Genomic DNA, 115,343 nt, shown 5'->3' with positions numbered 1-115,343 from the left:
TTACTTTTCTGTAAAGGCATCACAAAGAATATTTGTGTGCCCTGGTGGTGGAATTGGTAGACACAAGGGATTTAAAATCCCTCGACGTTCGCGTTGTGCCGGTTCAAGTCCGGCCCGGGGCACCATCTCAAAATCTGCGACACTAGCTCAGTTGGTAGAGCGCAACCTTGCCAAGGTTGAGGTCACGAGTTCGAACCTCGTGTGTCGCTCCAGATTCGAAGCCCAGCATTTATGCTGGGTTTTTTCGTTGTTAGCTAGAAAATCTCCCAATTCCTAACCGTAATGCCAACCACAGAAAGTGCTCAGAGTTAGCGCAGAAAAAGCGCTTGAGAACAAGGCTAAAGCGTTTCGATAAATAGTTGTTCTATCATATCAATTCCATCAATTATCTGCTCATTCTTGCTGGTTAAAATCACTTATAACGATGTTAAAGATTTTGTAGGTGGAGTAAGTCAATTCGCTTATACGTTGGCTTCGGTCATCCACTCAACGCTTCCTATTTATACGCTTTTCGAGCGAATTTTTGCGAGGCAGCTCCATATTGAGCAAAAGTGATTGTCATGCTTTTTATTGTTATTGTGATCATAATCAATATGAAACTAATGAAAACGTATTGCCATCAGATTTTATTTTGTGATAAATTCGCGCGCAATCTCGGAGCGTAATTTTACGACATTTGATTCTCTGGGGGATACGCGCAGCGACCATTCAAGCTGATTGTGACACTGCGTAGGGTAGGTATCGGCAAAGCCTTTTGTTGATAGACGGGATACTAGTGCTGTAGAAGCGGCATGTTAATGGGAAACCCAACATTGAAACCTTTAAATAAACACACACTAATCAGCTTCATACTACCGAAATGTCCTGTTTTACAAAACGGGTGCATTACGGAGCCTTGATTACTTCCTAAGCTTATTAAAAAGTCACGCTTTTCGTGACGGGTTATCTGTATTTGTCGTTTAATCGATGATGAATGCGGAGGTGTATCTGTATCTCCTGTTATTTAATACCAACGATAATAAATACAGGATAGAGAATCATTCTAATTCAAGGGGTCATGTAGTATGAGCACTGCCTTTGAAGTCGATAATACTATCGCAAACACTTTTTCTACTCAGGTTCCAGTCGTTAATGGAACGTATGATTTAACGCCAGATCAAATCCTTATTGAACAGGCGGAACATGAATCTGAGGTTCGTTCTTACCCGCGTCGTTTACCAATAGCGATCAAGCAAGCTTATGGCTGTTTGGTTGAAGATACGCGTGGTCAAATCTTCCTAGATTGTCTTGCAGGGGCTGGTACTTTGGCTTTGGGTTACAATCACCCAGAAATCAACCAAGCGCTAAAAGAACAATTGGATTCTGGCCTTCCGTACCAGACTCTAGATATCGCTACATCTGCGAAAACCCATTTCATCAAGTCTGTGAAAGGCTTCCTGCCTCAAGAGCTGAGCGATAACTGTGTGATTCAGTTCTGTGGTCCTTCGGGCGCTGATGCCGTTGAAGCAGCCATCAAGCTTGCAAAGCAAACTACTGGTCGTAACACCATGTTTGCTTTCCGCGGTGCGTACCATGGTATGACAAACGGTACCATGGGGATGATGGGCAACTTAGGTACTAAAGCTCGCCGTACTGGTTTGATGTCAGACGTACACTTCATGCCATTCCCATACAGCTTGCGCTGTCCATTCGGCCTAGGCGGTGATGAAGGGGCGAAAGCGAGCATTCGTTACATCGAGCGTTTATTGAATGACGACGAAGCGGGCATCATGAAGCCTGCTGCGATCATTGTAGAACCAGTGCAAGGTGAGGGTGGTGTAATTCCTGCTCCAGCATTTTGGCTACGCGAACTGCGTCGTATCTGTGATGAGCACGGTATCTTGTTGATTTTTGATGAGATTCAATGTGGTGTAGGCAAGTCAGGTTACAACTTCGCGTTTGAAGAAGCAGGTATTGTTCCGGATGTTTTGTGTTTGTCTAAAGCGATTGGTGGTGGTTTACCAATGTCGCTATTGGTGATCAACAAACAACACGATACATGGAAACCAGGTGAGCACACCGGTACATTCCGTGGTAACCAATTAGCAATGGTGTCGGGTGCGAAAGCGCTAGAAATCATTCAACGTGACAACCTTGTTGAACATGCGAATGTAGCTGGTCAGTACCTACGCTTTGGTCTTGAGAGCATTCAAAAACGTGTTAACTGTATCGCTGATGTTCGCGGTAAAGGTTTGATGCTGGGTGTTGAAATCAAGAATCCAAACGGTGAACTGAATAAGTTCGGCGAGCCTCTTTCTGATGGCCAGTTAACACTTGCTATCCAGCGTGCTGCACTTGAGCGTGGCTTGATGGTTGAGAAAGGTGGTCGTGATGGCTCTGTGATCCGTTTCCTTCCACCGCTTATCATCTCTTTCGAGCAAATCGATTTTGCCCTACGCGTATTGGAAGATGCGATCATTGCAGCAGGCGGTAGCCACGTTGAGACATCGCCACAAGAAGAGTGGAAAAAGCACTTTATTCATACTGGTGAACTTGGCGGTGCGGAATTTGCTTCTGTAATGAATCACACGACAGCAGCGATGAAGTCGGTATTTGAACAGGTGAATGCACCGTACTCAGGCATGGATCCTAAGTTTCTAGAGGCCGCAATTAATGCCGTCGATCTTGATAACAAAAACGCATCGCTAAAATCAGTGATTGATGAAGCCGCGGAACTTGTTGCTAAGAACGCGATCTTCACTCAACACCCTGATTGTATTGCTCACTTGCATACGCCTCCTTTGATGCCTGCAGTCGCGGCAGAAGCGATGATTGCAGCGTTGAACCAATCAATGGATTCATGGGATCAAGCATCCTCGGCGACTTACGTAGAGCAAAAAGTGATTAACTGGCTGTGCGATAAATATGAGCTTGGTGAGACGGCCGACGGCATCTTCACTAGTGGTGGCACACAAAGCAACCAGATGGGCCTAATGCTGGCACGTGATTGGGTTGCAGACAAGCTAAGTAGCCACTCAATCCAGAAGCTGGGTCTTCCAGAGTACGCAGACAAACTACGCATCGTATGCTCGAAGAAATCGCACTTCACCGTTCAAAAGTCAGCATCTTGGATGGGGCTGGGTGAGAAAGCCGTGATGACGGTTGACGCTAACGCGGACGGTACCATGGATGTTACTCAGTTAGATCAAGTTCTAACTGAGGCAAAAACAGAAGGCTTGATTCCATTTGCTATTGTTGGCACAGCGGGTACGACCGATCATGGTGCAATTGACGATCTTGATTTCATTGCTGATATGGCAGCGAAACATGAGATGTGGATGCACGTTGATGGTGCTTACGGTGGTGCATTGATTCTTAGCAGCCACAAATCACGCCTGAAAGGTGTAGAACGTGCACACTCGATCAGTGTCGACTTCCACAAACTGTTCTACCAAACAATCAGCTGTGGTGCTTTACTAGTTAATGATAAGTCGAACTTTAAGTTCCTACTTCATCATGCTGACTACCTGAACCGCGAACACGATGAGCTACCAAACTTGGTGGACAAATCTATCGCAACAACGAAGCGCTTTGATGCACTAAAAGTCTTTATGACAATGCAAAACGTCGGTCCTAAGGCGCTTGGCGATATGTACGATCACTTGTTAGCACAAACGCAACAAGTTGCCGACATGGTTCGTGGCCACGAGCAGTTTGAACTTCTGGCTGAGCCGGCACTTTCTACGGTTCTATTCCGCGCAACAAACCCTTGTGCCGATTTAGATGAACTGAACAAAGCATTGCGTCTTGAGGCGTTAACTCGCGGTATCGCAGTACTAGGTGAAACCATCGTGGATGGTGAGACCGCGCTTAAATTTACGATTTTGAATCCTTGTCTGACGACAGCGGACTTTGAATCTTTGCTCCTGAAAATCAACACGCTAGCAGTTGAGCTAGTTTAATAAAGGTAACGGAAAACTATGGCAGTTCTACAGATTGGTGCAGGCGGCGTTGGCTGGGTTGTTGCACACAAAGCAGCACAAAACAACGACGTTCTGGGTGATATCACTATCGCATCACGTACTATTGGTAAGTGTGAGAAGATCATCGAATCGATTCAGAAGAAAAACAACCTGAAAGATTCAGCTAAGAAACTAGAAGCACGCTCAGTAAATGCTGACGACGTAGATTCTCTGGTTGCTCTTATTGAAGAAGTTAAACCGGATCTAGTAATCAACGCGGGTCCTCCGTGGGTTAACATGCCAATCATGGAAGCGTGTTACCGAGCAAAAGTTTCATACCTAGATACATCAGTGGCGGTTGACCTATGTTCTGAAGGTCAGCAAGTTCCAGAAGCTTACGACTGGCAATGGGGCTACCGTGAGAAGTTCGAAGAAGCGGGCATCACTGGTATTCTAGGTGCGGGTTTCGATCCAGGCGTAGTATCGGTATTTGCAGCGTATGCAGTGAAACATCTGTTTGATGAGATCGATACAATCGACGTTATGGACGTGAACGCAGGCGACCACGGCAAGAAGTTCGCAACTAACTTTGACCCAGAAACGAACATGCTAGAGATCCAAGGCGATTCGTTCTACTGGGAAAACGGTGAGTGGAAGCAAGTACCTTGTCACTCTCGTATGCTAGAGTTCGATTTCCCGAACTGTGGTTCACATAAAGTTTACTCAATGGCGCACGATGAAGTTCGCTCAATGAAAGAATTCATCCCTGCAAAACGCATTGAATTCTGGATGGGTTTTGGCGATCGCTACCTAAACTACTTTAACGTAATGCGTGATATTGGCCTACTAAGCCCAGACCCACTAACGCTGCACGATGGTACGGTAGTACAACCTCTACACGTTCTAAAAGCGATGTTGCCAGATCCAACCTCTCTAGCTCCAGGCTACACAGGTTTAACTTGTATCGGTACTTGGGTACAAGGTAAGAAAGATGGCAAAGAGCGTAGTGTATTTATCTACAACAACGCAGACCATGAAGTTGCGTACGAAGATGTTGAGCATCAAGCGATCTCTTACACCACAGGTGTTCCTGCAATCACTGCAGCACTGCAATTCTTCCGTGGCAAGTGGGCTGATAAAGGCGTGTTCAACATGGAACAGCTAGACCCAGATCCGTTCCTAGAAACGATGCCAACAATCGGTCTAGATTGGCATGTTCAGGAGTTGGAAGCAGGTCAGGGCTTACCGCTGATTCACGAACTGAACAAATAAGTTTTATCATTAAACTTGTTTAGATAATTCGAGCAGTCATGGTCAAAAGCCGTGGCTGCTTTTGTCGTATTTGAGGTTAACCCCTCCCAGCCTCCCCTTAAAAAGGGGAGGAGCAGATACAGGCCGAGCTTAGTTTCAAATCTTCCACTTTTTTGGCAAGAGTAGAGGTGGCTCGGTTTAGTCCTTCTCCTTTTTAACGGGGAGTTAGAGGGGGTTAATGGTTGATAAATGGTTAGTTATGAACAAAGAACAACTTAAAACCCCTTACTTCATGATCAATGAAGCAAAGCTGGTTGAGAACTTAGAAAAAGCGAAGCAGCTAAAAGACATTTCTGGTGTGAAGCTGGTGTTGGCACTGAAGTGTTTCTCAACATGGGGTGTATTCGACATCATCAAGCCTTACTTAGATGGCACGACCAGTTCTGGTCCGTTTGAAGTGAAGCTTGGCTACGAAACCTTTGGTGGTGAAACGCACGCATACAGTGTGGGCTACAGCGAAGACGATGTACGTGAAGTCGCAGATATCTGCGACAAGATGATTTTCAACTCACATTCACAGCTAGCGGCTTACCGCCATATCGTTGAGGGCAAAGCGTCTATCGGTCTTCGCCTTAACCCGGGTGTAAGCTACGCAGGTCAAGACTTGGCTAACCCTGCACGTCAGTTTTCTCGTCTAGGCGTACAAGCTGACCACATCAAGCCAGAAATTTTCGATGGCATTGATGGTGTGATGTTCCACATGAATTGTGAGAACAAAGATGTGGACGCGTTCATCGGCCTGCTGGACTCGATCTCCGAACAGTTTGGCGAATACCTAAATAAACTCGATTGGGTCAGCATGGGCGGCGGTGTATTCTTCACATGGCCAGGCTATGATATCGAGAAGTTAGGCCTAGCGCTGAAAGCGTTCTCTGAAAAGCACGGTGTACAAATGTACCTAGAGCCGGGTGAGGCAATCATCACTAAAACGACGGATCTTGTCGTGACCGTAGTAGATATTGTTGAGAACGTGAAGAAGACTGCAATTGTGGATTCGGCAACGGAAGCGCACCGCTTAGACACACTAATCTACAATGAACCTGCGTCAATCCTAGAAGCGTCAGAAAACGGTGAGTACGAGTACGTGATTGGTTCTTGCTCTTGCCTAGCGGGTGATCAGTTCTGTGTGGCGAACTTCGAACAGCCATTAGAAATTGGTCAGCGTCTACACATTCTGGATAGTGCGGGTTACACCATGGTGAAGCTAAACTGGTTCAATGGTCTTCGCATGCCATCTGTGTACTGCGAACGCTCAAACGGTGATGTTCAAAAACTAAATGAATTTGATTATTCAGACTTCAAACGTTCTCTGTCTCAGTGGACAGTGAAGTAATTATCTTTTCTCTGGTTGAAGTAAAAAGAGCAGCACAACGCTGCTCTTTTTTGTTCTTTAAGCTAGGACGTATTAGCTTTCGATAATCACACGAGTATCTTCACTGAGCGATTCAAGCTCATTCACCACATCATCCACTTCAACTTCACTTGGTAGCTTGATAGCCAGTTTCGCACTGAACAGGCTTGAGCTTATACCACCTCCATCTGCAATGAACACGCGTTGACAGTCCATATCGAGGATAGAGATACCTTGATTATCAAGCACATGAGTGATCTCATTAACAATACCTGCGCGGTCATTCGCATCTAAACGTAACTGGAATATCGTTTCTTCACGATGTGAGTGTGGCTCTGAGTCAACAAACTTAACCACTAAGGTTTGACAAGCGGTGAATGCATCTTTGACGGTGTCTACGTTCTCTTCAGGGAGCTCAACTTTAATCACGCCAGCGACTTGGTCTTCGATGAAGTTCACTTTACTGATTAACCATTTCCCACCATTTTCATGGGTAGCAGCTGCGAGTTGTTTGATGGTAGCTGGCGAAGCCTGACCGACAAAATTAACGATAAATACTGTGTTCATAATGTCCCCTCCCGGAATAAGGTTTGGGTGCGGCACTGTATATGTAATGCTGCAGTTATCGGACCTTCAGCGATTGAGACTTAAGTCCTTGGAATAATGCCTTTTATTTCAGTGTAGGTGTAGGTGGGAGGTTATGTTTGACTAAAGTCAATTTTTAACGCTAATTCGTGATGCAAATAATGAAAATTATGCTCAGGGCACAAAAAAGCAGCCTTTAGGCTGCTCATTGGAGGTTTGATTTTAGAAGGTAACCTTCATTTCAAAACCATAGAAGACATTGTCATAGCTAGCGCCGGCATCCATCGCAAACTTAGCGGCGTCTTGGTTTCCGAACCAAGGAGATGAAGCAAACTGGAACTCTGCGCTGCCACCCCAAGCATCCGATACCCAATAATGAATATGACCAACTGGATTTAGGAAGAAAAGAGATACATCACCCATCGTTTCTGAGCCCATTACTTCACCACCATTGGCAACAATATCTTGCTCAGCCGTTAGCATCATTTCACCGACTACCGCACCAAAGAAAGGCGTGATGAAAATGTCTTGCCATGATGGAACTTCAGCAAACGCTTCTACACCGTATTCCCAGAAGAACGTAGACATAGTTGCAGAGTACAAGAAGGATTCGAACTCATTGTAACCAGCATGTCGTGCAGCTGTGTAGTACACACCACCAAAGTATGGGTGCATGATGTAGTTAAGAAAATGTTCATCGCGATCCCAAACCGGACCACTTGAAACGTTGTCTTTCCATTTACTACCTAGCTTACTCATGTCACGATCTTCTTCGTCCCATTTAGTAATACTTTCTGGTAGAAAAGTCATCAAACCTACCGTGGCGACACTCAAACCAAGAATGGTGTAAGTTTGGCCCATTAGATAATCCCAATCTTTGTCTGTTGGGACAATGACATGCTTTGGTTGAAGACCTGCGTCGAGGTTTAAAGAGTCCTCATTATCTAGTCCCATGGCAAAACGACGATTTTGTGGTTCGAAGCTATACAGAGTAGTCGTTTCGCAGTAACCTGACAAACAATCAGGCTTGTAAGAGAACTCAATATGGTTGCTCATATCGTACTGACTCGCATTTGCAGCAGCAGACGCCGTCAGAACAAGACCACTTAAAGTTTTCTTGAACATGGATGATTTTGACACAAAGGTCTCCGAGTTGTTGGTTGGATGATCGAGCTCACAATTATCCCTCAAAAGAACAGCCATTTAAATACTTGACCTACATTTAATCTCAACAAATTGACTAAGAGATTAGTCCAATAAAATGAAAACGATATAGGCACAATGTCGAAAAAAAGTGAATTTTGCCTAATTTCAGGAGTCAGTTGTGAAAATTGCAATGCTTAGTACCGGCGAAGAGGTACTTCACGGTGATATTGTTGATACAAACGCAGCTTGGTTATCGAGCTTATTTTATCAACATGGATTTGGTTTAACTAAACGCTCGACAGTCGGAGATAGTCTTTCAAGCTTACTCGAAGAGTTTTTGATGCTTAGCTTCAATAACGATGTGGTTATTGTAAACGGCGGTTTAGGGCCAACGACAGACGATTTAAGTGCCGCAGCGGCGGCAAAAGCAGCAGAGTGTAAGCTGGTGCTGTTTAAGGATTGGTTAGACTACCTAGAAGCAATGTATGCACGTCGTGGCATCCCGATGCCGGACAGTAATTTGAAGCAAGCGATGTTGCCAGAGATTGCAGAGATTGTTGATAACCCGATTGGCACGGCTTGCGGCTTTAAAATGCTGATCAATGATGCGGTGTTCTATTTTACGCCTGGTGTTCCGAGCGAATTTAAGCTAATGGCAGAAACTCAAATTCTGCCAGATTTAAAAAAGCTCTTCCCAGAAGTTGTAAGCGCATCTTGTAGCCGAATCTACACCTTTGGTTTGTCTGAGTCTGGGATATCCGACAAACTTGACCAAATGAAATTGCCTCAAGGTTACGAACTCGGATATCGCTCTTATTTACCTTTCATCGAAGTAAAACTGTTTGGTCCATCTAATCAAATAGAGCAGCGTATGAAGCTGATGCAGCTCATTCATAAACATCTAGAAACCAACACGGTGAGTGTTGACGCGCCAATGGTTGAGCATGTTGGTCGCTTACTGGTAGAAAAAGGGCTGACCTTGTCAGTCTCTGAGCAAAGCAGTGCAGGGCATTTAACCTATTGGCTTAATAGTGATGAGAATGTAGAAAAACAATTTGGTCATGGCTGGGTGCTGCCTAGACAGAGCCAGATGATAGTGGATGAAGGGGACCCGTTGGCTGCGACATTTGCCCTTGCTGGAGCAACACGCGAGAAATGTGGAACGGATTTAGCCTTAGTAACTGGTAAACTGGACGATAGCACGTTTTCCATCGCTCTTTCTTCTTCAGCAGGAGAGTGGGGTGCGCACTATAAGCTATCAAGAAAGTATCAACGTGATGATCAAGTAAAAGTCATCAGTGCTGCGGCATTAGATCTGTTACGCCGTTACTTAGAGCGCAAACCAATGTCGGCACACTATGCATTCTTGGAAAAAATTAAAGAAATGCACATTCCGAGCAGTGCGCTTTAACTTATTGATACAGACAGAATAAATATCGAGAGATAACAAAAAGCCAAGGCGTTTACCTTGGCTTTTTAATACTTGTTTGGGGCTACTTTATGCGCGTTTTTCTTTCATCGCGTAGTTGACACCACTAAGCGAAACGTCAGATTTCGCTTTACAAATACAGGGTAGGATTTCATCTGGCTGAGTGTAAGCCATCGCAAAACCAACATACTCCACCTCACCCGACTCCAACTTACAACGACAAGCACCGCAGTGGCCGTCGCGACAGTTGTATTCAGGTAATAAGCCCGCTTGTTCCATCGTCTCCAAAATCGTATTGGATGGGTTGGACTCAATGCTTACGAGTTTGTTGATTTTGATATTTGGCATTACAGCTCAAATCCTTCGAAGTCGTCTGCACTTACTTCATTGTCAATCTGACCAACAAGGTATGAAGAGATTTCTGCTTCTTGCGGTGCAACCTGAACGTTATCCGATGACAACCAAGCGTTGATCCATGGGATAGGGTTTGACGTCGCTTCAGGGTACGCGATTGGCAGGCCTACCGCTTGCATACGGATGTTGGTGATGTACTCAACGTATTGGCTCAGGATGTCTTTGTTCAGACCGATCATTGAACCATCTTTAAATAGGTACTCTGCCCACTCTTTTTCTTGCTCAGCTGCTTCTTTGAATAGATCAAAACACTCTTGTTTTGCTTCTTCTGCGATTTGCATGAACGAGAAGTCATCTTGACCGTTACGTAGCAAGTTGATCATGTGCTGCGTACCGTTCAAGTGAAGCGCTTCATCACGAGCGATCAGCTTGATGATTTTCGCGTTACCTTCCATAAGCTCACGCTCAGCGAAAGCAAATGAACATGCGAAACTTACGTAGAAACGGATTGCTTCTAGCGCGTTAACTGACATCAAACAAACGTACAGTTTCTTCTTCAGATCGTACAGGCTAACTTTAACTGTTTCACCGTTAAGAACGTGCTCACCTTCACCGTAACGGTGATAGTCGTTTGTCGCTTGGATCAGATCATCGTAGTAGTGTGCAATGTCTTTCGCGCGCTTAAGGATGTGCTCGTTTTCTACGATGTCATCGAATACAACGCTTGGGTCGTTTACGATATTACGGATGATGTGCGTGTACGAACGAGAGTGGATTGTCTCAGAGAAAGACCAAGTCTCGATCCAAGTTTCTAGCTCAGGCAGAGAAACAAGAGGAAGCAGTGCAACGTTCGGGCTACGACCTTGAATTGAGTCAAGCAGCGTTTGGTACTTCAGGTTTGAGATGAAGATGTGCTTCTCATGGTCTGGTAGCTTGTTGTAATCGATACGGTCGCTTGAAACGTCAACTTCTTCTGGACGCCAGAAAAAAGACAGTTGCTTTTCGATTAGCTTTTCGAAGATCTCGAATTTTTGTTGGTCGTAACGAGCTACGTTCACTGATTGACCTAGGAACATTGGTTCCTTTAGCTGGTCGTTTCTGTTCTGGTTAAAAGTACTGTAAGCCATAATGCCTCAATTCCTTTTAGACCTCCCCAAAAGGGGAGGTATTCGATTGTTTGTTTCTACGGATTGTTAGGATGCGGGAGATTAAATCTTACAACCGCCGCCTGCACAATCGTCATCTTGTGGTTGAACTGCGTCTTTCTGGTCGTCTTTCGCGCCGTCACGAGTGTTATGGTAGTAAAGTGTCTTCACACCATACTTGTACGCAGTTAGAAGGTCTTGAAGAAGCTTCTTCATTGGAACCTTACCGCTCTCGTAACCAGAAGGGTCGTAGTTTGTGTTTGCAGAGATCGCTTGGTCAACGAATTTCTGCATGATGCCCACAAGGTGTAGGTAACCGTCGTTAGAACCGATGTTCCAAAGCAGTTCGTAGTTGTCTTTCAACTCAGCGAAATCTGGCACAACTTGCTTCAGGATACCGTCTTTCGACGCTTTAACAGACACGAAACCACGTGGTGGCTCAATACCATTTGTTGCGTTAGAGATCTGAGAAGAAGTCTCAGATGGCATTAGCGCAGTCAGTGTTGAGTTACGTAGGCCGTGTTCCATAATTTCTTGACGTAGGCTGTCCCAATCGTAATGCAGCTCTTCTTCACAAATTAGGTCAACGTCTTTCTTGTAAGTGTCGATTGGCAGTAGGCCTTTCGCGTAGTTTGTTTCGTGGAACGAAGGACACTTACCTTGCTCTTTCGCAAGCGCAACAGAGGCTTTCAATAGGTAGTATTGAATTGCTTCAAATGTACGGTGAGTTAGACCGTTTGCGCTGCCGTCAGAGTACTTAACGCCATTCTTCGCTAGGTAGTATGCGAAGTTGATCACGCCAACACCCAGCGTACGACGGTTCATTGTCGACTTGTAAGCTGCTGGTAGTGGGTAATCTTGGTAATCAAGCAGAGCATCTAGTGCACGAACCACAAGCTCAGATAGCTCTTCGAAATCGTCTAGAGACTTGATAGCACCAAGGTTGAACGCAGAAAGCGTACAAAGTGCGATCTCACCTGAATCATCTTCAACGTTCTTCAGAGGCTTAGTTGGTAGCGCGATTTCCAAACATAGGTTTGATTGACGAACTGGCGCTACTTCTGAATCGAATGGGCTGTGAGTGTTACAGTGGTCCACGTTCTGAATGTAGATACGGCCTGTTGATGCGCGCTCTTGCATTAGCAGAGTGAACATCTCAATCGCTTTAACGGTCTCTTTCTTGATTGAAGGATCGTTTTCGTATTTCACGTACAGACGTTCGAATTCTTCTTGGTTTTCGAAGAATGCGTCGTACAGACCTGGTACGTCAGATGGTGAGAATAGCGTGATGTTGCCACCTTCCACTAGGCGTTGGTACATCAGTTTGTTCAACTGAACACCGTAGTCCATGTGACGAACACGGTTCTCTTCAACACCACGGTTGTTCTTAAGTACCATTAGTGAGCGAGCTTCACCGTGCCATAGCGGGTAGAACACAGTTGCTGCACCGCCACGAACACCACCTTGAGAACAACATTTCACTGCTGTTTGGAAGTATTTGTAGAATGGGATACAACCTGTGTGGAATGCTTCACCACCGCGGATCTCAGAACCGAGCGCACGGATACGACCTGCGTTGATACCGATACCTGCACGTTGAGAAACGTAACGTACGATAGAGCTTGCTGTTGCGTTGATAGAATCAAGGCTATCGCCACATTCGATCAGTACACATGAGCTGAACTGACGAGTAGGCGTACGTACACCAGACATGATCGGTGTAGGTAGAGAAATCTTAAATGTCGATGTCGCATCGTAGAAACGCTTGATGTAATCAAGACGAGTTTCTTTCGGGTAGTTTGCGAATAAGCAAGCAGACACAAGGATGTAAAGGAACTGCGCACTTTCGTAGATCTCACCAGATACACGGTTTTGAACGAAGTACTTACCTTCTAGCTGTTTTACGGCTGCGTAAGAGAAGTCGAGATCGCGCTTATGATCGATGTACGCATCAAGCTCGTCCAGCTCAGCTTTTGTGTAGTCTTCTAAGATATGCCTATCGTACTTACCCATATCAACAAGACGAGACACGTGGTTGTAAAGCGTTGGCGGCTCGTACTGGCCATATGCTTTTTTACGTAGGTGGAATACCGCTAGGCGAGCAGCTAGGTATTGGTAGTCCGGAGTCTCTTCAGAAATTAAGTCTGCAGCAGACTTAATCATCGTCTCATGGATATCTGACGTGGTGATGCCGTCATAAAACTGGATATGAGCACGTAATTCTACTTGTGATACTGAAACGTTGTTGAGACCTTCGGCAGCCCAAGTGATAACGCGGTGGATTTTCTCCAGATCGATATTTTCTTTGCGGCCATCACGCTTGGTGACAGTAAGTTGTTGGTTCATTCTGCTTTATTTCCCTAAGAAAACTGATAAAAGCCGTATTTTTGTTTGTTTATGTGCAAATCTTGTAAAATTTGCGGCGGCTTTGTGATCAAAGTCTATCTATATATTGTAGCTTAAACACAACATATAGGGGTTAATTTGTTTGCGGGTTACAAGATAGTGCTATTGCCCCAATTTATCAAGGCACAGGTCGGGGATGACTTGTGGATAAGTGGTCAAACGAAAAAAAACAGTAAGTGAATACTAACCGATGAGAAAAGGGCGGAATTGATTGGAGAAAAATACGTTTTTAAGATCGGTTTACAAATAACCGCTATTAAAAATATTTTCCTTGATCTTTGATAGTTTTTGTTTGCTAAAAACTGATTGGTTAAAATGGAATCTAGTGCACGAAAAATGTACCAAATGAAACTAAAAAAGGCAGTAAACCTATGCTACTGCCTTTGTATGTTATCCGCTCTTTCTAAGATAATAGTCCTTAAGAAAATCAGCTCTAAAATTTTTGAGTATGGACGATGTAGTTTACATCTACATTACGACCTAGCTTATAGCTGTCATTGAGTGGATTGTAATGTAAGCCGGTGATGCCTAGCTCAGTGAGGTCTGTTTGGTCGATCATCTTCATCATCTCTGCTGGTTTGATGAATTTTTCGTGGTCGTGAGTACCTTCAGGAACGATCTTGAATAGTTTTTCTGCACCTACGATTGCAAATAGGTACGACTTAACATTGCGGTTTAAGGTAGAAAAGAAGACATGACCACCTGGTTTCACTAACGCTGCACAAGACCGAATCACAGAAAGTGGGTCTGGTACGTGCTCAAGCATCTCCATGCAAGTCACGACATCATATGTGCCTGCATTATCAGTGGCGTGGTCTTCGATGGTGCTCTGGATATAGCTTAATTTAGTGCCAGTTTCTAGTGCGTGAAGGCGAGCGACCTCTAAAGGCTCTTTACCCATATCCAGTCCGGTAACTACTGCACCTTCTTTTGCCATGCTTTCTGCTAGGATGCCACCGCCGCAGCCCACATCGAGTACTTTTTTGCCAAATAAACCATCGGCTTTCTCTAGGACATAGTTCAAGCGAAGCGGGTTAATCTGATGAAGTGGTTTGAACTCGCCTTCTAAATCCCACCAACGAGAAGCCATTTCTTCAAATTTTTTAATTTCACTTGGATCGACGTTTTGTGCTTTTGTCATGATAGTTGTATCGCTTCGCTAATAGTCCTTTGGAAGGCGAGATTATACTCCAATGGTACGATACGTTAAAACAGCTTCTTTTCTCACAATCGCTACAGGAGAGATTTTTGAGCTAAGTTGGTGGAAATATAGTCAGTTTTCATAAAGATATGGGATGAATGTGCAAATTCTCTTCATTTAACCCATAACCAAGCTCACAACCTGATAAAACGAGTGGGAAAGTGATGCCCCGTTGATGAATTGTGTGTTATATTTTTGCACCTTACACGTATCGTAATTACGATCAGATAATAGAGGGATAATGGCTCTATGAGCGATTTAGCTAAAGAGATCACGCCCGTAAACATTGAAGATGAGCTTAGAGGTTCATACCTAGACTACGCGATGTCAGTAATCGTGGGTCGTGCTCTTCCAGATGTGCGTGATGGCCTTAAACCAGTACACCGCCGCGTATTATTCGCGATGAACGTACTAGGCAACGATTGGAACAAACCATATAAAAAATCAGCCCGTGTTGTCGGCGACGTAATCGGTAAATATCACCCACACGGTGATAGTGCTGTGTACGACACAATCGTACGTATGGCTCAGCCGTTCTCACTTCGTTACATGCTGGTCGATGGTCAAGGTAACTTTGGCTCGATCGATGGCGACTCTGCTGCGGCAATGCGTTATACCGAAGTGCGTATGGCGAAGATTGCCCACGAACTTTTGGCTGACCTAGATAAAGAAACCGTAGACTACGTACCTAACTACGATGGTACTGAGCAGATCCCTGCGGTTCTTCCAACGAAAATTCCTAACCTACTGGTAAACGGTTCGTCCGGTATCGCGGTAGGTATGGCAACCAACATCCCGCCTCATAACCTTGGCGAAGTGATCGATGGCTGTCTTGCATACATCAATAATGAAGAAATCACTATTGATGAGCTAATGGATTATATTCCTGGTCCTGATTTCCCTACAGCGGCACTTATCAGTGGTCGTAAAGGCATTGTAGACGCGTACAAAACAGGTCGTGGCAAAATCTACATGCGTTCAAAAGCGGATATCGAAGTGGAGAAGAATGGTAAAGAAACCATTATCGTCACTGAAATTCCTTACCAGGTAAACAAAGCTCGTTTGATCGAAAAGATCGCTGAGCTGGTTAAAGATAAGAAAGTAGAAGGCATCAGTGCGCTACGTGACGAGTCTGATAAAGACGGTATGCGTATCGTAATTGAATGTAAGCGCGATGCTGTGGGCGAAGTGGTTCTAAATAACCTTTACGCACAAACTCAGCTTCAAACGACTTTCGGTATCAACATGGTTGCGCTAGACAATGGTCAGCCAAAACTATTCAACCTAAAAGAGATGTTGAAGTGTTTCGTTGACCACCGTCGTGAAGTTGTGACACGTCGTACTATCTTCGAACTACGTAAAGCTCGTGAACGCGCTCATATCCTTGAAGGTTTAGCACTTGCACTAGCAAACATCGATGAAATCATCGAATTGATTCGTAAAGCTCCAACGCCTGCGGAAGCAAAAGCTGGTCTTGTTGCTCGCGGTTGGGACCTTGGCAACGTAGCTGCAATGCTAGAGCGTGCTGGTACTGACGCGGCTCGCCCAGAATGGCTAGAAGAGCAATACGGTATCCGTGACGGCCAGTACTTCCTAACAGAGACTCAAGCACAAGCGATTCTAGACCTACGTCTACACAAGCTAACTGGCCTTGAGCATGAGAAGATCCTTGACGAATACAAAGCACTTCTAGATGAAATCGCTGAGCTAATGCACATCCTTGCAAGCACTGAGCGTTTGATGGAAGTGATCCGTGAAGAGCTTGAAGCGGTTCGCGATGGTTTCGGCGACGAGCGTCGTACAGAAATTACAGCAGCTAGTCATGACATTGACTTAGAAGAGCTGATTGCTCGTGAAGACGTAGTAGTAACGCTGTCTCACGAAGGTTACGTTAAATACCAAATTCTAAGCGACTACGAAGCTCAGCGTCGTGGTGGTAAAGGTAAGAGTGCAACGAAGATGAAAGATGAAGACTTCATCGAACGTCTACTTGTTGCAAATACTCACGATAACATTCTATGTTTCTCTACTCGTGGTAAAACTTACCGTCTGAAAGTTTACCAATTGCCTCATGCAACTCGCACTGCACGTGGTAAGCCAATCGTAAACATCCTTCCACTTGAGGAAGGTGAACGTATTACAGCAATCCTTCCTGTGGATGAGTTCTCTCCAGAGAAATTTATCTTCATGGCAACGGGTGATGGTACGGTTAAGAAGACTCCACTGAACCAGTTTGCGAACGTACGTTCAAACGGCCTAATCGCTGTGAACCTACGTGATGATGACTCACTAATTGGCGTTGATATCACAAACGGCGATAGCGACATCATGCTGTTCTCTAAAGCAGGTAAAGTGGTTCGCTTCAGCGAAGACAAAGTACGTGCAATGGGTCGTACAGCGGCGGGTGTTCGCGGTATGAAACTAGCAGACGAGGACCAAGTTGTTTCTCTAATCGTTCCGTCTAACGAAGGCGATATCCTAACGGTTACACAAAACGGCTACGGCAAGCGTACTGAACTAGCGGAATACCCAACGAAAGGTCGTGCAACTCAGGGCGTTGTGTCTATCAAGGTTTCTGAGCGTAACGGTCCAGTTGTTGGTGCGGTACAAGTAGAAGAAGGCGACGAGATGATGATGATCACCGACGCAGGTACTCTAGTTCGTACTCGTGTAGCTGAAGTAAGCCAAGTAGGTCGTAATACGCAAGGTGTAACGCTGATCCGTACAGCTGAAGACGAATCAGTGGTTGGTCTACAGCGCATTGATGAAGTTGAAGAAGTAGAATTGCCAGAAGGCGAAGAAGCGGAAGCGACAGAAGCAAGCGCAGAAGGTCAAGTATCTGAAGCGCCAGCAGCGGATGATGCAGCTGAAGGTACTGAAGAAGAGTAATCTTCTCTGTAACTGCTAAATTTGAAAGCCGAGCATCATGCTCGGCTTTTTTGTACTTGCATCAACGCAATGAAAGCCCTAAACCAGTAAACTGAAACTCTCTTGCTTATGGAGTGCGCTATGTCGGTTTGGTTTTTTGTTGCCATCACTTTGATGGGCTTATTCATTGTGATTTTGTCGCTGAGTGCAGCGAAAGTAAAGCCAGCTCAGTGGTTTGGCTTTTGTGGACTGGTGTTAGTGCTTACGAGCGCAAGCTTTTTACTGTTTCGTCAATCTGCGCCTCAGCTTATGCAAGCGGAAACGTCGCGGATGATGACCGCGCATGACATCATAGAGGAAATCCAGGACCAACTACGTGAAGACCCAAATAATGCTGAGCTGTGGTTTCAGTTGGGGCAGGGGTATCTGGTCGAAGGTGAGCTTGATGGCGCATTGATTTGCTTCGATTATGCTATCCAGTTGACGGACCCAGTAAACGCAACTCAGCTTGCCGCTAAAGCGAGTACTTTGTACTACATCCATAAACAAGCGATGACGGACGAAGTCAGTTTGTTGCTTGAGCAAGCTTTACAACTAGAACCACATAACGAAGCAGCCTTGTCATTGATCGCAAATGACCATTTTTTATCTTTCCGTTTTCAGGAAGCGATTGATGCTTGGGTACTCTTATTAGATTCTAACGATCCAAACTTAGATAGAGTGCAAATTATTAATTCTATCAACAAGGCGAAAGAACTGCTGTAAGCGTACAATTCAATAAGCGGTAGAGGGAAAGGTGGGCAACGAATGAAAAATAAAGCCCTAAGCATATTGGTTTTGCTGTGCGGTTCTGTATTGGCGGGTTGTAGCTCTTCAGACCAAGCTGGTTCCTCGTCTACGGTGTACTATTCTCCCGGTTATTACGATCCTTGGTGGTATGATCATGATGACTATTGGATCTATTACTATCCGGGTTGTTGTGACAACGGCGATGAGTACAAAGAGAGACTGGAAGAATGGTGGAATGGCTTGGATGAAGACCAACAGCAATCCATCAAAGACAAAGTTGAAGATTGGAAGGACGATGACATGTCCGCCAACATTGACAGCATGAAACGCCAGCTTGACGATCATTGGCAATCTTTACCTGAAGAGCAGAAGCAGGAGATTCAAACCAAGTGGAAGAATCGTCCAGAGCGTATCGATCCCGCAGAGTTACAAGACAAAGCATTGAAAGAAAAGGCGCAACAAAGAAAAGCACTGCCAGAAACAAAGATCCAGCGCCCAGTCGAACGTCCTAATGTACAAATGCCTAAAACCCGTCCAAATATTCAGCCTAGACCGAGACTTCCTCGTCGTTAGCACATTCGATTTTTGTCTCTCTATAGAATCGAGGACGAAGAAATAAAGAAAGGGGCGTTCAGTACGCCCCTTGTTGTATCTATTAATTAATCCCTGCCAGTTAAACTAGTACGTGGCTTCACGCTCTGCTGCCGCTTTATCCCAATCTGGAACTACGGTTTCTAAGAAGTGTTTCTTATCCGCGTTCATTTTTTCCATATCCATACCTAGCGCTTGTTGTGCTTTAGCTTTGGTTGAAATATCAGGGATTTGTACTGGTTCAGTAATGCCTTTGGTTGCAAGTAAACGAACCAACTTAGTACGTGCGTCCGCTGCACGGTCAACCGCACTACCTAGCACTTCAAGCGCGACTTCAGGTGCATGCATGTGAACACCGTGGGACGCAATCGCGTAGTCCCAACGCCACTGGGCATGACGAATGTCTTGTAGGATCGGCTGCATTTCTTCTTCGGTTGCACCAGCTTTCCATGCTGCACCCGCTTCAAAGTGTGCTGCTACGATTTGTTTCTCAGCGGTAAGTTTCATGTTCAGCACTTGCGCTTTACGCGTTGAAACGATGCCTTGTAGTTGGTCTTTGCTCTGAGTATGACATTGTGCACAAGTGTCTTCGAAGCGATCAAACGGGTTGCCCACTTTGTGGTCGGTGTAAACGGTGCCGTCTTCTTTGGTTACTTTCGGCATATGGCAGTCCACACATACCACTTTATTCTTGCCGTGGATGCCATCACGCCATGTTTCGTAACCTGGGTGTTGTGCTTTCAACATTGGCGCCTTCGATACTGCGTGCGTCCAATCTTTGAAGTTCAATGCGTCGTAGTACTGCTCCATGTCGTTCACAGTGGTACCCATGTCCCATGGGAACTTCACGGCTTTGGTTGGGCCGGTAAAGTAGTATTCAACGTGACATTGTGCACAAACAGACGCTTGTTGATCTAGACGTGATTGCTCATCAAACTTTTTGCCGATGGCATCGAACGCTCGTTCTACATAAGGACGAGTTATTGCCAGCGCTGGTTCGCCGTTCTTAAATTCTTCAGAGCGAGTGTCGTGGCAGTCGGAACAACCAATAGGGTTAACGATCTCCGATCCTAAGCGCGCCCATTTGCCTTCGAAGTAGCCATCTTCACCGCGTTCATCAATCACACGAGCAACATCTGGGCTTTTACAACTCCAACAAGCCATTGGCATAGGTCCAGATTTTTCGTCATTAGGGGCGCCGGTACGAAGGGTTTGACGCACATCATCTAATGCGTAGAAGTGACCGCGGGCTTTATTGTAATCTTTCGCAAAGCCATAACCAGCCCATAGAATCACCATGTTTGGGTCTTCACTTAAGGCATCTTCAATATGCTCACTTTCCGATGTTGCTTTCCAAGAGTGATATTGGTCAGGGTGGTTTTGTTCAAAGGCATCGTTGCGTGGATCGACGAGTCCTTTATCTTCCGCTGCCATAGGAGTGCCTACCAAAAATAATTGGCTGGCGAATAAGGTCGCAACCGCGATGGGTGCGCTCATCCAGTGTTTTATGCTCACGGTGTTATCTCCATATTTGTTTTTATAAGCAGCGTTGTGAGGAGCTATTCCAAATAAGAACCGGAGATCTAAGATTAATAATATGTCTTAATCAAATAGATGAAATAGTGAGCGATACTTGTATTGTTTTAGATCAATTTACGCCAGTGATCTCAGTCATGTTTACATCTATATACCCCCAAAGTGGTAGCTTGTAACTTGTTGTGTACTAAGGTTTTAGCTTTTTGTCTGTTTAAAAAATAGGGTGATTAAGCTCGCTTTTTGAGCGGTTGTTTCTACCCCTTATGGAGAATAGGGGTATTATAAATATAGGTTTAGCGTTGTGGCTTTCCGAAATAAGAATTGATGTCATTTGAAGATTGGGAAAAATATCTTCAGAGGAAATTAATTGTCGCTCAAATAAATAATTGAGAATAGTTATCAATTATTATCGAGCTAAGGAAAGAAAAATATGGGCAATATAAAATTGACCATAGAGACAATGCTGAAATTTCTCTTCATCTTTGCCTTCTATGGTTTTTCCATCGCCGCCCATGCGACCTCTTCAGAGTCAGTTGAAGGTGCTCAGGCCGAGCGTCATCAAGTCGAACTGATCCGAGACCGAGACTATAAATGTCTTCAATGTCATAAGGACGCCAAAGACACTCTGAATCTATCGCATGATCCACAAGCTTTACTCAGCAAAGGAAAGCAACTTAATTGCACCAGTTGCCACAGCAACATTGGTCCTGATCACCGTGAAGGGGCGCCGGATGTCATTAAGTTTTCTGCTGCGCAATCAAAAGCGGTGCACGATAAGGTGTTCCTCGATCCGAGTTTGATCCTCAAAGCCAATAGTCAGTGCGTGGATTGCCATGCGCCTACCGAGCTCAGAGAAAGCCATTGGACGCACGATGTTCATGCAAAGAATCTTACTTGCTCAAATTGTCATGATGTTCACGCTGCGAAAACCAAAGCACTGTCTTACGACAGAAAACAGCTGATCAAGCAATGTGTCGATTGTCACTCTGAATTTGCCGTCGAACCTGAACTTGCAAAAGAAGAGGAGAGATAGCATGAAATGTTCTAGAAGAAACTTCCTAGCCGGCAGCGGCGCGTTGATATTGACCACTGGCGTTGCAGGCACTTCCGTTGTTAGCTCCTCTCTTTATGCCAGCGATAGTGAGCAAGCAAAGCGTATGGGGATGGTTCACGATGAGAATGCCTGCATAGGCTGTACTGCTTGTACTGATGCTTGCCGTGAAGTGAATAACGTTCCTGAGGGCGTTACCCGTCTTAAAATTCATCGGGGTGAGCCGATTGGGGAGTTCCCTGATGTGGAATACCAATTTACTCGTGAATCTTGTCAGCACTGTGATAACCCTCCTTGTGTGTATGTTTGTCCTACGGGCGCTGCGTATAAAGATGAAGCGACAGGTATTGTTGATGTTCATAAAGAGAAATGTGTGGGTTGTGGCTACTGCTTAGCTGCGTGCCCTTATCAAGTTCGTTTCTTTAACCCTGTCGATCACTCTGCGGATAAATGTAATTTCTGTCGTGATACCAATCTAGCACAAGGTAAACAGCCTGCATGTGTAGAATCTTGTCCGACGAAAGCACTTATATTTGGCGATTTAAACGATCCAACCAGTGAAGTTAGCAAAGCGATAGAAAGCCACGTTGTGTACCGTGATAAATCGCATTTGGGTACACAGCCTAAGCTGTACAAAATTCCACATAGCAAAGGGGAGGTGTCATCATGAACGGCTTCGAGAGTGCTTTCCACTTTGACTCGTTAGTTTGGGATTGGATCATCGCAATATATCTGTTCTTAGCAGGTATGTCCGCGGGTGCGGTGATGATAGCCATCTATTTAAAACGCAAAGTCATTGAGGGTGACCCAGCAAATAACGGCATCATGAAAGCAATGGCTTGGTTAGCACCGTTTGGCATCATTGCCGGCCTAGTGATTTTGATTTTCCACTTAACTAAACCGCTCGAGTTTTGGAAGATCATGATTTACTACAATCCGACTTCTGTGATGTCGATGGGCGTTATCTTGTTCCAAGTGTACATGATCGTGTTATTTGTTTGGATTGGAGTCATTTTCCGTCACCAAATCATCAATTTCTGTGAAGGAAAATTACCGGGTAAATTGCTTGATTTTGTTGATGGCCTCCTTATTAGGTTCGGTAAAGGTAACAACGCGATAGAACTGTTTCTGGGATTCTTAGCGATAGTCTTAGCTGCGTATACCGGTTTCTTATTATCGGCACTGAAGACTTATCCAATGCTGAACAATCCAGTGTTGCCGATTTTGTTCCTATTCTCTAGCTTATCCTCTGGAGCTGCAGCCTGTTTGATGTTTGGCATCTTGGTGTTCAAAGAATCAACCAGTAGTCCAAGTGTCTCTTGGGTACATGGATTTGAACGTCCGGTGGTGTTGTTTGAGCTGTTTGTCTTAGTGACTTTTTTCACCGGTCTGATCTTTAGTGGTGGTCAGAATGAGGTCGCCGCTTGGAATGCGATATCTAGCGGTTTTTGGGCGCAATGGTTCTGGGTTGGCGTTGTACTCATCGGTATGCTAACACCTCTTACTATGAACTGGTTGACGCCTTCAGAAGTGCGTCATAAAGGCAGTTATGTATTTGTTGTTACTACATTGAGCTTGGTAGGTGTACTTATGTTACGTACGTTCATTCTCTATGCCGGTCAGATGACCGTAGTATAAGGAGGTTTAATGGAGGCTGAACTGGGGTTGTTCTTACTCATACTGGTGTCGATTGGCTCTACATGTGCGGCGTTGTTGTATTGGATTCGTCGCGCGATTGGCAAAACGGTGACGTTGCCGCATCAAACTGCGACGTCGCACATCATCAGTTTGGCCTCTTTCATTTGTTTATCACTTTTGATTGTTTGCTTTGTTCAAGATAATTTCGCGCTTGAGTATGTGGTTACTCATTCTAATAGTAAGCTCCCGATAGCGTTTAAAGTCGCTGCTACTTGGGGAGGACACCAAGGTTCGATGTTATTTTGGGTGGTAACACTCAGCATGTGGGCGTCGTTGATCGCTTTTAGATCTCCTGTTAATGCTCAATATACTGGTGATTGCCTAGGGATCATGAACGTTCTTATTGCGATCTTTGCGTGGTTTACGCTTGCCACATCAAATCCATTTGAATATGCCCAAAGTTTCGCTCTGGAGGGGCGCGACCTCAACCCTATGCTGCAGGATGTTGGGCTTATTATTCACCCGCCTTTACTTTACCTAGGTTACGTTGGTTACTCTGCCGTATTAGCTCTTGCTCTTGCTGCTTTGCTTGGTAAGCAACCTCAGCATGAGTGGTATGCATTTGTTCGAGGTATTGCATATTTCGCTTGGGGAACGTTAACGGCGGGCATTTTAGTTGGCTCGTGGTGGGCCTATAACGAATTAGGTTGGGGTGGCTGGTGGTTTTGGGATCCGGTAGAAAATGCGTCTTTGATGCCTTGGCTAGTTGGCACTGCCTTACTCCATAGCATACATTTGTCAGCAAGGAATAAAGGGGCGATTTGGAGCACTTACGCATTAGCGTTCAGTACGTTTAGCCTCAGTGTATTGGGTACTTTTGTTGTCAGAAGCGGTGTTTTAACATCTGTTCACGCATTTGCTGTTGATCCAACTAAGGGATTGGCATTGCTAGGCGTGTTGGTGATTATTGTCTTTGTCACCTTTGGCTGTTTGATTTATCGAGGTCAGCAGATTCCTCAATCAAATATTGATACCATTTTTAGTCGAGCTTACTTATGTTACATGGCGATAGGCTTGTTAGTCATTGCTACTGCGATCGTGTTTCTTGGTACATTTTATCCAATGATATACCAAGTGTTGGGGTCAGGTAATATTTCAGTCGGACCTCCTTATTTTAATTCACTTATCTATCCATTATTTGGCTTTAGTCTTGTTGCACTGGCTTGTTCCACATTTTGTTCATGGCGACATCCTCGGGCGGGTAAGGATCTGAAAGTACTATGGTTGATTGCTATTTTGAGTGCCATTACGATCAGCATTTTAGCCATTATGTTTAACACAGGCTTGATGCTAGGTGTAATCTCTGCTCTCGCACTTTATGTTGTCGCCAGCCACTCCTTCCAGTGGGCAAGAAGTGGTGCGAAGATTAGCACTTCCCCTAAACTTTTTGCTCACATCGGTTTTGTCATTGCTGGAGTAGGGGCGATAGTAAATGCGTCCTACTCTTATGAATTTAGCTACCGAATGTCTCCAAACTCTCAGCATCAGTTCCAGAACGTATCTCTTCAATATGTGGATACTCACTGGAAAGTTGGGCCGAACTATACTTCGGAAATAGCAGAGATACGCCTTAGCACCACGGAACAACACAGCTTCACTCTGCTCCCAGAGAGAAGGCACTATTCAGTGCGAGTTATGAATATGACGGAGCCTGCCATTAAGTCTTTTTGGCATGGTGATTACTATATTACACTTGGGGAAAAGCTGTCAGAGCAATCTTATGCGGTGAAAGTGCAGTACAGAGCCGCAATTTGGTGGATATGGTCTGGCGGTATCATTGCACTAATAAGCATGTTATCAGCCTTACTGCCTAAAAGAGCCTGGAGTCGAGTCAGTGATGAATCCTTCGCATAAAATAACTATTCTAGCGGGAGCTATTGCGTTATTTTCGGTGATTAGTTATCTGTCTCTAGCGGATCGTCCAAACGTCGAGACAACGGAAAGTCGAGTAGTTTATGTTCCAAGTTTTGAGGCTAGCAGCTTAACGACAGCAGACGTTCTTACGCAAAAACTGTTTGAAGAGCATGATTTGCAAATTTTAAATGTCTGGGCGTCTTGGTGCGGTGTGTGTAAACGTGAGCATGATGAATTGTTGGATTTGTCACGGGCAGGTGTACCAATAATAGGTTTGAACTATCGAGATCAAAGTCATGCAGCTCAAGAATACTTGGCTCGTGAGGGTAACCCATATACCAAGGTGATATTTGATCCCAAAGGTGAACTAGGGATTGATTTAGGTATAATAGGAACGCCTGAAACGTATCTAATTGATCAAGATGGGCGGATTTTGATCAAATATCGTGGTGAAATTAATAAGGATAAATGGAATGCTATTTTCTCTAAGTTCTTTGATATCTCGATATAATTTATCTTTTGCACTCTCTTTATTATTCGCCTTACTCCCTTTAAATGCGTACGCTATTCAGGAAGATCAAAATGTTGATCTTTTTGAATTTAAATCAGTTGAAATGCAACAGCGCGCAATTACTTTGGCTAAGTCTCTGCGTTGTCCTCAATGTCAAAATCAAAACCTAGTTGAGTCGAATGCCTATACCGCGAAGGCACTACGGCTGAAGGTCTACGAGATGGTGAATGAGGGATACACTGAGAAAGAGATTAAGCAATACTTAGTTGATCGATATGGAAATATTGTCCTATATGATCCGCCATTTAACCTCTCAACGGCATTATTATGGATCTTACCAGGACTATTTATGATCCTTTTTCTAATTGTCTCGATCAAAAAACTCAAGCATTAATTGTGTGATAATTGTTCCACTATTTAAAATAAACTGTGCATATAACAGGCAAGATGTTATCATTTTCAAGAATTTCAGGATAATTTCAGTGAATAGCGAACTATATAAAAAGATGAGCTAACGCGTGTTTCGATAACGTATTATATGTAGGTGTTTGCAGTGGATTTAGTAATATCGCAATTAAAAAAGGACTTTTACTCGCAGATTCGAGCATTGCAGTCACCGAAGCTGCCGCAAGTCACATCAACGCTAGCTATTCTAAGTGATGAAGAACTTCAAGAGCTTGAAAATGTCTGGATTGAGCTTGTTGTGTGGAAGAACAAGCAAACTCATTAAATTACTATACAGCAAGTTTTATATAAGAAACCCCGGTCTTTGAGGACTGGGGTTTTTTATTGTACTTATTTTAAAATGTTATATTATAACATTTGTCAGCCGGGTAATGCTGTATGATTAACTAGGTACTAAAAGTGTTCTAAAAAGAATCGACCATAACTGGTTAGTTTGATTACCCTTTAAGTAAAGCAGTTGCATTCAAAGTGATCTTAAGATTGAAAAATCAGGTATCAATCCCCATAGTTTGTGATTGAGAGAGATTTCTTATGAATGCAATTACAAAAGTGCATCAAGCAATACATCAAGTGAGTATAGATATGGCGGAAGTTCGTGCCAGAGTAGATTTTAAAGTCGGGGCAAAAAGTAACATTGAAGCTGAGATCCTGTCCTTTCACGGATTGAAAACAGATAAAGAACACGTTGCAGTAATATTCAAGAATGCAGACCAAACGCAAGATACACCGTTAGTCAGAATGCACTCTGAGTGTTTGACTGGTGACGTATTCCATTCTTCACGCTGTGACTGTGGTGAGCAACTGGAAGAGACCATCAACCGAATGGGTGAATCAGGTGGGATCATTCTATATCTTCGCCAAGAAGGTCGTGGCATTGGCTTGTACAATAAGATCGATGCGTATCGTTTACAAAGCCAAGGCATGAATACTTACGAAGCCAACAACCACCTCGGCTTTGATGACGACTTACGTGACTTCACAGAAGCCGCACAAATGTTAGAAGCATTAGGCGTGAATAAGATCCGCCTTGTGACTAATAACCCTAAAAAAATTCGTGAATTGTCCGAGTATGGGATAGAAATCGCTGAAGTTGTCAATACTTCTGCGCATATCAAAGATGGTAACGAGAATTATTTGAAAGCCAAGGTGTCCCACGGTAAACACCATCTAAAGGTTTAATCTTAAAGATAAATCTAACAACAAAGATTGTTAAAAGCCTCATATTTGTGAGGCTTTTTTTGTATCTGGAGTTGCAAATAAATTGTAAATTTGTATTATCTCGGGACTAAAAGTGCAAATAAGAATAATTAGCACTACCAATACGATAATTAAAATGCTCAACAAGGATGCTTCAGATGAATGCAAAAACAGTTTTAGTCCAGTCTATTGCTGCATCACTCCTCATTGCCAGTGGTTCTACGGTTGCTGCTACAGTAACTAAACAACAGGTTGTCGAACATTACGCAGGTGTTGCTCATGCGGTATTTTCTGATTCTGTGACAACAGCAAAAGCCCTCGATGTAAAAATCGACGAATTCCTTAAATCTCCATCCGCAGCAAAGCTTGAAGAAGTAAAACAAGCTTGGCTAGATTCACGTGTGCCATACCAACAGTCTGAAGTTTTCCGTTTTGGTAACGCGGTCGTCGATGATTGGGAAGGCCAACTAAATGCATGGCCACTTGATGAGGGCCTAATTGATTACGTTGCAACTGATTACCAATATGAATTAGGTAACGAAGGCGCTTCAGCAAACATTATTGCAAACACGAGCCTTCAGATTGGTGCGTCGAAATTGGACGTCGCTAAAATCACACCACAGTTGCTCGCGGATCTAAACGAAGTGGGGGGTTCTGAAGCAAACGTCGCTTCAGGTTACCACGCGATTGAGTTCTTACTTTGGGGTCAAGACCTTAACGGTACTAATGCAGGTGCAGGTCAACGAGCATACACTGACTTCGTTGTAGGTTCTGAGTGTACTAACGGCAACTGTGAGCGTCGTGGCGAGTACTTAAAAGCAGCGGCTGATCTACTAGTGCAAGATCTCGAGTGGATGGAAAAGCAGTGGTCTGCAGAAGTGAAAGGTAACTACCGTGAAGAGCTTCTGAATGGCTCGGCAGACAACGGTCTTCGTAAGATGCTATTCGGTATGGGTTCTCTGTCTCTGGGTGAGCTAGCTGGTGAGCGCATGAAAGTTGCACTAGAAGCAAACTCGACAGAAGACGAACACGATTGTTTCTCAGACAACACTCATAATTCTCATTACTACAATGAGCAGGGCATCTATAATGTTTATACAGGTTTGTACAAGCGTGAAGATGGCACGTTACTATCAGGTCCAAGTATTGCAGACCTTGTCGCGCAAAAAGATGAAACAGCAGCTAAAGAGATTCAAAAGCAGTTTGACGTTACTCGTAGCCAAGTCGGTGAATTAGTGACTTCTGCTGAGAAGAACAACCAGCACTTTGATCAACTAATTGCAGCAGGAAATGCACAAGGTAACGCTCTAGTAAACGATACAATCATGGCGTTGGTGGCACAAACAGGTGCGATTGAGCGAGCGGCGAAGATTGTCGGTATCGATAGCCTAAGCCCTGATACTGCTGACCACGAGTTTTAATAAGAAAACCATAATAGATAAGGGCTCTTTCGGAGCCCTTTTACCATTTGAGCTCGTTGTTATCACACCTGTCGTATTAGTAGAGCAATGATATGAAGTCATACCTAATTTCTGCGCTAGCCGCGCTCCTTTCCTCTTCTACCATGGCTTACGATGTTAAGTCTGGTGGCAAAACCAGTGTTAAAAAAGATGGCGCGAATGCGTACTCTCTCCCTGCTGCCAATCTACCAATGAGTAAGCGCCTCGACTTCAGTGTCGGCAACAGTTTTTTCCGCAACCCTTGGGTTCAAGCTCCCGCATCGACGGACGCTCGTGATGGTCTAGGTCCGCTGTTTAATACCAATGGTTGTCAGAACTGTCACATTAAAGATGGTCGTGGCCATCCGCCAGAAGAAAATGATCTCCATGCAGTATCAATGTTGGTTCGTTTGAGTATTCCCGCAATGACGCCGGAACAAAAGAAAGCGTACATCAAAGACGGTGGCATACCTGAGCCAACTTATGGTGGCCAGCTTCAAGATTTCGCCCTGCAAGATCAAACGCCAGAGGGCAAAATCGAAATCACTTATACCGATGTGCCAGTGAAATTTAAAGATGGCACGACAGTGACGCTGAGAAAGCCGCACCTAAACATTACCGATTTAGGGTATGGCGACATGCATCCGGATACTGAATTTTCAGCGCGTGTGGCGCCACCAATGATCGGCCTTGGCTTGTTAGAGAGCATTCCCGACGAAACGCTGCTGGCTTGGGCTGATGAACACGATGCCAACAAAGACGGCATCTCAGGCAAAGCAAACAAGGTTTGGGATATCGAAAAAGATGATTTCTCGATTGGTCGTTTTGGCTGGAAAGCTGGACAACCGACATTGATGCAGCAAAACGCGGCGGCATTTAACGGTGATGTGGGCTTAACAAGCCATTTATTCCCGAATGAAAACTGTACCTCGAAACAAACCATTTGTGACGACATGCCAAATGGTGGCAAGCCTGAAGTGAGCCAAAACATCCTCAATTTCGTTGAGTTTTATAGCCAACACTTAGCGGTGCCAATTCGCCGTAATATGAATGATCCAGAAGTGAAGCTTGGTCAACAGATCTTTGTATCTTCAGGCTGTGAAAGCTGCCATAAGACAAGCGTGAAAACCGCTAAACGACCGGAATTGCCAGCGCTTTCTGAGCAGCTTATCCACCCATACACAGACATGCTTCTGCATGATATGGGTGAAGGCTTAGCCGATAACCGTCCGGAATACTTAGCAAACGGGCGTGAATGGCGAACTGCGCCGCTATGGGGGGTTGGCTACACTGAGGAGGTTAACGGTCATACTTACTTCTTACATGATGGACGTGCGCGCAACCTTATGGAAGCAGTACTGTGGCATGGTGGCGAAGCCGAAACAGCTAAGCAGAATGTTTTGGCACTGAATAAGAAAGAACGTGACGCATTGATTGCGTTTTTGAATTCTCTATAAGGCACGTACCATGAAAAAAAGACTGTTAGCGAGTGCTATTACCGCAACGCTAAGTTTGGTTGGCTGTCAGTCAACAACCGAATTGACCTCTGCAAAGTCAGAAAAGACAAACCACTTTTCACAAAATGTATATGAATTGGAGTTTCAAGCGGCGCAGACATTCTTAGTACAAACGACGGATCTTAAGCAGAGCTTTGCTGATTACTGTACTTCAGAGAGCAAAGATTACGCGAAAGTAAAACAGCAATGGCATCAAACTATGCTTGCATGGATGGCATTGCAAGGGCAGGAACGTGGTCCTGCGACGGCATTAGAGCAAAGCTGGAACGTTCAGTTTTGGCCAGATAAAAAGAACACTACTGGCCGTAAGATGTCTGTGCTGACGAAATCGGACCAAGCTTGGAGTGCGGAGGAGATTTCGACGCAAAGTGTAACCGTACAAGGTTTAGGCGCGTTGGAATGGCTGCTTTACGACAAAGCTTCGACCTTATCTAGTGATAGCAAGACATGTGCAACAGGTATTGCGATTGCCGAGAATTTAGATAACAAAGCACAGATCATCGCTGATTCTTGGGCAGAAAACCCGTGGAAGTCGTTAAAGATGAAAGAGTGGGAGTCTGAGTACATCTCGCTGTTATCTAATCAGCTTGAATACAGCATGAAGAAGCTGAGTCGTCCATTGGCGAAGATTGGCAAACCTCGTCCTTATTTCTCAGAATCGTGGCGTTCAGAGACGTCGCTTTTGAACTTGAAAGCGAACCTTACCGCAATGGAATTACTCTATTTTGCCAACGGTAACGGTTTGGATGCTCTGCTGAGAGAGCAAGGCCATGCGGATTTGGCTGATCGTGTTGCCTATCAGTTTGCAATGGCTTTAGATACATGGCCAGCAGATAAGAGCTTGTTTGCCGCGCTGAAAAGCAAAGAAGGTTATCGTATGGTGCTAGCTCAATATAATAAGCTAGAACAATTGAAGTACTTGATCCACGAAGAAGTGGCGTTCGAGCTTGGCGTGGTTATAGGATTTAATGCAACCGATGGTGACTGATCAAACCCGCCGTACCTTACTTAAAGCCGCTCTTTTTGGGGCGGCTACACCTGTTATGCCGTTTGGTTGTGCTTCAACAAACTCACATGAGCCTGCGCTGATAGGCTGCTCAATCATTGGCCGAGATAAATACGCAGCGGTGGTGGCTGATGAGCATGGTATGCCGATCTCTACGTTTCCTATTCCTGAGCGTGGTCATGGCGTGGCAATAAACCAGCAGGGACATGCCGTGGTCTTTGGCCGTAGACCTGGTACGTTCTTTATGGTGTTCGATTATCGTTCAGAGCAAATGATCAAACTGCAACTAGCAAAACCAAATCGTCATTTTTATGGTCATGGTGTCTACTCACATGATGGTACTTTGTTGTTTGCTACCGAAGGCGAAAGAGGTACAAGCCGTGGAATCATTGGCGTCTATGATGTGCAAAAGTACTATCAAAAAGTCGATGAATTGACAGGCTTTGGCCTTGGCCCTCATGAAGTGATCATGATGCCTGATGGAGCATTGGCGATTGGCGTGGGCGGTGTACACACGAATGGTCGTGAACCACTGAACCTTGAAATGATGGAACCGAGCTTAAGTTATCTTTCACAAGATGGTACGTTGCTGGAGCAGGTTTCTTTACCGGATCATCAGCTTAGTATTCGTCACTTAGCCCATGATGGAGCAGAAACCGTGCTTTGTGGACAGCAATACCGTGGAGAGCCGGACGAATACCCAGCACTCATTGCCATGCATACTCGTGGTGGTGAGATGCAGGAGCTTCATGCAGAGCCAGAACAATGGGCACGCTTTAATCATTATGTAGCAAGTATCGCGGCGACAGATGAATGGATTTTGGCGACTTCACCTCCAGGTAGTTGCTACGGGATATGGTCTAAATCTACTGGTCGACTCGTTGAATTAAACGCACTGCCTGATGCGTCGGGTGTGGTTATCTACGGTGATGAGTTCCGAGTCAGCTCTGGTGCCGGTAAAGTTGTCGAGCAAAAGCCAATGAAGTCAAACACCTCTACTGCTACTGGCATCCAGTGGGATAACCATTGGTCGAGGATTACGTAATTGGGGGGCATTAAGAGTCTAATGATACTTCTATCGGAGGTTTTCTGCCTAGATTCTTAATTTTAAACCTGCAAGGCGTGAGATATTTGCCATACTTTTTTTAAGGCAAGTTTTCCGAGGGATCGTGATCGTGTTTGCTAGAATTCTATTAACAACGGCGCTTATGGTGCCGTTTTTCAGCTTTTCTACCGTTGTTTCTCAAAACGCTACTGCTCAGACTGAGCAAGTGGGGGCGGTTGCTCAGCTATCTATTGAGAAAATGATCCATTACCCAGAAGTGATTGATCGGCTCTATCAGAGCACTAGCTACCGCTTAAATTGGGAAAATGAGGATATTGCACAACAATTCTTGTTTCAATTGCAAGTATTGTCCCTTGCTGACGTTTCTCCAGTATTTCAAGACCAAATCAGGCGTGTTGCTTATGTAGAAGAAGAGGGGGACGCTCTCGATTATGATTTAGTCATGACAGACACACTACTCATGTACCTAAGCTATTTGGAGCAAGTTCAACAACATGGCTTACAGTGGTTGTTTGGCCACGGTGAAGAAGTGTCGTTACCTGAGCCCAGTATTGAAGTTCTTACTGCTCTAAGTACCGAAATTACTATCGGCAAGCTAGACCAATTCCTTTCCAACTTGTATTCACCGCTCCAAATGGATCCTGCCTTCAATCAAGCGTTTTATTCGCTCCAAGAATACGCCAAGTTTGATTACCCTACCTATCAGCAACAAGGTTTAACTAGAGTAGGTGATGTACTAGAAAATAAGCCCATCCTCCTTGAGCGAATGCAGGTAGTAGGCATCGACGTAGATGATTTACTTTATAGTGGCCCGCAGTTTGATGAAGAGCTGGAAATAGCCATAAAAGCATTCCAGAAAATTCATGGCCTAAAGCAGGACGGTATTATCGGTCCAAACACCATTCGTTGGGTTAACTTTTCGCCTGAGCAGCGATTGCATCTACTTGCACTGAATTCCGAGCGTTCTCGTTTGTGGGCGAAAGAACGAGACAATGTGGTATTTGTTAACGTGCCGGGGTATGAAGTGACGTACTGGCATGACGGTGAAGCATTGTTTGAGTCTAAAGTTGTGGTAGGGCGGGCAACACGAAAAACACCTATCATGACGGGCACTCTTGATTCGGTGATCCTTAACCCTACATGGAATGTTCCTTGGAAGATTATGGTGAAGGACATTATTCCAAAGGTTAAGAAAAACCCGATGTACCTACTTGAGCAAAATATCCAGATAATTCGCTCTTGGGATTCAAGCGAGATCATTGATCCTACGACGATACATTGGGCTTCGGTTAACCCGCGTAGTTTTCCATATCGGATGAGACAATCTTCTGGGGCTCATAACGCGTTAGGCTTGTATAAGTTTAATATGCCAAATCCTCAGGCTATTTATTTGCATGACACGCCGAGCAAAAACTTGTTTCAAGAAGACAGACGTGCTTTCAGTTCGGGTTGTGTAAGAGTAGAAAACGCCGATCAACTCGCTGAATTGCTGTTTAAGACCCAAGGTCTTGAAGAGCGTCTAGAGAAAAAACGTGAGAATAGTAGAAGATCTAATACATCGGTACCACTAAGTGAACGAATCCAAGTGCATATCATTTACCAGACCGCATGGTTAGAGGAGGGCACCTTGTACTACCGTGATGATATTTATCAATACGATCATCAAGGGTGACGTCCGTTCTCAATTTAAAAAAACTTACAATTCATAAAATTTGTTTGCTGTTCAATAAGTAAACAAAAAATCTAGCCTAAAAGCGACAAGCTGGACCAATTTATGCGTTTGACGCGTTAAATTGGTTTCGGTAATGTCCGCTGCTCGTACAGTAATTGAGCAGTATTTTCTAATGGTAAGTCGTAATTTTTCTCGTCGTGATTTTCTTAAAATGACCGCTGGTGGTGTTGTAGTTGCTTCAGCTATGCCGTCTGTATCTTGGGCGTCATTACCCGACGAGCCTCGTGTACTTGCGATGAATAATCTAAATACAGGTGAATTACTTGAGTCGTGTTACTTCAACGGCTCGAGCTATGTCGATGAAGAACTCCAACGTCTTGATAAATTCTGTCGTGATCATCGCCGCAATGAAGTTCATCCAATGGATCGACGCTTGTTCGATCAAATCAGCCAAATTCAAAAACTGATCGGTACGGAAGCTGAAGTGATTGTGATTTCAGGCTACCGCTCTCCGATAACCAATGCGTCTTTACGAAATGGCTCTTCTGGTGTGGCAAAGAAGAGTATGCACATGGAGGGGAAGGCGATCGATTTCCGATTGGATGGTGTGAAATTGTCTACCGTTCGTGATGCGGCACTAAGCTTGAAAGCTGGTGGAGTTGGTTATTATCCGAGTAGTAATTTTGTTCATATTGATACAGGTGCCGTTCGCTCTTGGTAATGGAACCCAATCGATTAATTTGTCTTACGTCGTTGGCATTAATAACCCGTAGTACAAAGCTTGAAGTCACTTTGGCTTAGTGTCATAGTTGCGGCAGTTTTCATGCAAAATTATTCGGTATAGGTTATTTATGGCTCTGAAATACCAAGTTGTTCCTGTGACATCTTTCTCTCAAAACTGTTCTATTGTCTGGTGTGATGAAACCATGAAAGGCATCGTGATAGATCCAGGTGGTGATGAAAAGCAACTTGCAATGCTAATCAAAGAACTGGGTGTTGAGGTTGTAAATCTAGTTTTGACACACGGCCACTTAGACCATGTTGGTGGAACTGAGCCTCTATCTGCTCTTTTAGGTGGTACTGAGATCATTGGGCCACATAAAGCTGATAACTTCTGGTTGCAGGGCTTAGAAGGCCAGAGCCAAATGTTCGGTTTCCCACTCACTGAAGCGTTTGAACCACACCAGTGGTTGAATGAAGGTGACAAGGTCACTTTTGGTAATCAAACATTGAATGTGATTCATACACCAGGGCATACTCCAGGCCACGTCGTACTTTACAGTGAAGAAGCGCGTTTGGCGTTTGTTGGGGATGTTTTGTTTAACGGTAGCGTGGGTCGTACTGACTTCCCACAAGGCGATTTCAACACGTTAATTAGCTCAATCAAAGAGAAGCTATGGCCGCTCGGAAATGACGTGACGTTTGTACCGGGGCATGGTCCACAGTCTACATTTGGCCACGAACGCAAGACTAACCCGTTTGTTGCTGACGAAATGCCACTTTACTAAAACGTCTTTGTATTAAGTATCAGGCTCGGCGGCTGCCAAGTAACGTCGAGCCAATCCCACAAACGCATCAGCTTCTCTATCTAAGTCACTTGTTGAAATAAATACATCGTAGCCATAAAACTGCCTTTGGTACTTCATTCTATTCGCGAGCATCGCAAGTAAACCTTCGTAGAGTATGCCCTTTTGATTAATGTAAGGGGCAGGATCCAGTACCATATCCTCAAATTTAGTTTCACAATGGTTTTGCCGAGCACCCAAATACAACAGTGCACGTTGACTTAAAAGAACTTCTGTCGCGATACGGGGGCAGATCGCGTCTAGATAAGGGGAATAATGCTTTAAACGAATGCCAACCCAAGGCAGAGGCTGATGCCATCCTTCTTGCTCATAGGTACATATTCCTATTGAATCAATGTCTTTCCAACGGACGACCCAGCCGCCTTTGAATAAGTGCTGTTGAAAGTGGGATTGTGTAAGAGTAAAACCTACCTGGCTTTTTTTGATCATCATGATTGCAAAGCCAACAATGACCGCCATTAAAACCACAGATAGCATTGCTTGCTTCCACCCAGGTGCGATCAAAACGAGAAACAAAGTAATGAATACTACCAAGAGCATTATGAATTTGTTGATGGGTGAGTCAGATTTAAAATGCGAGTTAGTCAGGTGCAACGTTTCCATGTTTCAACCTCAGGATATAAGCCGAGTTAGCTAAATCGCCTTGTGTAAGTTCAGTTGCATATCAAACTAAGGCGAACCTCTGTTTTTATACCCAGTATTGACAAAATGTGTCCACAAAATTCTTGATTAAATAATAGACGTTCTATGCATTGAGCGCATTTTTCACAGCGTTTCGCTGCCAAAACCTACAAATTGATTGGGAATTTTGGTATAAATCGCGCTTCAAATTTTCATCCCTGCTGAGATGCAGTGAACTGGAGAAATATTCAATGAGACTTGCTCATAAGCGTAAAGTGCAGATGAAACTGCAAAAGCGCATTAAAGCGACAGTTGCAAACGTAGCAAAAGCACCAAAAACAGCTAAGCCTGTTGCGGAAAAAGTCGTTGCAGAAAAACCTGTTGTTGAGAAAGCGGTAGCTGAGAAGAAGGTAGCTGCAGTAAAAACAGACGTTGCTCTAACTCCTAAGCAACAACAAGTATTAGACATTGTTGTCGCTAATGCTGAAGGTATTAACCCTAAAGGTATTGGTTTAGCGGCAGGTCAAGAAGATACGAAAGCGGCATCATGGGCTACTGGCGCACTGAAAAAGCTTCTTGAAGAAAACCTAGTTCAAAAAGAGCAGTTAGCAGGTAACAAAGTTATCTATAAAGCAGTTTAATTACCGCTGTAATTCTGTTTTTTAATTGAGTACCTCGACGATAGTCGGGGTATTTTTTTATTTAATGACCACTTTTCTCAGTTCCTAATTGAGGATTTTAACGAGACAACGTCGCCATTTGTCACATTTCATTAAATATTGTGTAAATTCTTTCGCAATCAACTACGTACGTAATTCCAACCGGTCTACTTTCATACTAGTCCTATAACTTACTGATTATTATATTTAGTTTGTCTTTATATCAAAAAGACTACGTATAACTACGTAATACCAACGGATAGCGAGTGGCTTCGTTGCTGTTTTTGTTGCGTGTTCATGCCCATTTCGGTCTCCGCTGTAGTATTCCATTGTAAATACGAATCCTTATGTAATGGATGACAACAATAACCTTGGTGACAAAGGACGTGAACGATGAGTCTTATCCAAAAATCTTTGAAACGAGTACTCAAAGCGACGGCGATGGTAGCAACCATAGCATTCGTAGCAACTTCTGCTAGCGCTGCTGACGATAAAGTATATCGCTTGAAATTAGCGGAGACGTGGGGCCCTAACTTCCCAATCTTCGGTGATGCGACTAAGAACATGGCGAAAATGGCAGAAGAAATGTCAAACGGACGCCTACAAGTCCGTATTGACTCCGCAAACAAACATAAAGCACCACTTGGTGTGTTTGATATGGTGAAATCAGGTCAATACGATATGGGCCACTCGGCTTCTTATTACTGGAAAGGCAAAGTACCAAACACCCTTTACTTTACCTCTATGCCTTTCGGTATGCTACCTACAGAGCAGTACGCATGGTTCTACTACGGTGGCGGTATGGAGTTGATGGAGAAGGTTTACTCACCACACAACTTACTGTCTTTCCCTGGTGGTAATACCGATACCCAGATGGGCGGATGGTTCCAGAAAGAAATCAAATCAGTCGATGACCTACAAGGTCTGAAAATGCGTATTCCTGGTTTTGCGGGGGAGATTCTTGCTGAGCTTGGCGCGAAACCAACCAACATCGCCCCGGGTGAACTGTACACCTCTCTTGAGCGTCGTACCATTGATGCATTGGAGTGGGTGGGGCCATCTCTCGACTTGCGTATGGGTTTCCACAAAATCGCACCGTACTACTACACAGGTTGGCATGAGCCAGGAACAGAGCTGCAATTCCTAGTTAATAAGCGTACTTGGGAACGTCTACCTGATGACCTGAAGGCGATTCTTCAAGTGGCGATGAAAGCCGCGGCGTACGACATGTACACACAGTCTAAGCACGAAAGCGGTAAAAACTGGGCGTCGATTCAGTCTGAATATCCGAATGTTCAAGTAAAAGACTTCCCACCAGAAGTTATCTCTGCACTGCGTGAAGCGAATGAGCGCCTACTTAAACAGCACGCAGAAAAAGATGCCTTAGCGAAAGAGATTCAAGAGTCGCAAGCAAATTATATCGAGCAAGTGCGTCCTTGGTCTGACATTTCACATCGAGCTTACCTAAACAGCCAGGCTCAGCAGTAACTTCATCAAGCGGGCTATCTCCAAGAATCTAGGGATTTAGCCTACTAACGAAGCCCAAGAAAAACTTCTCTAAGAGAAGACTATAAAAGTGCTCCGCGAACCAGCGGAGCCAATCCACGAGTTCCATGGAGTTCGGAATGAGAAGCCTTATTTATATTGAGCGAATCTTTAACCGCTTTGGTGATTTTCTAGGATGGTTATCGAGCATCCTATTTATTTTATTACTAGCGAACGTGGTATACGACGTTGTCATGCGTTATGTATTTAATGACGTGTCTATTGCCTTTCAAGAAATGGAATGGCACCTGTTTTCTGCTGTATTTTTGCTTGGCGTTCCTTATGCGATTAAATCTGGTGGTCACGTTCGAGTAGATATTTTCTATGAGCGTTTATCTTACAAAGCACAATCCATCATCGACATTTTAGGCACCTTACTTTTCCTCTTCCCGTTTTGCCTTTTGGTTGCATGGTTCGGTATCGACTTTGCTAAAGAGAGCTATGCGCTTGGAGAAACATCTGGTGATCCAGGCGGTTTACCTTACCGATGGATCATCAAAGGCATGATCCCATTGTCATTCTTATTTATGGCGGTCAGTGGTGTTGGTTTGCTACTTCATTCCGTCAACAAAATTGTTAACCCTCATCTTATCTATGCCGGTAACAACGGTAAGTCCTAAAAGGAAGTTAGTATGATCGGTATAGTGATGTTTTTTGTAGCTCTGTTTGCGCTACTGCTTGGTTTCCCTGTGGCCTTCACCTTTGGTGGCATCGCATTAATATTTGGCGTTTGGGCAGAGGGCATGGATATGTTTGCTTTCATGCCATATCGCATTCAATCCATTATGGAGAACACGGTGCTAATGGCGGTGCCACTGTTTGTCTTCATGGGCTTGGTGTTACAAAAGACAAGACTAGCAGAGCAGTTGCTTGAGTCTATGGGGCGCTTATTTGGTGGCGTTCGCGGTGGTATCGCGATTTCCACAGTGCTCGTAGGTGCGTTGCTTGCTGCTTCTACCGGCGTTGTTGGTGCGTCGGTTGTTGCGATGGGCTTGATATCATTACCTGTGATGCTCAAATACAACTACGATAAAGGGCTTGCGTGCGGCACCATCTGTGCGTCAGGTACGCTTGGGCAAATCATTCCACCTTCTATCGTGTTAATTTTATTGGGTGACGTGCTTGGCGTTCCGGTTGGTGATCTTTTCCAAGCTGCGGTGTGGCCGGGACTGATGCTGGTAGGCGCGTATGTGATCTACATTTTGATTTACGCCAAACTCAATCCAGAAGCCGCTCAGCCTATTGAGCGCGATGCGTCGATCAGCCGTAAAGAAGAAGTGCTTACCGCGCTTAAAGCGGTATTACCGCCGCTTGCGCTGATCATTGTAGTGTTAGGTTCTATCTTTGCGGGCATTGCTACACCAACGGAGTCGGCGGCGTTAGGTGGTGCAGGAGCGATTGTACTGTCACTGCTATACAAACAGTTTAGCTGGTCAATGGTGTATGAAGCCTCAAAAGAGACGGTGAAAGTGACCGCAATGGTATTTGCGATACTGCTTGGTGCGACGGCATTCTCGATGGCGTTCACATACACGGGCGGCGATTACCTGGTTGAAGAGTGGATGCTACAACTACCGGGTGAGAAGTGGGGTTTCTTGATTATTACAATGGTGGTGATTCTTATCCTTGGCTTCTTCATCGACTTCGTTGAAATCTGTTTCATCATTGTGCCGATCATTGCGCCTGTTGCAGAACTGATGGGTATCAACATGACCTGGTTTGCGATTTTGATTGCAATGAATCTGCAGACTTCATTCCTCACACCACCATTTGGATTTAGTTTGTTTTATTTAAAAGGTGTGGCTCCTGCGGGGGTGACAACGCGTGATATTTACCGAGGTGTGATGCCATTCATTGCCATTCAAATTGTTGTTCTGGCTTCTTTGTTATTCTTCCCTGCATTCTATGGCATGGCGTAATGATTTAAGTTAGTGAATAGGTGAATTTGTGACCTGAGAGTTTTTACCTTTTGAGACAAGTTGTTAAGCTGTTTGTCGAAATGACAAACAGCGTTTCATTGGAGGAAAGGAATGCCTCTCAAAGCCAAGTTAATATTACTGGCTCTAATACCTGTGGTGTTGGTGTCAGCCAGCATCAGTTGGATTTCTATCTATCAAGCCAAGACTCTTGGTCAACGCGAAGTAGAAATCTTTCATCAGAATCTTATCCAATCTAAAGAAGCAGCATTGAAAGATACGGTCGATCTGGCTTTTGATGCCATTTCTCATATCTATAACGATCCTACTCTCGAGGAGGAGGACGCTAAAGCGCGTGTTAAAGCTATTCTCAATCGTCTTCGGTATGGTTCAGATGGCTATTTCTTCGCCTATGATAAACACGGTACGAACTTAGTTCATCCCATTCTGCCCGATCTTATTGGGCAAAATCTGCTTCATATTCAAGATGAAAATGGCAATCACTTGATCGAAACCTTGCTCTATCAAGCTCAACTTGGTGGCGGTTTTCATCAATACCTTTGGCAAAAGCCTTCAACCGGCGAGGTGGTTCCTAAGTTGAGTTATGCCGCTTGGTTGGATAAGTGGGATTGGATGATCGGCACAGGCTTGTATATTGAAGATGTCAGCCGTGAAGTTGCGAATATGCGTGCAGCAGTAAACCAGAATATTGAAACTACGTTTTTCTCTGTCGTGATCATTCTGGTGGTTACGGTCTCAGTTATTATTGTCCTGACGTTAGCGATTAACTTGCATGAACATCGTTTGGCAGATAAGCACCTCAAAGAGCTTGCCCATAAAACGGTAATGTTCCAAGAAGACGAAAAGAAACACTTAGCGAGAGAGCTACATGACGGTATCAATCAGCTATTGGTCTCCAGTAAATGCCACTTAGATTTGATGGCTCATCGCATCGAAGATGAAAAGCTCAAATCCCACCTAGATAAATCTCAACGCTCGCTAATTACTGCGATCAACGAAGTTCGTCATATTTCTCATCAACTCCGACCTAGTGCGCTGGATGATATTGGTCTTGAAGCGGCCCTCACCACCTTATTACAAGACTTTCATTCACATTCTGGTATCGACATTGATAGTCACTTTGATACTAATCAGGTGAAGTTGAAATCTGAGGTAGCGACGACCTTGTATCGTGTTGCTCAAGAGTCGTTGAACAATATCGAGAAGCACGCTAAGGCGAAAAAGGTCACGGTTATTTTGCAAAAGATGGGCAATATGCTGCAATTACTGATACGAGATGATGGGGCAGGGTTCCTTGTTAACCACTCGGTACATCGTCAGGGGATTGGTTTACGCAATATGCGCGAGCGTGTTGAGTTTATTGGCGGTGAGTTTGAATTGATGAGCGAGCCAGGATTAGGCACAGAAATCACCGTATTGTTAGATTTGGATGGATTAGTTTATGGATAAACCAATTAGCGTGGTGATAGTCGATGATCATCAGGTCGTACTTGATGGCTTTATGGCGCGACTGGAATTAGAGCCTGACATTGATGTGATTGGTACCGCCAGTAATGGGCTGGAAGCGATCGAAGTTTCTAAGATGCTCAACCCGGATGTGATTCTAATGGATATTAGTATGCCAATTATGAATGGCATCGAAGCGACGGGTGTGATTAAAGAGGAAAGGCCAGCGAGCAAAGTATTAATGCTGACGATGCATGATAACCGTGAATACATCATGAAGGTGATGCAGGCCGGAGCTGTAGGTTACATGCTTAAAGAAATTTCTGCCGAGAAGATGGTGCAAGCGATAAAAACCGTGAATCAAGGCTCAACGTACTTTTGTGAATCTGTTACTCAAACTCTGTTTACTCAAGATGTTATACCTGCTGCACAAAAACCAAACCCACTTAGTCGTCGTGAAGAAGCCGTCTTAAAACTGGTTGCTCAGGGACATAGCAGTAAAAAGATCGCGACGCTTTTGGACATTAGCTATCGAACAGTAGAGACACATCGCCACAATATTAAGCATAAGCTGGATTTGTATTCGACCGCAGAGTTGGCTAAATATGCCTTTGAGACAGGTTTGGTTGAGTAAGTGTTAAGATGGAAGCGCTCATTACTGGACGAATGAGCGCTCTTGAAAGGTACTACTCTGGTTTGGTGATGCTTCCAAGCTCTAGCATTGGTGCAACATCGATATCTTCTGCATTCATCATAGTCGAAATGCGTTGAACAGAAGACAGCAGTAAGCTCTGTTCCCACTCTTCCAACTTTTGAAAGCGGCTAATGAAGTGTTCTTGTAGGGGAGTTGGCGCTTGCTTTAACGCTTCTTGCCCTTTTTCTGTTAGTACCGCATGCACTTTGCGTTTGTCTTGGACACTACGACGGCGTTCAACAAGCTGATTACGCTCTAAACGGTCTAAAATAGTGGTAGCCGTTGCCTGACTCATATTGGTATGGCTAGACAGCTGTTTGATAGTGACATTGTCTAATTCACTAATAGCTCGCATCAGAATCAGTTGTGGAGCCGTTAAACCAGACTCTTTGCTCAGCTTTTTAGAATGTAAATCAATAGCGCGGATGATCTGACGTATCGAGACCAAGACTTCTTCGTACTTTTCCAATTTAGTAATCCAGTCATTAAGGGATCATGTAACGACGCGACACTAACTCAAAAGCGTTGTCATTAAAAGGGCTTAGTTAGTAATCGCGACACCATTTTTCAATTATATGCCTTGGCTCTCCTTATTAAATTTATGGCTTTTTACGGCTCAAAAAGCATGGCCTAGAATAATTATAGTAAGAAATGTTTGTGGTCTAATTATTGCTGTGGTTGTTTTCGCTTTTTTTGGTGAATTTTTATGATTGAAAAGTAAGTTATTGGATTTTTTATCAGCAAAACATAGACAAAAATACCTAAAATGGTAGGATCTTCCACTTTCATGGAAAATAAAATGTATCGTGTTCGAAGGTTTTTTTGCGTTACGCTGAAAAATTAGAATGCAAAAGAGAGGAACAATGACAAAAGGTATAGATAAGTACAGTATCGACAGTACCGACTATACGGTTGGTCAAGATAACGTACAGAAATGGGGTTTTGACGTACATAATCCTGTTTTTGGTATCAGTGCAGGCTTCATTGCACTATTTCTTATTGCAGCATTAGTTCTTGATGCGCATACAGCCAAAACCGCTTTAGATGGAATCAAGTGGAAAATTATCGGTTCATTTGATTGGCTATTCATTATTTCAGGCAACATCTTCGTTATCTTCTGTTTGGGACTTATTGTGTCGCCAATGGGTAAGATTCGCCTAGGCGGTAAAGATGCTGTCGCTGATTACTCGTTTGTTTCGTGGCTTGCAATGCTATTTGCTGCAGGTATGGGTATCGGTCTGATGTTCTGGAGTGTGGCTGAGCCAGTGGCTTATTTCACTGGTTGGTATGAAACGCCATTGGGTGTTGAAGCGAATACCCCAGAAGCTGCCAAACTCGCATTAGGTGCAACTATGTTCCACTGGGGTCTACACCCATGGGCGATTTATGGTGTCGTTGCGCTTTCATTAGCTTTCTTTACTTATAACAAAGGCCTACCGCTGTCTATGCGTTCGATTTTTTACCCACTGCTGGGTGATCGTGCATGGGGCTGGGCTGGTCATATTGTAGATATCCTTGCGGTACTTGCGACACTATTTGGTCTTGCGACGTCACTGGGCCTTGGTGCACAACAAGCAGCAAGTGGTATTCACCATGTGTTTGGTGTTGAGCCTGGTCTAGGTCTGCAGATTGTTGTGATTACTGTCGTTACCTTACTAGCGGTTGTCTCAGTTGTCCGTGGTATTGATGGTGGTGTTAAAGTCATCAGTAATATCAACATGGTTATTGCATTTTTACTACTAATCCTTGTTGGTTTGATCGGCTGGGCTGTGAGTTTAGGCTCTATTCCTACGACGTTTATGGCGTATGTAGAGAACCTTATTCCACTTAGTAACCCGTTTGGTCGTACTGATGAAGCTTGGTTCCAAGGCTGGACAGTGTTCTATTGGGCTTGGTGGATTTCATGGTCACCATTCGTAGGTATGTTCATTGCTCGTGTCTCTCGCGGTCGTACTGTACGTGAGTTCATTACGGCGGTATTGATTGTTCCTACGGCAGTAACGCTTATTTGGATGTCGGTATTTGGCGGTCTAGCTATCGACCAAGTGATAAACAATGTCGGTGAACTAGGCGCAAACGGCCTTACTGATGTTTCGCTAGCAATGTTCCAGATGTTTGATGTTCTTCCGCTTGGTAATGTTCTATCTATTATTGCAGTTGTGTTGGTATTGGTATTCTTCATTACCTCGTCAGATTCAGGCTCACTAGTAATCGACAGTATTACCGCTGGTGGTAAAGTTGATGCGCCAGTTCTACAGCGTGTATTCTGGGCCTTTATGGAAGGTGCTATTGCGGTTGCGCTACTGTGGATCGGTGGTTCTGAAGCCGTTCAAGCGCTTCAAGCAGGGGCGATTTCAACCGCTCTACCATTTACCATTGTTTTACTTGCAATGTGTGTAAGTTTGTTGATGGGTATGAGAACAGAAAAACACTAAGTTACTGTAAAATAAAGCTTAATTTATAAACTCAAAGCCGGCATTTTTGCTGGCTTTTTTTGTGCGAAAATTCTGACGCTCGACAAAAAAATGGCGAAAAAATTTTCTTTTTTTACAATGACTTATTTGATAATTGATAAGTGTGAAATTTGGTGCGCTTAACGTCAATTCTGTGTAAACTCATTGCTCATTTACTGTTCTCCCAACAAATAATAAATTATGAAACTATCACTAAAACAAAAGCTTATTGGCGCAAGTCTATCTGCTGTTGTTGTTATGGCAGCAGCATTGACGTGGTTGTCGGCGGGTCAATTATCTGATCAGACACGTACCGGGGTTTCTTCAAGAGCACAAAGTTTAAGCAACGCTGCTTCTGAAGGTATTTCTGACTGGGTTGCTATTCGCAAAGATATTGCGACGGCTTTCAACGATTACTCCACTGAGCAAGACGTTGTCCCTTTTTTACAACAAGCACGCAAAGCTGGTGGCTTTGATGATATCTTCCTAGGTACTCCGGAAGGTGGCATGTACCGCTCTCACCCAGAGCGTAACCGTGCAGGTTATGATCCACGTACTCGTCCTTGGTACAAAGATGCTAACGCCGCTGGCAAGCAAATTATTACTACGGCTTATCAAGACGCAATCACTAATGCACTGTTAGTGACTATCGCGGAACCTGTATACCAGAGTGGCCGTTTTGTCGGTGTAGTAGGGGCTGACGTGTTGATTGACCAGCTGATTGATGACGTAATTAGTCTAGATGCAGGTGAAAATGCGCACGCAATGCTGATCGATATGAGTGACGGCACTTTCCTTGCTCACCCAAACAAGAGTTTGACGCTTAAACCTATCGCCAACCTTTCAAGTGATTTTTCTAAAGATTCTATTGAGCGTGCAGCAAATAGCGGAGCCATTGAAACCGCAACGATTAATGGCCAAGAGAAGCTGTACTATTTCAGTAAAGTTCCTGGCACACATTGGATGTTTGCGATCGAAATGGATCGTGCGACAGAAGAAGCAAGTCACGCGCAGTTATTACGTGAAATGCTGATCACAGCGGTGCTGATTACTATCGCGGTTATTGCTGCGGTATCTTGGTTAGTCGGTTTCTTGTTCCGTGATTTGGGCCGTGTTTCACAAGCGCTAGAAGAAATCGCTTCTGGTGAAGGTGATCTAACACAACGACTTGAACCTCGCAGTGATGATGAAGTTGGCAAGCTTGCAGAAAACTTTAACCGCTTTGTTGGTAACATGCATACCATGGTAACTAAGCTTAGCCATGTATCAGCTGCACTTTCTCAACAATCACGTCAAACTGCTCAGCAGGCAGAAGAGCGTAGTCAGCGAATTGCATATCAGCAAGACGAGATCAACATGGTTGCGACTGCCGTGAATGAAATGGCTGCAGCAACGCAAGAGATCGCTGGTAATGCTGAAAACACCGCTCAAAACTCTGAAGAAGCGGTAGAAGCATGTGCGCATGGCTCAAGCCAAGTAACGCAGACGCAAGGCTCTATTCAGAATCTTGCTCAAGAAGTTCAAGTAGCGACCAATGTTATTCAAGAACTGGAAGCGCATGGTAACAGTATCAATACCATTCTATCTACGATCCAAGGTATTGCTGAACAAACTAACCTTCTTGCTCTGAACGCAGCAATTGAAGCGGCACGCGCAGGTGAGCAAGGTCGAGGCTTTGCGGTCGTGGCGGATGAAGTACGCGTACTAAGTCAACGAACTCATGCCTCAACGCAAGAAATTCAAGAGACGATTGAGATGCTGCAAGGTACAACAGCGAAAGCAGTCGGCATTATGGATGATAGCCGTCGTTTGGCAGATACTAGTGTGGATGACGCGAACTCTGCGGCAGCGAGCCTGACTCAAATTCATTCTGCAGTAGAACGTATCAACGATATGGCGACTCAAATTGCATCAGCGGCTGAGGAGCAAGCATCAGTAACATCTGAAATCACACGCAACACTGAAGGTATTCGTGATGTTTCAAACGAGCTGTCTTCTGAAGCACAGCATGCTGCAGAGCAAGCTGCGCAGTTGTCTGAGCTATCGCATGAGCTAGAGCAAGAAATTAATCGCTTTAAGTTATAGTTCAGCAGAGAACCGACTAAAAAGGAGCCATTTGGCTCCTTTTTGCTTTTAGGCTAAAAAGACTATTGGAATTACAACCATAAGCTGCTTATAGGCTGTTCCCCACTATAATGATGGGCGATCTGTGCTTGCAGAAGCTCCGCAGTGGCGATGGCATCTGTCAGTGCGTGGTGTGGTGTGTAGTCTGGAAGCCCATAACGTCGACGAGATTGCGCTAATCGCAGTGAGCCGGGTTTGTTTCCCTTCAACTTATTCCAAAGACCGCCAGAGAGTCTCTGCTGGATATCTTCTTCGATTTGAAGCGTATCTAGAACTGGAAATTCAATGCCTTCGCCAATACGTACTTGAAGCGCTTGGTTTAGAAATTCGCGCTCTATACGGCGATAGTGCACAACAACAATCTTACCCGCTAAACAGGGCAGTAACTCGTCAAGAATATCGCCAAGATCAGGTGCATCAATGAGCTCGTTGTGGGTGATACCGTGGATAATCACAGAGTCTTCAGCTAATTTTTCTTGCGGGCGTACTTTCCAGTGTTTAGCTTGGCGTAAAAAAATACGATTGAGATTAAAAGGCACCAGACCAATCGTGATAATGCCATTTTTTTGAGGGTTCAACCCGGTAGTCTCGAAATCTAGTGCGACAAACTCGACTTGAGATAGCGGCGTGTCCGGTGCAGGTAACTCTGTACCATAAAAGGCGACTAGACGTTCATCCGTTGCTCTTTCCAGCTTTTGCTGAAACTTTATTGGCCATTGGATTGCGGGCTTTTGAAATAACTTTTTAATCACGCTATGCCTCACTTAAACTTGTTGCTAGCCTGATAGCGAAACTTAAGGAAGTTCTGGCCATTACTCAATATTTGAAAGGCATCTTTGAGATTGCGTCTTTCAAAATCTGATAAGTTTTCTGGCTCGATATTGTTATCCGGTTCGGTTCCTAACTCAACGTCAATCGCTTGGTGGCGAATACGAACCATAGAGATAAACTCCATCGCATCTTTCAAGTCTTGCGCGCGCCCTTTGGGCAAAATACCTGCATCAATGATGTCATCTAACCGTTCAAAGGAGTTTCGAGCACGAGAGCCCACTGCTAGTGCGTGAACTCGAATTAGGTCGACTAGGGGAGCGGTGCCTCTTCGTTTCAAATTAATCGAGTTTTTATGTTGGCCATCTTTCTCCATCACGAAATCTTTAAAGAAGCCCAGTGGTGGTGTTCGATTCAGAGCGTTTCTGGCAAGACATGCGAGGAAACGATTGTTTTTACGTGCACGACGAACAATGAAACTGGTCAGTTGCTCAGCCCATTTTAAGCGGCCATAAACACCATCTAAGTCGAAAAAGATAGACGCATTGAGTAGTGCTTTTGGATTGGGGTCATCAATCCAATCAGCGAAGCACGCTTCCCATTCTGAGCGCGTCATTCTCCACATAGGATTGGTTGCCATGATGTCTCCGGTACAATACTTATAGCCGCAAGCATCCAACCCATCGCTGACGAACTTGGCTAAAGCCTCAAAGTACTTGCCATGTTTTTCAGGTTTATAGGTGTCATCAAGAATGATGGCATTATCTTGGTCGGTAACTAGTAACTGTTCATCTCGCCCCATGGATCCAAGAGCCAAGAAACAATACGGAACCGGTGGAGGGCCAAGTTCTTGCTCGGCTAGCTCAATAAGGCGCTGCTTAAAACTTCTGCCTATTACGGACATTGCACTGCCGACCATATGTGAGTTGGCATCCTCGTTAACAAGGCGTACAAAGCTGCTTTTTACCTCATCTGCGACAATAGCTAGGTCTTCAATGGTTTGCTGTTGGAATATGCTGCTCACAAGAAGTAGTGAGTTTTGAGATTCGTAGCGAACGATATCTGTCGCTTCAATAATGCCTATTGGCATTTGGTCCTTCACTACTGGCAAATGGTGTACGTTGTAGCGAAGCATCGTGAGCATAGCTTCATAAACATACGCGTTGTGATCAAGCGAGATAACCTCTGTTGTCATGACGGTTGACACTTCATCTAAAGGGGACAACCCTTCAGCTAAAACCCTTGTACACAAATCACGGTCGGTGATGATACCAACGACGGGTGATTGCAGATCATCTTCATCTAGAACAAAATCAGGGTCGACGATCAGTAGCGACGAGACATTGTCTTGTGCCATCAATTGAGCTGCTTCTTGAATAGTTTGCCCTCGCTCAATAGTAGGCGCATCGCGTGTTAGCAATGTCTTTACTTTTGAGGTCGTCAGGTCATTTGCATCGCTATTTTCAGAAACAGCTTGTCTTAAGCGGGCGCTATTTTCAACTTCAACAAAGTCTGCGAAAGAATCAAAATTGTCGTATAACTCTTGGAAAATATCACCAGGGATGCAGTAAAGGAGGGTATCTTCAATTGCTTTGACTGGAAAGCGCACTTTATTGTTGGTGAGCAGGCCCATTTGACCAAAGAGATCACCTTCGTCTAGTCGGTTATACAGTTCCCCTTTACGTCGATAAACTTCGACAACGCCACTTCTGACCATGTATAGGTCATTGATTTGATCGCCGAAGTGAATGACAGGAGTATCTTGCCGATAGTAAGAAATCTCGATGTTTTCGGTTATTTTGTTCAGCGTATCTTCTGGTAGTTCATTGAAAGGAGGGTACTTGACGAGAAAATTATAAATCTCTAACAGCTCTGCATCCATGAAGGTGCCTTTTTCTTCGCAAATGATAGGTTAATCATAACTTAGTTTTAAAACAGAATCTTATCGGATCACACAAAACCCCAGTTCGTGATAAAATTAGTAATAAACTTACGTTAAGATTGCGTAGGTTTCAGTCATAACTAGGATCATTGAGTGCGTTTTTTATCCGTTTTAACAACAAAAGCACTTATAAATGGCTCTCATGCAAGGAATTAAAATGGTAAGAATATTGTTAGCTGCGCCTCTTGTAGCATTACCTTTAATGAGCATTGCCTCAGAATCTGAACAAGCGGAGAAGTTTGGGTATGAGCATATCCAATTAGAGCTTGGAGCTGGCACAACAAATGAAGAATGGCTAGATAACTCCAACGCAACAACCATTGCGCTTGGCGGCAACTATTTAATTGCAGATAATTGGTTATTCAATGTTGATTACTCCGCTCAGTTTTTCCACCCAGATGACTTCACTTTGCGTATAGACCGTTTATTGTTTGGGGGAGGTTATCGCTATGGCGTTAATGATGTATTCGATGTGTATGGCATTTATGGCTTAGGTGCAATCAAAGCAAAAGCAAAAAATGACACCACAGATCGCACTATTTCATCAGAGAGCGAGTTTATTCAGGCCGCGACCTTTGGTGCAAATTACTTATTCAGTGAAAAGTTAATCGGCACAGCTGAAATAAGCATTAATCGCAGTGATATTGTAGATGAAAACAACTATAAGCTAGCGTTTAATTACCAGTGGCATAAAGTTATCGGAACGGGTGTGTATTATCAGTTGAGAGACACCGACTATCGCGGTTCAAGCTCCGAGCATATCAACGAGGTTGGTATCGGGTTCAAGTTTATCTACTAGAACAAAAAAGGTCAGCATTCGCTGACCTTTTTAAATTTTGTTATTTACTCTACGAAAAGTTCAATTATAGAACCGCAGCAATGCCTTTACACAGCGGTCCCATGTTTGATTTCGTCATACCAGCTACACTGATACGACCTGAGCCTACGATGTAAATACCGAACTCTTCTTTCAGACGGTTTACTTGCTCTTTAGACAGACCAGAGAATGAGAACATGCCGTTTTGGCGCTCGATGAAGCTAAAGTCTGCGTCTACACCTTCAGCCTTTAGTGTTGCTACAAATAGCTCACGCATCTCTTGGATACGATCACGCATTTCAGCGACTTCTGCTTCCCATTCTGCACGCAGTTCAGCATCACCAAGAATATGAGTCACAACTGCACTACCGTGCGCTGGCGGGTTAGAGTAGATAGAACGGATGATTGCTTTTACTTGCGAGAACGCCGTTGTTGCAACGTCTTCTGATTCAGCAACAAGAGTGAATGCGCCAACACGCTCATTGTATAGGCCGAAGTTTTTAGAGAAAGAGCTCGCTACTAGGATCTCTTTGTTGTACTTAGCGAATGTACGCAGGCCGGAAGCGTCTTCTTCTACGCCTTTAGCAAAACCTTGATACGCAAAGTCGAATAGAGGTAGTAGTTTCTTCTCAGCGACCAGCTTTGCTAGCGTTTCCCACTCTTCAGCCGTTGGGTCGATACCCGTTGGGTTGTGACAGCAGCCGTGTAGTAGAACTACATCGCCTTCTGATGCTGCTTGAAGATCGGTCAGCATAGCATCAAAGTCTTTGTCTTTTGTTTCTGCGTTGTAGTAGCTGTATTGTGCCGTCTCGATACCCGCAGCAGTGAATACGCCATTGTGGTTTGCCCAAGTTGGGTTGCTGATCCAGATTTTTGCTTCACCAAGTTGACGTTTAATGAATTCACCCGCAACGCGAAGAGCACCAGTACCACCAGGCGCCTGAGCTGTTTTGGCACGCTTGCTAGCAACGATTTCAGCCTCTGCACCGAAAAGCAGTTTTTGTACAGCTAGACCATATTCCGCTGTACCTTCGATCGTTAGGTAAGATTTGGTTTTTTCAGTTTCAATCAGTGCGGCTTCGGCTTTTTTAACAGTCGCAAGAACAGGGGTTTCACCTTGCTCGTTCTTGTAAATACCAACGCCTAGGTTAATTTTTTCAGCGCGGGTATCTTTTTTAAACTCTTCAGTAAGGCCAAGAATAGGGTCAGCCGGAGCGGCAACTACTTTTTCAAACATAATCTTCATCCATGTTAATCGAAGGGGTCTGCTGACATTTATACCTTTCAGCAATATTCGTTACAACAGTTAGTGATAAGAAAACTTAAAAAAGTTTTGATTTGAAACAGAATTCTAACATAACAAGGTTTTTTGCTATGTAAACCCCTCTTAAGTTGGCGATTAAGAGGGGGATAATTAGCTAGGCGGCTATATTTTGTTCATCTTGATATTGCTGTGCAATGTGCTGAAAATCAGTTTCGACAGCAAGGAAAGCATCGACAATCTGAGGATCAAAATGTTTGCCTTTTCCTTCTAGGATGATTGCTTTCGCCTTGTCATGACTGAATGCAGGTTTATAAACACGTTTTGAAATGAGTGCATCATAAACATCAGCCAGTGCCATTAGACGGCCTGAAAGAGGAATCTCTTCGCCAGAAAGCTGGTTTGGATATCCAGTGCCATCCCATTTTTCATGGTGGGTAAGGGCAATCTCTTTAGCAACGCGCAAAAATGAACTACTTCCTAGTTGCTTTTCTGCTATTGATAGCGCTTCTGCACCAATTTCAGCATGACCCTTCATGATCTCAAATTCTTTGTCGGTAAGTTTACCTGGCTTCAATAGGACGCTGTCAGGCACACCAACTTTACCTACATCATGGAGAGGTGCGGATTTATACAGTAGTTCGATGTAGTTTGGAGTCAGCAAAGATTGGTGTGCCGTATGCTTGGATAGATGTTCTGCTAATACTTTAACGTATTCTTGAGTTCTAAGAATATGCGCGCCTGTTTCATTATCACGAGATTCAGCAAGCGCAGAAAGGCTGACGATAGCAACGTCACGCGTTGTTTTTACCTCATTTTGAGATACTTGCAGACTGTCTAACATTTGGTTAGTTAGACAGGCCATCGCTCCGAGTTCATCATGCTCAAATATCGGTAGTCGATGTTCTAATCTGCCTTGGGTCACTTCTTTTAATGCATCCTCCTGGCTAAGCAGAATCTTCTGCATCAGTTTTGTCCATAGAACCATGATAGCTATGACATAACCACCAATGACTAGTGCAATGTAGACAAGCTCTTTAATGAAGCTGATCTTTCCGAGCCCGTTGGTGATTTGCTCTGGGTTTTGCTCTAGCCAATAGATATCTTTCACAGCAACCATGGTTAATATAGTCGTCAATGTGATAAGCAGTACGATCATCATTCCAATCATTTGTTTAATAATGGATTGACGTTGGCCAGAGAGCGCAAAATCGAAGCGCTTTTTGTGGCTTAACGCATCAAAGTGAACGAGCTTACTTTGCAGTTGAAGGATCAGGCCAGTAAGAAAACCAAATAAGGTCATACCCAATAAAACCTTTACGTTGCTGTCCCAAGTAAAGTCGTATTGCAGATTATAAAATGCCGCGAAAGGGATACTCGCAATCGTAAACAAAGATGCGTCAAGCAGAGCTTGTCTGTTATCTGCTATGAGAGGGTGCCGAGCGAGGATATAGTGTCGAACTATAAAAAGTATTGAGAAGACAACAGTACAATGCAGAATTATTTCAAATGCATTTAATGTACTAAGCATTGGGCATACACGCCCACCGTAGGTTCCAAAGAAAAATGCAGCCGCTAAATAGAGTTTAAGTGTCAGTGGTGCGTTGTAGTTAGTATTCACCATAGCTAGTTTTACCTTATCAAAGCGTATCGTTCACTCTATTTATTGACTCGCTGAATAGACAGGAGCGACTTTGGGTGTGATAGATACTGAGTTGATATTAAATTTGTAAAATCAAAGGCTAGGAATTTTATCGATAGATTGCACGCATTGATAGGTTTTTGTTATTAATTGGCTCAATAATTAAAAAAGCCCCGACTAAGCGGGGCTTTGGAATGGATCATTAAACCTATTTCTTTAGGTTAATTTCTGATTCTACAGCATTGGTTTCAATGTCTGGGTTGCTTGACAGTTTTCCTGTCGCCCAGTCATTCATGTGTTTCAGAATTGCTTTTAAGGCATGCTTTTCAGTTGGCGCTTCAGTTGCTTCAACTTCTAGTTTTTGTTTTGGGTGCGATCCTGTCGCATCTTCAGCAACATGCAGCCAATCTGGATGCCAGTAATAAGGTTGACCAGATGCTGTGCTCCACGTATGGACACCGTTAGTCTCACCTTTGTATTTAATATCGTTTTCGTTGTACTTAGTCATTATTATCTTCTCTCATGTTCATGAGTTGAGGTATGTCACCATTACGTTATAAATGTAACAGATGCCTGCAAAAATAATGTGACAGCAATCTATTTATGTCGTCGATATTAACGCCAATAAAGTGTAAACGTCTCAATTAATAATTTTAGCACGCAAATTAACGGCTTAACTCAGGGTTTAAGGTGGCCGCTACTATAGTAGCAGCCAACAGAGTAAGCGGATCTATTCATTATTTAGATGTTTAACAATGGCTTCTTTCGCGTGCTCTTCTGTAGCCGTTTCGCCATCCGGAACTTCTAGTTCACATTTTGGCTGTAGGCCTAGGGCGTCCTCTGCAATATGGAGCCAGTCGGGGTGCCAGTAGTAAGGCGTATCACTATCAGGGTGATCCCAACTATGAACACCTTTGTGTGTGCCCCTATAAGATAGATCGTCCATGGTAAACAGTTTCATTGTCGCCTCCAGAGAGAGTATTCATGTCATTGAAAGTATGGAACATAAAATGACACTTTGCGCTGTAAAATGCTAAGGCAAAGTTTGAGAAGTTATCTTACAACATTGGCACAAAGCGTTAGGAATTTTTGGGATGATTTATGCTATCTTGCTTTTTCGGGTGCTTAAGAGGGAATTATGAATCGCTATCGACAAATGGCTGAGTTGTTTAAAACTCAGATCCGACAGAATACATGGAGGGCGGGAGAGAAACTGCCTTCCGTTCGAGTAATAAGCCGAAGCCATTCAGTAAGCGCCGGAACTGTATTGCAAGCTTATCAATTGTTGGAAGCTCAAGGGTGGGTAACAGCAAAACCGCAATCAGGGTACTTTGTAACCGCCGAGCTCGAACGATTAGAAGCTTCAAATTCAGAAAGCAGCGTTCTGCGAGTGTCAGTCAATGATGAGTTGTATGGTTTTCTTAAGCATCAAGCGTTACCAGAGGCGATAAAGCTTGGCTCAGCATTTCCTGATCCGACATTGTTTCCATTGGACGCGTTAAACCGTAATCTTGCCAGTTCTGGGCGTAAAATGGCCCCGGATTCTCTATTAGATAACCTCCCTCCCGGCAGTGAAGCCCTTCGCCGCTTGATTGCACAGCGCTATATTCAGCAAGGCATGAGCTTGACTCATGATGATATTGTGATCACCTCTGGTGCGTTAGAGGCGCTTAACCTTAGCCTACAAGCGGTCACCCAACCCGGTGATACCGTGGTCGTAGAATCACCGACCTTCTATGGTGCACTACAAGCCATCGAGCGATTAGGCTTAAACGCGATAGAAGTGCCTGTTGATGCGGAGGATGGCCATTCGTTAGAGCAGCTAGCGGAAGTATTTAAAAATCACGACATCAAAGCTTGCTGGCTGATGACAAATTTTCATAACCCAACAGGAACCTCTCTCTCTACACAGAAAAAACAGCGTGTTGTTGAGCTTGCGAATCAACACGATGTCTATGTGATAGAAGATGATGTTTATGCTGAGCTGTATTTTTCCGATAGCAAGCCAGTGGCATTGAAAAGCTTTGATACACAAGAGCGTGTGCTGCATTGCGGATCCTTATCGAAAAGTCTGTGCCCCGGTTATCGCTTAGGTTGGGTCGTGAATAAGCGTTTTAATGAAGCAATCCAAAAGCTGCAACTGATGTCGACCTTGTCAGGCAGTGCACCTATTCAGCAAGGTGTCGCACATTACCTTCAAAACGATAGTTACGATAATCATCTAAGAAAGCTACGTAAGACGCTCCAACGGCGTCAACAACGATTTATTGAGCTTCTTGAACAGTACCTTCCTGCGCAAGTTAATTTTTATTTACCGCAAGGTGGGTATTTTCTTTGGTTAGCGCTGCCAAAAGGTGTCAGTAGTAAAACGCTCTATCAAGTATTGCTTGCCGAACAAGTGACCATTGCTCATGGCAAGTTGTTCTCTTTGGATGCGCAGTTTGAAAACTATCTGCGGCTTAATACTTCGTTAGCGCCAGATGAAAATGTAGAGCAAGCCATTCGTAAATTGGGTGATTTGCTTCACTAATGGAACTGTTTGCTCTTTTTTCCAGCTAACTGTATCAGAACGGTTTAGAAAGTCTGTGTTTCACTCTTCCATAGAGTCATCGAAAAGGAGGAGTGACAATGAAAAAGCAGTTGGTAAAACACGAAGTGAGGCTCATCGCCGTCGCCATTTTTAGTGCATTCTTACTCGTGTTTGCGCATCTTATCTTGGCGAAGTCTTTTTCTCATATGGCGTGGACAGAGTACACCGCCGCAGTTATCCCTTTTATTATGTTTGGTTTGTGCGTATTGGGTGTTAAGTACGCTGCCCATGCGGATAAAGACAAGGATAACGACCCTTAAAAGTCATTATAAAAATAGGAATAAAGTGCGCGATAAAAGCATTGCGCTCAGTATTTGTAGTAATCACCACAAAATAAAAGACCTCCACTTGGGAGGTCTTTTTAATTCTGTTTCACTGAAAAGTGATTAGAAGTTTGCAGAGCGAGGAGTACGTGGGAATGGGATTACGTCACGAACGTTGCCCATACCTGTTACGTAAGACACTAGACGCTCAAAGCCTAGGCCGAAACCAGCGTGAGGCACTGTGCCGTATTTACGTAGGTCGCGGTACCAGCTCATGTGCTCTGGGTCGATACCTACTTCACGCATACGCTCGTCTAGGATTTCTAGACGCTCTTCACGCTGAGAACCACCGATGATCTCACCGATGCCCGGTGCTAGTACGTCCATCGCAGCTACCGTCTTACCGTCATCGTTAGCACGCATGTAGAATGCTTTGATGTCTTTCGGGTAGTTCTTTACGATTACTGGCGCTTTGAAGTGCTCTTCCGCAAGGAATCGCTCGTGCTCAGAAGACATATCGATACCCCATTCAACTGGGAATTCGAATTCACGACCTGAATCAAGAAGGATCTGGATTGCGTCAGTGTAGTCTACTTGTGCGAAGTCAGAAGATACGAATTGCTCTAGACGAGTGATTGCTTCTTTGTCGATACGTTGAGCAAAGAACTCAAGGTCATCGCGACACTCTGCAAGAACCGCTTTAAATACGAATTTCAGCATGTCTTCAGCGAGTTTCGCTACGTCATCCAGTTCTGCAAACGCCACTTCAGGCTCAACCATCCAGAATTCTGCTAGGTGGCGGCTTGTGTTTGAGTTTTCAGCACGGAAAGTAGGACCAAACGTGTAAACCTTGCTTAGTGCACAAGCATAAGCTTCAGCGTTTAGCTGACCAGATACGGTTAGGAACGTTTCTTTACCGAAGAAGTCTTCGTTGTAGTCCACATCACCTTTGTCTGTGCGAGGTAGGTTTTCCATGTCTAGCGTAGAAACGCGGAACATTTCACCAGCACCTTCAGCATCAGAAGCCGTAATTAGTGGTGCAGATACCCAGAAGTAACCTTGCTCGTGGTAAAAGCGGTGAATCGCTTGAGATAGACAGTTACGTACACGTGCTACCGCACCGATTACGTTTGTGCGCGGACGTAGGTGCGCAACTTCACGTAGGTACTCGATAGAGTGACGAGTTTTTGCCATTGGGTAAGTGTCAGCGTCTTCAACCCAACCTACAACTTTAACGTTAGTTGCAGCAAGTTCGAATGCTTGACCAGCCGCTGGAGATTCAACAATCTTACCAGTTACTTCAACAGAGCAGCCAGTAGTTAGCTTAAGCACTTCGTTTTCGTAATTATTAAGATTATTAGGGACCACGGCCTGAATCGGGTCGAAACAAGAGCCGTCGTAAATGGCAAGGAAAGAGATTCCAGCTTTGGAATCACGACGTGAACGGATCCAGCCACGAACAGTTACTTCACTGTCTACTGCTAGCTGACCTTTCAAAACGTCTGATACAGGCGCGTAAGTCATGTTTTCAATATTCTCCATTGAGGTAAAAATTCAACTCAACGCTTATAAAAGTAGTTGTCTTAAAACGGTTTTGTTTAAAAAACAAGCGAAGCATTGAGTTGGATAGAATTTTTTAGATTCAACGGAACATATTACCTGTCAAATCGTCAGCTTCAACCTTTATATCAATTTGAAGGCGAGATTTTTGTCATTTGGGTACAGTTTTCTTCTCAGATAAGCAAAATTGGTTAAGTAATTGCTCTAGTCGGTCTGACAATTGTTCTAAGTCCACACTGATGTCTCGCGTTAGAGTTGCTGACTCAGACGTGTCATTCGCGTGTTTGGTTATGGTATCGACTTTTGCTTGAATATGCTTACTTACTTCAGAGGTTGCCTGTGTCTGGTTTTGAATATTCTGCGCATGTTGAAGAACTTGATGCATTTCACCTACGACATTTCTCATCGTATTGGATAACTCTTCAACATCTACAGAGCGTTGATGTGCATAGTGACAAACCGCATCCACAGAAGAAAGTGACTCTGAGCTGCCTTGTTGGAACTGAGCAATAATATTTTCTATGTTAGCTGTCGCTTCCGTTGTTCTTGAGGCTAGGTTACGCACTTCATCCGCGACAACGGCAAAGCCACGTCCTTGTTCTCCCGCCCGTGCTGCTTCAATCGCTGCATTGAGCGCAAGGAGGTTAGTTTGCTCCGCCACGCCTTTGATGACGTCAAGGATTGAGGAAACTTCTTCAGTTTGTTGGTTGAGCGTCGAAATTTTCTCTCTTACATGATCGATATCACCGACTAGATTTTTAATATCTTCGCTAACGCCATGCGCTTGAGTCGCACTTTGTGTGGCAATGTCTACTGTATGATTGATTAGCCCAGTGGCATCAACCGTTGCTTGTTCTACATTGGCTTGTTGATCCAACATGTCATTGATGTTGCTTTGTACTTCGTTGGTTTCTACTTGCTGGTTGTCTGCTGCTTCATCGGTTGATTGGGCGACGTTTGTGAGCTTGCTTGCCGAATCTGCAAGCGAGTGAGAGGTGTCTTGTACTCTTTCCAAACTATCCGAAACGGTGTCCATAAATGAATCGATAGAACGTGAGAGTAACCCCATTTCATCCTTCTGTTTCTGCTCCAAGCGTTGCGATAGGTCTTTACTTGCGCTCACGTTAGACATAAAGCGTGAAATCTTTTGGATAGGACGAACGATAATTTTGCGGATTAAGCCCATGGTAATGAGGAAGCCAATAAAGGCGATAGAGGACATGATGCCAATCGCAAACATAGCCTGCTTGTTGATCATTGAGTTCACATGATTCATGTTGTACTCAAGACGAATCGCACCAAGCACTTCACCTTCGGGAGTAATATGGCAGGCTACACAGTTGGTTCCGCGATAATTTTCACTGGACTTCATCGGTAAAGCTACCACCATTCCCTGACCCCATTCCGCAGTAAACGGCTCAATAACGAGTTCACCCGCTAAAGCTCGGCGATCGATATCATCTTGTGGCAGTTGGTTCTCTTCGCCTGGTCCATAAAACTTTGACACGCTGTCTGCTCGCAAGACCCGAACTTGTTCGATCCCATCTTGAGCGAGGGCTTTTTGGCGCAATGTTTCTTTTTGGACCATTGTGCCTGTCAGCATCATCATATTTAGGCTGTCAAAATAGTTACTTGCTTTGTCATGCAGTTGTTCGCTCAGTACATCATTAATAAGTGATTTTTGTTGATAGTACTGGTATCCGGTAGACACAGCTAATACGCAGCTAAAGACTGCGATTAACGCGACTAGGAGCTTAAATGTTATTGTTGAGCGCATATTATTTATGAAATTATTGGAATAAACGCCACAATTTTAGAGACTTATGTGGTTTATAGCGATGAGGCTGATGAATGATTGTGACCACAGACATAATGTGGTCATGTAAATGTGATGTGAGTAACATGTAATCAAATGATTGGCGCTGTGCCAAATTTGCGACACTTTACCTTGATTTATAAAAATGGCGTAGCTAACCGTTTGCTTGGATACTATTGTTCTTATTAACAGGAGTGATACTTGTCACTTGTGGGCGAATTACTTAGTATTGCGTGTCTTTTTAAAAGCCCGAGAACCAAAATGAGAACCGAACTATACAAAGAGTTCATGTTTGAAGCTGCACACCACCTTCCTCATGTACCTGAGGGACACAAATGTGGTCGCTTACACGGACATTCTTTTCTTGTTCGCCTTTACGTTGAAGGTGAAGTTGATCCACACACTGGTTGGGTAGTGGATTTTGCAGAGATTAAAGCTGCGTTCAAGCCAATCTATGATCGCCTAGATCATTACTACCTGAATGATATTGAAGGTCTTGAAAACCCAACAAGTGAAGTGCTATCTAAGTGGATCTGGCAACGGCTTAAGCCAAATTTACCATTGTTAAGCAAAGTAGAAATTAAAGAGACGTGTACTGCAGGTTGTATTTATACCGGTGAGTAAGCGACTTCCATTGAAAAAGCCAGACATTGTCTGGCTTTTTTTTGTTTATTACGTAGCTAAACTAGTTGGCCACGGCTTCAATCAATTGAGTGTCTCGGCGTCGCTGACGGTTACGGTACATTACGGCAGCAATGGCAGGTAAGCTGAATGCAATAAAGCCAAGAATCAATGCGTATGCGCCAGTTTCTGCACTTATGCCAGCAGGGACATCAAACGATACGAAAATCGTTACAAAACAGCTCATCAAACCGAGTGCTGCCACTAACGTCATACCCACTTTGCCCCCTGGAACGCGGAATGGACGTTGAATATCTGCATGCTTGCGACGTGACACTAAGAAGCAGACGAAGATGCAGATGTACATCACCATGTAGAGTTGGGTCATCAGGATATTAAGTAGCCACATGCCCTGGTTAACATTTGGTACTAAGATAAACACCAAAGAAAGCACGCTGACAATAGCCCCTTGTAATAGCAGAAGAGGGACTGGCGCTTGGTTCTTGTTTTCTTTCGCTAATGCCAACGGCATAAAGTGGTCTTTCGCTGCTACGTGGAGACTTTTCGTTGGAGCGATGATCCAGTTATTCAAACTCGCTAAGCTACCAAACACAATGGCTAGAGCAATGACTGGCAGCATGAATGACATGTTTAAATCATCGAAGAACGCTTTGAACGCCAGAATGACCCCTTCGCTCAAGCTTGAATGATCGCTCGATACTACGGAAGAAATTGATAGTGAACATGCTGTTAGAGACACTAAAATCAGCACTGTTGATACGATAAGCGCTTTTGGGTAAGTCTTTTGTGGGTTATCGACTTCACTTGCGTAAGACGTCGTAATTTCAAGGCCAGTCAATGATAGCACGACGGCAGTAAAGCCCGCTCCAATACCATCTTGAGAAAAGTCTGGTAACCAATCTGACGCATGGCGCAGTGAGATATGTGATTCACTTGGATTGGTGTAAGCCCAGTATCCGCCTAAACCAATGATTAGTAGGATAGGGAAGATAAGTCCCAAAGTACCGAACACGTTAGTGATAAGTGAAGACAAGCGTAGACCGAAGATATTCACCAATGTAAGCGCCCAGAAAATCACGTTAATCATGAGCAACATGAAGATGTTGTTCTGCGCCAGTTCAGGGAAGAAAGGATACGCACCCGTCGCAACAATAAAGGAGATGAGCGGAGGGTAGTAAACGATATTCTCAGCGTATTGATACCATACCGTCGTAAAACCGAAATTAGGACCTATGGTCTCTTTACCCCACAAATAGACGCCACCTTGTTGAGGGTAGGTGGTGCTGAGCTCTGCACATACCAATGCCGTAGGAACAAAGAAGCAAAAGCCAGCCAATAGGAAGAAAGAGATGGCGTGGCTACCAAATAAGGCGGCACCCGGAATGTTCCTGATACTGTCGACGGATGTGACCGTAATCATGATGACAGAAAAGACACTGAGTTTGACGGCGGATTTGGCGATACTGCTCATTCGATACCTTTAGTGATTGAGCCTCGTGCCTCAATAGGAGAACACGCGTGCTACAAGTAAGACGTGCGTATTGTAGGGCTGCCAGAATCTGCGGGTATATAGCTAAAAATGGTATGTATTTACCCAAAAATGAATAGATGTGTCAGAGGCTTATTTGTAATCAATTTAAACGTTTGCTCTGGTTGGAAAACGAAATTTTGATTCAAAATTTGTATATTAACAATAGTGTTTATACCCAAGTAACCTCGAGATGCTAGGTTCAGCGAGAATGAACGTTTGACTCTCCCCTTGGGTAAGGGTCTAGGTTAAAAGCTATCAGAGTATGTTAGAAAGTGGAGGATATGATGGGATGCTGTAATCAAGCGCCAAAAGGGGGAACCGGAAAGCTCTCTTATTTACTAGGATTCGTTGCGGTGTTGTTTGTCGGGATTTTAGCTTTGGCCGCTGTTTTTGGCTAGTTCAAAAAGCAAAAAACACGCTCTTTGGCGTGCTTTTTGTGTCTGTAATCGGGTTTTAAAAGCGGGTGTTGGCTAAGCCAATGCCGAAGAAGATAAACAACCCACCACTGACGTAGTTCAGCCACTTACTGGTTTTTGAAGACGTCAGCAGAGTTTTTACTTTGGTGGCAAAGAAGATTACAAACAGGAACCAACAGGCGACGATACTTGCCTGAAGTGCGCCCAATATCATGCTTTGCTCAAGAATGTGTTCAGGTTGCACAAACTGAGGGAAGATTGATAGGTAGAACAAAACGATTTTTGGATTCAGGAGGTTGGTCAGCAATCCTTTCACAAAGGCTTGTTTAAGAGTCTGCACTTCAAGCTTACGCTCGAACTTTAACTTCTGGTCTGCCAGCTTGAGACCACTTTTTAAGTTGTTAATTCCCAACCATACCAAATAAGCAACGCCCATCCATTTTAGGATGTTGAATGCTAGTGCGGATTGAGAAAGCAGTAAGCTCAATCCGTTTGCCGATATGAAAGCGTGAATCAGGAACCCCAACCCAACTCCGAGAATGTTAGCAGCAGCAAAACGGCGATTTTGTGTAAGTGCTGTGAACAAGATTAATAGTGCATTTGGGCCGGGGATAATAGCGAGGAAAAATACAATGCCACCAAAGGCTATTAGGGTATCGATGTTCATTGTGCTTCCAGTTGCGGCATAAGGGCTAATATTGGGGGGCAATAAATCGAGACTTTACACCGATAAGAGTAGAAAACAAAGTACATATCCATTTGTGTTGAGTAAAAGTTAAATAGATGGCACGCAAGATGGATGGTGGCTCACAACATGTGCGAGTAATGTATGGTTTGTCGCGTAAATAGGTCAGTCACACAAACTAAGAAAATTTTTATTGTGTAGTGGGTCGAAGAACCATAGAATCCGCGCGCTTTGGTTTTTGATATAAGCTCAGGCAATGATAAAAAACAAACTGATTATCATTGTTAACATTTACCTATTAGACATTTATGTCTCTCGACACTCTCATGAATAAATACAAAAAGCCTGAGTTTAAGGCCGCTTTTCTTGCTCCAAGTTATTGGGGAACGTTACTTGTCATTGGCATCATGTACTTATTGAGCTTACTTCCTTTTAAAGTTCAGTTATCGTTAGGTAGAGGAGTTGGTCGTCTAGCCATGCGATTAATGAAAAAACGCCAGTTGACCATTAAACGCAATCTTGAACTGTGTTTTCCTTCGATGAGCGAAGCAGAGCGTGCTGCGATAACAAAAGACAATATCGACAATACTGGCATTGCACTTTTTGAAACGGCAATGGCTTGGTTTTGGTCAGACTCTAGAGTAAACAAGCATGTGACTATCAAAGGGATGGAACATATTGAAGCTCTAGAAAAACAGGGTAAAGGTGCACTAATGCTGGCCGTACACTCCATGAACTTGGAGCTAGGTGCACGTGCATTTGGGATAAAAAAGTCGGGCACAGGTGTTTATCGACCAAATAACAACCCGTGCTTTGATTACTTTCAATACAAGGGCCGTTCACGCTCAAACCGAACGTTAATCGATCGAAAGAACGTGAAAGGGATGCTAGAGGCACTAAACTCTGGTGAGCGCGTATGGTACGCACCGGATCATGATTATGGTACACGTCGTTCTACTTTTGCTCCGCTCTTTGCAGTAAAGCGCGCATGTACTACAACCGGTACGAGTTTACTGGTCGATGCCACAGATTGCGCGATCGTCCCCTTTACAATGGTCAGAGAACGTGATGGCCACTATACGCTAACGATCCACGCCCCAGTTGAAGGTTTTCCTAAAAATGAACCTGACCAAGCGGCAGTGTTCGTCAATAAAATTGTCGAGAAATCGATCATGGCAAGCCCGAGCCAATATATGTGGCTTCACCGCCGCTTTAAAACTCGCCCTGATGGCGAAAACTGCTTGTACAAACCACGCTTAGCAACCGCAATTTAATTCAACTGCCCAGACATTGTTCTGGGCTTTTTGTTGCCCGGAGTTTCCTTATCCTGAACAAAACTGTCATTCAAAGTAATGGAGAGATTCATACAAAAAATAGTTTTCTTATTGTCCTACATACTTTTAGTGAGCTTGAACACAGATAAGATAACTTTTTGGTTATGAATCATTTTTCATTGATCTAAAACCATTATTTACACCTCAACTAGTGCGCATAATTTCTGTTCGGATTATTTAGAGTTACCGCTCTATTGTTCGAACTCCGCCTGTATTCTAAAGGCTAATCATCTCAGGAAGAGAAGTAGTTTTATGCGCCCTTATCTAAAATACATCATCCCGACGGTTATTCCGTTAATCATTTTGCTTTTGCCTCTTTCGGCATTTCCGTTTGAAGGTATCACTGTTGTCCAACAACGAGTGATTGCTATATTTTTGTTGGCAGCCCTATGTTGGGTGTTTGAGCCTATTCCAATTTATGCAACTTCAGTGGTTATTATCGTGCTGGAATTGCTGATGGTCTCAAACAAAGGGTTGGTGTTCTTTAGGCTAAATGAAGGGCAAGACCACTTTGGTCAACTGTTGCAATACCATGAAATTATGGCGACGTTTGCTAGCCCAATCATCATGCTTTTCTTAGGTGGTTTCTTTCTTGCGATGGCAGCCACTAAATATCGACTGGATGTCAACCTAGCGCGCGTGTTACTTAAGCCATTTGGCCAGAACCCCAAGTATGTCATGCTTGGATTAATGTTAATCACGGCCGTTTTCTCTATGTTTATGTCGAATACTGCTACGACGGCGATGATGCTCTCAATTCTAACTCCAGTCATTGCGGTATTTGGTCCCAAAGATCCTGGTCGTATAGCGTTTGCACTCTGCATTCCTGTTGCTGCAAATATTGGTGGTATCGGCACGCCGATTGGCACCCCTCCAAATGCGATTGCCTTGAAGTATCTCGTTGGAGATAACTTGATTACTTTTGGAGAATGGATGGTTTTTGGTGTGCCGTTTGTTGTGATTATGATGGCGTTAGCTTGGTTCCTGATTGGCTTTATGTACAAAGCGGAACAAACAACAATCGACTTGAATATCAAGAGTAAGTTCCTAAAGACGCCAAAGGCGATGATTGTATACATCACTTTCGCGGGTACCATTCTGCTTTGGTTGATGGGGTCGGCTCATGGCATGAACTCATATACTGTTGCATTGATCCCTGTGGCCGTCTTCTCCCTGACAGGGATTATCAATAAAGAAGACTTGAAGAAAATATCTTGGGATGTGCTTTGGCTGGTTTCAGGTGGTATCGCATTAGGATTAGCACTTGATAAAACTGGCTTGGCAAAACTGGTTGTTCATAGCATCCCATTTGATGAGTTCTCTCCTTATGTGGTGCTCTTTGGCGCGGCATTCTTATGTCTGTTGATGGCAAACTTTATGTCCCACACCGCCACAGCAAACTTGCTAATGCCAATTATGGCGGCACTTGGCACCTCTATGGCCTCGCTGACGCCATTAGGTGGAGAAGTGACGTTGATTCTTGTCGTTACTTTTGCAGCATCGTTAGGTATGTCTCTGCCAATCAGTACCCCTCCGAATGCATTAGCCCATGCAACTGGCCATGTGCAGAGTAACCAAATGGCTAGAGTCGGTGTGGTTCTTGGCGTTGTTGGTGTGCTACTGAGCTTCTTTATGGTGTGGGTCCTCCATACTGTGGGTCATATCGGGTAATTCATGTACGAGAGTAAACTAGATGCTCTAGTAGAGCGTTACTTTAGTGATATAGAGCGACGAATAACGGTGGCATCCGGCTCTATATTGATTGAGCAAGAGGGCTACAACGAGAGGCTTTACTACGTACTTTCTGGAGAACTCGCTGGTTATTATTCCGAAGATGGTAAGAGTCAAACTCAGGTATTTTCAGCGTCTGCTGGAGCGTTTATTGGTGTTCATAGCTTCTTTTCTGGCACTTGGACGGCCTCGTCGACGGTAATTGCACAATCAGATGTTGAACTAGCATGGATTGAGCGTCATACACCAGTTGTCGCTGAAGAGGAGTACGGGCCTTTAACCACTCAGTTTATGCCAGTAATTGTTAATGAATTATCCCGTCGTCAACGCCGAGCGACACAAGAAGCTCTGGCAAAAGAGAAGGCGCTACAGAAACTCCATACTGCGGAGCAAATGACGACGTTAGGCCAACTGGCATCAGGCATTGCTCATGAACTCAATAATGCAATTGGTGTTGTGAGTAGTAAGTCTGAGCGCTTAGAAATAGTAATTATGGAATTACTGGAGGAGATTCATCCCGAAGCGAGTCAGTTTTTTGATTATGGCTTGATGCAAGGGCAAAGAGTCACGTCAAGTGAAGCCAGAACTCGTGGCAGACATTTTGAAAAACAGTATGCTTTGCCAAAAGATCTGGCAAGAGATTTGGCGCGTGCCGTTCCTACCGACTACCTGAATGAACACTGGCTTAAACGACCTGAAGAAGCGATTCGTTTCTGGCAAATGGGAAGGGATCTTCATGACTTAAGACTAGCTTCTAAGCACACCGTTGGGATTGTTAAGTCTGTCAAACAGCTTGGTCGAACGGATATAGATCTTGATGAAGCTCTGAGTATTAATGATTCAATTAACCGAGCGCTTGCCCTGTTGCAAAGTGATTTGAGGCGAGTAAAAGTGAAATTTAGCCCTGCAGAGCTACCAGTATTTGTCGGTTCGCAGACGGAGTTGGTGCAGATTTGGGTCAATATTTTAAAGAATGCTTGTGATGCACTTAGAGATACAGAGTCTCCGGAAATTGATATACAAACCAGAGTCAATAAAAACCGCATTCTCGTCACGATTGCAAATAATGGCCCTGAGATTAGTGAAGCGACAAGACGAAAGATCTTTCAACCAAACTTTACCACTAAAAAGGGTGGATTATCATTTGGACTGGGCTTAGGTCTATCAATAGTGAAACGGATCATTGCTGGATACAACGGTTCGGTAGCGGTTAAGAGCGATAAAGAAATCACCATATTTAGAATCAAACTACCTGTAGAGGAAGAACATGGAAAAGCTTAATTTGATTTGCGTGGATGACCAGCGTGAGGTTTTAAGCGCTGTCCTACAAGATTTGCAGCCACTGACAACGTGGCTAAACATTGAAGATTGTGAATCAGCAGCTGAAGTTTTGGAACTGATGGACGAGCTTGATGCTGAAGGAGAAATGATAGCTTTACTTATTTCTGACCATGTTATGCCAGGTAAGACAGGAGTTGAGCTACTTACTGAGGTATCTAAGGATTCTCGATTTGTGCACACTCGTAAAGTACTACTGACGGGGCAGGCAACTCATACAGATACCATTAACGCGATTAACTCAGCTGGCATAGACCGCTATTTTGAAAAGCCATGGCAAGCGGATCAGTTGATCGAATGTGTACGTAATTTGGTGACTCGATATGTATTCGACATGGGGCTGGATTACAGCCAATATCATGAATACTTAGATCAAAGTGTCGTGTTTGAAAAACTAAGGTAATACACATACTCAGGTAGATTTATTGATTCGAGTGATAGATGCTAAGCTGCATCTTTCACTTGGTTTCTGCCGTTGTTTTTGGCTAAGTATAATAGAGCATCCGCAGATTTAATGGATTGCTGAAGGCAATGTTCTACTGGGCTAACTCCACAAGAAACCGTTACTTTTGGTATGGTATTTGTGCTCGCAATGTCTTGTCTAATTCGCTCAAATATAGAGCGAGCGATTTCTTTTGAGTCGGTTTTTACCATACCACAAACTCTTCACCTCCTACTCTAAAAGCGTAATCACTGGTTCGGATTCTACTTTTTATCACGGCAGATACACGCTTAATTACTTGATCGCCAATATCATGTCCATAGGTATCATTGACTGATTTGAAGTGGTCGATATCAATCATCCCAATGAAGTAAGATTTTCCTTTTACAGTTTGGTCCTGAATTTTCTTTAGGTAATGGCTTTTATAGAAGTGATTATACGAAGGTAATATTTCACTGATAGCAAGTTGGAGATTAGGCTTATTGGATATTACTCGAATACTTTTGAACAGTGATTGTTCTGTGAGTAACTGCTGAACAGTATTTTCGAAGGGAAGGGGATTGTCGAAATAGTGCTCTGCAATAATTGTATTCGATAAGTTTAAGTAGTTATTAATTAAGTTCTTACGAAGTTTATATGACTCATGTGCAGCGTCCACTTGTTGCACATGATCCTCAATTTTCTCTTGTTTAATATAGCTTATCGGCGTGTTAATAATAAAAATGATGGCCAGTACTAAGAGCAGACTGCGAATTTCAATGCTGGTTGAAGCGCTCGTTAGCCTGTTGTAATGAAGTAACATTCTTCCTTAAAGGCCCTTTCACCAAAAAGTAATCTCATCGCGCCACAGCATTTCATAAGATGAGGACTGATTGGGTGAACTTTTTGTTACAAGCGCAAAAATAAGTGAGACTACGATTGAACTAAAGTGTATCGGCTAGCGCTCGCTACAGAGAGCGGTTTTGAGAACCAATAACCTTGTAAATAGTCAACGCCAAGCTCGGTGAAGAATACATTCATCTTAGCGTCTTCAATACCTTCAATGACAACTTCTATTTCGTTTTCCTGACACATAGCGATTAAGAACTTCAAGTACTCTCTTGAAGAGTGGTTCGTCAGTGTTTTCCAAGCCATACTTTTATCGATCTTGATTTGCGTCATTGGCAAATCAAAGAAGCAATTGAGAGAACTGTAACCAGCCCCAAAGTCATCAAGAGAAAGTGCGAAGCCAAGTTCGCTTAACGAGTTCAATGGCTCAATAGCAGCTTGATTACTATCTAAGATAAAGGTCTCAGTAAGTTCCAATACGATGGAGCTTGGTTGCACACCAGCCTCGTCGGCCATTGCTTTTATGGTTGCGGGAAAATCACTATTCAACAACTGTAGAACAGAAACGTTAACGTTGACGCGTGTTTGGCTTTGATAGCGCTCTCGATACTCTTTAATAAAGGTGCAAGCTTTAGCAAAAACTTGGTAGCCAAGTTCTACGATTAGGCCTTTGTTTTCGGCAACTGGAATAAATTCATCAGGGTAGATTTCTCCAAACTCTTCACTTCGCCAGCGGACAAGGGCTTCAAAGCTCGCTATTTTTGCATTTTGAGCACAAATGATAGGTTGAAACTTAACGCTAAGAGTATGGTTGTCTAGCGCTGCTTTTAAACCTTGCTCTATAAAGAAGTATCTATCAACGGCTTGTTGGGTTTTTTGGCTGTATACCGCAATATGATCGTTTCTCTTTTCACAAGCGTATTGGCAGGTGCGCGCAGCTTTGTGAATGATTTCTTCTGCTGAGAGATCAACATCAAAGGTTGGATATAAGCCGATACTGATATTGCTACCCAACAACTTTCCATCTTCAAGCATCGCTTGGTGGTAATGCTTTTTAATGGTTTTTGCAAACTCTAGTAGCTCTTCGAGTGCGTATGCTTCGTTGATGAGAATAGCAAAATCATCATCATGAATTCGATACACATCACTGACTGATTGAGGTAGTTGATTGAGTGTTTCCAAGAGCTTATCAACCAAGTCTTCCACGAGGTCACTACCGTAGTGATTTAGAAAGGATTTGATGTCCTCGATGCGAATATAAATGAGAGAGGCTTGGTCATAGTCAGCTTGTATATGTTCCTTTATATCAAGGAGCAATTTGCTGCGATTTGCGATCCCTGATGCGCTATCATGAAAAGCAACTTGATGAATATAGCTCTCCATCAACTTTCTCTCAGAGATATCTCTATGGCTCCCCACCATGTAGAGACCATATTCACTTTCTTTGGTCATCGCGATGCCTTCTAACCAGATGTACTGGCCATTAGGCTTTCTCAAACGATAGGTCGTCGCTATTCGGGTATCACTTGTTGAGATATGAGCATCAACTCGTTTAGCGAGTCTTTTACGATCAAGAGGATGAACCAACTCTAGCCAATCATCTAAACTGATCTGGCCGGTTTTGATGCCAAACTGCTCATAGAATTTCTGATTGTAAAAAACCATCGATCCAAACTCGTCCATATAAAAAAGGCCTTCATTGAAGACGTCAAAAATATGGATGAACTTTTCTTCTACAATCTTAAGAAAATCTCGGTCTTGCTCCGTTACAGTAGGCTCAACGTTACTTGTCATTAGCTATCGCTCTTGCAGAAAATGCTATTGTGGAGTAATGGTCTAGGGAGAACAATCGACTCAACATGATTTGTGAGTTTATCTTTTAACGCTACGTATTTTAATAGTAGTTATAAAGTTATCAATCTAATGTGTCATTGCGTTTACGCAATCAAATCTAAAATAATGCAACAGACTGAAATTTCGAAAGCCATATTACCAATCTTGTTGATTTAAATATGATAGTCAACCGGAAATACTAATTATTTGAAGTAGTTATTGATTTGGCTGTCAAATTATAAAAACGCGAAATTATATGACGATAAATTGAGCAGTCATTATCCTTGCTCTATGTGTGGAGATTTACAATATTATTGATTTAAGTCTCAATAAGACATGTACTCGCTAATTTATTATGACGGGAAATGGTCCGATATCATATAATAGGTACATTAATTAAAACGTAGACACCTTGATTTATGCAGTACAACCCAGAAGACTCGATAAAAATAGCAATTACAGACATGGGTGTTGGTATGTTTGTGACTGCTATAGAGCAAAATAAACGTGTAAACCTCGCGAATGCTGGTCGTGTTTCTACGCAACAGGGCATAGAAAAATTAAAAGCCAGCGGAGTTAAGTTTGTTTGGGTTGATCAAAGGTTATCTTCGAGTGCTTGTGTGTTTAAACCTGTAGTTGTTGAATCTGAAGAACAATCACCAGTCGTCGCGCAAACAAAAGTTCCTCGCGCTTTTCGGACAAGAGAAGCGCAACACAAGCGAGCAAAGAAGCTAATTGCAGAAGCCAAAGGCTTAGCGCAAAAACTGCTGAACCAAACTTTTGAAGGCAAAATTATTGAAGTCGACGAGATCGAATCGTGGGCGGATGACATGATCGAGAGTGTGTTAATCGATTCAGATGCGCTTCAATGTGTTTCGGCACTTCGCCAAAAAGACTCTTATTTACTTGAGCATTCCGTTAACGTAGCGTGTTTGTTGGTCTCTTTCGGTAAGCATTTAGGTCTGGATAAAGAAACACTAAAACAACTTGCCATTGGCGGCATCATTCATGATGTGGGTAAAATCAAAGTCAATGACGAAATCCTACATAAGCCAGCACGTTTAACGCCGGAAGAGTTTGAACACATGAAGCTTCATCAAGTATTCGCTGGCGAAATTATTGTAGGCGTAAAAGGCCTGAGCGCAGTAAGCCGTGATGTGTGTTTGATGCACCATGAGAAACTGGATGGCAATGGTTACCCGCGTGGTTTGAAAGGCGAGCAAATCCCAATGCATGGCCGAATGAGCGGCATTGTTGATATTTATGATGCTCTAACAGCAGACCGTGTGTACAAAAAAGGCATGAGTTCTGCAGAGGCCTTTAAGATTCTTCTTAGCTTGACGCCAACTCATCTCGATGCGGACTTAGTGTATAAATTCATCAACTGTATTGGTGTATATCCAGTTGGCTCTCTCGTTCAACTCAGCGACGGTCGTGTTGGTATCGTATGGACATCCAGCCAGTCGCAACCGCTCAAACCCATAGTTAAGTGTTTTTACTCGAGAAAGTACAAGCGATATACCGATGTTGCTATGGTTGATTTGAAGTCCAGCTCATTGACTATTGAGCAGGCGGTATCACCGTCAACTCTTGAAGTAGATGCTAAACCTTTTTACGATTAATATACTTTACATTGTTGCATATAAACCGTATTTTTATTGAATAACAATTAACCAGTGGACGGTTGTTTGTTTTGTTATTTAGCACGTTAATGCGGATAGAAAGGAATCTCTCATGCAACTCGATACTTGGATCTACTACACCCTCGCAATACTTGTCCTGACGGCTTCTCCTGGCCCTAGCTCGTTACTTTGTCTGAGCAAAGGGGTTAGCAGCGGATTTCGCCATGCTTTTGCGACCGCCCTTGGTAGTTTGACCGCGATTACCATCATACTTACCCTATCTTTTACTGGTCTTGGCGTTGTCATTGCTTCTTCGGAGTTGGTCTTTAACATCATCAAATGGTGTGGTGCTGCATATCTTATTTGGCTTGGTATCCAAGCATTGCGCTCGAAGCAAAGCGATTTTTCACAAGCGCAGCCTGAGCAGTCTTCTTCAAATTACTTAAGCGCATTTACTAGCGGTTTTATTGTTGGTTCGAGCAACCCAAAAGCCATTGTTTTCTTTACCGCGCTGTTTCCTCAATTTATTGACCCATCTGCATCGTTATTCACACAATATATTGTCTTTGCCAGTACCTTTGTGGTGTTCGAACTGAGTTGGCTGACCTTCTATGGCTTGCTAGGTGTGAGAACATCGGATTGGCTGTTTGCGAAAGGACGAGCGAAGTTGTTCAATCGTCTGACTGGGGGCGTCTTCATCAGTGCAGGCGTGATGTTGTCAACTGCGCATCGTAGCTGAATTGATAATTATTCCGCTAAGTTATTAAAACTTAAACTAAATTAGGAAAATCTTATTTCCAAAATGGAAATTGCTTGTTTTGTTTTTTTCATTAGTGGCAAAGACTCCTAGAGCGTAAAATACAACTCACCCTTTCGAGGTATAGGCTTGAAAGGGGGATATTGGTTGTATTTTCTCCAGGAACATCTTAGATGACTCAAAGCCTTTCCGATCTTCAGCAGCGTTTCCTTGCTATCGCGACAGATAGCAACTTGTCTCCAAAACAGAAATCGAACTTTCTTGCTTTGGAAGCCGAAGCCACTATTCCATATATGACCGTCTCTGATGAGGTAAGCCAAGCGATGCAGCAAGGCGTCATATGTGACATGTTTGAAGGTCACGCGCCGTTTAAGCCGCGTTATGTTTTGCCAGATTACGCAAAATTTCTTTCTCAAGGCTCTGAATACTTGGAGTTAGCTCCAGCAGAAGATTTTGATGATGCGATCAACATGTTGACCATCATTTATCATCATGTACCTTCGGTCACCAACATTCCTGTTTACCTTGGACAGCTTGATGATGTTCTGATGCCTTACATCGGTGACCTTACTGACGAGCAAATCTACAAAAAGCTAAAACACTTCTGGATCATGCTTGATCGCACATTGCCAGATGCATTCATGCACGTGAATATTGGTCCGACGGACAACATCATTTGTCGCACGATCTTGAAAGTAGACGCTGAGTTAAAACAGATCGCGCCAAACTTAACGTTCATGTACGACGAAGCAGTAACTCCAGACGATTTACTAAAACAAGCAACACTAAATATTTGTGAGTGCAGCAAGCCACACATCGCGAACTACCCAATACACGCCAATGCGTACGAAGGTGCTCGCTTTGGTATCGTAAGCTGCTACAACTCACTGCCATTGGCTGGTGGTTCAAACACGCTTGTGCGCATGAACCTGAAAGAAGCAGCAAACCGTGCAGAAAATCGTGATGATTTCTTTAACAATGTACTACCGGAATACCATGGCTTGATGGTTGAGTTGATGGACGCACGCGCTTCACATCTGCATGAGAAGTCGGAATTCTTCAAAGGCTTCCTAACACAAGAAGGTTTGATTGAAGAATCTCGTTTTGCGCCAATGTACGGTATTTATGGCATGGCAGAAGCGGTGAACGTATTGCTAGAGAAAGAAGGCAATGCAAGCCGTTACGGTCGAGATGCTGTTGCAAACGAGCTAGGTCACGCAATCTCTGCAAAATTGTCTGAATTGGTAGAAAGCACACCAGTGAAGTTTGGCCTAGAAGGCAAAGCGCTACTACACGCGCAAGGTGGCATCAGCCTTGACTTGGATGTGACGCCGGGCGTTCGTATTCCTTACGGCAACGAACCAGATCCTGTGTCTTACGTGCAAGCGACAGCGGGTCATCACCAATACTACCGCTCAGGCATCAGCGATATTCTGACCATCGACGAAACAGTGAAATCAAACCCAGAAGCGATGTTCAACCTTTGTAAAGGAGCGCTCAATGCTGGCTACCGTGAGTTCACGGCAAACGTAGCATCGAATGACTTGGTTCGCGTAACGGGGTATATGGTGAAACTGTCTGATATCGCCAAATATGATGCAGAAGGTTCACGTACCAATACAACATTCTTAGGTGCGGAAGCGGCGAAGAATACCGGTATTTTAGAGCGTTCACCACGTGTGGTGAGTCATGAAATGTCACCGACTTACGCTAAGTAATTGGTGACGGATAAGAATAAGATGGCTAGACGATCGGAACACCTCTTAGCTAAGGTAACTCGTATCCTTCCGTTCTCTTGTGTTGATGGGCCGGGAAACCGTCTAGTCATCTTTCTACAGGGTTGTAACTATCAGTGCGTCAACTGCCACAACCCGCACACCATCAATAACTGCAATCATTGTGGCGATTGTGTGAGTGAGTGTCCGGCAGGTGCACTGAAGTTCGACGAAAACAACAACGTTGTTTGGCTTAAAGAGGAGTGCACCCACTGCGATCGTTGTACAGAGATATGTCAGTATCAATCTAATCCAAAAATTACGGACTACTCTGTGGAGGCAATGCTCGATTTGATACGAAAACAGCGTTTTTTCATTAGCGGTGTGACGGTATCCGGTGGGGAATCTACCTTACAGCTTCCTTTTATTATTGCGCTGTTTAAAGGCATCAAACGCGATCCTGAATTGCAGCATCTCACTTGTTTCATCGATAGCAATGGTTCTTTATCCACCGCAGGTTGGGGAAGAGTCTTACCGTACATGGATGGTGCGATGATTGACCTTAAATCGTGGCAAAGTGAAACGTATCAGTGGTTAGTGGGGCGGGATAATCACCGCGTATTCCAAACGATTCAGTACTTAGCCAACGCTGATAAGTTGTATGAAGTACGTTTGCTTCATATTCCGGGTAAGAGCGATCTCGATACTGAAATCGTGGCTGTCGGGCATTATCTGCAATCACTACCTGAGTCGGTCAACATCCGTTTGAATGCCTTTCAACATCATGGTGTAACGGGTGAAGCTCTGGAGTGGGAGAAATGTTCTCAGGATGAAATGGAACGCTTCCACGCTCAGTTAAGTCAATTTGTTAGTAGACCAATGACCAGGCCATCGGTCTACGTGTAGTAAAGCAAGGTAAGTGAGCTTAGAGCTTATTCACTCTGGGCTTGCTGCATACCCCCAAGGTTTCACATGCCTTAAGCACTTTCTGTTGTAGCCATCTTAAAGCGGGATCGTTCAGACTCGCTTTATTCCATACCAAACTGTACGCCACTTGTCCGTACTCGAACGGCAAAGGCTTCTCTACCAATCCTTTCGCTTGCAGTGCTATTTGGGCCCAAAGCTTTGAACAAGTGAATAGATAATCGGAGTGGTGACACATCACCGCTGCGGAGCCAAAGTCTGCCACGTGCATCGCCACACTACGCTTGGCATAACGCTGGGTTAGGTTCTGCTCAAAGTAAGGTTGAGACAAGTCTTTATCGTGAATGCCAATGTGTCTCGCACACAGATAATTCTCTACTGAGAGTTCTTCCTTCGCTAACGAGTTATTACTGCCCATCAAACAGATCATTTCATCTTCTAGAATCGTCTGCCATACCAAGTCTTTGTTGTGCGTTGGTGGCTGGCTGATGTCGTGCGGCAGAATCATAAAATCAACTTGCCCACGGATCAGAGAATCAAAACTCATCTGCTCTTTGGCGTAGACGTTCAATTGCGCTCGGCTGCCCATCTGTTGAGATAGGTTTTGCAGCATAGGGGCGAAGATCTCAAAGGTGCTTTCGCGCATCGCTAATGAGAACCGGCCTTCGTAATACGCAGGATTAAATGAACCTTGGTAAAGCAAGCCGTTCATGCTGGACAGAATGCCGTGTACCGAAGGACCGATGTTCAGAGCAAACGGCGTTGGGACTAAACGGGTGCCATCGCGGTAGAAAAGATCGTCTTTAAGAATGTCTCGCAATTGGCTGAGGGTTTTACTCACGCTGGAAGGGGTCACGCACAGTTGTTCAGCTGCTTGAGTGACGCTATGCGTTGTCAGCAGCATATGTAATACCGTCAGGTGTTTAAGGCTAATGCGTGAGAGTGTTATATAGTCCATTCGCAAGGCTAACTCGTGTGATTTTTCTCAGTATATCAAAATATTACGTTGAAACATTTGTTTACTATTGCAGAAGCACGAAAAATACGGTGTTTCTTTTCGTGTTCGATGCAATAGTTTGGCTCAACTTGGCGCTTGATAGAGTGAGTGGTGGCAATAACCTTTAGAGTACTAAAGGTGCCTGACAGAAGCCTGACATAACAAGGGATTGCGAACGAGTAGGAGAGGTGATTTACTCGGCTTTCCTAAATATAAGAGGTTTAAATAAACTTAATGGACGACCCCTTTAGTCGACTGAACAATTCATTGTATGGCTTCCAATCACAGGAGGCATACTCATGTTAGAACTTTTCATGCAACCAGAAGCGTGGGCTATCTTCGCTACCTTGTTTGCTCTTGAAGTTATCCTAGGCGTTGATAACGTCGTATTTATCTCCGTTCTGTGTGAACGATTACCTCCGCACCAGCGTAAACTTGCCCGAAACTTAGGTATTGGTCTTGCGGTTATGGCGCGTATCGTTTTGGTGTTTTCGATCTCTTGGATCATGCAACTTACTCAGCCGTTAATCAGCTTCAGCGACTTTACGTTTACTGGTCGTGATTTGATTATGATTGCGGGTGGTGCATTCCTACTAGCGAAAAGCTTGAAAGAGTTGTGGAGTTGGTTAACACATACTGAACACGGTCATTCGACCCATGTTCGTACTGGCCTTGCTGTGGTTCTGCTTCAGATCGTTGCCGTTGATGCCGTGTTCTCGATGGACTCGGTGATTACTGCGGTTGGTCTAACGAGCGAAGTACCAATCATGGTGGTAGCGATCATCTCTTCGGCGATTGTGATGGTGTTGACGGCGGAGAAAATCAACAACCTAGTGACGCGTTACCCGGGCTTTAAGACTCTTGCTTTACTATTCCTAGTATTGTTGGGTGGTCTGTTGATGGCAGAAGGCTTCGCAATTCACATCAACAAAGGTTACGTGTATTTCGCGATGGCGTTTGGTCTTGTGTTGGAAATGTGTCATATCCAGCTTAAGAAAAAGCAACGCCCGATGATTCAGCGAATTCGTCCAATCCGACCTCGTTCTATAACGCTTCAAAATCGATAATTGAAGTGCGATAACTGAACCTAATTGAGCCGCTCACGAGAGCGGTTTTTTTACGTCCGAACCTTGTTGTTTGGCTGCATTTGTCGTGTCGATAGAAAATGGAATTTGTTGTTGTAGCACGAATTTCTTATATAGACTGCCCAAACCCACACGAGTGAACAGCATAGAATGAACAAATTGATCGACGCGTTATCGACGCACGGATACTACATCTGGGATGATTTTATTTCTCAAGAGGAAGTGGCTGAGCTGCGTGACTGTATTCCTGATGACTGGAAGAAAGCACGTATTGGTCGTAACGACGACGTGACTCGTATTGAAACCATTCGTAGTGATAAGATCCAGTGGTTGAAGCGTGATATGGGTACACCAGTTGCGTCTTTCTTGGACAAGATGGAAGAGATCCGTTTGGAAGCGAACCGTCATTTCTTCCTAGGTTTGTTTGAGTATGAAGCTCACTTTGCGAAATACGAGAAAGGAGACTTCTACCAAAAGCACCTAGATTGCTTTAAAGGCAATGAAAACCGCCGTCTAACCACCGTGTTCTACATGAACGAATCGTGGAGCGAAGAAGATGCCGGTGAATTGGTGGTGTACGATTTGAATGACAACAAAATTGCGACTATTCCACCGCGCTCTGGTCGGCTGTTTGTATTTTTGTCTGAGCAATTCCCTCATGAAGTATTACCGACAAACGCAAAGCGATTTAGTATCGCAGGTTGGTTCCGTATTAACGGTGTGAAAGACAACCAGCTTGATATCGCCCATTAAACAAAAAGGACACGTTAGACGTGTCCTTTTTGTTTTTTTGCTAGAGGTTATTCCACGTCAGTGGAAATTTGGTAGCAACACGCCATGTTTTTAGTCAGGACGCCATATACATCGTGGCAGAGTTTTTGACTTTCAATCATTTCATCCATGAGCTTGGAAATTTGCTCTTGTGTCATTCTGCCTCGGTAAGGGCGATCTTGAGATAGAGCTTGGAAGACATCAGCAACGGCAATAATTCTTGATGGCATATCGAGCTCGTCTGCAGTTTTGTGGTAGGGATAACCAGATCCATCCAGTCTTTCATGATGATTCGACGCCCACTCTGCTATTTTTGCATTCGGAAATACTTTATGAAGTGCCAGCTCGGTATCTATCGTATGGCGTTTGATTCGAGTGTACTCTTCTTCATTTAATTTCCCTTCTTTATGCAGGATCTCATCCGGTGTTTTTAGCTTTCCGATATCGTGCACTAGACCAGCGATAAATATCATCTCTTGATGGTGTTCATCGAGACCGATTTCTTTCGCTAAGTATCTTGAAAGCTCTGCGACCTTTTGAGAATGTTGATAAGTGAAAGGGCTTTTAGCATCAACGATCTTAGCGAGAAACAACCCAAGGCTGTTGAGATCTTCAATCGTTAGTTGTTTTTGCAACCAATCGATGTTCTCGAAATTCAAGCCGATGGTTTCGATGTTTTCTGACTCCATTGCAAACCAGAAACCGTCTGTCATGATGAGTTTCACCATCGCTTCGCACATGTCGGGGTTAAATAGTGTTCCTGAGTTCGCGAGTACGGCTTCGGCGATAATATTTTCATGCAGTGTCACCAAATCAGAGTGACAGTCTGTAGCGTAATGAGCTCTTAAAAAATCCAATCGGTCAGACAAGTAGAGAAGGGCAGCGATATCTTTTTCAAATGGTGAAATATCCGATTGTTCTAGGTCTTGCCAACGAGTGTGGTGATGAAGGATAGGCGTCGCAAATTGAGCGAGCAAGCTACATTGTTTTAGCGACTGATACCCTCTAATGCAATGCGCTTGAGCATCCTGAGGAACCAACTCCTCGAGTAGCATCATATGCTCTTTAGTCTCAGAAACACCACAATCGTGAATCATTCCAGCGAAGTAACAAAACTCCGCTTTTTTAATATCCCATTTCATCGCGACTGCACATTTATAAGCGATATACGCCACTCTGTGACTGTGGTGTGTGTCATCCACACCGACGTAATCGAGTGCTCTCGCTACCCAAATTAGCGCATGTTTAAGATCTACTTCAAAGCCTGTTGGTGAATAGTTAGCAGGGGATTGCTTCATTACTTTGTCCGACGTTTTATGATTTTATTTATGTGTTATCTCAGTAATGATACTTGGTGTTAATAGAAAAGATTATCCTCACTTAAATAAATAATTCATTAATTTGAACTGGGTATGAGTTTGAATGAGAAAAAAGAAAACATGAAATATTAAAGCGGTACGAGATGCTCGGCCATATGTGGTGCAGATCTAGAATGAAAATGAAGATATATGCACACTCAAGTTACGATGTTTAGGCGCTGCCTCTTTGCTTTTTCGAATGGAGAATAACACGGTCTCTACCGAGCTTTTTCGCTTGATAAAGAGCAGCATCAGCTTTGTTGAGAAGGGATCGAGGTTCAATAAACTCCGCATCTTGTGTTGAACAGTATGCGATACCAATAGATATTGATAAAACATGGCTTCTCGTTAGTGGCGCATGTTTGATATTGAGTCTCTTGACCTCGGTTCTGAGTCGCTCACCTAATACTTCACTCTCTTCTTGAGTTGCCAAGTTGACCATCAAGACAAACTCTTCTCCGCCCATCCTGAAAGCATAACCTTGGTGTATGTCCGCCATCATATTGAGTACATGGCTCACACTCTTAAGCGCTTCATCCCCGCTAAGATGCCCATAGTAATCGTTGTAAGCTTTGAATAGGTCGATATCAATGTAGAAGCACGTGATGTAAGCCTCTTGAGCTTGGTAGCTTAACAAGCGGAAAGAGGAATCGAGTGAACGGCGATTCAATAGACCAGTTAACGGGTCGTGTTTAGTCAGCTCGTTTAAGCGCTTGTTTTTGTCTGTGACTTTATCGACCAGTTGGCTAAAAGATTTTGCTAGTTCGCCAATTTCATCTGTTCTATGGCTTTCTGGAACTTGTAGCAGTGAGATTGCTTCAAAGTTTTGTTTCATGAAGTTTGATAAGCGTTTGATTGGCGAAGATAAACGATAGGACAAAGTTAAGAGAAGAGGATAGGAAATGGCTAAGCTGATAACAATCTCTTTAAACAAATCTAGGATAAAGGCTTGTTTGATTTTTTCTATTTGCTCAATGCCATATAAAATTTCGACCGTTCCGGAGACGTCATCTAATAAAGGTACTTTGATGTACATAACGCCCTTATCAAAATCAATATGGCTTTTGTTTTCCATTCGGCAAGGTGTAAGGTCTTTAACGTATTTTTGGTTGAGCTCTAAGCTTTGGCGATACCTTGCTTTCGCATCTGTTAGCCTGTTAATTAGGTAATCTACTTTGGCTGGAGTACTCAGGTTTGACTCTTTAACAGAACCAAGGCGATTGAGTCGCTGTTGCAGTGTTGATTCGAAGTTAGGGGGATAATGGCTGCGCCAAACTTCACCTATCTCTCTGCTGTAAACAATCTCCATACGTCGCTGACTTGTGGAGGATTGTCCAGACACATACAGATAGTTGAGCTCATCTTGCATTTTGAGTTGAGTTTTTAATGCTGGTAGTAACAAATTCGCATAGTTATTACCGTGTACAGCATCCGTTACATGGCTTACAAGCGCAGCTACACTATGCTCTCTGGATGTAATCGTCGTTTTTATGATGGTATCCATAGAATTCTGAAAGTTATAGATACTTAAACCACCAATCATGACCAAAACCAACAGAAAGTGTGAGATGAACATTGTGCTTCTGATTGAATTTCTCACTAGGCTCTTCACTTATTAAAAACATCAATAATCGGTACAGAACAGGTACCGTTGATGCAGATATCTTCATAGCCATTGTGGCATCCATAGCAGGTTTCGATGCTCAAAGAAGGGTGCTGTGTTGAGATGTCATTCTCTTGTTTGTCGTAGGTGCCATATAAGGTTTCGCCAGCCAAATGTTCCGTTACGAAGATAATATTGGACTCTTCATATACTGCGATGGCAGTAATACCGTCGGTATAGGGGCCATGAGCTTTATAAGCTTCTAGTTTTGATTGAGGGACGTAGATAGAAAGGTTGGTTCCTTTCCCGCCATTCGCCCAGTTGTACATCTTTACCGTTTGCTGAATAAAAGTCGGAGTTTGTGGAGGTAAAACCACATCGCTCGCAGGAATGATACTTTGTTTCACCAGAACATAGTCTTCCCAGTTATTAGGAAAACTTGCCATTGAAGAAGCGTAACTAGATGAAGAAACGAGTAACATTGTATACAAGACGCGCCTCACAATGAGCCCCCCAGTACATCTTGATACCTAAATGGTAGTTGATTGTTTGTGGGTTTGCGGTGAAAGGTGGGGTACGAGTTCAAGTTTTATTTGTGAACTATAGTTCTAGAACAAACTAGAATAACTACTCAAACTTTATGATACTGGACTTGGATTGTCCTGAACCAATAAATGGAATTTATATGCTGAGACACTTACTTTATCGCGGTTACACCAATGGGCTGAAAGTAGCGGCTTACGTTCTCCCTTTTCCTAAACCTACCTTATTTTCTGGTTCTGGCAGCCTCAATGAATTAACAGAAGCAATTGTAGATCTTGGTTTTAAAAAGCTGCTCCTTGTGACCGATGACGGGTTGGTAAAAATTGGAATGGCGGAACAAGTGGCCGAAAGCGCAAAAGCCAGCGGTTTAGAGGTGATGCTGTTTTCTGAGGTAAAACCAGACCCTACTTATGAGCAAGTTGAAAGCGGTTTAGCTGCTTATTTGGAGTCAGGGTGCGATGCGATTTTAGCGCTCGGCGGTGGTTCTGCTATGGATTGTGCCAAAGTTATCGCAGCTAGAGTGACCAACAAAAAATCCATTAAAAAGCTCGCTGGTTTGTTTCGTGTATGGAAAACCCCCGCACCTTTATTCGTTATTCCGACGACATCTGGTACTGGTTCAGAAGTGACTATTGCGGCTGTTGTTTCTGAGCCAGATACCCACCTTAAAACGCCATTAATGGATCCGAAATTGGTGCCTTTAATGGCGGCATTGGATGCGAGTTTAATGGTCGGTTTACCAGCAAAGATCACCGCTGATACAGGCATTGATGCGTTAACACACGCAGTGGAAGCGTATATTTCTCGCAATGCTACAAGCGATACTAAAGCCTACTCGGTCGCTGCTATCAAACTCATTTTAGAGTACTTACCACAAGCGGTTGAAGAGGGGAGTAACATTGAAGCTCGACAAAAAATGGCGATGGCCTCTTATTATGCAGGTTTGGCTTTTACTAAAGCTAGCCTTGGTTACGTGCACGCGTTTGCGCACAGCTTGGGTGCCAAGTATGGGTTGCCTCACGGCATGGCAAATGGTCTTGCTTTACTTCCTGTCCTTCGATTTTCTTTATCTGAGATTGAGCCACACCTGACAGCCCTAAGTGAATCGTTGATAGATGCAACCGGAGAAGAGACTCCTAACGCACAACATTTCCTTGATAGGTTAGAAGATTTGTATAAAGAGATTGGTATCGAGCAAACATCGTCAGTATTGAAACTCTCTGACACTGATGAGTTGGTGACTTTGATTCTTAAAGAGGCGCATTGGAACTACCCAGTCCCTAAGTTCATGAATGAGGAGGAGTGTGCTCAATTGCTGGCGGAAATGAGGGCTTAAGCTGGTCTGTATAATATAGTTTACACTTGTGGGTTTTTATCCTTACACTTTGCTTGATCTTATTAGAAAGATCCTACAGAATCGTCATCATTCCAAATATGGTGTTAGGTTTTGGGGGCCGTTTCCCGATCTGATGCTGATAAATCTTATTAAGCTGTAAAGATAAATATACGATGAGTCGATCTAAAGTGTTTGGTAGCACCCTGATTATTGCAGGGACTACAATAGGTGCTGGTATGCTGGCGCTTCCGCTTGCTTCAGCAGGTATTGGTTTCACCACTTCTTTAATCATTATGCTGGGTCTATGGGCATTGATGGCGTTTACTGCACTGTTGATGCTTGAGCTTCACCAGTATGCGGACAGCAGTGCAACCCTTCATACTTTGGCAAAGCAAATCCTTGGTCAAAAGGGTAAATGGGTAGCAAGCTTTGCAATGCTGTTCTTGTTCTACTCATTGTGTGCTGCTTACATCGCTGGTGGTGGTGCTCAGTTTGGTGATCGCCTAACAGAATGGTTTGGCCTGGATATCTCTGGCTCGACTTCAACTATCATCTTTACTCTTATCGTGACGATGGTTGTCACGGTGGGTACTGGCACGGTAGACAAGGTAAACCGCGTGTTGTTTGGTCTGAAGATGGTGACTATGATTGCGGTGCTGTCATTCCTTGCGCCAAACGTGACCGAATCTTACCTGCTGAGCATGCCTATTGAGCAAGGTCTTATCGTTGCCGCAATTCCGGTTATCTTTACTTCTTTTGGTTTCCACGGCAGTATCCCGGCTATTGTTAACTACCTCGACGGTGACACGTCGTCTCTACGTAAAGCGATCATTGTTGGGTCAACGATTCCACTAGTGATTTACATCTTCTGGCAAGTCGTGACACTTGGTGTTGTGAGCCAAGATACTTTGATTGAGAATGGCGGCTTGAGCGCTTTGATTGGTCAATTGTCTCAAACGGTTCACCAGTCAAACCTAGGCAGTGTAGTCGGTGTATTTGCTGATCTTGCGCTTCTGACTTCTTTCCTAGGCGTAAGTTTGGGTCTGTTTGAATTTTTGGGCGATACCATTAAAGGCGATAGCGAAAAGCCAAACCGTTTAGTCGCAGCCGTAGTCACTTTTACACCGCCATTAGGCTTTGCATTGTTTTACCCACAAGGCTTCATCATGGCACTAGGTTACGCGGCAATTGCTTTGGCTATTCTTGCCATCTTCTTACCTTTAGTTATGGTGGTGAAGGTTCGTCGTTCTGATGAGTTTACTGGAGAGTACCGTGTCGCTGGTGGTCAGGGTGCACTACTTGTTACGGGGATTGTAGGTACAGGTATTGTTATGGCACAAGTTCTTATTACGTTGGGTGTACTTCCTGCGCTTGGTTAATTAATCAGATGAATAGAAGAGAAGCCAGTGTGTTACCGCGCACTGGCTTTTTTGATCTGGATTAAATTACCGTAGAATATTCGGTGAAAATATTGGCGAAAAACTGTTTTTATTTCGTACACTTAAGTTGTGGTATGTCGATAATTTAGGTGGAGAAAAGCCGCTCTAATCACATCAAATACGCTGACTTTCATGAGCCTTTTCTTCTGATTTCTCTACTTGGAGTGGAGGTGAAGTATGGCGCAGCGGAGTTTTTACCCGTTTGCAAAACCGCTTAATGAGCAAATGCAAACTTTGAAGAATAGGATGCAGGCACATTTACCGTGTGTTGATAGGGTGTCGTTCGCTAAATACCACCCTAAACAAGGTATACTAAAATCTTTTGCTGAAAGTGAGTTCGACACTTGGTGTTTGGCTCATCACGAAGCGCCACTTCGCAAACTGCACAACCTAAGCATTGCTGCTGATAATGCTATCCCTCGTGTGGTCAACGATCTCTACGACATCAACCACTGCCCACGAGTTCAAACTCTGCTGAAAGAAGGTTACCACTCATCTGTTGCGGTCCCTTGCTATGATCGTCAAACTTTCACTGGCTTTATATTCCTCAACTCCATTCAAGCAAATGCATTTAGCGTTGAAGCTTTGAATGGGCTAAAGCCCTATTTTGAAATGGTGCAATTCGCCGTTGAGTCTGAAGATCATGTCGTCAATGCGATTGAAATTTTGGCAGAAAGAATGCAGTGCTTGATGCCAGGGTACTCGCCAGAGGTTTACTCACACATTAAGCGCATTGGTATGTATGCTCAGTTGATTGCGACACAGCTTGCTGATGCTTATCAGTTTAGTGACGAAGTTGTCGAGCAAATCGGTATGTTTACTCGTTATCATACTTTGAGCGAGATTAAGCTTCCTGCTGAGGTAGTATGCAACCGACGCTGTGTGAATGCAGAGCAAGAAGCGTTGTTAACTGAGCACATTGAACAATGCGTGGAATCAGCAGATAACATAGTGGCGAGGATCGGTAATCCAGTTCATCCAAGCGTCACTTTGTTCCAGCAAATTATTTCTTATCAATATGAAAACCTCGATGGTTCAGGATATCCACATGGGTTGGATCGTTCAGGTATTCCAATTGCTGCGCAAATTGCGGCAGTCGCCAATGTGTTTGATGTCATGACCACCCATCATCCATATCGTCAGGCGTGGTCAATTCCGTATGCCTTGTTAGAGCTTGAAAAACGCGTTTACCAAGGTTTGCTATCTCGAGAGTGCGTTAATGCCTTGCGCGATCATCAAGGCTACCTAAAACAAATTATTCATAAGTACCCAGAGCATTACGCTGGCATGGGATTAATGTGAGAGTAGAGGAGGGAACCGTGAAGGGAATCAAAATATTGACGAGGAGGTCAGAATAAATAATACTGTATATGTATACAGTAACTCGTTTGGAGGTGAAGTATGTTGTGGGAAACCCTAGAAAGAGTAAACCGCTTACGCCAACAAGCACTTGCGAATGCTGAATTCGTAGAGTCTGCAAAGGAACATGAAGAAGCTTTGCATGACCAAGAGTACCACTATCAACCAAGAAAGCGTTCAGCCAAAGACAAACAAGGTAAGAAGTCGCTGGCCGATATCTATAAAGAAGTAGAGTTTGGCGCTGACGCTCGTCATTAACTGGTTCAACAACGCTGCGGCCCTCATCCAGCCTTTCTCATCGCCGTAGCTTAGTTCATTATCCGTGCGAGCATTGTGAATCATGATGCTCGCTAACATTGTTCTTCGTCCAGATTGTCCCTCGTTTCCAAATATCTATATCGAACCGTCTTAACTCGTTTCCTTTCACTGCATTTGGTACGTCTGTTTGGGTTCAATAATGTATCGCGACACGTATTGTGTGGCTCTCTACTTAGTGTGGGCGTAATTCGTTGATGACTTGGGTACGGATATTTTAGCTGCAAGAGATACCAGCAAGAATGAGCAGATAATTGATGGAATTAGTATTATCTCTGATTTGGGGAGTGCGCTGCTTACAGAGTGTGTTAACTCTCTCAACAACAATCAACGCAATAAGAAATCTACGGCTAGAAAGTAAAGAAATCCCCCAGGCTAGGTGGGGGATTTCTATATTAGAAATTAGCTTTGCGTACGTAATGAGGGTTTTTGTATTTCTTTTCTGGGCCAAAGTTACTCACAACCAGCTTGTTCCAGAGAGTTTTGTCAAATTCGCCTTTAGGGATGGAAGGGTAGAGTGTTTCTTCTTCTTCCCGAGCAAAGTTCATATATTGCTTTTTCTTTATCTGGTTGTATCGCTTCGCAATCTGATTGTGTTTTCTTACCCATTCCGCTTTATATTCGCGCAGAACTTTCTCGCCTTTCTCTACATCCATTCGCGATAAAAAGAGTCTTTTATAAGAAACTTTTCTATCTAGCATCGTACGCATCACAGTCTGAATATATTTACCGTGATGGGTGATGGTGATGTCATTTTCATCGATAGGCGTTATACACCAGCCTTTGGGTAAAAAGTCTGGTTTTTTAAACTGCTTATTTCGTTCCATCAACACCTGATGCAATACAAGATCAGAGGTGCCACGAAACGTTTTTTGCCACTTCGCAATACGAATTTGTAATGATCCGGGCAAACGATAGATATTAGTAAACTTATCTTGGTCCATGGACTGTAGTCATGACTCTATTTAGTAATATTTAAGATCGCCAAACCAAAGCGTCGGCTAGGGTGGAAATTCCGGGCCGTATATGAATGGTTGACTTGTTATTTAGCGCGATTTTACAACGAGCGGGCTCAAAATAGCGAGGGGTTATGTCAATAATAGGTAAGAAATATCAAAATTGTTGAAAATATGAAGAAAATGACTGAGCCTCGCTTGCCTAATTTACGTTAGGTTCACAAGGCTCAGGATAATTAAAAAGAACGAGCTTAAACCGCTTCTTCCAACCACTGTTCCTCGCCTTCGAGTTGCTGGATATGGCGATTTGCTTGTTGTAGTTGGTACATTTGAGCGTAACGTCCCTTAAGTTTTAGCAGTTCGGAGTGGGTACCTTTCTCAACTAAATCACCATGATGCAATACCACGATTTGATCAGCATCTAAGATGGTTGATAAACGGTGGGCGATAACGACCAGCGTCATATCTTTACGCAATACTTCTAGGCTCTTTTGAATCAGAGCTTCAGTACCGGAGTCAATGTTCGCCGTGGCTTCATCCAAGATGAGTACCTTAGGCTTCGCAACTAACACACGCGCTAACGCAAGAAGCTGCTTTTGACCAGCTGATAGGTTTGTTTCACCTTGTCCAAGAGTTGTATCTAAACCATTGGGGTAACGACGAATTTGCTCCGACAATCCCACTTTTTCTAACGCATCCCAAATCAATTCATCTTCTACCGCTCTACCCAATGAGATGTTCTCTCGTACGCTCGCTGGCAGAATGTGTGGGTCTTGCTGAACCATAGCAACGTCTTTGCGAAGTACATCTTTCCCTAGGGATTTCAATGGGCGACCATCAATCAGCAGTTCCCCACTGTTTGTTGGATAGAAGCCCATCAGTAGTGAAGCGAGTGTACTTTTTCCGCTCCCCGTATGACCGACCAGTGCAATAAAGTCCTGATGCGCAGCTTGTAGGGAGATGTCCTTTAAGACGTCTTGCTTGCCATCATAGCTGAAAGTGAGATTACTTAACTCAATCGCGCCCGTTTGTAGTGGTTTATGGTCGTCACCGTAGCTCTGTTCTTGTGCGTCCATCAACTCAAAAACACGCTCACTCGAAACTAATGCTTGTTGAAGCAGTGCAAGTTGCTGAGTCATTTCAATGAGAGGTTCAGTTACTCTACCTAAGTAGCTTATGAAGGCGTAAAGAACACCGACACCAATCATCTCGATACCGTTAAAGCCAAAAATAGCTACCAGTGACAGCAATGCGAGACCAGCCAGCAGATCCATGAGAGGGCGCAGCAAGAAACCATTGAGTCGAATAACCTTCTTTGATGCGACGAGATGGTTCGCCGTCAACTCGTTGAACTGCTTATTGAACCGTTCTTCCTGCTGCATAAGTTGGATGACACTCATGCCCTGTATCGACTCGCTTAAGTTCGCGTTAATGTCGGTTAGCAAATCACGCATATTGCGGTAATTCTCTGTACTCAGCTTTTTAAACAGGTACATAAAGCCAACCACAATTGGAAGAAGAATCAGGACGACTAATGTCAGCTTCCAACTCATGTAAAACATCACACCAAGCATGACTAAAATCATCACAACGTTTTTGACTACCGTTGCGATAAGTAACTCGTAAAACTGCTGGAGAGATTCAGTATCGTTGGTAATACGAGAGACCAACTTTCCCGCAGGTGTGTAGTCGAACGCAGATAAAGGCTGTTTGATTACGCCAGAAAACGTCTGTTTACGGATGGTTTTGATGATATTGGTTGCAACAATACTAAACTGCAAAGATTGAAAGTAAGCAAAGGTTGCAGCAACAATCTGAAGACCAATATATCCAGCTGCTAAGGTAATCAAAATTTCTTTGGTGTAATCCCCTTTGGTAATATGCTCATCGATAAAGTATTGAATCAGCCAAGGGCCACCTGCGTTTGCTAACGCAGCGATAAACAGCAGCAACAAGCCTTTAATCATAGGCTTCGGTTGCTGAAGAGGGTAAGACAACAATCGTTTGAATGTACTCTGTTTCATGGTTACTCCTCCATTGCCTGTTCTAGTTTTTGGTATTGGTACATTTCCGCATACCACCCTTGTTGTTCCAGTAGAGCCTGATGTTGACCTCTTTCCGCGATGTGCCCATGGTTCAGCACCAAAATTTCATTGGCGGCTTCCAACGCTGTTAAGCGATGTGCAATTACGATCAGTGATTGATCTCGATAATGTTGCTCAAGGTTCTTCAGGATCTCATGCTCTGTGCGGCCGTCTACCGCAGATAAAGCGTCATCGAGAACAAGAATATCCGCGTTAAGTAGCATTGCTCTAGCTATCGCAATACGTTGCTTTTGACCACCAGACAAGGTGATGCCTTTTTCACCGACTTCAGTTTGGTAGCCATCAGGAAACTTCTCGATATCGTCATGGATACATGCGTATTTTGCTGCTTGATAAACTTCTTCTTTCGATGCCTTTGGGTTGCCTAATGCGATGTTGTCATAAATGGTTTGTGAAAAGAGAAACGGGCTTTGGTTGACGATAGCAAATCGACTACGCCATTCCGAAAGAACAGCATCTTTGATTGAAACGTCGCCAAACTTAATTGCTCCGTCATTCAGCTCATGTTGTCTGAGTAGCAAAGTGAGTAGCGTTGACTTGCCACTACCAACGGCTCCCGCAATACCCAGCATTGTTCCTGGCTCAATAACACAATGCACATTGGTGAGTGCTGGTGGCAATTCTGCAGACCAATGGAAAGATTCAATATCAATGTTAAGCGGCAGAGGTTTATCGCCAAGCGGCTTATCGCCACTGGTGATCTCTGGCTTTTCGTTGAATATTTCTTCTAGACGATTCCAAGCCGCAGAGCCACGCTCCAAGATATTGAATAAGAAAGCAAATGCCAGCATTGGCCAAATCATGAGGCCGAGATACATGGTAAACGCGGTTAAATCACCTAATGTGATGTCTCCTTTATCCACCAGATATGCACCAACTGCCACACTAAGAAAAAAGGACATGCCGATGGTGATTTGGATAGCAGGGTCGAACCGAGCGTCCGCGCGTGCGACGGCGATGTTTTTACTTCCTGTATCATCAACAACATCTTCAAAACGTTTCTGCTCTTGGTCTTCCAAGCCAAAAGCTCGCAACATCCTTACGCCATTAAGAGACTCTTGAGTCATGTCAGACATGGTTGAAAAGGCTTCCTGAGCGATGCGAAAACGCTTATGCAGGATGCGAACAATAAAGAAGATCATCACCGCAAGAAATGGCATAGGTAGCAAAGCCATAACGGTGAGTTTCCAGCTGATTTGCGTCACCATGATGATCAGTACTGCAACCCCGGTAATTAACGAATCGGCTGCGGTTAACACACCTTCTCCAGCGGTCATAACGATGTTACGAACGTCGTTAGTTCCGCGCGCCATAAGATCGCCCGTTTTGAAACGCTCAAAGAACCGAGGAGGCTGAGTTGAAAGGTGACGGTATAAGCGATTACGCAAAATGGTACCGAGCTCCCAACTGGCACCGAATAACCAAATGCGCCATAAAATGCGACAAGCATAAATCGCAAAGAAAAGCGCAATTAATCCGCCTAACCACAATAGAAGGGTTTGCGTTGTCATCGTTTGTTGAACAACACCATCGACAATAAGACCGACCGCTTTGGGTGGAATGAGCTGGAGAGCGGAAATGACGGCAAACAGTAAGATTGAACCTACATAGTGCTTCCATTTGAGTTGGAAATACCAACGCAGCTGCCAAAAAATCTTCATCGCGCCTCCTGCTTTAAATTATTGAATTTTTTATAAATCTAATCATTCATTATTCGAGATAATAATATGAATACAAGCACATTCTTTCGCTAAATCATAAAACAATACAATCTATCGGATCGCCATAAACGTTACGGCAAAAAATGTGATCAATAGCTAAATATGGAGGGGGTTTTGGATAAATGTGAAATATTTGTTTAATGCGTGAAATAAAAAGAAACAGTTTACCCAAGCATCTCGTGGTTACTTGGGTATAGAAGTGTGGGGGAGAGGCTTCCGATTGCCTTTAGATGATAAACCCAGCTATTTAGTGTGATTGAGATTAACAGTCTTCGGTTTTTATATCGTATGAAAGAGCACCGCCCGCTTGTGTGGGGTAGTACACTTCGACATAACAAAGGTTGTGCCGGCTTACGGGCTTGTTGGCGAAGCCGATCAAAAAGTAGGGCTCGTCTGGCGAGTCTTTACCGTACCATCGGTTGATGGTGAGTTGCGGGTCAAAGCCAGCTAGGTCTTTTGCTGCGAGCACAAACTTAATCAATCCGAAATATCCAACCACATCGTTGCGACCGTCGTTATCAAGATCAATATTTTCAGTTGCACCGCCATCAACATGTTCTTGGGATTGTAAAACGGCCTTAGCATAGACTTGGTCATTGGCAGTTCGCAACGCATCACGCGCCCCGACAAGAACCGCAATACGAGCATCTTTTTGGATACTAAGAAAGCGAGGGACGGCAACCGTTCCAACAATCGCCAAGATGGTTATTGTCACGACTAACCCGATAAGAGAGAAACCTCTAGCTGCAACCATATACTGCACCATTTAAGTGGATTTTTGTGCAACTATTTTCATTTCAATGCAGGGAGCTGGTGGTATGAAAAAAGCATTAGAAAACATGACGGACTTAGGGTTTTTGAAAGTCTGATGTGAGGTCGTTATTTTGAGTTATGGTATGGCCGAGAGAAAGAGGCTGAGGTTTGTCCGAGCTGCAGTTAGATGAGTCAAATTGATGCAACCCACAAAAAACAGAGGGGGTGTTCTAACTTATTTTTGCCCCAAAGGTGCTTAGACCTTTTTACTCATTCGCATCTCGTTGCCATACTAAAAGTTATCCATTCTTCTCATGCGGTTCGCTGTTAATCCCCTAGATGTATTACGGGGGTAAATTCCAACTGTTTGCTACCTATCGGATTTTTGATTTGTTCAACTATTTAACAAACTAAACGTCTAACATGCTGATAGTACAAATCCAAAAATTTTGCTAAATTACGAAGTTAGAGAAAAACATTTGCCACAAGATTAAGAAGCTTGTTTATCGCTTCGTTCAAAGAGATGGTAACTAAAGAGTACATATGGCAGACGTCATGACTGATGAATTTGACTTAGATGAGAAACTTGAACTTGAAAGCTCTACCTTTCAAGAAAATGAATCTTTTAGTCCTTTTTCTACAAAAGATATTAAAGTTAATACTCAAACCCTTGCACTATCGTCATTGGTCAATCGCCTTCGATACAACGAAATCGATTTACAACCAAAGTTCCAGCGCAAGGGTGATCTTTGGACTAGCACTCAAATGAGTAGACTAATTGAGTCTATCCTCCTAAAAATGCCATTGCCTATCTTTTATTTCGACGTTTCTAGTCCTGATCGTTGGTTGGTTGTAGATGGGCTTCAAAGGCTTTCTACAATCAAACGGTTTGCTGTAGATAAAAAATTAAAATTAACCAATATGGAGTTTTTGACTCCTTTCAATGGTTTTAATTTTGATGAGCTACCTAGGCCTATGCAAAGAGTTATTGAAGAAACTCAAATTGTCACTTATCAGATAGAACCCCAGACCCCTAAAGAAGTTCGCTACTCGATATTCAACAGAATCAACACTGGTGGTTTAAAACTTAACTCTCAAGAAATTCGCCAGGCTTTAAATCAAAAGGGTATAGCTGTCGATTTTCTAAAACATGTTTGCGAGACAGTTGAATTTAAAGAAGTTGTAAATTTAAAAACTGACAGAATGTTAGATAGAGAACTTGCATTACGTTTTTTCGCATTTAAATTGCTAGCTGTAGATGACAACTTTAAAAATCTATCTTCGTTTTTAGACCGCGCAATCGAAGTGATAGACGAAAATACGATCCTTACTGACGAGCTAGCTAAGCTCATGTTTGATTTTAAAACAGCTCTTAGTTTGTCAGTAGACTTGTTAGGGGAAAATCACAAATTTAGTCGTTCAATTACTGGTTCAGGAAGTAAGTCTCTTAATAGAAGTCTATTTGATGTATTAACTGTTTGCTTAAGTGAAGTTAGAAATCCGTTGAAATTGATAGAATATAAAGACTATTTTAAGTCGTCTTTAATTGGAGAGATTTTACAAGAGAACTCAAAGTTTTCACAGTCTATCTATCAAGGGACTGGTTCTAAACGAGCAGTATTGGACCGCTTTGAATATATGAGAAATCTAATTAAAGAAATAGAGAATATTTAATGGCTTTAAGAAGAATAAAACTAGAAAAATTTAAAAGTTTTGAGGGTGTCGAATTACCTCTATCAAACTTAAACATTTTAGCCGGTGGCAACAGCGTTGGTAAATCATCTGTCATACAAGCTTTGCTTCTTTATAAGCAAAATCATCGAGAACTGCTATATACAAATACAATTCCTTCGGGGCGAGGAAAAATTAAAAGATTTCAAACTAACGGCAATGATATCAAAGTCGGTGATGAAGGCGATTTGCTATACTCCGGTGCAGAGGATGATACATATAAGATCTCGCTTTCTAGCCGAGTTTTCTCTTCAGAATTGACTTTTTGTAATGAAAAAGGATGGGAGATATTTTTCCCTAACGAAGTCGGAGTCAATGATCGAGAAAGAGCTACTGATATATATGATTTAGTTCTTCATTTGGAAAAAATTCGCCATATCAGCTCGAATCGTATTGGTCCAGCAATTACATACGAGCTGTCGAAACTTGATATAGAGAACAACTCTCTTGGTAATAATGGTGAATATACTGCTCATTACCTTTCTGTAAATAATTATAAAGAACTTCCAATAAAAAAACTTGTTCACGAAAAAAGTGTAACTAATTACTTACTTGAAAATGTTTCAAATTGGATGGCGGAAATAAGTGAAAATATTTATGTTAATGCGAAAGTAATTAATGAAGCACAAAAAGCTGCAATCACTTATGAGTACTCTCATGGGTTTATAAAAACTAGTGAGATCATTCCATTAAATGTGGGTTATGGTATTACTCATGTGTTACCAATTATTACTCAACTTCTTATTGCAGAGCCTAACGATATTTTAATATTGGAAAACCCAGAAGCACAACTCCATCCCAAAGCCCAAGCAAAGGTAGCCAAGTTAATCGCTTTAGCTGCTGCAAACGGAGTTCAAATTATACTTGAAACCCATAGTGACCATATTTTGAATGGTATTCGAGTTGCTACCAAAAAACGGTTGATCTCATCAGAACAGACTAACCTTTTCTTTTTTAAAAGAGAACCGGGGCATCTAGAGGTAGCCAAAACACAAGTTAAGATTTTAGAAGATGGTAGTCTTGATAATTGGCCTGAGGGTATGTTTGATGAATGGGATAATCAATTAGATCAATTGTTGTGGTAGAGGGAAATAATGCCAAATTTCGTTGTACTTAATGAAATGTCTTTGCCGCTTTGTGATCACAATTGGCTTGATCAAGTTAAGGCATATAAAAGCACTCTGGATTCACTTCGCTCCTACGGTGTCAACAGCGTTCGTGTTGAAACACATTTTAAGGATTTACCTAAGTTTACCGCTACCCAAACATTACAAGGTCTTCTTGGTGGAGTTGGCAATAAAGATTTGAATAGTCGAATTAAAAGCTTATTTCTCAACCAAACAAATACATATCAGAGTCCTTTGGTTGTTCCTACTGAAGAACCCGAAGTACACGAAGAACTTACAGTTAACAGTGCTTACTATTACAATTCTTTACCTCACTCAGGTGGAGTTGCTTGTGCAGCTGTTTGGAATACTTTAGCCCTTAGCTTTACAACGTCTGCTCAATGGATGGACAACTCCATCTCATTGAGAAAAGAAACCCTTTTAGATGACGATAGTGATGACCCAGAAATTGTCTTAACTGGCATATCGGTTCCAAACATGAGCTCATCAGAGCATGTTGAATTGCACAAAGCGCTTGTTGAAACTCTAGTTGTTGCGCCGAATAGCATTGAACGAATGAATGATTTTTGTATTCGACAGAATCAGCATTACCCTTATCGTATAGATTTTAGTGAAAAGGGGCAGACGCATTTGGAAGAGCTTTATGGTATGAAGGATACTGGCTTGATCGCTAGATTTTTCGAACTAGTAAAAAGTATAAAATCTAACCCTAACGAAGGTATTGGTAAGCCAGAACGTCTCAAAAATAACTGGTCAGGCTATTCATCTCGCCGTATTAACGGTGAGCATCGTATCGTGTATCAAATCACCGATGAAAACGTGGTTGAATTTGAGAGATGTTTGAGACATTACGAATAACGTTTTAGCCCGCTATATGGGGGCTAATTTGCCCTCACTTTAATCCATCATCGCTCTCAGTACTCTAGCGTATTTGAGAGTCTGACCAGACGGACGCTTCTATATCAGTCAATGCCTCTATCTCAAGTAATGCTATTACTGTCGACATTTGCTGCGCAGTGACTAATTGTTCCGTTGGCAGTTCCAAACGGTCATAGTGCATTTTGAATTGCACCCACTGTTCTCACAGTTTATTTAAACAAAGTTCAGCAGCTTGTTCGACGGTTAAACCACATTCAAACTCACGAAAAATATAGTTTTTTGTCATTTCGTGATACTTCATTGAATAGTCCCTCAAAAGTGGAACATATTATAGAAATTGAATTAGCAACAGTATTCAAAGTAAGTGCCCAAAGTGCGAACTGTACGAAGGCGTATTAACTGGCAAAATGTGTCTTAGAATAAGTTATTCAAGAATTGCTAATTTGGAGCAGTCGTTAGCAAGCTTTTGTCCAACTTTGAGTTAGTACACTCAATGCAATTTAAAGATAAGCAGCTGCGATTAATTGCTTTCTTCGTGGCTGCAACCGTCCTCAATTTAATTCAAGTCTACCTCTGCCGTTGACTATCACATTGGTGCGCGAGTTGCTCTTAGCCTTATAAGAGCCTTTGGGAGCGCATTCATATAGGTTTGCGAGTTAAAGGAGGAGTGGGCTGTGACTAGAGTAGTGGTGAACATGGGGCTAGTTTTTGAGGGCTCAAGAACGCTGAAACTTCGTTGGTAGGTAGAGAGAAACTAATCCCTGAAATAGCAAAGCCCAAGCACCTGCGTGGCTTGGGCTTGGGAGTCTATATGTTATCTGTTACGGCTTGTGAGCCTTGTTTGAATACAAATCGCCAGATAAACAGAACCACGGCTATGTAAGCTAGACCAACGCCAAGCGCTTGCCAGTGCATGCCGTTATACATCGCGATTGGCATCAAAGAGATGATGAAGATGTCAGTGATTGAGCCCGGAACGTAAGCGATGGCGTAATCATCAAGTACCTTGCTGCGCATTTTTGGATCAACAATGCGGAGTAGGGCAATACCCATGGCAACCGTACCTGTTAACCAACCCCAAGAGAAAATGCCTTTCTCAAACCAATCATCACCCATGATGCGTGGTGCTACCCAAAAGATTAACCAAAGCGTGAAGCAAACGCCGCCAATTGCTAGTACCACCATAGGCATTAAGTACTGAGCTAAGACGGTGATCTTGATTGCTGAGATACCAAAGATAATCAAATAATCGGTACTGATGCCCGCCGCGTGTTTGAATGCTCCGTCACATAGGTAGCGTGAGGCCTTGGTTTGTTTCGCGATGATTCGCACTAGCATGCCGCCAAGGAAGCCAGTTACGAATGTCGGGATTTGCACCTTATCGTGGAAAGAAGATAAGTAGTTGGCTGCGACATAAGAGAAAGCGGTTACGACAACCACTAACGCAGCGTGAATCGCGAAAGAATCAACCGACAGTGAAGACATGGTGTCTTTCATTACCGGTTCTTGATCATCCGGCTTAACAAGACCTTTGCGTTCGTGTTCGTCCATGCTGTCGAATGTGGTAAAGCTACGAATCCAACCCATCTTCAATGCGAATTGCAGCATGAGCATGCCGACCGAAATCGAGATGAAGATACCCACGGTTGCGAAGGTTAAACCAAGCGTGAAGCCATCTTCCCAGCCAAGTCCTGTGAAGATTTCACCAACAACAGAAGCTGAGCCATGTCCCCCCATAAAACCTGCAGACATGGTCACGCCAAAGCCAGGATTAATCTCTGGCCAGAAGAAGGTGGTGATCGCGAGACCAAACATTGCTGCAAACAACCACTGAGAAACAGAAGCGATTTGGTTGAATGCCCACAATGAGCCAGCGCGCTGTGCGACGGTTTTAGGGGATGGAACATCCGTTGCCAGACCTAACGCAGAAAAAAGTGCAGCAGTTAACAGGCTTGCGTTAGCGGTAAAGGTGTCGGTCCAAGGCAGTACGTTTAGCAGGGCTGGTCCGAAAATTAGACCGAACAATCCTGCGAGAACCGCCGATGGAATGTACATACGTTGCAGTAATGGCGTGTGAACGCGAATGACTTTTGCCAAAATCAATAGTAAGCCAGCGATGGCTAAGTCAGTCAGCATTAGACCTTTAGGCATCTTATTCTCCAGAAAATGCACTCAAGGGGTAGCGTCCTTGTGACCAACCTTGATTGAAAAGTAACTCCCAACGAAAAAAGTCACATACGTGACCAATAGAGTTGAGAAATCAATGTCGTTCTCATAAGCAAAGGAATGTGCTTATGCAGTTTGAAATGAGTGTAAATGTCGTGATTGCGCACGAACGTGAAGAGAAATTAGATTAAATTTCTCAATGTTATTTTGATAGTTCACTCAGGAAAGGCGGCAATCCTAGTCACTTTGTTAGAGCAATGCAATTGATGGGAATCAACAAATTATGTCTATTAAATGTACGTTTCTTCCTAACAGTATGAAAAATAAAGATAATTAACGAGAAATAATATTTATCATAGCGACAATAAAAGTTGATTGAGTGGTTAAGTTATCGCCGCTTTATCAGGGGGCGTTAAGGATTCACATGAGAAAGAACGAAATCGACCAAGGTCCGATTTTTAAGGGAAAGCTGTTTTGAACGATAAAGCAGGTGGATCGGCTTTGGTTTGGGAGTATGTTGATGGAGAATTTCCACCAATGTGCCAGATTGGATTTCTTGTTCAACTAAGATCTTTGGTTGCAGCAGAACGCCAGAGCCTTTTAACGCGGCAAACTTCAGCACATCACCATTATTCGAGGTCAATCGGGTGTTGCGGTTTCCAAAGGTATTAGAAGGCATGTTGACCACTTGTTGGCTTTCCCCTTGGTGATAGTGAAAGCCCAAACAATGATGGTGTTCTAAATCTTCAAGTGACTGGATAGGCTTATGCTGCTCAAGATAAGAGGGGGAAGCGCAATAAGTCATGTTGTATTCACCCAGTTTTCTTGCGACTAACGACGAATCGACTAACTCTCCGATTCGAATAATCACGTCTGCTTCGCTTCGATACGGGTCAATCAAATTGTTATCCAACATCAGCTCTACGTTCAAATCGGGAAATTCTGCTAAGAAGTCAGCCACGATGGGTGCAACGACCTTTTTGCCATAAGTGACAGGGCAGTTAACTTTTACCGTTCCGGTTGGACGGTTGATCAGCGTCTGGATTAGGTTCTCTGCGTTGGTGATGTCTTCAATAATGCGGTGGCACTCTTGATAGTAGAGTCTGCCAGCTTCAGTTAGGGACTGTTTGCGCGTGGTGCGATGAATTAGCTGTGTACCTAAGCTTTGCTCAAGAAAGCTCACGTGCTTGCCAACCATGGTTGGTGAAATATCAAAGTGGTGTGCGGCGTTACGAAAGCTGCCATGTTCGACCACGTAAGCAAAAACTTTCATGCTTGTTAATTTGTCCATTGCACACCCAGAGTTGATAAAGAAATAACTAAAGCAGAGTTTATCAATCATATGAGGTTAATTACAGTGGCGGAATGATTAAGAATGGAGAAAGAGATCCATCATGAGTGAGACGATTTTTGTTACCGCCGAACTAAAAATGAATGCCGATAAGCCAAGACAACAAATGGTTGAAGCCATTGAACAATTTTGCCTTGATATGCAGAGCGAAGCGGGATGTTTGCAAGCGAATGCGACCTACGATTCGAAAGAACCACTGCGTGTGATTCTTTGGGAGCGATATGAAAACCGTGCCGCGATTGAAGCGCATTTTGCTATGCCGCATACATAAGCGTTTATTGCGGCTGAAATGGCAGAGTTAGTCCAAGCATTCGAAACCCAAGCTCAATAGGAGACGTGAACATGAAATGGGGCATTTTAGGCACAAGCTTTATCTCAGGTGTCATGGCTGAGGCAATCCAAGGCGATGACAAGAGTGAGTTGTACGCGGTGGCTGGGCGTTCGGAGCAGAACTTGAAGGCATTCGCTGAGCAATATGGTATCGAGAACACGTTCAACGATTACGATGCATTGATTGCCGATGAGCAAGTCGACATTATTTACATCGCACTGCCAAATCACCTTCACCATGACTTTATTATCAAAGCGGCTGAGCAGGGCAAAGCGATCCTGTGTGAAAAGTCGCTTTCTGTCGATATGGAAAAAACCGAGCTGGCCCTAAAAGCAGTCGAATCGCACAAGGTATTCTTTGCTGAAGGCTTAATGTATTTACATCACCCGTTGATCAGCGAGTTGGTTTCGGTGCTTAAATCGGGAGAGATTGGTGAACTTCGCTCGATCCATACGTCTTATATCGCGTCGATTGCACAGTTTGTGAATCCAGACAGCAAAGGTGCTTTGTATAATTTGGGCTGCTACCCAATGTCTTTGGTGCATTTGGTGGTGAAAACCATGTTGGGTGAGCAAGCTTTTGAAAACTGTTCTATGACAGCGATTGGCCGAAGAGGCCATGACGGTAATATCTGTGAATCGAGCTTGATGATGCAATTCGGTGAGCAACAGACGGCGAGCGTACATACCGCAGAAGATCACGGATTGAAACACCAATTCACCATTCTGGGTAGCAAAGGCTGTATTACGTTAGACTCGAACCCATGGCTACCAGCGCAAGATAACCAGTTTAGTGTGGAAATTTACGAGACGTCGAAGCGTGAAGTGTTTGTACCGGCAGCTGGGGATGCTTTTTACTATCAAGTGCGCAATATCCGCCAAGCGGTTGAAGCCGGGCTTACATCGTTAGAGAACCCTTGTGCAACATGGGAAGATTCTCATCGTATTATGCAATTACTGACTGAGTGGGAATCACTGGCGTCAACGTAAGTCTGCACTTAAGTGAAATAGAGCAATGAATGCAAAAACGGCGCACTAAATACAATATTTAGTGCGCCGTTTCTATTTGTGTTCAGCTGGTTTAAATGCGGTTATCGCCAGTGCTGAATGCGATGACTTGACTGATTTCAGTCAGACTTCTGCCGCTTTCTTGCTGCCATTTAACAAAGGCTTTGTTGGTTGCATCGAGCGATTTTTTCGTATCTTTGCCACCTTCAATGATCTTGCAATTACGTAGATAAGCTTCAACGTCGCTAGACAGGATAAAAGTGTCGACGCCCATTTGACGCAGTGTGTAAGGGCCAGTATTTCCGCCTAAGCGATTACCGCGTTTCTTTAAATATGCCCACAAGTCGGTGACTTTTCCTTGTGGCCAATCGGCAACCATTTTACCAAAAGAGCCGTGTTCAATTTTTGCTTCGTGGATCATACGAGCGTTGGCAGGAATCGACATGACTTTGGTGAGGTGGCGAATGATACGTTTGTCAGTCGCTTTGGTTTCCCATTGTTCATCAGACAGCATCAATAGCGGCTCAATTTTAAAACCAAAAAATACCTCTTCGAAGTTCGGCCACTTATTGCGAACCACACTCCAAGAAATCCCACATTGGAATACCTTCATCGAAAATGCCGCTAGCCAACGGTCATCGGGAATCGTTGCCAGTTCTTCTTTGCTTAGTGGGTGCGACAAAAGTGCTTCAAGTTGATCTTCGCCGCCTTTGTGCTCGGCTGCACGCTGAAAAATCGCATCAAATTTCTCGATACTCATAAAGGAAGTTAGTCCTAGTTTATGTCGATATTTGCGAAACATACTACGCTTAAGTGGCTGAATCGTAAATTGATGGAGTGTCACAAATGAAGAAGGTCACAATAACGTTTGTCGGGGAAGGTTCGGATCGTATCGCAGAAAAATTTTATGCCTGGATGACCGATGGTGGGTTAGAAGACAGCATGATTGAGAATTTATCTGACCGTGAATTCTCAGTTGTCGGCATCACTGATATGGATAATGAAACGCGTGATGTGGTAATCAATACGGAAATGAACTAACGAGTTGTCTTTGGTCAGCAAGTAGAATCAGATAAAACAAAGCCCTTCACGAGAAGGGCTTTGTTGCGTTTATAAGTATGGGCACCTAGTTGTGTACCAGCGTTAAACCACTTGGTAATGCATCACCAAAGATACGCTTCGATTCGCTCTCAGAAAGTTCTTTGACTTCTGCAACCAGTGATACCCAAGATTCAGGTACCTTGCTTTGCTTCAGCTTAGTGAGAACTTGTTCACGGTAGTCGTCAGAGATATCGAATAGGCGGTCACCCGTCTTACGACAAATCATTACGGCTGCGAAAGCGATCATTGGCTCTTTCTGCCAGTTCTGTTCCAACAGCTTAGGTAACCATTGTTCCGCTTGTTCACGAGGAATGACATTGTGCTGGCTGCCATACAAAGGGGTACGTGATGCCAAGCGACCCACTGCCCACCAGTGCGCTTGTTCGAACTGATTCTGGTTGATTGCCTTGCTCAAGAACCACGTTGCCAATAGAACTTTGTCTTCGACTTCTAGGTGTTCAAGCGATGCCGCTAATCGAACCATGGATTCATAACCCATGTCTTGTGCCGCTTTGGCTGATTGTGGGTTTTTCATCGCGCCAGGGTGTAGGTATTTCGCGATGTCCGCCAAGATGGTCTCTTGTTGCTCTTGGCTCAAGCCACCTGCGATGCGACGCCAGAACACCCACCAGTCAGTCCAACCTTGATGGTTCTTAAACTGAATGTTTTGTTGGTAGAGACCCCAAACTTGCTCAATGCGCCATGAGTCGGTTGGATCGCCAAAGCCCGGACGCAACGCAAAGCCAGCCAAACGAAGCCAGTTTTTCTCGTGTTGTTCAGAACGGCGACGACGCTTACGACCTTGTGCAAAGGTATCGAAAAGTTGACGTAGGGTAGTGAAATCCCAGTCGTCACGTTTGCCAAGTTTCTTCTCAAGATCTTTGGCTAAGGTTTTGATCTCTTTGCTTTCTGCGCTTTTCTTGTTACCGCTGTAAAGGCGAGCGATCAGCTCCTTACATTCGTTCAGTTTAGGGTGAAGCTTAACTTGCTCGCTGTCGTCGGTTTGCTTGTTACGAACTTCGAACTCCAGCTCCCAACGTTTGTTATCGTCTTCTGCGCTGACACATTCCATCTTAAGCGTGCCGACTTCAGTCAACTGACACGCCAGTTGCACTTCTACGCGCTCTTTCTGGTTGGCTTGCAGTTCGGCACCTTCACCTTCAAGGGTGGTGATATAAGGCGGCAGAGGAGCAAACAAGTCCGGATCAACGTCAACCATCACACCGTTTTGAATGGCGGTGTTATTGGTTAAGGTGTCGTGGGTAGAAGTCAGCAGGTTAAAGCGAACGGGCTCACCTAGGGTAAGCGAGAAGCGACGACCACTTAAGCGGATCTCGTGACTTTCTTCTGTACCTTTTGCAAGCAAACAGAGCGCTTTGCCCATTTTGTTCTTTTCTTGAAGATGCAAGAAGTAAGAACGCGCTGCACCACCACCAATTTTTAGCTGTGCGCCACGACGTGCTTTACCAAACGCAACAGCACCCAGTGCAACCGACCAATCTGGATGTGGGTTGTCTAATACTGTAACCGGTGCGCCGCGCCAATCGGAAAGGAGGGTAGTGACACGCTCAGTCACAAGCTCACTGTTGAATACTCCACCATTGAGTAGTAAACCGACTGGAATTGCATTTTGTTTGTCGTCTTCGATGCCGAGAGCGGCACGAGACACTTGCTGATGCGTCGTTAAGAACTCAGCAACGTGCTTGCTCACTGCTGGATCGGCAACGTATGGAAGACCAAACTCGACAACGGCGCTGCGGCGTTTGTCTGGTACTTCACTGAAATCAGAAAGTGGGAAGAAGCCATCTAAAGCGATTTGGTGCACTTCTTGTTTGCTCAGCCCAATACTCTTTGTTCCGCCAAGAAGCTTCGAACCGCTGCCTAGCATGGTGATTTTCACTTCTTCAGGTGCATTCGCTGAAAGTAGGTTCTCTTTCGCTTTACGCGTTTGTTGAATCAGCTTAGTCAGGCTTGCTGCAGTGAGCTTCTTACTCTGATTGAAGCGGCTTTCCGCAAGGTGCGCGAGTGCTAAGTCGAGGTTATCACCACCAAGCATCAAGTGTTCGCCAACGCCAATACGATCAAGGGCTAGCTCATCTTGAGAAGAGAAACTGGCTTCAATCAAGCTTAAGTCGGTGGTACCACCGCCCACATCGCACACCAGAATCAGTGGCAGCTCTTTGAGCTCATCGGCTGCGGTTTGCTGGTGGCGTGCGTACCAGTCGTAACAAACCGCTTGTGGCTCTTCGAGCAGGACGATTTTCTTTAAACCCGCCAGCTCAGCCGCTTCAAGCGTGAGCTTACGAGCGGTTTCATCGAACGATGCAGGAACGGTCACAACCACATCTTGGTCTTCTAACTTATTGCTAGGATGACGGTAGTTCCATGCTTGGCGAATATGGTTGAGGTAGCTTGCGCTGGCAATAACGGGAGAGACTTTATCTACGTCTTGCGCGCCAGCCCAAGGAAGAATGTCTGAGCTACGATCCACTGCTTGGTGCGATAGCCAGCTTTTTGCACTGGATACCTGACGTCCTTCCACCTTAGCGCCTAATTCACGAGCCCATTCACCCACGATCACATTACTAATGTCGCCAGATACAGGTTTGTTTTCCCAAGGGAGTGTCAGGTCAGAAGGGGAGATTTGACCAACCGCAGGGTGATAGCGGAAAGAGGGCAGCAATGGTTTACGAACCACTTCACCCGGACCAATCAATTGGTCGATGTCGAATAGGGATACTTCGGATTGTTCAAGGTTGTCGGTGATTTCACAGTACGCCACCACAGTGTTTGTGGTGCCAAGGTCAATACCAACAAGAAAACGAGGAGATGCCATACAAACCTTCGTGTATTTAAAAACGGCACCCGATTGGATGCCGTTTGATTTTCTATTTATTCTTCTTCGTTTGAGTCGCTTTTCGCGTCTTCGCGTACATCGAACTCAACATGCCATTTTTGACCGTTATCAGCGGCAATGGCTTCTAAGTAAAGCGTACCAAGTTCTGTCACGCGAGAGGCTAGGGTTACTGGAACCACTTCACCTTCACGACGACCTTCAGATACTGGCAGCGTTACTTGGATTTCTGGTAGCTCTTCAAGCTCTTCTGGTGCCCAGTAGTCTAGGTGAGTACCCGCTAGGTCATCACGACGAACGGTTGAGCCGAAGAATTGGAAGTTAACTGGCTGACCGATGATCAAACCAAACTCTTGGCTTGGTACGTCAACGCTTGAGCCTTCTTCCATACCAAATGGTGCAACACAAAGTGCTTCCATTGGCGGCGCCATGCCCGGAATCGCTGGCATCGCACTTTCGATACCCACGTAGTACGCCGAAGCAATACCACCGCGGATACGAACGCCTTGACCACGACGTACAGAGCCGTAGTAAGCCGCACCGCTAGCAACCGCAAGGTCTAGATCCACACCTGTTAGGCGTTTCGCCATTTCAGCATCGGCTTCAAGTAGCCATTCGTTGATAGTGTCTTCTAGACGAGTTGCTAGAAGTTTCGATTTCAGAACACCACCGTTGAATAGGATTGCGGTTGGCTTGATGAAGTCAGCTGACTGCGCTGCATCCGCACCTGGCATACCAGGCATGTTAGCAAATGGGTTGAAATCTTGAGCTGCTGCTTCGCCGCCATTTCCTGAAGCAGAAAGGGCATTGGCTTGCTTAGACAAGAACGCTGCAATGTGACGAGTAATACCCGCATCTTGCGCGTAAGGCAGGCCCATTTGCGTTAGTGCACCACGGTTACGTTGAACAGGGTGGTCCGTAATCGCAACTTGAGGGAAGAAGCCGTCAACCAGTGTTTGTTGTACTTCTTCTTGAGTCAGTTCTGTTTTCAGCGTTGCGCCAAGCAGTTTTGAACCACGGCTTGGTACCACGATTGGCACTGACTGAAGTTCGCTGTCGTTCAATAGTGCTTCTTTCGCGTCACGACATGCGTGCGTCATCGCCTGAACTTGCCATGGCTGTAGCTCTTTGCCTTCTTGCGCTAGCTTCATCTTCAAGCGGTACGCAAGTGCAAGGTCCATGTTGTCACCGCCAAGTAGGATGTGTTCACCTACCGCGATGCGGTTCAGAGTTAGGTTGCCGTCATCTTCAGTGACTTCAACCAAAGAAAGGTCGGTTGTACCACCACCGATATCGACCACAAGTACGATGTCGCCAACTTCAACTTCGTCGCGCCATTTGTCGTCACTGTTATCAATCCAGTTGTAAAGCGCAGCTTGTGGCTCTTCTAGAAGCGTTAGGTGCACGAAACCAACGTTGCGTGCTGCTTCGGCTGTTAGATCACGAGCAGCAGGATCGAAAGAAGCAGGAACCGTAATAGTCACGTCTTGATCGGCAAGGTTGTGATTTGGATTGGTGTGATTCCAAGCATCTTTTAGGTGCTCTAGGTAAAGCTCTGTCGCGCGAAGAGGGGATACTTTTTCTACTTCTTCTGGGCTACCTGCTGGCAGGAATGCATCACGACGGTTCACACCAGCGTGGCAAAGCCAAGATTTCGCACTTGCAACAAGACGAATTGGTGTTTTTGAACCTAGGTTACGTGCAATCGCACCAACCAGAGCTTTTGGCTCGCTCGACCACGGAAGAACGCGTGATTGCGGATTCATTTCGTGCTCGTGCGGCTGGTATAGGAAAGAGCCTAATTGGCTACGAGTCTCTACTGTGCCTGGCGCAGTAAGTTGCGGGATAGGCATTACTTCAACGCGAGCGTCTTCATCGTGTGTATCAACAAAAGACATCACACAGTGTGTTGTACCTAAGTCGATACCGACACTGAATTTAGGCGTCTGTTGAGTTTCAACAGACGCTTCTTGAGAATGGTTTTCTTGGTTCATGTGTTCCATTAAAGCTCAACCTCAGCTGGAGCGATCACAGATGTGTCGTAATTCTCTGCAAGTTTAGGCAACGTCATTGATGTTGCTTTCCAACCTTTGTGAACTAGTGTGCCGTTGAATGGCGCGCTACCTGTTACGTTACCTGTTAGGCGGATTTCTTGTGGGTTGAAGCCTTCTTCAACCGTAATGCGAGTTTCTTCGTCTTCGTTGCGAACGTGTGCAAGCGTCACGTAGTCGTTCAGTACTTTCTGACCGCCAGTGTGGATTACGCGAGCAGCTGCGCCCACCTCTTCATCAGAGAATGACGTTAGGTCTTCTTTTAGGAAGTCAATCAGACGAGCTTCTTGCTGCATGATAGAAAGTAGCTGCATTGCAGAGTCTGTAGATGCCGTTGCAAGTTTCGATTCAACTTCTACAACACGCTCTACGACTTTCTCTACTTCCACTACTTTTTCTACTTCAACGATCTTCTCGACTGGCTTTTCAACCTCGACGATTTTCTCGACAGGTTTCTCTACCACTTTCTCAATAACTTTAGATTTGCGAGATACCGCGATTAGAAGAAGCAAAACGCTCGAAGCGGCAAGACCTGCGTGCAGCATATCGAACGTTTGAGGAATTAGGTTCAAATCAATGTTCATGACGTTTTTTCTCTTTCTATTGATTTATTGGCGCTTAGTATTGGCTCATATCTATTTACTAAAGGAATCGACTTTGCGATCTGCACCAAGTTTAGACACTAAAATGATGGCGGATGGTAGCATATTCAAGGCTTAAGACTGTAATAATTCGTGAATATAACGCATGATTAGCATGAATATTCAACGATTAGATGCATATAGGTGCAATGTTGCTTGATGTTTACACACCTCTGGCGCAGTATCGCACAGCAAACGACGTTAAACGCGCATTTGACGTGGATGGGGCATGACTAGAAATACACTTCAAAAACCTTTTTTCTCTCGCTACAAAGCAACGATGTCTGCCTTTGGGGCATCTGTGATCATTACGTGGGTATTTGTATTCGTCGCCTATGTAATTCAGCAAAAATACACCACGACCATTTTTGACAGTTTAGCTCAGAGACAAGCTGAATCTTTAAAAACTTATGTACAAACTGATCTAGCCTTCATCGGTTCTGGCGCTAACTTCTTTCATTCGATAGACAAAATACACTGGAATCGATTCCCGATTTTTGCTCGTCAAGTTATTGATAGCTCTCCGAGTTTAATCGGCTTGCAATGGATGCAAAAAGTTACACCTCAACAACTCCCTGAACATGTAAAGCAAGTGCGGAAAACGTTTCCGAACTTTCAGGTATTCACAGTTCCAAAAGAGCAACCTAAGACATTCGGTTACATACTTCCTGATGATAAACCTGTTTATATCGCTTCTGATATTTACCCAAGAACACCATCGAATATCGATTTACTTGGTTTCTATTCTTCGAGGCTAAGATTTGATTTGATTCTAGAAGATATTGTCGCCAGTGGTGGTGCTAATATTTCGGATAAAGTGCGCCTTTTGCAAGATGGTTATGACCGGTCATTAGAGAAGACAGGGCTCTTGGTCTATCACCCTGTTTTCGAAAGGGATAGTAAGGAGCTATTGGGTGTAGTTGTTGGCGTAGTTCGTAGCACGGTTTATTTCGATGATTTGATCACTAAAACGGCTACCGAGCTAGAGATGCTAGTGAAAGTAAGTGATCTAGGATTTGATGCACACGACGACCCGGTGCTGTTTCAAAGTGAAGACTGGGACTCACACGATGGGAAAATCATTAAGAAGACGATCCAACTTCCCAATCGAGATTGGTTAATTGAGTTCAAGTTAACGGATATGGTCTCTCCCTGGGAGCGCTCGGTACTTTATGGCATCGCACTAGGTGGTTTTATTATTTCTGTTCTCGTCGCGTATATCGTTAATTTGCAATCTCGCGAGAAAGAACGCCTGGCCAAGATGTTAGAAGCCAAAACTCGAGAGTTAACATCGATGGCTGAACGTGATCCTCTTACACATCTTTATAACCGACGGGCATTTAATGACCACTTGCTGCATTTCATTAATAATGGTGTTGGCTTTACCTTAATAGGCTTTGATATCGACTGTTTCAAGCAGATCAACGACAAGCACGGTCATTTGGTTGGTGATGAGGCCTTAATTCATGTTACTAAGCTTGTATCTGCTAACTTGAATAAAGGTGATAAATTTTACCGTTCCGGCGGTGATGAGTTTTGTATTCTTAGTCGTATGACGGATAAACCGAGTTTGGAAGTCTATCTTGAGAAACTGCGTGGTGTCGTTGCTAGCACCCCAATGGAGTACGCAGATAGTATCGTACTATGTTCTCTGAGCATTGGCGCTGCACTTCATGATGGTGAAGATCCGGAAGCTCTTTTTCAAAAAATGGATGTACAACTCTACCTTAGTAAGAAAAATGGACGAAACTTAGTGTCGATTGCTGATTAATTCAGCGAGCAAGTTCGAGTTTTGATATTGGTTACGGTAGAATCCAACGCTTTCAAATTTACGCTAGGAATCAAGACAAACTATGAATCATAACCGTGTCGTGTGCTTTGATTTAGAAATGTGCTGTTGGAGTGAGAACGGCGTTGGCCGCACTGGAGAGATCATCGAAGTAGGTCTAGCGGAAATAGATTTGTCTAAAGGCGAAATCGTCAAGCGCGCACAATACTATGTGAAACCGGAACATGATGAGGTCTCGCTATTTTGTGTTGAGTTAACGGGCATTACCCCTCGTAAGATTGAAAAGCAGGGCCGACCTCTAGAAGAGGTGCTTAAGTCGATGTTGAAGAACTTCGGTGGTCGTAACAAGATCTACGCTTCTTGGGGGCGTGATGATCTTATCCTGCTTGAAGAGTGCCAACAGAAGGGCATTGATGCACCATTCACCGAGTTCATTAACCTAGCGACCTTGTACCGTATTCAAAATCGCCTGAAAGACAAGCGAATTGGCCATAAAGCCGCACAAGAAGCGAAAGGTATTGAGTGGGAAGGTCGCCAGCACTCAGGCTATGTTGACGCTTATAACTTAGCGAAACTTGCACTGACCATGTTGTAATACCAATTCCATCAATCTTTCATTGGATTTTAGTTTTTTCGTCATAAGCCAACACCAAATTAGTTATTAATAACAACAATGTAGGCTAGGTTATGGAAGGCAAGACGATTTGATTTGGTAGAACCCAAACGAGAGACACAAAAAACGCGCTCATGAGGCGCGTTTTTTATTGGTTCTTACTTTTGCTGGGACGGTTTTACTGAGACTGTAATTTTGCTCGAATAAAGTCACTATGGTCGACGTAAAGTAACTCTGCCGTTTTACGGATTACTGCGTCTTCCTGCGGGTCAATTTCACCGTCAGCGTAAGCCACTTCCCACATACTTTTGATTAGGTCATAGCGTGTTTCTTGTGAAAGCTCACGCAGTTGTGAAGTAAAGTCGTAAAGAGAAGTCGATTCAGCTGACTTACTCTGAGCTTGAGTAAGTAGTGTGCTGGCCTCTTCTTCCGTCAGTGACAGCAATTTCATAATTAAAGAGTGTTTGCTGGATTGCTCTTTTTCATCTATTTGGTTGTCTGCCCCAGCTACTTCGCATAGGAGACATGCGATTGCCATATTTGGTGACAGCGTATTTGATTGGCTAAGGTCTGAGCCTTCAATAAGTTGTTTAAATAATGAAGTAAGCGAATTAAACATGTTAAGCACCAAGCTGTTATCTATTTGTTTAAGATGGTATTGGTTTGAACAAATCTCAAGGTCTTGATGAAATTTGATCAAGATCTCATACGAATGAGTGGGCGATATTGCTCAATACAGAATTTGACCACTAAAAAGTGGACTTATTCCTCAACCTTAGTTGGTGGGAAATGTATTGAGTCACCTTCGCCAGTTAAGATGCTGATATTGCATGGTTTTCCATCTTCATCTAACCTCAGTTCTCCAATCGCGCTTTGGTTCACTAATCGATAGAAATTGTGATTACTTGGCGCACGCTTGAAAATCTTCAACCGTTTACGTTTAGTAAACCAGTTCAACGGTGAGCGGGGGCTGTACAAAAGTCTGTCCATCGCATCACAAGCTGACAGCAATTGAGCCGGAAATTGGTTCTTAATCCCGCTACAGGTGATTTGATAGATGTTCGGACTATTGCGGCGGAAACGCAATTTGATGTCGTATGCGAACGAGTAGTGCACATCTCCGGAAAGAATCACAAAGTTGGTTGGCGTTTTGGTGTGAGTAAAAATACTGATCAGGGTATTCGCACTGCCCGGATGAGCCATCCAGTTTTCTGCGTCAATCAGTAGCGGTTGGCCACAACTAGTCATGATGCGTTGCAGCGTTTCAATAAACTTCACACCGAACATTGGTGCCGCTGAGACGACAATCACTTTGTCTTGATGCATCAGTTCTTGCTGGAACTCGATTAAGGCTTCCCAATCCATCAAGCCAGATGGTTTGTTCATGCGTGATTCTGAACGCCAGCGACGAGTCCGGGTATCTAGCACTACCACTTTGGGTGAAGTGTGGATGGTGTAGTGCCAATCTTCAAAACGATAGAGGTATTGGATGAAGTCGTCTTGAGACTCAGGCGTAAGTTCATCAAAATAACGGCGTGCGTGTTCAATAAAAGGTGCATCGAACTTTTCTGGTGCGTTCCCCCAACCTTGGCACAGCCAATACGCAACTAAGCTATTACCGATAATACGATTGGAGAAGCGATTCTCGTAGGCGGATTTTTCCCAGCCAACGGTCAGGTTCCAATCGTCAGTAACGTCATGATCATCGAAGATCATGTAAGTTGGAATATGGGCGAGCAAACGTTGAACTTTGTCCAAACCTTCGACAAACGCATCGATATGCACTTTTTCATCACGCCAATGCTGCTGCCATTTGGGCTCTAGCGCTTTTCCGCCGGTCGTAAATTGTCTATCCAACAAACGTTCGCGATTGACTAACGTCCAAGGTACTGGAGACCAAACGAGCAGGTACATCGCAAACAGTTCGGCAAAGCTGATTAAGTGGTTTTCACATTCACGAGAGCTGAAAATCGGCGTGCCGCGATGAGGAAATAGTTTGGTGAGCAAGCTGCCGTCGTCAACATAATGGGGCAGAATGTTATCGCGGCCATAAAAGCAATCTGGACTTTGATACAGTTCTTGCGTGTTTTTAATCGGCGCGTGTTCGAATTCTTCATCAGGCAAGCCTAATAGCTCGGCCACTTGTTCTATTGCATCCAACATCGGACCCGCCACATGGTCAGCATAAATCTGATCGCCACTCATCATTAGCATGTCTGGGCGCTCTGTGGTTTGCTGGCTGGCAACCTTTGCGTCTGCTTGGACAAGCGTATCTTTGCTAAAGTGGTGGGGGTTACGGCAAGAACCGTGTAATACATACTCAGCTTTTTCGCTGATCAGGAACTCAATCCCTTGGGTAGAATTATTGTCATCAGCATACACGAGATGGGGCATCAACTCGGTTAACAAACCGGATTGAGTATAGATTTGATAACGCAGTGCTTTGTGGGTAGGAAATTCGCCATGCAGCGTCAACATGCAAACCCAAGCACGTTTGCCCACTTGCAATAGATGCTCTGTTGAGACTGGCTCAGAATAGTAATATTCACCAGTGTCAGCATCGCTGATTTCAACCAAGCCTTCGAGAGGTTGTGTTGTCACCAACCAAATGTTCACTTCCGTCGCGGTGACTTTTCTTAAAATCGGACCGGCAAAAATCAGAGGAAGGGAGGAAAGTTTGTTGGTATTGAGCGATGTTGGCAAAGTGGTTCCTTATTGTTCTGAATCTTCTTCGAGTATTTCGATAACTTGTGAGCTGCTAAGTTCATGTCCCATCAGAAACAAACCTAACATCGCGTCAGCTTTTGAAGCATTGTCGCTATCTTCATCGAGAATTTGCTGTAATCGAGTACGAATCAACTCTATCTCATGCTCAACAAATCCGCGACCTTCCTCCTCTCCTTGTATTTCTTCAGGGGCGTTATCAAACTGAAGAAAAAGAAGATCACCGTCTAATTGTGTACTAACTAACCGTTCGGGTAGCCAGGATTCTCCCATTACGATATCTGGATCGTTTTGTTGAGATAAATCGTTAAGAACGGTGATGAGTTCGGAAGCTTTCACATTAATTTCATTAGGTTGGGTTTAATCTATACGCATTTCTATAAGTACAGCGCTCTAGTCACTCGACAATGAACAGAACACTTAACTCTTTACCACAAAACTTTTTAGCACATCTGTTTACTAATGCACCTGACATAAAGTCTGTGAAGTTAGCGCAATATTAGTTACGATTATTGTAACGGCTAATACTTAAATAACATAAGCTTAAAATAGCATTCTGAGAACGTTTGGCTTTTTATCAACCAATTTCCTATTTGGAGCCTCATGAAGAAAACAACACAAGCAGTGGCTATCTTGGCGATATCCAGTGTTTCCTTGCCCGCTTTATCCTCATCAGAACAAGAGTGGGGGATTGCAGCCATGTATCGTACAGCAGCGATACCTTTTTATACTGCGAATGATGACTCAACCGTTAGTACGTTTGTGCCTATGATGTTCTTCGAAAATGAGCATCTGTATATCCGAGGGCTTGAAGGTGGGGTTTATTTATATGACGAGGAAGATTCTCCTTGGCAAGTGAGTGGTATTACTCGTTTACGTTTTCTCGATATACCTAAGACGGTACAAAATGCATTTGAAGGAGATCGTGTCGATTTCGGTGCTCAGCTTCAATACCGTTTTGATGACAATTGGCGTACAGAAGTGGAGCTCATGACAGATGATGAGTTTCAGTTCCACTCGAACTTCCGTTTCGCCGCTAAGTATGAATTCGGCGATTGGGAACTCGAACCCTCTTTGACTTTCCGCTACAAAGATGCCGATTTTAATAGTGCGTATTATTCATTCTCCGATGTGACAGGAGAGCGAATCGGTGCTGGTATAGATGCAAACCTAGGTGTCAAAGCCCGATACCATGTTATTTCAAACCTTTATTTACTCGGGCAAACCAGCGTTACAAGACTAGATAGTTCCGCATATAACAGTAAGATTGTTGAGGACCGCTACCAAGGTGAAGTTTTTGTTGGTTTCGGTTTCTTTAACGATAAGGGTAAAGAGCTCAAATCTGAGCTAAGTAACCGCCCTTATCTACGCGTAGCACACGGCTGGGCGACGCCATCCAATATCGGGGATATCTTTAAATTCAACGCCGAAAAGGATGAGTACAACAATCAACTTACTTCGCTTTTCTATGGCCATCCGTTAACCGACGAGATATTCGGTTTCCCGCTTGATATTTATTTAACGCCAGGTCTTGTGCATCACTGGTCTTCAGAGGTGCAATCATCAAGTACGGAATATGTTGTGGCAATCAAGGCGTACTACACGTTTAATTGGCCAACCATGTGGCGTTTTGGTGTCGCTGAAGGGATGTCGTATATTGATAATGTCACATACATTGAAGGAACTGAGATGGAAGAGAAAGGCTACACCGCTAGTAACTTACTCAACTATCTGGATTTCTCGTTTGACGTAAACGTAGGTGATTTGTTCAATCAGAGAGATTGGGAAAACATGTGGGTCGGTTACTCGCTGCATCACCGTAGTGCTATTTTCGAGAGTGCTTCCCAGTTTGGCCGCATTAAAGGTGGCAGTAACTACAATACGATTTACTTTCAGTATGAGTTTTAGCTGATAAATCAAAAAGGGATTGGCGCGAACCAATCCCTTTTTGTTTGTATTCAATGCTATTCAATCTTACGCCAAGGTTGCCAATTGGCTTTGTGCGTCTGAGATGCCTTTCGCTGCTGCGTCTTCGCCCATGTTTAGCGCTTCTGCGTAAACAAATTCCACATCTGTGATGCCAACGAAACCTAATACTGTGCGTAGGTATGGTGTCATGCTGTCGGTTGGTGAATCTTTATGAAGACCGCCACGTGTGGTGACTACGATGGCTTTCTTACCTTCAATCAGACCTTGAACGCCGTTTTCTGTGTATTTGAATGTCACGCCTGCACGAGCAATCAAGTCAATCCAGTTTTTAAGCTGAGTTGGAATTGTGAAGTTGTACATTGGTGCTGCAATTACCAAAGTATCTGCTGCTTTAATTTCTTCAATCAAGGTATCAGATAGGTTAACCACCGCTTGTTGCTCTTGTGAAAGATCTTCTGTTGCACGAAGTGCTGTCGCAACGGAAAAGTCTAAAACTGGCAGTGGATTTGCAGCTAGGTCACGAACAGTTAGCTTATCTTGGTCTACATTTTTGATGAAGTCTTCAACCAGTTTGTTTGATTGAGAGTAATCGCCCAGGATGCTTGATTTAAGAGCTAGTACACGAGACATATGGATTTCCTTTAATAAGTGCTTTCGGCTATGTGATGCATTATAAGCAATGCTCGTTGACTCAAAACCCGATGGATTTGCTTAAGTTGTTCGAAAAAGTTGAATGACTGTTGGATACTGCTTTCCGTTATCTTGTTATAGCCCATATGTGCTACAATCCGCGCAGTTTTATGTAATGAAAAGAATAGGAAACGCTTTGACTTCGTCACAGCCCCCAAAAAAGAATCCCGCTGAAGAGCAAGCGACACCGTCAAATGGTGCGCAAAACGCCAAAGCGAAGCAGGCTAATGCACCTAAAGCACAAGCTTCTAAGAATGCTGCGCCTCAGGCTCAAGTGAATAACGCCGCGTCACTACGCAAGGCACTTAACCAGTGCATGATGCGTGACCGCTTCCGTTTGAGTAAACGAATCTCTGGTGCGAGCAAA

The 115,343-nt window shown here is 43.9% G+C and carries 98 protein-coding genes, 2 tRNA genes and 1 pseudogene (1 of these 101 running past the window's edge); 60 read left to right on the top strand and 41 right to left on the bottom strand.

Annotated features, from left to right (window positions below; translation table 11 throughout):
* Positions 1 to 38: 38 nt before the first annotated feature.
* The 5 genes from ACTS60_RS12410 (at position 39) to nspC (ending at position 6,585) form a co-directional block, all read left to right on the top strand.
* A tRNA-Leu gene (locus tag ACTS60_RS12410) sits at positions 39 to 125 on the top strand.
* A gap of 11 nt (positions 126 to 136) precedes the next feature.
* Positions 137 to 212 (top strand) — tRNA-Gly (locus ACTS60_RS12405).
* An 852-nt stretch (positions 213 to 1,064) separates the two neighbouring features.
* Positions 1,065 to 3,941, top strand: a complete 2,877-nt coding sequence (locus ACTS60_RS12400) for a pyridoxal phosphate-dependent class III aminotransferase (protein ID WP_440888485.1) — start codon at positions 1,065 to 1,067, stop codon at positions 3,939 to 3,941.
* Between the two features lie 18 nt (positions 3,942 to 3,959).
* Complete coding sequence (locus ACTS60_RS12395; protein ID WP_440888484.1) at positions 3,960 to 5,213, top strand: carboxynorspermidine synthase; 1,254 nt, start codon at positions 3,960 to 3,962, stop codon at positions 5,211 to 5,213.
* Between the two features lie 238 nt (positions 5,214 to 5,451).
* On the top strand, positions 5,452 to 6,585 hold the full coding sequence (gene nspC, locus ACTS60_RS12390; protein ID WP_440888522.1) for a carboxynorspermidine decarboxylase: 1,134 nt from the start codon (positions 5,452 to 5,454) through the stop codon (positions 6,583 to 6,585).
* A gap of 72 nt (positions 6,586 to 6,657) precedes the next feature.
* Here the strand turns inward: nspC and ACTS60_RS12385 are convergent, their stop codons facing one another.
* Both ACTS60_RS12385 and ACTS60_RS12380 read right to left on the bottom strand, forming a co-directional pair.
* Complete coding sequence (locus ACTS60_RS12385) at positions 6,658 to 7,170, bottom strand: glycine cleavage system protein R (RefSeq protein ID WP_440888483.1); 513 nt, start codon at positions 7,168 to 7,170, stop codon at positions 6,658 to 6,660.
* A 240-nt stretch (positions 7,171 to 7,410) separates the two neighbouring features.
* Complete coding sequence (locus tag ACTS60_RS12380; protein WP_440888521.1) at positions 7,411 to 8,313, bottom strand: DUF3943 domain-containing protein; 903 nt, start codon at positions 8,311 to 8,313, stop codon at positions 7,411 to 7,413.
* A gap of 199 nt (positions 8,314 to 8,512) precedes the next feature.
* Between ACTS60_RS12380 and ACTS60_RS12375 the strand changes: the two genes are divergently transcribed.
* On the top strand, positions 8,513 to 9,745 hold the full coding sequence (locus ACTS60_RS12375) for a CinA family nicotinamide mononucleotide deamidase-related protein (protein ID WP_440888482.1): 1,233 nt from the start codon (positions 8,513 to 8,515) through the stop codon (positions 9,743 to 9,745).
* Positions 9,746 to 9,832: 87 nt separating this feature from the next.
* Here ACTS60_RS12375 and yfaE read toward each other — a convergent pair whose 3' ends face one another.
* From yfaE to ubiG, 4 genes are all read right to left on the bottom strand, one after another.
* Entirely contained in the window at positions 9,833 to 10,111 is a 279-nt protein-coding gene (gene yfaE / locus ACTS60_RS12370; protein WP_038889975.1) for a class I ribonucleotide reductase maintenance protein YfaE, read from the bottom strand.
* Positions 10,111 to 11,244, bottom strand: a complete 1,134-nt coding sequence (nrdB, locus tag ACTS60_RS12365; protein WP_440888481.1) for a class Ia ribonucleoside-diphosphate reductase subunit beta — start codon at positions 11,242 to 11,244, stop codon at positions 10,111 to 10,113. The genes yfaE and nrdB overlap by 1 nt, the downstream gene beginning before the upstream one ends.
* Before the next feature lie 81 nt (positions 11,245 to 11,325).
* Positions 11,326 to 13,608, bottom strand: coding sequence for a class 1a ribonucleoside-diphosphate reductase subunit alpha (gene nrdA / locus ACTS60_RS12360; protein WP_440888480.1), 2,283 nt, complete (start codon positions 13,606 to 13,608; stop codon positions 11,326 to 11,328).
* Between the two features lie 493 nt (positions 13,609 to 14,101).
* Positions 14,102 to 14,809, bottom strand: coding sequence for a bifunctional 2-polyprenyl-6-hydroxyphenol methylase/3-demethylubiquinol 3-O-methyltransferase UbiG (gene ubiG / locus ACTS60_RS12355; protein WP_440888479.1), 708 nt, complete (start codon positions 14,807 to 14,809; stop codon positions 14,102 to 14,104).
* A 309-nt stretch (positions 14,810 to 15,118) separates the two neighbouring features.
* Here ubiG and gyrA point away from each other — a divergent pair, with 309 nt between their 5' ends.
* From gyrA to ACTS60_RS12340, 3 genes are all read left to right on the top strand, one after another.
* A complete protein-coding gene (gene gyrA, locus ACTS60_RS12350; protein ID WP_440888478.1) occupies positions 15,119 to 17,758 on the top strand; it encodes a DNA topoisomerase (ATP-hydrolyzing) subunit A in 2,640 nt (879 codons plus the stop codon).
* 120 nt (positions 17,759 to 17,878) lie between these two features.
* Entirely contained in the window at positions 17,879 to 18,502 is a 624-nt protein-coding gene (locus tag ACTS60_RS12345; RefSeq protein ID WP_440888477.1) for a TPR domain-containing protein, read from the top strand.
* Between the two features lie 42 nt (positions 18,503 to 18,544).
* Complete coding sequence (locus tag ACTS60_RS12340) at positions 18,545 to 19,099, top strand: hypothetical protein (protein ID WP_440888476.1); 555 nt, start codon at positions 18,545 to 18,547, stop codon at positions 19,097 to 19,099.
* A 105-nt stretch (positions 19,100 to 19,204) separates the two neighbouring features.
* On the opposite strand, the gene nrfA is transcribed toward ACTS60_RS12340, so the two are convergent.
* The gene (gene nrfA, locus ACTS60_RS12335; protein ID WP_440888475.1) at positions 19,205 to 20,632 is read right to left on the bottom strand and encodes an ammonia-forming nitrite reductase cytochrome c552 subunit; all 1,428 of its coding nucleotides are present in this window, start codon (positions 20,630 to 20,632) and stop codon (positions 19,205 to 19,207) included.
* Between the two features lie 451 nt (positions 20,633 to 21,083).
* Here nrfA and nrfB point away from each other — a divergent pair, with 451 nt between their 5' ends.
* The 15 genes from nrfB to ACTS60_RS12260 all read left to right on the top strand — a co-directional run bounded on the left by nrfB (position 21,084) and on the right by ACTS60_RS12260 (position 35,637).
* Entirely contained in the window at positions 21,084 to 21,686 is a 603-nt protein-coding gene (gene nrfB / locus ACTS60_RS12330; RefSeq protein WP_440888474.1) for a cytochrome c nitrite reductase pentaheme subunit, read from the top strand.
* Between the two features lies 1 nt (position 21,687).
* Complete coding sequence (gene nrfC / locus ACTS60_RS12325; protein WP_440888473.1) at positions 21,688 to 22,374, top strand: cytochrome c nitrite reductase Fe-S protein; 687 nt, start codon at positions 21,688 to 21,690, stop codon at positions 22,372 to 22,374.
* The gene (nrfD, locus tag ACTS60_RS12320) at positions 22,371 to 23,342 is read left to right on the top strand and encodes a cytochrome c nitrite reductase subunit NrfD (RefSeq protein WP_440888472.1); all 972 of its coding nucleotides are present in this window, start codon (positions 22,371 to 22,373) and stop codon (positions 23,340 to 23,342) included. Before nrfC ends, nrfD begins: the two co-directional genes overlap by 4 nt.
* A 9-nt stretch (positions 23,343 to 23,351) precedes the next feature.
* The gene (locus ACTS60_RS12315; RefSeq protein WP_440888471.1) at positions 23,352 to 25,256 is read left to right on the top strand and encodes a heme lyase CcmF/NrfE family subunit; all 1,905 of its coding nucleotides are present in this window, start codon (positions 23,352 to 23,354) and stop codon (positions 25,254 to 25,256) included.
* Complete coding sequence (locus ACTS60_RS12310; protein ID WP_440888520.1) at positions 25,240 to 25,767, top strand: DsbE family thiol:disulfide interchange protein; 528 nt, start codon at positions 25,240 to 25,242, stop codon at positions 25,765 to 25,767. Before ACTS60_RS12315 ends, ACTS60_RS12310 begins: the two co-directional genes overlap by 17 nt.
* Complete coding sequence (locus tag ACTS60_RS12305; protein WP_440888519.1) at positions 25,754 to 26,161, top strand: cytochrome c-type biogenesis protein CcmH; 408 nt, start codon at positions 25,754 to 25,756, stop codon at positions 26,159 to 26,161. The genes ACTS60_RS12310 and ACTS60_RS12305 overlap by 14 nt, the downstream gene beginning before the upstream one ends.
* Positions 26,162 to 26,320: 159 nt before the next feature.
* Positions 26,321 to 26,497, top strand: a complete 177-nt coding sequence (locus ACTS60_RS12300; protein WP_440888470.1) for a hypothetical protein — start codon at positions 26,321 to 26,323, stop codon at positions 26,495 to 26,497.
* A gap of 266 nt (positions 26,498 to 26,763) precedes the next feature.
* Positions 26,764 to 27,411 (top strand): GTP cyclohydrolase II, encoded by a 648-nt coding sequence (locus ACTS60_RS12295; RefSeq protein WP_440888469.1) that lies wholly within the window; start codon positions 26,764 to 26,766, stop codon positions 27,409 to 27,411.
* Positions 27,412 to 27,587: 176 nt separating this feature from the next.
* Complete coding sequence (locus ACTS60_RS12290) at positions 27,588 to 28,850, top strand: imelysin family protein (RefSeq protein ID WP_440888468.1); 1,263 nt, start codon at positions 27,588 to 27,590, stop codon at positions 28,848 to 28,850.
* Between the two features lie 92 nt (positions 28,851 to 28,942).
* A complete protein-coding gene (locus ACTS60_RS12285) occupies positions 28,943 to 30,325 on the top strand; it encodes a di-heme oxidoreductase family protein (RefSeq protein ID WP_440888467.1) in 1,383 nt (460 codons plus the stop codon).
* A gap of 10 nt (positions 30,326 to 30,335) precedes the next feature.
* Entirely contained in the window at positions 30,336 to 31,373 is a 1,038-nt protein-coding gene (locus tag ACTS60_RS12280) for an imelysin family protein (RefSeq protein ID WP_440888466.1), read from the top strand.
* Entirely contained in the window at positions 31,354 to 32,436 is a 1,083-nt protein-coding gene (locus ACTS60_RS12275) for a DUF1513 domain-containing protein (protein WP_440888465.1), read from the top strand. Before ACTS60_RS12280 ends, ACTS60_RS12275 begins: the two co-directional genes overlap by 20 nt.
* A gap of 163 nt (positions 32,437 to 32,599) precedes the next feature.
* Positions 32,600 to 34,129: a L,D-transpeptidase family protein gene (locus ACTS60_RS12270; RefSeq protein WP_440888518.1), complete on the top strand. Its 1,530-nt coding sequence runs from the start codon at positions 32,600 to 32,602 to the stop codon at positions 34,127 to 34,129.
* 172 nt (positions 34,130 to 34,301) lie between these two features.
* A complete protein-coding gene (locus tag ACTS60_RS12265) occupies positions 34,302 to 34,850 on the top strand; it encodes a DUF882 domain-containing protein (RefSeq protein ID WP_440888517.1) in 549 nt (182 codons plus the stop codon).
* 130 nt (positions 34,851 to 34,980) lie between these two features.
* Positions 34,981 to 35,637, top strand: coding sequence for an MBL fold metallo-hydrolase (locus ACTS60_RS12260; RefSeq protein WP_440888464.1), 657 nt, complete (start codon positions 34,981 to 34,983; stop codon positions 35,635 to 35,637).
* Positions 35,638 to 35,649: 12 nt separating this feature from the next.
* Here ACTS60_RS12260 and ACTS60_RS12255 read toward each other — a convergent pair whose 3' ends face one another.
* Positions 35,650 to 36,318, bottom strand: coding sequence for a DUF2982 domain-containing protein (locus ACTS60_RS12255; protein WP_440888463.1), 669 nt, complete (start codon positions 36,316 to 36,318; stop codon positions 35,650 to 35,652).
* 269 nt (positions 36,319 to 36,587) lie between these two features.
* On the opposite strand from ACTS60_RS12255, the gene ACTS60_RS12250 reads away from it, so the two are divergent.
* From ACTS60_RS12250 to ACTS60_RS12225, 6 genes are all read left to right on the top strand, one after another.
* Positions 36,588 to 36,977 carry a hypothetical protein gene (locus ACTS60_RS12250; RefSeq protein ID WP_010447624.1) on the top strand — a complete coding sequence of 130 codons (390 nt, stop codon included), beginning with the start codon at positions 36,588 to 36,590 and terminating at the stop codon, positions 36,975 to 36,977.
* A gap of 411 nt (positions 36,978 to 37,388) precedes the next feature.
* The gene (locus tag ACTS60_RS12245) at positions 37,389 to 38,483 is read left to right on the top strand and encodes a TRAP transporter substrate-binding protein (RefSeq protein WP_440888462.1); all 1,095 of its coding nucleotides are present in this window, start codon (positions 37,389 to 37,391) and stop codon (positions 38,481 to 38,483) included.
* 137 nt (positions 38,484 to 38,620) lie between these two features.
* Entirely contained in the window at positions 38,621 to 39,160 is a 540-nt protein-coding gene (locus tag ACTS60_RS12240) for a TRAP transporter small permease subunit (protein WP_440888461.1), read from the top strand.
* A 12-nt stretch (positions 39,161 to 39,172) separates the two neighbouring features.
* Entirely contained in the window at positions 39,173 to 40,459 is a 1,287-nt protein-coding gene (locus ACTS60_RS12235) for a TRAP transporter large permease (RefSeq protein ID WP_440888460.1), read from the top strand.
* A gap of 111 nt (positions 40,460 to 40,570) precedes the next feature.
* Entirely contained in the window at positions 40,571 to 41,926 is a 1,356-nt protein-coding gene (locus ACTS60_RS12230) for a cache domain-containing protein (RefSeq protein WP_440888459.1), read from the top strand.
* Complete coding sequence (locus ACTS60_RS12225) at positions 41,919 to 42,557, top strand: response regulator (RefSeq protein ID WP_440888458.1); 639 nt, start codon at positions 41,919 to 41,921, stop codon at positions 42,555 to 42,557. Before ACTS60_RS12230 ends, ACTS60_RS12225 begins: the two co-directional genes overlap by 8 nt.
* Before the next feature lie 52 nt (positions 42,558 to 42,609).
* Here ACTS60_RS12225 and cosR read toward each other — a convergent pair whose 3' ends face one another.
* Positions 42,610 to 43,086, bottom strand: a complete 477-nt coding sequence (gene cosR / locus ACTS60_RS12220) for a MarR family transcriptional regulator CosR (protein WP_010447635.1) — start codon at positions 43,084 to 43,086, stop codon at positions 42,610 to 42,612.
* Positions 43,087 to 43,480: 394 nt separating this feature from the next.
* Between cosR and ACTS60_RS12215 the strand changes: the two genes are divergently transcribed.
* Entirely contained in the window at positions 43,481 to 45,052 is a 1,572-nt protein-coding gene (locus tag ACTS60_RS12215; protein ID WP_440888457.1) for a BCCT family transporter, read from the top strand.
* 219 nt (positions 45,053 to 45,271) lie between these two features.
* Entirely contained in the window at positions 45,272 to 47,155 is a 1,884-nt protein-coding gene (locus tag ACTS60_RS12210) for a methyl-accepting chemotaxis protein (RefSeq protein WP_440888456.1), read from the top strand.
* A gap of 71 nt (positions 47,156 to 47,226) precedes the next feature.
* Here ACTS60_RS12210 and ACTS60_RS12205 read toward each other — a convergent pair whose 3' ends face one another.
* Positions 47,227 to 47,943, bottom strand: coding sequence for a 3'-5' exonuclease (locus ACTS60_RS12205; RefSeq protein WP_440888516.1), 717 nt, complete (start codon positions 47,941 to 47,943; stop codon positions 47,227 to 47,229).
* 11 nt (positions 47,944 to 47,954) lie between these two features.
* A complete protein-coding gene (locus ACTS60_RS12200; protein ID WP_440888455.1) occupies positions 47,955 to 49,844 on the bottom strand; it encodes a DUF294 nucleotidyltransferase-like domain-containing protein in 1,890 nt (629 codons plus the stop codon).
* 217 nt (positions 49,845 to 50,061) lie between these two features.
* Between ACTS60_RS12200 and ACTS60_RS12195 the strand changes: the two genes are divergently transcribed.
* Complete coding sequence (locus ACTS60_RS12195; protein ID WP_409586839.1) at positions 50,062 to 50,703, top strand: outer membrane beta-barrel protein; 642 nt, start codon at positions 50,062 to 50,064, stop codon at positions 50,701 to 50,703.
* Between the two features lie 64 nt (positions 50,704 to 50,767).
* On the opposite strand, the gene ACTS60_RS12190 is transcribed toward ACTS60_RS12195, so the two are convergent.
* The 4 genes from ACTS60_RS12190 to ACTS60_RS12175 all read right to left on the bottom strand — a co-directional run bounded on the left by ACTS60_RS12190 (position 50,768) and on the right by ACTS60_RS12175 (position 54,585).
* On the bottom strand, positions 50,768 to 51,958 hold the full coding sequence (locus ACTS60_RS12190) for an amino acid aminotransferase (protein ID WP_440888454.1): 1,191 nt from the start codon (positions 51,956 to 51,958) through the stop codon (positions 50,768 to 50,770).
* 181 nt (positions 51,959 to 52,139) lie between these two features.
* The gene (locus tag ACTS60_RS12185) at positions 52,140 to 53,606 is read right to left on the bottom strand and encodes an HD-GYP domain-containing protein (RefSeq protein WP_440888453.1); all 1,467 of its coding nucleotides are present in this window, start codon (positions 53,604 to 53,606) and stop codon (positions 52,140 to 52,142) included.
* Positions 53,607 to 53,832: 226 nt separating this feature from the next.
* Positions 53,833 to 54,132 carry a hypothetical protein gene (locus ACTS60_RS12180; RefSeq protein ID WP_440888452.1) on the bottom strand — a complete coding sequence of 100 codons (300 nt, stop codon included), beginning with the start codon at positions 54,130 to 54,132 and terminating at the stop codon, positions 53,833 to 53,835.
* A 222-nt stretch (positions 54,133 to 54,354) separates the two neighbouring features.
* Positions 54,355 to 54,585 carry a hypothetical protein gene (locus ACTS60_RS12175; protein ID WP_010447656.1) on the bottom strand — a complete coding sequence of 77 codons (231 nt, stop codon included), beginning with the start codon at positions 54,583 to 54,585 and terminating at the stop codon, positions 54,355 to 54,357.
* A gap of 177 nt (positions 54,586 to 54,762) precedes the next feature.
* Between ACTS60_RS12175 and ACTS60_RS12170 the strand changes: the two genes are divergently transcribed.
* Positions 54,763 to 56,154: a PLP-dependent aminotransferase family protein gene (locus ACTS60_RS12170; RefSeq protein WP_440888451.1), complete on the top strand. Its 1,392-nt coding sequence runs from the start codon at positions 54,763 to 54,765 to the stop codon at positions 56,152 to 56,154.
* A 98-nt stretch (positions 56,155 to 56,252) separates the two neighbouring features.
* Complete coding sequence (locus ACTS60_RS12165; RefSeq protein WP_440888450.1) at positions 56,253 to 56,474, top strand: hypothetical protein; 222 nt, start codon at positions 56,253 to 56,255, stop codon at positions 56,472 to 56,474.
* 126 nt (positions 56,475 to 56,600) lie between these two features.
* On the opposite strand, the gene asnS is transcribed toward ACTS60_RS12165, so the two are convergent.
* Together asnS and ACTS60_RS12155 are read right to left on the bottom strand one after the other, a co-directional pair.
* Positions 56,601 to 58,001 (bottom strand): asparagine--tRNA ligase, encoded by a 1,401-nt coding sequence (asnS, locus tag ACTS60_RS12160; RefSeq protein ID WP_010447663.1) that lies wholly within the window; start codon positions 57,999 to 58,001, stop codon positions 56,601 to 56,603.
* Positions 58,002 to 58,188: 187 nt separating this feature from the next.
* The gene (locus tag ACTS60_RS12155; RefSeq protein ID WP_440888449.1) at positions 58,189 to 59,814 is read right to left on the bottom strand and encodes a methyl-accepting chemotaxis protein; all 1,626 of its coding nucleotides are present in this window, start codon (positions 59,812 to 59,814) and stop codon (positions 58,189 to 58,191) included.
* 300 nt (positions 59,815 to 60,114) lie between these two features.
* Between ACTS60_RS12155 and queD the strand changes: the two genes are divergently transcribed.
* Positions 60,115 to 60,477, top strand: coding sequence for a 6-carboxytetrahydropterin synthase QueD (gene queD, locus ACTS60_RS12150; protein ID WP_440888448.1), 363 nt, complete (start codon positions 60,115 to 60,117; stop codon positions 60,475 to 60,477).
* A gap of 61 nt (positions 60,478 to 60,538) precedes the next feature.
* Here the strand turns inward: queD and ACTS60_RS12145 are convergent, their stop codons facing one another.
* Positions 60,539 to 61,966: an APC family permease gene (locus tag ACTS60_RS12145; RefSeq protein WP_440888447.1), complete on the bottom strand. Its 1,428-nt coding sequence runs from the start codon at positions 61,964 to 61,966 to the stop codon at positions 60,539 to 60,541.
* Positions 61,967 to 62,479: 513 nt separating this feature from the next.
* Positions 62,480 to 63,109 carry a LysE family translocator gene (locus ACTS60_RS12140; protein ID WP_440888446.1) on the bottom strand — a complete coding sequence of 210 codons (630 nt, stop codon included), beginning with the start codon at positions 63,107 to 63,109 and terminating at the stop codon, positions 62,480 to 62,482.
* A 344-nt stretch (positions 63,110 to 63,453) separates the two neighbouring features.
* On the opposite strand from ACTS60_RS12140, the gene ACTS60_RS12135 reads away from it, so the two are divergent.
* From ACTS60_RS12135 to ACTS60_RS12120, 4 genes are all read left to right on the top strand, one after another.
* Positions 63,454 to 64,401, top strand: a complete 948-nt coding sequence (locus ACTS60_RS12135; RefSeq protein ID WP_440888445.1) for an LpxL/LpxP family Kdo(2)-lipid IV(A) lauroyl/palmitoleoyl acyltransferase — start codon at positions 63,454 to 63,456, stop codon at positions 64,399 to 64,401.
* Positions 64,402 to 64,713: 312 nt separating this feature from the next.
* Positions 64,714 to 66,132 carry an SLC13 family permease gene (locus ACTS60_RS12130; RefSeq protein WP_440888444.1) on the top strand — a complete coding sequence of 473 codons (1,419 nt, stop codon included), beginning with the start codon at positions 64,714 to 64,716 and terminating at the stop codon, positions 66,130 to 66,132.
* Positions 66,133 to 66,135: 3 nt separating this feature from the next.
* Positions 66,136 to 67,473, top strand: coding sequence for a sensor histidine kinase (locus ACTS60_RS12125; RefSeq protein WP_440888443.1), 1,338 nt, complete (start codon positions 66,136 to 66,138; stop codon positions 67,471 to 67,473).
* On the top strand, positions 67,460 to 67,933 hold the full coding sequence (locus ACTS60_RS12120) for a response regulator (RefSeq protein ID WP_440888442.1): 474 nt from the start codon (positions 67,460 to 67,462) through the stop codon (positions 67,931 to 67,933). Before ACTS60_RS12125 ends, ACTS60_RS12120 begins: the two co-directional genes overlap by 14 nt.
* 41 nt (positions 67,934 to 67,974) lie before the next feature.
* Here ACTS60_RS12120 and ACTS60_RS12115 read toward each other — a convergent pair whose 3' ends face one another.
* The 3 genes from ACTS60_RS12115 to ACTS60_RS12105 form a co-directional block, all read right to left on the bottom strand.
* Complete coding sequence (locus ACTS60_RS12115; protein WP_440888441.1) at positions 67,975 to 68,184, bottom strand: diguanylate cyclase domain-containing protein; 210 nt, start codon at positions 68,182 to 68,184, stop codon at positions 67,975 to 67,977.
* Positions 68,178 to 68,774: a GGDEF domain-containing protein gene (locus ACTS60_RS12110; protein WP_440888440.1), complete on the bottom strand. Its 597-nt coding sequence runs from the start codon at positions 68,772 to 68,774 to the stop codon at positions 68,178 to 68,180. Before ACTS60_RS12110 ends, ACTS60_RS12115 begins: the two co-directional genes overlap by 7 nt.
* Positions 68,775 to 68,884: 110 nt before the next feature.
* Positions 68,885 to 70,594 (bottom strand): EAL domain-containing protein, encoded by a 1,710-nt coding sequence (locus ACTS60_RS12105; RefSeq protein ID WP_440888439.1) that lies wholly within the window; start codon positions 70,592 to 70,594, stop codon positions 68,885 to 68,887.
* A gap of 458 nt (positions 70,595 to 71,052) precedes the next feature.
* Here ACTS60_RS12105 and ACTS60_RS12100 point away from each other — a divergent pair, with 458 nt between their 5' ends.
* From ACTS60_RS12100 to ACTS60_RS12085, 4 genes are all read left to right on the top strand, one after another.
* Positions 71,053 to 72,255 carry an HD-GYP domain-containing protein gene (locus ACTS60_RS12100; protein ID WP_440888438.1) on the top strand — a complete coding sequence of 401 codons (1,203 nt, stop codon included), beginning with the start codon at positions 71,053 to 71,055 and terminating at the stop codon, positions 72,253 to 72,255.
* A gap of 112 nt (positions 72,256 to 72,367) precedes the next feature.
* Positions 72,368 to 72,994 (top strand): LysE family translocator, encoded by a 627-nt coding sequence (locus tag ACTS60_RS12095; protein WP_440888437.1) that lies wholly within the window; start codon positions 72,368 to 72,370, stop codon positions 72,992 to 72,994.
* A gap of 191 nt (positions 72,995 to 73,185) precedes the next feature.
* Positions 73,186 to 74,730, top strand: a complete 1,545-nt coding sequence (locus tag ACTS60_RS12090; RefSeq protein ID WP_440888436.1) for a YjjI family glycine radical enzyme — start codon at positions 73,186 to 73,188, stop codon at positions 74,728 to 74,730.
* A gap of 21 nt (positions 74,731 to 74,751) precedes the next feature.
* Positions 74,752 to 75,633 (top strand): YjjW family glycine radical enzyme activase, encoded by an 882-nt coding sequence (locus tag ACTS60_RS12085; RefSeq protein WP_440888435.1) that lies wholly within the window; start codon positions 74,752 to 74,754, stop codon positions 75,631 to 75,633.
* A gap of 19 nt (positions 75,634 to 75,652) precedes the next feature.
* Here the strand turns inward: ACTS60_RS12085 and ACTS60_RS12080 are convergent, their stop codons facing one another.
* Entirely contained in the window at positions 75,653 to 76,609 is a 957-nt protein-coding gene (locus ACTS60_RS12080) for a LysR family transcriptional regulator (protein WP_440888434.1), read from the bottom strand.
* A 338-nt stretch (positions 76,610 to 76,947) separates the two neighbouring features.
* On the opposite strand from ACTS60_RS12080, the gene ACTS60_RS12075 reads away from it, so the two are divergent.
* Both ACTS60_RS12075 and ACTS60_RS12070 read left to right on the top strand, forming a co-directional pair.
* Positions 76,948 to 77,715 carry a TerC family protein gene (locus ACTS60_RS12075; protein WP_440888433.1) on the top strand — a complete coding sequence of 256 codons (768 nt, stop codon included), beginning with the start codon at positions 76,948 to 76,950 and terminating at the stop codon, positions 77,713 to 77,715.
* Between the two features lie 168 nt (positions 77,716 to 77,883).
* On the top strand, positions 77,884 to 78,486 hold the full coding sequence (locus tag ACTS60_RS12070; protein WP_440888432.1) for a 2OG-Fe(II) oxygenase: 603 nt from the start codon (positions 77,884 to 77,886) through the stop codon (positions 78,484 to 78,486).
* 47 nt (positions 78,487 to 78,533) lie between these two features.
* Here the strand turns inward: ACTS60_RS12070 and ACTS60_RS12065 are convergent, their stop codons facing one another.
* From ACTS60_RS12065 to ACTS60_RS12055, 3 genes are all read right to left on the bottom strand, one after another.
* Positions 78,534 to 79,802, bottom strand: coding sequence for an HD domain-containing phosphohydrolase (locus ACTS60_RS12065; RefSeq protein WP_440888431.1), 1,269 nt, complete (start codon positions 79,800 to 79,802; stop codon positions 78,534 to 78,536).
* Between the two features lie 232 nt (positions 79,803 to 80,034).
* Entirely contained in the window at positions 80,035 to 81,438 is a 1,404-nt protein-coding gene (locus ACTS60_RS12060) for a diguanylate cyclase domain-containing protein (protein ID WP_440888430.1), read from the bottom strand.
* A gap of 32 nt (positions 81,439 to 81,470) precedes the next feature.
* Positions 81,471 to 81,911, bottom strand: coding sequence for a hypothetical protein (locus tag ACTS60_RS12055; RefSeq protein ID WP_440888429.1), 441 nt, complete (start codon positions 81,909 to 81,911; stop codon positions 81,471 to 81,473).
* A 239-nt stretch (positions 81,912 to 82,150) separates the two neighbouring features.
* On the opposite strand from ACTS60_RS12055, the gene ACTS60_RS12050 reads away from it, so the two are divergent.
* The 4 genes from ACTS60_RS12050 (at position 82,151) to ACTS60_RS12035 (ending at position 86,400) form a co-directional block, all read left to right on the top strand.
* Entirely contained in the window at positions 82,151 to 83,344 is a 1,194-nt protein-coding gene (locus tag ACTS60_RS12050; protein WP_440888428.1) for an iron-containing alcohol dehydrogenase, read from the top strand.
* Between the two features lie 173 nt (positions 83,345 to 83,517).
* Positions 83,518 to 84,723: an aromatic amino acid transport family protein gene (locus ACTS60_RS12045; RefSeq protein ID WP_440888427.1), complete on the top strand. Its 1,206-nt coding sequence runs from the start codon at positions 83,518 to 83,520 to the stop codon at positions 84,721 to 84,723.
* Positions 84,724 to 84,960: 237 nt separating this feature from the next.
* Positions 84,961 to 86,085, top strand: a complete 1,125-nt coding sequence (locus ACTS60_RS12040) for an HD-GYP domain-containing protein (RefSeq protein WP_440888426.1) — start codon at positions 84,961 to 84,963, stop codon at positions 86,083 to 86,085.
* A 99-nt stretch (positions 86,086 to 86,184) separates the two neighbouring features.
* The gene (locus tag ACTS60_RS12035; protein ID WP_005433984.1) at positions 86,185 to 86,400 is read left to right on the top strand and encodes a hypothetical protein; all 216 of its coding nucleotides are present in this window, start codon (positions 86,185 to 86,187) and stop codon (positions 86,398 to 86,400) included.
* A 452-nt stretch (positions 86,401 to 86,852) separates the two neighbouring features.
* On the opposite strand, the gene ACTS60_RS12030 is transcribed toward ACTS60_RS12035, so the two are convergent.
* From ACTS60_RS12030 to ACTS60_RS12015, 4 genes are all read right to left on the bottom strand, one after another.
* The gene (locus ACTS60_RS12030) at positions 86,853 to 87,401 is read right to left on the bottom strand and encodes an MSHA operon transcriptional regulator (RefSeq protein WP_010447727.1); all 549 of its coding nucleotides are present in this window, start codon (positions 87,399 to 87,401) and stop codon (positions 86,853 to 86,855) included.
* 263 nt (positions 87,402 to 87,664) lie between these two features.
* On the bottom strand, positions 87,665 to 89,437 hold the full coding sequence (locus ACTS60_RS12025) for an ABC transporter transmembrane domain-containing protein (protein ID WP_440888425.1): 1,773 nt from the start codon (positions 89,435 to 89,437) through the stop codon (positions 87,665 to 87,667).
* A 2-nt stretch (positions 89,438 to 89,439) separates the two neighbouring features.
* Positions 89,440 to 91,179, bottom strand: a complete 1,740-nt coding sequence (locus ACTS60_RS12020; protein ID WP_440888424.1) for an ABC transporter transmembrane domain-containing protein — start codon at positions 91,177 to 91,179, stop codon at positions 89,440 to 89,442.
* A 322-nt stretch (positions 91,180 to 91,501) separates the two neighbouring features.
* Positions 91,502 to 91,993, bottom strand: coding sequence for a type II secretion system protein (locus ACTS60_RS12015; RefSeq protein ID WP_138954177.1), 492 nt, complete (start codon positions 91,991 to 91,993; stop codon positions 91,502 to 91,504).
* Positions 91,994 to 92,535: 542 nt separating this feature from the next.
* Between ACTS60_RS12015 and ACTS60_RS12010 the strand changes: the two genes are divergently transcribed.
* Genes ACTS60_RS12010 through ACTS60_RS12000 form a run of 3 tightly spaced genes read left to right on the top strand, consistent with a single transcriptional unit; the run spans position 92,536 to position 95,708 of the window.
* Entirely contained in the window at positions 92,536 to 93,666 is a 1,131-nt protein-coding gene (locus ACTS60_RS12010) for a DUF262 domain-containing protein (RefSeq protein ID WP_440888423.1), read from the top strand.
* Positions 93,666 to 94,808: an AAA family ATPase gene (locus tag ACTS60_RS12005; protein ID WP_440888422.1), complete on the top strand. Its 1,143-nt coding sequence runs from the start codon at positions 93,666 to 93,668 to the stop codon at positions 94,806 to 94,808. Before ACTS60_RS12010 ends, ACTS60_RS12005 begins: the two co-directional genes overlap by 1 nt.
* Before the next feature lie 9 nt (positions 94,809 to 94,817).
* A complete protein-coding gene (locus ACTS60_RS12000) occupies positions 94,818 to 95,708 on the top strand; it encodes a Txe/YoeB family addiction module toxin (RefSeq protein ID WP_440888421.1) in 891 nt (296 codons plus the stop codon).
* Between the two features lie 39 nt (positions 95,709 to 95,747).
* On the opposite strand, the pseudogene ACTS60_RS11995 reads toward ACTS60_RS12000, so the two are convergent.
* The 3 genes and pseudogenes from ACTS60_RS11995 to ACTS60_RS11985 all read right to left on the bottom strand — a co-directional run bounded on the left by ACTS60_RS11995 (position 95,748) and on the right by ACTS60_RS11985 (position 99,186).
* A pseudogene (locus tag ACTS60_RS11995) lies at positions 95,748 to 96,030 on the bottom strand (regulator).
* 506 nt (positions 96,031 to 96,536) lie between these two features.
* Positions 96,537 to 97,880, bottom strand: a complete 1,344-nt coding sequence (locus ACTS60_RS11990) for a sodium/glutamate symporter (RefSeq protein WP_010447751.1) — start codon at positions 97,878 to 97,880, stop codon at positions 96,537 to 96,539.
* Positions 97,881 to 98,307: 427 nt separating this feature from the next.
* Entirely contained in the window at positions 98,308 to 99,186 is an 879-nt protein-coding gene (locus ACTS60_RS11985; protein WP_440888420.1) for a LysR family transcriptional regulator, read from the bottom strand.
* A gap of 103 nt (positions 99,187 to 99,289) precedes the next feature.
* On the opposite strand from ACTS60_RS11985, the gene ACTS60_RS11980 reads away from it, so the two are divergent.
* Together ACTS60_RS11980 and ACTS60_RS11975 are read left to right on the top strand one after the other, a co-directional pair.
* Positions 99,290 to 99,517 (top strand): putative quinol monooxygenase, encoded by a 228-nt coding sequence (locus ACTS60_RS11980; RefSeq protein ID WP_440888419.1) that lies wholly within the window; start codon positions 99,290 to 99,292, stop codon positions 99,515 to 99,517.
* Positions 99,518 to 99,588: 71 nt separating this feature from the next.
* Positions 99,589 to 100,566 carry a Gfo/Idh/MocA family protein gene (locus tag ACTS60_RS11975; RefSeq protein WP_440888418.1) on the top strand — a complete coding sequence of 326 codons (978 nt, stop codon included), beginning with the start codon at positions 99,589 to 99,591 and terminating at the stop codon, positions 100,564 to 100,566.
* Between the two features lie 91 nt (positions 100,567 to 100,657).
* Here ACTS60_RS11975 and ACTS60_RS11970 read toward each other — a convergent pair whose 3' ends face one another.
* Positions 100,658 to 101,344: a DNA-3-methyladenine glycosylase I gene (locus ACTS60_RS11970; RefSeq protein WP_440888417.1), complete on the bottom strand. Its 687-nt coding sequence runs from the start codon at positions 101,342 to 101,344 to the stop codon at positions 100,658 to 100,660.
* 86 nt (positions 101,345 to 101,430) lie between these two features.
* Between ACTS60_RS11970 and ACTS60_RS11965 the strand changes: the two genes are divergently transcribed.
* Complete coding sequence (locus ACTS60_RS11965) at positions 101,431 to 101,625, top strand: hypothetical protein (RefSeq protein WP_171052030.1); 195 nt, start codon at positions 101,431 to 101,433, stop codon at positions 101,623 to 101,625.
* An 85-nt stretch (positions 101,626 to 101,710) separates the two neighbouring features.
* Here ACTS60_RS11965 and ACTS60_RS11960 read toward each other — a convergent pair whose 3' ends face one another.
* The 3 genes from ACTS60_RS11960 to ACTS60_RS11950 are packed head-to-tail and all read right to left on the bottom strand — an operon-like array spanning position 101,711 to position 107,174.
* Complete coding sequence (locus tag ACTS60_RS11960; protein ID WP_440888416.1) at positions 101,711 to 104,521, bottom strand: Hsp70 family protein; 2,811 nt, start codon at positions 104,519 to 104,521, stop codon at positions 101,711 to 101,713.
* 56 nt (positions 104,522 to 104,577) lie between these two features.
* Positions 104,578 to 106,542 carry an Hsp70 family protein gene (locus ACTS60_RS11955; protein ID WP_138941082.1) on the bottom strand — a complete coding sequence of 655 codons (1,965 nt, stop codon included), beginning with the start codon at positions 106,540 to 106,542 and terminating at the stop codon, positions 104,578 to 104,580.
* Positions 106,542 to 107,174, bottom strand: coding sequence for a DUF2760 domain-containing protein (locus ACTS60_RS11950; RefSeq protein WP_440888415.1), 633 nt, complete (start codon positions 107,172 to 107,174; stop codon positions 106,542 to 106,544). The genes ACTS60_RS11955 and ACTS60_RS11950 overlap by 1 nt, the downstream gene beginning before the upstream one ends.
* A 286-nt stretch (positions 107,175 to 107,460) precedes the next feature.
* Between ACTS60_RS11950 and ACTS60_RS11945 the strand changes: the two genes are divergently transcribed.
* Together ACTS60_RS11945 and ACTS60_RS11940 are read left to right on the top strand one after the other, a co-directional pair.
* A complete protein-coding gene (locus ACTS60_RS11945; RefSeq protein ID WP_440888414.1) occupies positions 107,461 to 109,002 on the top strand; it encodes a sensor domain-containing diguanylate cyclase in 1,542 nt (513 codons plus the stop codon).
* Positions 109,003 to 109,084: 82 nt separating this feature from the next.
* Entirely contained in the window at positions 109,085 to 109,615 is a 531-nt protein-coding gene (locus ACTS60_RS11940) for a 3'-5' exonuclease (protein WP_010447770.1), read from the top strand.
* Positions 109,616 to 109,811: 196 nt separating this feature from the next.
* Here the strand turns inward: ACTS60_RS11940 and ACTS60_RS11935 are convergent, their stop codons facing one another.
* The 3 genes from ACTS60_RS11935 to ACTS60_RS11925 form a co-directional block, all read right to left on the bottom strand.
* A complete protein-coding gene (locus ACTS60_RS11935; protein WP_440888413.1) occupies positions 109,812 to 110,252 on the bottom strand; it encodes a TerB family tellurite resistance protein in 441 nt (146 codons plus the stop codon).
* Between the two features lie 143 nt (positions 110,253 to 110,395).
* On the bottom strand, positions 110,396 to 112,336 hold the full coding sequence (locus ACTS60_RS11930; RefSeq protein WP_440888412.1) for an alkaline phosphatase D family protein: 1,941 nt from the start codon (positions 112,334 to 112,336) through the stop codon (positions 110,396 to 110,398).
* Between the two features lie 9 nt (positions 112,337 to 112,345).
* Positions 112,346 to 112,696, bottom strand: a complete 351-nt coding sequence (locus ACTS60_RS11925; RefSeq protein ID WP_440888411.1) for a hypothetical protein — start codon at positions 112,694 to 112,696, stop codon at positions 112,346 to 112,348.
* A gap of 264 nt (positions 112,697 to 112,960) precedes the next feature.
* Here ACTS60_RS11925 and ACTS60_RS11920 point away from each other — a divergent pair, with 264 nt between their 5' ends.
* Entirely contained in the window at positions 112,961 to 114,265 is a 1,305-nt protein-coding gene (locus tag ACTS60_RS11920; protein WP_440888410.1) for a MipA/OmpV family protein, read from the top strand.
* A 66-nt stretch (positions 114,266 to 114,331) separates the two neighbouring features.
* On the opposite strand, the gene ACTS60_RS11915 is transcribed toward ACTS60_RS11920, so the two are convergent.
* Positions 114,332 to 114,916 (bottom strand): FMN-dependent NADH-azoreductase, encoded by a 585-nt coding sequence (locus tag ACTS60_RS11915; protein WP_038885454.1) that lies wholly within the window; start codon positions 114,914 to 114,916, stop codon positions 114,332 to 114,334.
* Between the two features lie 175 nt (positions 114,917 to 115,091).
* Here ACTS60_RS11915 and hrpA point away from each other — a divergent pair, with 175 nt between their 5' ends.
* Positions 115,092 to 115,343: the 5' end (the start) of an ATP-dependent RNA helicase HrpA gene (hrpA, locus tag ACTS60_RS11910; RefSeq protein ID WP_440888409.1), read on the top strand. The gene runs 3,786 nt beyond the window's last position; the window shows 252 of its 4,038 coding nt (coding positions 1-252); the start codon lies at positions 115,092 to 115,094; the stop codon falls past the right edge of the window.

Source organism: Vibrio sp. WZ-1 (assembly GCF_052037695.1).
Taxonomy (GTDB): Bacteria; Pseudomonadota; Gammaproteobacteria; order Enterobacterales; family Vibrionaceae; genus Vibrio.
This window is presented reverse-complemented; position numbering and strand designations above follow the sequence as displayed.

Coding starts and splice junctions, on each gene's coding strand:
- ACTS60_RS12400 (WP_440888485.1), top strand. CDS start 1,065: ATGAGCACTGCCTTTGAAGTCGATAATACTATCGCAAACACTTTTTCT.
- ACTS60_RS12395 (WP_440888484.1), top strand. CDS start 3,960: ATGGCAGTTCTACAGATTGGTGCAGGCGGCGTTGGCTGGGTTGTTGCA.
- nspC (WP_440888522.1), top strand. CDS start 5,452: ATGAACAAAGAACAACTTAAAACCCCTTACTTCATGATCAATGAAGCA.
- ACTS60_RS12385 (WP_440888483.1), bottom strand. CDS start 7,170: ATGAACACAGTATTTATCGTTAATTTTGTCGGTCAGGCTTCGCCAGCT.
- ACTS60_RS12380 (WP_440888521.1), bottom strand. CDS start 8,313: ATGTTCAAGAAAACTTTAAGTGGTCTTGTTCTGACGGCGTCTGCTGCT.
- yfaE (WP_038889975.1), bottom strand. CDS start 10,111: ATGCCAAATATCAAAATCAACAAACTCGTAAGCATTGAGTCCAACCCA.
- nrdB (WP_440888481.1), bottom strand. CDS start 11,244: ATGGCTTACAGTACTTTTAACCAGAACAGAAACGACCAGCTAAAGGAA.
- nrdA (WP_440888480.1), bottom strand. CDS start 13,608: ATGAACCAACAACTTACTGTCACCAAGCGTGATGGCCGCAAAGAAAAT.
- ubiG (WP_440888479.1), bottom strand. CDS start 14,809: ATGACAAAAGCACAAAACGTCGATCCAAGTGAAATTAAAAAATTTGAA.
- gyrA (WP_440888478.1), top strand. CDS start 15,119: ATGAGCGATTTAGCTAAAGAGATCACGCCCGTAAACATTGAAGATGAG.
- ACTS60_RS12345 (WP_440888477.1), top strand. CDS start 17,879: ATGTCGGTTTGGTTTTTTGTTGCCATCACTTTGATGGGCTTATTCATT.
- ACTS60_RS12340 (WP_440888476.1), top strand. CDS start 18,545: ATGAAAAATAAAGCCCTAAGCATATTGGTTTTGCTGTGCGGTTCTGTA.
- nrfB (WP_440888474.1), top strand. CDS start 21,084: ATGGGCAATATAAAATTGACCATAGAGACAATGCTGAAATTTCTCTTC.
- nrfC (WP_440888473.1), top strand. CDS start 21,688: ATGAAATGTTCTAGAAGAAACTTCCTAGCCGGCAGCGGCGCGTTGATA.
- nrfD (WP_440888472.1), top strand. CDS start 22,371: ATGAACGGCTTCGAGAGTGCTTTCCACTTTGACTCGTTAGTTTGGGAT.
- ACTS60_RS12315 (WP_440888471.1), top strand. CDS start 23,352: ATGGAGGCTGAACTGGGGTTGTTCTTACTCATACTGGTGTCGATTGGC.
- ACTS60_RS12310 (WP_440888520.1), top strand. CDS start 25,240: ATGAATCCTTCGCATAAAATAACTATTCTAGCGGGAGCTATTGCGTTA.
- ACTS60_RS12295 (WP_440888469.1), top strand. CDS start 26,764: ATGAATGCAATTACAAAAGTGCATCAAGCAATACATCAAGTGAGTATA.
- ACTS60_RS12290 (WP_440888468.1), top strand. CDS start 27,588: ATGAATGCAAAAACAGTTTTAGTCCAGTCTATTGCTGCATCACTCCTC.
- ACTS60_RS12285 (WP_440888467.1), top strand. CDS start 28,943: ATGAAGTCATACCTAATTTCTGCGCTAGCCGCGCTCCTTTCCTCTTCT.
- ACTS60_RS12280 (WP_440888466.1), top strand. CDS start 30,336: ATGAAAAAAAGACTGTTAGCGAGTGCTATTACCGCAACGCTAAGTTTG.
- ACTS60_RS12275 (WP_440888465.1), top strand. CDS start 31,354: ATGCAACCGATGGTGACTGATCAAACCCGCCGTACCTTACTTAAAGCC.
- ACTS60_RS12270 (WP_440888518.1), top strand. CDS start 32,600: ATGGTGCCGTTTTTCAGCTTTTCTACCGTTGTTTCTCAAAACGCTACT.
- ACTS60_RS12265 (WP_440888517.1), top strand. CDS start 34,302: ATGGTAAGTCGTAATTTTTCTCGTCGTGATTTTCTTAAAATGACCGCT.
- ACTS60_RS12260 (WP_440888464.1), top strand. CDS start 34,981: ATGGCTCTGAAATACCAAGTTGTTCCTGTGACATCTTTCTCTCAAAAC.
- ACTS60_RS12255 (WP_440888463.1), bottom strand. CDS start 36,318: ATGGAAACGTTGCACCTGACTAACTCGCATTTTAAATCTGACTCACCC.
- ACTS60_RS12250 (WP_010447624.1), top strand. CDS start 36,588: ATGAGACTTGCTCATAAGCGTAAAGTGCAGATGAAACTGCAAAAGCGC.
- ACTS60_RS12245 (WP_440888462.1), top strand. CDS start 37,389: ATGAGTCTTATCCAAAAATCTTTGAAACGAGTACTCAAAGCGACGGCG.
- ACTS60_RS12240 (WP_440888461.1), top strand. CDS start 38,621: ATGAGAAGCCTTATTTATATTGAGCGAATCTTTAACCGCTTTGGTGAT.
- ACTS60_RS12235 (WP_440888460.1), top strand. CDS start 39,173: ATGATCGGTATAGTGATGTTTTTTGTAGCTCTGTTTGCGCTACTGCTT.
- ACTS60_RS12230 (WP_440888459.1), top strand. CDS start 40,571: ATGCCTCTCAAAGCCAAGTTAATATTACTGGCTCTAATACCTGTGGTG.
- ACTS60_RS12225 (WP_440888458.1), top strand. CDS start 41,919: ATGGATAAACCAATTAGCGTGGTGATAGTCGATGATCATCAGGTCGTA.
- ACTS60_RS12215 (WP_440888457.1), top strand. CDS start 43,481: ATGACAAAAGGTATAGATAAGTACAGTATCGACAGTACCGACTATACG.
- ACTS60_RS12210 (WP_440888456.1), top strand. CDS start 45,272: ATGAAACTATCACTAAAACAAAAGCTTATTGGCGCAAGTCTATCTGCT.
- ACTS60_RS12200 (WP_440888455.1), bottom strand. CDS start 49,844: ATGGATGCAGAGCTGTTAGAGATTTATAATTTTCTCGTCAAGTACCCT.
- ACTS60_RS12195 (WP_409586839.1), top strand. CDS start 50,062: ATGGTAAGAATATTGTTAGCTGCGCCTCTTGTAGCATTACCTTTAATG.
- ACTS60_RS12190 (WP_440888454.1), bottom strand. CDS start 51,958: ATGTTTGAAAAAGTAGTTGCCGCTCCGGCTGACCCTATTCTTGGCCTT.
- ACTS60_RS12185 (WP_440888453.1), bottom strand. CDS start 53,606: ATGGTGAATACTAACTACAACGCACCACTGACACTTAAACTCTATTTA.
- ACTS60_RS12180 (WP_440888452.1), bottom strand. CDS start 54,132: ATGACTAAGTACAACGAAAACGATATTAAATACAAAGGTGAGACTAAC.
- ACTS60_RS12175 (WP_010447656.1), bottom strand. CDS start 54,585: ATGAAACTGTTTACCATGGACGATCTATCTTATAGGGGCACACACAAA.
- ACTS60_RS12170 (WP_440888451.1), top strand. CDS start 54,763: ATGAATCGCTATCGACAAATGGCTGAGTTGTTTAAAACTCAGATCCGA.
- ACTS60_RS12165 (WP_440888450.1), top strand. CDS start 56,253: ATGAAAAAGCAGTTGGTAAAACACGAAGTGAGGCTCATCGCCGTCGCC.
- asnS (WP_010447663.1), bottom strand. CDS start 58,001: ATGACTTACGCGCCTGTATCAGACGTTTTGAAAGGTCAGCTAGCAGTA.
- ACTS60_RS12155 (WP_440888449.1), bottom strand. CDS start 59,814: ATGCGCTCAACAATAACATTTAAGCTCCTAGTCGCGTTAATCGCAGTC.
- queD (WP_440888448.1), top strand. CDS start 60,115: ATGAGAACCGAACTATACAAAGAGTTCATGTTTGAAGCTGCACACCAC.
- ACTS60_RS12145 (WP_440888447.1), bottom strand. CDS start 61,966: ATGAGCAGTATCGCCAAATCCGCCGTCAAACTCAGTGTCTTTTCTGTC.
- ACTS60_RS12140 (WP_440888446.1), bottom strand. CDS start 63,109: ATGAACATCGATACCCTAATAGCCTTTGGTGGCATTGTATTTTTCCTC.
- ACTS60_RS12135 (WP_440888445.1), top strand. CDS start 63,454: ATGAATAAATACAAAAAGCCTGAGTTTAAGGCCGCTTTTCTTGCTCCA.
- ACTS60_RS12130 (WP_440888444.1), top strand. CDS start 64,714: ATGCGCCCTTATCTAAAATACATCATCCCGACGGTTATTCCGTTAATC.
- ACTS60_RS12125 (WP_440888443.1), top strand. CDS start 66,136: ATGTACGAGAGTAAACTAGATGCTCTAGTAGAGCGTTACTTTAGTGAT.
- ACTS60_RS12120 (WP_440888442.1), top strand. CDS start 67,460: ATGGAAAAGCTTAATTTGATTTGCGTGGATGACCAGCGTGAGGTTTTA.
- ACTS60_RS12115 (WP_440888441.1), bottom strand. CDS start 68,184: ATGGTAAAAACCGACTCAAAAGAAATCGCTCGCTCTATATTTGAGCGA.
- ACTS60_RS12110 (WP_440888440.1), bottom strand. CDS start 68,774: ATGTTACTTCATTACAACAGGCTAACGAGCGCTTCAACCAGCATTGAA.
- ACTS60_RS12105 (WP_440888439.1), bottom strand. CDS start 70,594: ATGACAAGTAACGTTGAGCCTACTGTAACGGAGCAAGACCGAGATTTT.
- ACTS60_RS12100 (WP_440888438.1), top strand. CDS start 71,053: ATGCAGTACAACCCAGAAGACTCGATAAAAATAGCAATTACAGACATG.
- ACTS60_RS12095 (WP_440888437.1), top strand. CDS start 72,368: ATGCAACTCGATACTTGGATCTACTACACCCTCGCAATACTTGTCCTG.
- ACTS60_RS12090 (WP_440888436.1), top strand. CDS start 73,186: ATGACTCAAAGCCTTTCCGATCTTCAGCAGCGTTTCCTTGCTATCGCG.
- ACTS60_RS12085 (WP_440888435.1), top strand. CDS start 74,752: ATGGCTAGACGATCGGAACACCTCTTAGCTAAGGTAACTCGTATCCTT.
- ACTS60_RS12080 (WP_440888434.1), bottom strand. CDS start 76,609: ATGGACTATATAACACTCTCACGCATTAGCCTTAAACACCTGACGGTA.
- ACTS60_RS12075 (WP_440888433.1), top strand. CDS start 76,948: ATGTTAGAACTTTTCATGCAACCAGAAGCGTGGGCTATCTTCGCTACC.
- ACTS60_RS12070 (WP_440888432.1), top strand. CDS start 77,884: ATGAACAAATTGATCGACGCGTTATCGACGCACGGATACTACATCTGG.
- ACTS60_RS12065 (WP_440888431.1), bottom strand. CDS start 79,802: ATGAAGCAATCCCCTGCTAACTATTCACCAACAGGCTTTGAAGTAGAT.
- ACTS60_RS12060 (WP_440888430.1), bottom strand. CDS start 81,438: ATGTTCATCTCACACTTTCTGTTGGTTTTGGTCATGATTGGTGGTTTA.
- ACTS60_RS12055 (WP_440888429.1), bottom strand. CDS start 81,911: ATGGCAAGTTTTCCTAATAACTGGGAAGACTATGTTCTGGTGAAACAA.
- ACTS60_RS12050 (WP_440888428.1), top strand. CDS start 82,151: ATGCTGAGACACTTACTTTATCGCGGTTACACCAATGGGCTGAAAGTA.
- ACTS60_RS12045 (WP_440888427.1), top strand. CDS start 83,518: ATGAGTCGATCTAAAGTGTTTGGTAGCACCCTGATTATTGCAGGGACT.
- ACTS60_RS12040 (WP_440888426.1), top strand. CDS start 84,961: ATGGCGCAGCGGAGTTTTTACCCGTTTGCAAAACCGCTTAATGAGCAA.
- ACTS60_RS12035 (WP_005433984.1), top strand. CDS start 86,185: ATGTTGTGGGAAACCCTAGAAAGAGTAAACCGCTTACGCCAACAAGCA.
- ACTS60_RS12030 (WP_010447727.1), bottom strand. CDS start 87,401: ATGGACCAAGATAAGTTTACTAATATCTATCGTTTGCCCGGATCATTA.
- ACTS60_RS12025 (WP_440888425.1), bottom strand. CDS start 89,437: ATGAAACAGAGTACATTCAAACGATTGTTGTCTTACCCTCTTCAGCAA.
- ACTS60_RS12020 (WP_440888424.1), bottom strand. CDS start 91,179: ATGAAGATTTTTTGGCAGCTGCGTTGGTATTTCCAACTCAAATGGAAG.
- ACTS60_RS12015 (WP_138954177.1), bottom strand. CDS start 91,993: ATGGTTGCAGCTAGAGGTTTCTCTCTTATCGGGTTAGTCGTGACAATA.
- ACTS60_RS12010 (WP_440888423.1), top strand. CDS start 92,536: ATGGCAGACGTCATGACTGATGAATTTGACTTAGATGAGAAACTTGAA.
- ACTS60_RS12005 (WP_440888422.1), top strand. CDS start 93,666: ATGGCTTTAAGAAGAATAAAACTAGAAAAATTTAAAAGTTTTGAGGGT.
- ACTS60_RS12000 (WP_440888421.1), top strand. CDS start 94,818: ATGCCAAATTTCGTTGTACTTAATGAAATGTCTTTGCCGCTTTGTGAT.
- ACTS60_RS11990 (WP_010447751.1), bottom strand. CDS start 97,880: ATGCCTAAAGGTCTAATGCTGACTGACTTAGCCATCGCTGGCTTACTA.
- ACTS60_RS11985 (WP_440888420.1), bottom strand. CDS start 99,186: ATGGACAAATTAACAAGCATGAAAGTTTTTGCTTACGTGGTCGAACAT.
- ACTS60_RS11980 (WP_440888419.1), top strand. CDS start 99,290: ATGAGTGAGACGATTTTTGTTACCGCCGAACTAAAAATGAATGCCGAT.
- ACTS60_RS11975 (WP_440888418.1), top strand. CDS start 99,589: ATGAAATGGGGCATTTTAGGCACAAGCTTTATCTCAGGTGTCATGGCT.
- ACTS60_RS11970 (WP_440888417.1), bottom strand. CDS start 101,344: ATGAGTATCGAGAAATTTGATGCGATTTTTCAGCGTGCAGCCGAGCAC.
- ACTS60_RS11965 (WP_171052030.1), top strand. CDS start 101,431: ATGAAGAAGGTCACAATAACGTTTGTCGGGGAAGGTTCGGATCGTATC.
- ACTS60_RS11960 (WP_440888416.1), bottom strand. CDS start 104,521: ATGGCATCTCCTCGTTTTCTTGTTGGTATTGACCTTGGCACCACAAAC.
- ACTS60_RS11955 (WP_138941082.1), bottom strand. CDS start 106,542: ATGGAACACATGAACCAAGAAAACCATTCTCAAGAAGCGTCTGTTGAA.
- ACTS60_RS11950 (WP_440888415.1), bottom strand. CDS start 107,174: ATGAACATTGATTTGAACCTAATTCCTCAAACGTTCGATATGCTGCAC.
- ACTS60_RS11945 (WP_440888414.1), top strand. CDS start 107,461: ATGACTAGAAATACACTTCAAAAACCTTTTTTCTCTCGCTACAAAGCA.
- ACTS60_RS11940 (WP_010447770.1), top strand. CDS start 109,085: ATGAATCATAACCGTGTCGTGTGCTTTGATTTAGAAATGTGCTGTTGG.
- ACTS60_RS11935 (WP_440888413.1), bottom strand. CDS start 110,252: ATGTTTAATTCGCTTACTTCATTATTTAAACAACTTATTGAAGGCTCA.
- ACTS60_RS11920 (WP_440888410.1), top strand. CDS start 112,961: ATGAAGAAAACAACACAAGCAGTGGCTATCTTGGCGATATCCAGTGTT.
- ACTS60_RS11915 (WP_038885454.1), bottom strand. CDS start 114,916: ATGTCTCGTGTACTAGCTCTTAAATCAAGCATCCTGGGCGATTACTCT.